This window comes from Methylomonas sp. LWB (genome assembly GCF_001856095.1).
In the GTDB taxonomy this organism is placed as follows: domain Bacteria; phylum Pseudomonadota; class Gammaproteobacteria; order Methylococcales; family Methylomonadaceae; genus Methylomonas; species Methylomonas koyamae_A.
Window position 1 is genome coordinate 64,837 of the sequence record NZ_MKMC01000003.1, and the last position, 106,424, is coordinate 171,260.

Here is a 106,424-nt window from a genome sequence, read left to right on the forward strand (position 1 = left end):
GGGCGGATCTCGGTCAGCAGTACCGAGAGCGCCGGTTCGACGTTTACGATCGCTCTTCCCTTGTCCAAGCAATCCCCAACTGGCTAGCCATGAACGAAAAAAACCAATATACCCCCTCCCCCGAAAACGGCTATATGCGAATCCTACTGGTCGAAGACGACAAGCGCATCGTCGACTTCGTGCAGCGCGGCTTGAAAGCGGAAGGCTATGCGGTGGAGCGGGCCGGCGGCGGCCAGGAAGCGATATTGCTGGCCGCCGAAGGCGGCTTTCAAGTCATTATTCTCGACCTGGGCCTACCCGACATGAACGGCCGCGAAGTTTGCGAACGGCTGCGCGAAAACGGCGTCGAAACGCCGATTTTGATGCTAACCGCCAAGGATACCGTACAGGATAAAGTCACCGGCCTGCGCGCTGGCGCCGACGATTACATGACCAAGCCCTTCGCTTTTGAAGAATTATTAGCCCGCATCGAGGCCTTGATGCGGCGACGCGGCGGCGAATTGAAAGTGGACGCCAAGGAATTGCGCATTGCAGACCTGTCGCTAAACGGCGAGACCCACGAAGTCCGCCGCGGCGATAGCCCCATCGAGCTGACGCCCAAGGAATTCGCATTGCTGGAATGCTTTATGCGCATGCCCGGCAAGGTACTAAGCCGTACCCGTATTCTCGAACAAGTGTGGGGATACAGCGCCGACCCGCTGACCAATGTCGTGGACGTCTATATCCGACAATTGCGCCGAAAAATCGACGACGACTACGAGCCCAAACTGTTGAAGACCGTGCGCGGCTTCGGTTACAAGATGGACGCATCCTAGCCACGAGACTCGCGCTAGCCGGCCCTGCGTAGTTGGATATGCGACACGGGTTGATCCATTGAAGAGTGTTTTCCGTAACTCACGGTCATGACCCCGAGCAACGACAATTCACCGAAACGATGTTAGCTCTACTAAAAACCGCTTTCCGTCATACCGTATGCTTAAAAGACCTTTAGAAAGCATTAGGTAACACCCCGGTAAAGCGAGCCATCCACACAAAAAAAGGGCCGCGCGGCAAAGCCGGCGACCCTTTTCTCCGCCTAACCGTGGCGTTTAACGGCCACCGGCCAAACGGCTTTCCAACTCCGACGCGACCAAAGCGTCATAGTGGCGTTGCAGCATCGAATCGGTTGGACGCGGAAACAGCGTCGCTTCAATTTCGGCTTGCAACTGTGCCAGAAAATGGCGTTTTAAAACCGAATCTTCCGGTACCAAAATACCGGAAAACTCCGTCACGGACTCGCTGACCTTGGCTTTCGCCGCTACCGCCGTTTTGGATTGCGCGAATATCGTGCAGCCCAGCGGCGCAAACGCGCAAACCGCCACCACCAGCATTACCAGGGATACCATCAACACTTCGATCATTTCATCACCTCTACAACTGAGCTTACACCGACGACGAACCGCGTCCCTCGTCCGCCGCAACGCTGAAAATCCGGGATTTTCAAGCCTCTGTTAAGCAATTTAGGTGCCATCAAAATCAAGACGATAAAACCCGCTTATATACAGGGTTTTAACCGATTTCGTCCAGAAATCCGGCGTCGAATTCGAGTGCGGTGTCCAACAACACAACAATTTGCCCATGGATTTGTCGCGCCCGCGACAATTTTCAACAGTCGGCACATGAACGCGAGGCGCTTGCAAAGCGCTTTTCACCGATCTTGAGCGGTACGCCTTCGCCAACTTGGCTTTGCACGATAGAACGCCTTATAAATCCGGCGACTATCGATCATTCCAACTTGAATTGATCTAAATCCAACGGGTTCAAGGAGTAGGATGACGCGCAGAATAATGTTCGAGCGCCCGGCCGTTGGCATGCCGTTTACCCGAAAAGGCAAAATGCCAAGATTTTCGGAGCGAGGATAGGAATTCGAGAGGAAAGCCAACGATCAGGCTTCGCCGGCCAATTTGCGGATAATTTGAGGTCGAAAACAGAGTTGCAGCAACAACAGATTTTGCGCGCGGTGTATCAGCCAGAAACCAAGCAAGAGCGTGGACAGGGCAATTTCCGGTAACCAAACATCGATCAGCGCGGCCGGTATTAGCCATTGCGCCAGTCCTAGCCCCCCGAACATCAGCAATAGCGGTAGCAAATACAGTAACAGCGAAGTCAACACCAAATGACTGTCATCGATCGCGACGACGACCCGATCTCCGGCTTGCAGGGCCAGTTCGGAATCGACGGCGAATTCACGCTTGGGTAATACTTTTGCCAGCGTTGCGGTCCCGCACGACTGCTTTTGCAGACAAGCGCCGCAGGCACTGGTTTGCAGGCTTTTGATCCAAGGCCGTCCGTCAAGGCCGACTCGGGTCACCACAGCCTGTTCTTCGATCATGGGCCGTTATGCCCAGGCAGAAGAAATCGAATCCAGCCAAGCGGTCAGACGACCTTCGCTCAACTCTTTTTGATTGTCTTCGTCCAGCGCCAAACCGACGAACTGGTCGCCCATCAAGGCTTTGGATTTTTTAAACTCGTAACCTTCGGTACTGGTAAAGCCTACGATGTTGGCGCCGGCGTCGGCGAACGCATCGTACAAAAAGCCCAGTGCATCGACGAAGTGGCCGGGATAGCCTTCCTGGTCGCCCAAGCCGTACAGCGCAACGGTTTTGCCGCTGAAATCCGCGCCGGTGACGGTCGGTAAAAATTCTTCCCAACTTTCGTTGTCGTGACCCGCGCTCATACCCGGCAATTCGCCTTCGCCATAGGTTGGCGAGCCCAGGATCAATACATCGTAAGCCAGCAGGTCGTCGACCGAGGCTTTGTTAATGTTGACCGGTTTGTCCGCGACATCGCCCAGCTTGCTGGAGATTTGCTTGGCAAACTTGCGGGTGTTGCCGGTATCGGTTCCAAAGAAAATGCCTACTTTTGCCATATGGTTTACTCCTTGTTGACGAAATTAGAGTTGAATTTGCAGCAAGCCCGGATTGGCGGCCGGTTGCTGCGCGGCTTGTTGTTCCGGCGTAAACGTCTTCAGCGTCACCGCGTGCAGACGGCCGGAAGCCAGCGGTTCGCTCAGGGTTTCCATGACGCCTTGGTGTTGCTTAATCATGGTCTGTCCGACAAACAGTTCGCTGACGACGACGATACCCAAGTCGCAGCCCTGGCCCTCGATTTCGATTTTGGCGCCAGGATAGGCGCTCAGAATCAGGGCTTCGACTTCGGAATGGGTAATGGTTTGGCTGGCGGCAACCGGATCGGCCGGTGACACCGCCGCTTGCAGCAACGGTAGCAAGCTGCCGTCGTTGTACATCGATTCCACGATGTCGGCCCCACCAATCAGTTCGCCGTTGATGAATAACTGCGGAAAGGTCGGCCATTTCGAGACCGAAGGCAAACGCTCGCGAATGAACGGCGCTTTCATCACGTTAACGTAGGTAAACGGCACCTTGGTTTCATTCAAGATACCGACCGCTTTCGCCGAAAAACCGCATTCGGGCGCGCTGGGCACGCCTTTCATATAAATAATCACCGGATTTTCGGCCAATTGTTGCAAGATCTTTTCTTTGGTGGTTTGAGTGCTCATAAATTAAGCCTGATTGAATTGGGAATGAGGACGCCGGCCAAGTGGTCGGCGTCCTTGGCGGTTAGCCCGCCGACGAGCGTTGCAGATCGGGTTCGTCCGGATTGTCGCGCTCGACCACCTGAATTTCCGCTTCGCCGCGGATGACTTCGGCATTGACGATACAGCGAGTCACGTTATCCTTGGATGGCAACTCGAACATGGTTTTACGCAAGACGTGTTCCATGATGCCGCGTAAACCGCGCGCCCCAGTATTGCGGGCGATGGCTTTCTCGGCGATTTCCACCAAGGCGTCCTGGGTCAGCTCCAACTCGACGTCGTCGAAGGCGAACAATTGCTGATATTGCTTGACCAGCGCGTTTTTCGGTTCGGTCAACACCTGAATCAACGCGTCGACGTCCAGCGGTTCCAGCGGCGCCAAAACCGGGAAGCGACCGATGAATTCCGGAATCAAACCGAAACGTTTCAAATCGTCCGGCTGGGTGGCGTTCAACATCGCTTCCAGGGTCGGCTTGTCGTCGGGATTGCTGACTTCGGCGTGGAAGCCGATCGCGGTTTTCGGCGGTTGCAAGCGTTTTTCGACGTGCTTTTCCAAGCCGGGAAACGCACCGCCGGCGATGAACAGAATATTGCTGGTATCGACCATCACCGAATCGCTGCCGCTGTGGTCCTTACGGCGACCCTTGGTCGGCACCTTGACTTGCGAGCCTTCCACCAAACGTAGCAGCGCTTGCTGCACGCCTTCGCCGGACACGTCTCGGGTACCGAAGGCTTGCTCGGGACTGCGCGCGATCTTGTCTACTTCGTCGATGTAGACGATACCCCATTCGGCCTTGCTGATCTGGCCGTCGGCCACGTCCAGCAAACGTACCAGGATGTTTTCGACGTCGTCGCCAACATAACCGGCCTGAGTCAGCGTCGTCGCGTCGGCCACCGCGAAAGGCACGCCGACAATTTTCGCCAAGGTACTGGCCAACAGCGTTTTACCGGTGCCTGAGGGGCCTATCATCAAGATGTTGGATTTGCCGATTTCGACTTTCGGGTCGGCATCGCCCAAACCGCCGGTTTTGCTGGTCTCGTGCTTGAGGCGCTTGTAGTGGTTGTAAACGGCGACCGACAGAATTTCCTTGGCCAAGTCTTGCCCGATCACGTATTGATCGAGCATTTTTTTCATTTCCTTGGGCTTGGGCAACGGGCCTTGCATGTCGGCCAGTTCCTTCTTCTTGCCCCAGCTGGAAACCACCTGGCTAGCCAACGTAACACAGGCTTCGCAGATGTAACCTTCGGTGCCCGCGATCATAGGCACCGAGGCTGACGCTTCTATGCCGCAAAACGAACAATGCTTGGGTTCTTTTACCATGTTAAACACTCCTCTTGATTGCGGGCAGACTGGCCAACCAAGTGCGCTGGCAGTTTCTGCGATAACGATCCTGCATGATTTGCTGAATCTTTGGGGTTGCTTTCTTCAACGACAGCGTTTCCGCCGGGATGATTTTTAGGCATTGAATCACGTGAAAGCCCATTTCGGTCTCGACAACATCGCTAAAGCCGCCTTCCTTAAGCGCGAACAAGACCGCGTCGAGTTCCGGATATAACACACCGGCCGCCACGGTACCCAGCTCTCCGCCTTGCATCGCGGTCGGACACTCCGAATGCTTCAAGGCCAGATCGGCGAATTTATGCGGCTTGCGATGCAGCGTTTCGAGTACCTCGGTCATCCGCTCCAGGGCTTTCTCCCGAGTGTTTTCCGGAAAATCCGGATTGATGCTGATCACGATATGCCGAGCCTTGCGTTGCTCGGGTTTGTGAAATTTCTCGGGATGCGAGTGGTAGAAAATGCCGATCTCGACCTCGTTAACCTTCGGCGCCCGCGCCGCGACGCGCTCAAGTACCGTATTGACCCGACATTGCCGGTGTAAGGCGCTCCGCAACGCCTGTTCGTCCAGATGATTGGCCTCCAAGGCCGCGATAAAACCGTCTTCGTCCTCGAAACGACCACGCACGTCCTGATAAGCCCTTTCCAGTTCGATGTCGGAAATCACCACCCCGGTGGCCTCGTCGGAGCTCAACACCCGGTTCTCGATTTCGAATTCGTTGCGGGCCTGTATCTCGACTTGCTTCAACTGTGGCTGCTCAAGTTCGGCCGGCGCTTTCTTGAACAGGTTCAACGCCGCTCGCAGCAAAGTATAGGGCTCTATTTTGACGTCCGCCGTCTGGTTCATCGTTACTCCTCCGGTTCTCGGAACTTGCTCGGATCGGCCGGTTCCAACACGCTCTCCGGCACTTGCAGGGTTCGGCCGGGAAAGCGCACGTGGTATTGCAAGGGTTCGGTTTCGCGCAGCACCTTCAATATCTCGCCGTCGCTACCCTTGGCGGCGATGACGTTGCCTTGCACGCCCAGGTCTATCGTGCATTTGACCTTGTCGCGAAACTCAAAGCGACTGGGCTTCCAAACCGCGTCGGCCGAGATCAACTCTTCGGCCCGACAACCGACCATGCGGCCGTGGTTCAGGAAGTGCACGGTGTAAATCACCTGGTCCTGCAAAAAAGTGCCGACTTCGATGACGTTGCCGACACTACCCCGCCGTATCAGCAAGTCGCCGATTTCCATGCCGGGATAGGTGCCATCGTTGCGCACGTTACGGGTGACCCGAACGGCTTCGCCGAATTCGAAGCGTTCTTCGTCGAAGCGTTCTTCTATCATGTTTTTATATCGCCCAGTGATACGAATACGGTTTGCGGTTCCATCATCTTGAAGACTTTGAAAACCTTCTCGGTTTGCGCGTCGGAGCCGACGAAATCGCCGTAAGCGCGTTGCAATAGTTTTTTATACACTTCCCGCATCGCGTCTTCGTCTTCCGGCATGCTGCTCTTGGCTTGGCTCAGATAATCGTGGAAACGTTGCAAAATGTGCAGCCGATTAACGTGAACCACGGTCGCGTCGTATTCCAGCCCGAAATACACCAGGAAGTCCTCGGCGGCTTCCATCTCTTCCATTTCTTCTTCAAAACTCATCAGAATTACCTCATCGATAACGGGAAATCGACACCAGGCAGCGCCGCATTGGCGCCAGTCAGGTATACGACCAATAAAATCAATAACATCGTCGAGGTCTGCGCTAAAAACGGATCGGATTTTCGTTTAATCACGGCATTCACCTTCAGGTTGAGTGAGCGAAACAATATCGCCCAGGGTTATTTACTTCCGTCGCGGGGGCTATGCTTACCCGAACACGTCCGGCAACCGAAAAATACCTTCGGCCGCTTCCTGGCGCCGCACCACCAATTCCAATAAGCCTTGCGCGCCGATCCGGTCCTTATCGTCCAAGGCCACCAGTTTTTCGAATATGGCCCGGCTCAACTCGAGATTTTCCAAACGCATGTTCAAAAATCCGATCGACTTCAACGTAAACAGGTAGAAGCGAACGCGGGTCAATAATTCCTTAGGCGCTTCGGTAACATGGCTACGTTCCAGTGCTCGCCAATCTTCCGGGAAATCGATGCCGGGCCGAATCAAGGCCAGCGCCCGCTCCGAAATGATCAAGGCTTCCGCCAAGCGGTGCTGGTAGTAGTAGAAACGATTCAACGAAACCAAAACGTTCAATGACTCGGGCGCCCTCAGGAAGGCTTGCAATAGCGGCAACTCCGCATCGCCGTTGGCATAGCGCTCGGACGCATATTTGATCAAATCCTGCACTTCCTGAGAGTCATCCTGCTCGTAATACAAATCCTGAGCGTCGAACTGTAACAAATCCATTATTTGCCACCCGCCGCGGTTCGCAGTTTGACCGGCGATTCTTCGCCGTGGCAAACCCCTTCCGCCTCGCAGCTGCCGCAGGTTTCCTCGGCCACCACGAAACGTTTCTGATTGTTTTCCAGCTCGTCCAAACGCTCAACCAGACAGTTGATGGCTTTACCGACCGGATCGGGGACCAGGTGGTGATCCAAATCGATACCGCGCGGATCTTGAATCTTCACGCCTTTTTGCTGAATGATCCGGCCGGGAATCCCAATCACGGTACAGCAGGCCGGTACGTCCTTGATGACCACCGAGTTGGCGCCCACCCGGACATTGTTACCGAGCGTGATCGCGCCGAGTATTTTGGCGCCGGCACCGATCAACACGTTGTCGCCGAGCGTCGGGTGGCGTTTTTCCTTGTTCCAAGTGGTGCCGCCCAAGGTCACGCCGTGGTACATCGTCACGTCGTTACCGATTTCGGCGGTCTCGCCAATCACGACACAAGCGCCGTGGTCGATGAAAAAGCGCTTACCTATCGTGGCGCCCGGATGGATATCGACGTTGGTCAGCCAGCGGGCGAACGCAGCCAACAATCGGGCCGTCAACTTCCAGTCGGCCAACCATAAACGGTGAGTGACCCGGTATAGCAATACCGCGTGCACGCCGGGATAGGCCAACAAGACTTCCAACCAACCGCGGGCGGCGGGATCGCGAGCGAATACGCAGGCCACGTCTTCCCGCCAATCCCGCCATAAGCCGGGTGTGGCAGCGATGCGGGAGGGCGAGAAGAACATCATTTTGCTAAGCTCCAAGTCGTTTTACCCGGCATTGGCACGCCCGGCACCCGGAAAAAGGTCCCCGGATAACGATCGTCCGGCGCTTCGTCCCGAGGCAAATTGCTAACCGGCGCTTCCACTTTACCGTTGACCGGCACGGCTGATTTTTGACGCTTGCTACTCATCGGACACCTCGCTTATAGGCTATGTAAAAACAGATTCAGATCGGCCGATTGCGGCGCGCGTTTGTTGACGCTGACGAATTGCCGGATCATCGGTAGCAGACGGCCGGCCTGCCAGCGGTTAATCTGGATACCGAGTTGCCGGTAGGCGTGGACGACGCCTTGGCTGCCGGAATGCTTGCCCAGCACCAATTGATGACTGCGGCCGACCAGCGCCGGATCGACACCTTGATAGTTCGCGGGATCTTTCAACAAACCATCGACATGGATGCCGGCTTCGTGACTGAACACGTCGCGACCGATCAGGCTTTTGCGGCTGCCTATCGTGTCGCCCGACGCGGTCGCCACTCGATGAGACAAGGCCGGAAAATTGCGTAAATCGACGCCGGACTCGATACCATACAGTTGCTTCAAGCCGACCACGACTTCCTCCAGCGCGGCATTGCCGGCGCGTTCGCCCAAACCGTTGACGGTGGTGTTTACGTGAGTCGCTCCGGCTAGCGCGGCGGCCAAGGTGTTGGCGGTCGCCAAACCCAGATCGTCGTGGGCATGCATTTCGATGTCCATGTCGGTAACGGCCCGCAGCTTGCGAATCGCATCGTGAACGCCGAACGGCTCCATCACGCCGACGGTATCGGCGAAACGGATTCGGCAAGCGCCGGCGGCTTGCGCCGTTTCGGCCATTTGCGCCAGGAAATCGCTATCGGCGCGGGAAGCATCCTCGGCACCGACGCAAACTCGCATGCCGGCATCCAGCGCCGCCTTTACGCAACGATCTATCGTTGCCAACACCCAGGCGCGGCTTTGTTTCAGTTTGTGCTGAATGTGCTGGTCCGAAGCCGAAACCGACAAATCGACGGTATCGACACCCAAGCCCAAACAGTGTTGTAAATCTTCCTGACGCATCCGCGACCACACCAGCAAATGACTGGACAAGCCCAACGCGGCAATGGCTTTGATCTCTTCCCGCTCTTGCTCGCCCATCGCCGGGATGCCGATTTCCAACTCGGGCACGCCTAGTTCGGCCAGTTGTTTGGCGATATTCAGCTTTTCGTCCAGCGAGAACACGACACCGGCCGACTGTTCGCCGTCGCGGAGCGTGGTATCGTCGATTACGATGGAACGAGCGGGAAATGTCATGCTGGAACCTCGATACAAATCAGCAACAATTCGGTGATTTGGGCTTAACCTCACCCTTGCTAGGCTTAAAGCAAAACACTTGCCAAGTGCGTAAATCCAGGGATTTTGCGGACTTCCCCGGCCGCTTGGCGCAACACCGACATGACAAGCCGGCCGGCGGCGAGAAATTTGTCGCAAACCTTACAAATGCCCCGCGACGGCCTTCCGCCCACTCTCTACATTGCCCGCGGACCAAGCAAATGCCCTACAATCTCCGGCTTTGCGGCCGCGAGGCCGACACACTCCGCCACCCTCGACTCCGCATCGCCCATGACTCACCAGCCCCGTAAACGCTTCGGCCAAAACTTCTTGCACGATTCCGCGATCATCAACAATATCTTGGCGCACGCCCACCCGGCAGCCGGCGAGCACTGGGTCGAGATCGGTCCCGGCTTGGGCGCGCTGACCAAACCCTTGCTGGACAGCGGCATCCGGCTCGACGTCGTCGAACTGGACCGCGATCTGGTCGCCCGCCTGCAAAAACAATACGCCGGCCGCGCCGAACTGACGATACACAGCGCCGACGCCCTGAGTTTCGACTTCGCCGCGCTCGCCCAACCCGGCGAGAAGTTGCGCGTCATCGGCAATCTGCCCTACAACATCTCGACGCCGCTGATGTTCCATTTAGTGGAAAACACCCGTTGTATCGAAGACATGCATTTCATGCTGCAGAAGGAAGTCGTCGAGCGGATCTGCGCCGAGCCGGGCGGAAAACAATACGGCCGCCTCAGCGTGATGATGCAGTATTTCTGCGAAACCGAAGCGTTATTCGACGTCACGCCGGAAAGTTTCGATCCGGCACCCAAAGTGATGTCGGCCATCGTCCGACTGGCGCCGCACGCACAAGCTCCGGTCGACGTCGCGAACTTCCGCAATTTCTCGCAACTGGTCGGCCAGGCCTTTACCCAACGTCGCAAAACCATTCGCAACTCGTTGAAGGGCTTAGTCGGCCCCGAACTGTTCGAGCGACTGGGCATCGACGCCAATTTACGCGCCGAGTCGATCTCGCTGGCCGAGTTCGCGCGACTGGCCAACCATGCCGATTTCCAAGCAGAAAATCCTTGACAAGTTTTTAACGGCAAGCTCAGTCAATTGCGATAAAATGCCGGGTTTTTTAACGGCGGACTCGCGCCACGCCGAAACCGTCAATCCTTTCCATCTTTTCCCAGGCAAGACCCGCCTGATTCATGCTCCGGAGTCATAGCTATGCGTATCATCCTGTTAGGTAGTCCAGGTTCAGGTAAAGGCACCCAGGCCCAGTTCATCACCGAGAAATATGCGATTCCGCAAATCTCGACCGGTGACATGTTGCGCGCCGCGGTCCGCGAAGGTACGCCGCTAGGCCTGGAAGCCAAGAAAGTGATGGACGCCGGCGGCCTGGTCTCCGACGACATCATTTTGGGACTAATCAAGGAGCGCATCGCCCAAGCTGACTGCGCCAACGGCTTTCTGCTGGACGGCTTCCCACGCACTATCGCTCAAGCCGAAGGGCTGGCGAACATGGGTGTTGAGCTGGATTACGTGGTCGAAATCGCCGTCGACGACGAGGAAATCATCAAACGCATGAGCGGCCGCCGGGTGCATCCGGCCTCGGGCCGCAGTTACCACGTCGTGTTCAATCCGCCGAAAGCCGAAGGCATCGACGACGTCACCGGCGAAGCGCTGATACAACGCGACGACGACCGGGAAGACACGGTGCGCAAGCGCCTAAGCGTCTACCACGAACAAACCAAGCCGCTGGTCGGCTTTTATTCTGCGCCGGGACAATCCGCCAAATTCGCGTCGATTGCCGGCGTCGGTTCGGTGCAAGACATCACCGACAAATTGTTCGCTGCATTGGCGTAGGGTACGCACCGCGTACCTTCCAGCTTGAATTCGGTACGCATTGCGTACCCTACAGATAAAAGAGAACCCGCGATGGCAGGTAAAACCTTATACGACAAACTCTGGGACGATCACGTCGTTCACACCGAAGACGATGGCTCGTGCCTGATTTATATAGACCGGCAATTGCTGCACGAAGTGACTTCGCCGCAAGCCTTCGACGGTTTGCGCCTGTCCGGCCGCAAGCCTTGGCGCATTGCCCGCAACCTGGCGGTCGCCGACCATAACGTGCCGACCAGCGACCGCCACCAAGGCATCGCCGATCCGGTATCGCGCTTGCAAGTCGAAACCCTGGACCGAAACTGCGCCGAATTCGGCATCACTGAATTCGACATGAACGACTTGCGTCAAGGCATCGTCCATGTCATCGGCCCCGAGCAAGGCGCGACCCTTCCCGGCATGACCGTGGTTTGCGGCGACTCGCACACCTCGACCCACGGCGCCTCGGCGGCGCTGGCTTTCGGCATCGGCACATCCGAGGTCGAACACGCGCTGGCGACCCAATGCCTGGTGCAAAAGAAAGCCAAGAACATGCTGATTAAAGTGGACGGCCAAGCCGGTCAGGGCGTCACCGCCAAGGACATCGTGCTGGCCATTATCGGTCGGATCGGCACCGCCGGCGGCACCGGTTACACGATAGAATTCGGCGGCGATGCGATCCGCGCGCTGAGCATGGAAGGCCGCATGACGGTCTGCAACATGGCGATCGAGGCCGGCGCCCGCGCCGGACTGGTGGCGGTCGACGATGTGACTATCGACTATTACCACGGTCGCCCTTACTCGCCCCAAGGCGATGACTGGCACATGGCGGTGCGCTACTGGCAAAACCTGCATTCCGACGCCGACGCCAAATTCGACAAAATCGTCGAATTGAACGCCGCCGACATCAAACCCCAAGTCACCTGGGGCACCTCGCCGGAAATGGTGGTGGCGGTCGATGCCGCCGTACCCGACCCAGCCGCCGAGAGCGATCCGGTCAAACGCGAAGGCATGTTGCGCGCCTTGCAATACATGGGCTTGCGGGCCAATCAAAAAATTACCGACATCCCGGTCGATCGGGTCTTCATCGGTTCCTGCACCAACTCGCGCATCGAAGACCTGCGCGCCGCCGCCGCGGTCATTAACGGCCGCCGCAAGGCCGATTCGGTCAAGCAAGTACTGATCGTGCCCGGCTCCGGCCTGGTCAAACAGCAAGCCGAAGCCGAAGGCTTGGACAAGCTCTTTACCGCCGCCGGCTTCGAATGGCGAGAGCCCGGCTGCTCGATGTGTCTGGCGATGAACGCCGACCGCCTGGAAGCCGGCGAACATTGCGCCTCGACTTCGAACCGCAACTTCGAAGGCCGCCAAGGCTACGGCGGCCGCACCCACTTGGTCAGCCCGGCGATGGCTGCCGCTGCCGCGATCGCCGGCCATTTCGTCAATATCGCGGAGGAACGCTAATCATGCAGGCCTTTACCACCTTAACAGCATTGGTCGCGCCGCTGGACAGGGCCAACGTCGATACCGACGCAATCATTCCCAAGCAATTTTTGAAATCGATCCGCCGCGCCGGCTTCGGCCCCTACTTGTTCGACGAATGGCGCTATCTGGATCGCGGCGAACCGGAGATGGATTGCAGCCAGCGGCCGCTGAATCCGGATTTCGTACTGAACCAGCCGCAATATCAAGGCGCGCAAATCCTGCTGACCCGCGAGAACTTCGGCTGCGGCTCATCGCGCGAACACGCGCCATGGGCCTTGGAAGATTACGGTTTCCGGGCCATCATCGCACCCAGCTTTGCCGATATTTTCTTCAATAATTGCTTCAAGAACGGCGTCCTGCCCATCGTATTGCCGGCGGAAACGGTTGACCGTTTGTTCAAGGAAGTCGCGGACGGCTACCGATTGACCATCGATTTGCACGAGCAAACCATCACCACACCCGGCGGCGCGACGGTCGCGTTCAGCGTGGATGAAAACCGCCGTTTCCGCTTGTTGAACGGCTTGGACGATATTGGTTTGACCTTGCAGCATGCCGACAAAATCAAAGCCTACGAGGTCGAACGCGCCAAACGCGCTCCGTGGCTGTTTCAGAACGCTTCAGTTTAGATAGGTAGATAGATGACTAAAAAAATCGCAGTATTGCCCGGCGACGGCATAGGCCCGGAAATTGTTGCCGAAGCGGTGAAAGTGCTGAGCTTTCTGAACGCCGACATGGGTTTGGGCTTGAGTTTTGAAAATGCGCTAGTCGGTGGCGCCGCCTACGACGCCTTCGGCACGCCGCTGCCCCAGCAAACCCTGAACCTGTGCAAAAATGCCGATGCGGTGCTGCTCGGCGCGGTCGGCGGCCCGAAATGGGAGCCGTTGGCTCACGCGGTGCGCCCGGAGCGCGGCCTGCTCGGCATTCGTTCGGAACTGAATCTGTTCTCGAATTTGCGGCCGGCGATTCTCTATCCGCAACTGGTCGATGCCTCGACGCTGAAGCCGGAAGTGGTGTCCGGCCTGGACATCATGATCGTCCGCGAATTGACCGGCGGCATCTATTTCGGCCAGCCGCGCGGGGTGCATGTCGCCGAAAACGGCGAGAAAGTCGGCATCAATACCAAAATCTACAGCGAATCGGAAATCCGCCGTATTGCCCATTCGGCCTTCAAGATCGCCCAAAAACGTAACAAGAAGTTGTGTTCGGTGGATAAGGCCAACGTGTTGGAAGTCACCGAACTGTGGCGCGGCGTGATGACGGAAGTCGGTAAGGACTATCCGGACGTGGCGCTGAGCCACATGTACGTCGATAACGCGGCCATGCAATTGGTGCGCGCGCCCAAGCAGTTCGACGTGTTGGTCACCACCAATATGTTCGGCGACATTCTGTCCGATATCGCCGCGATGCTGACCGGCTCGATCGGCATGCTGCCGTCGGCCTCGTTGGACGCCAATGCCAAGGGCATGTACGAACCGATCCATGGCTCGGCGCCCGACATCGCGGGCCAGGGCATCGCCAATCCGCTGGCGACGATATTGTCGGTGGCGATGATGCTGCGCTACACCTTCAATCGCAACGATGCCGCGGAGCGCATCGAGCAAGCGGTCAATAGTGCGTTGGACAGCGGCGTCCGCACCGCCGACATCTACTCGGAAGGCATGACCAAGGTCAGTACCTCCGGCATGGGCGACGCCGTCCTCGGCGCGTTGAAAGGAGCTTAAGACCATGGCAAAAACCTATGATGTTGCCGTCGTCGGCGCCACCGGCGCGGTCGGCGAGACGATGATAGAAATCCTGGAACAGCGCAATTTTCCGGTCGGAAAAGTCTATGCGCTGGCCAGCGAACGCTCCGCCGGCAAGCGCATTCCGTTCAAGGGCGGCTCGCTAGTCGTCGAAGATCTGGCGACTTTCGATTTTTCCAAAGTCCAAATCGGCCTGTTCTCGCCGGGTGCCTCGGTGTCCGCCGAGTACGCGCCGAAGGCGGCCGCCGCGGGCTGCGTGGTCATCGACAACACTTCGCAATTTCGCTACGACGACGATATTCCGTTGGTCGTGCCCGAGGTCAATCCGGAGAAAGTCGCCGATTACAAAAATCGCGGCATCATTGCCAATCCGAACTGTTCGACGATACAAATGCTGGTGGCCTTGAAACCAATCCACGACGCGGTCGGCATCAGCCGCATCAACGTAGCTACCTACCAGGCCGTGTCCGGTACCGGCAAGGAAGCGATCGAGGAGCTGGCAACTCAAACCGCTAACCTGCTCAACGCCAAGCCGATCGAACCCAAGGTTTACCCCAAGCAAATTGCCTTCAACGTGTTGCCGCAAATCGACGTGTTCATGGACAACGGCTACACCAAGGAAGAAATGAAAATGGTCTGGGAAACCCGCAAAATCATGGGGGACGACAGTATTCTGGTCAACCCGACGGCGGTTCGGGTACCGGTGTTCTTCGGCCATTCCGAAGCCGTGCACATCGAGACCAAGCAAAAGATCAGCGCCGAGCAAGTACGCGAACTGCTGAGCAAGGCTCCTGGCGTGACCCTGTTGGACGAACGGGCGAACGGCGGCTACCCGACCGCGGTGACCGAGTCGGCCGGCAACGACGATGTGTTCGTCGGGCGCATCCGCGAGGACATTTCCCACCCGACGGGAATCGACCTGTGGGTGGTCGGCGACAATGTCCGGAAAGGTGCCGCGCTTAACAGTGTGCAGATCGCCGAGGTTCTGGTAAAAAGTTACATCTAGGCTAACCTTAGCCCATGTCCAACCTGCGATTCCGCCAGTACCGAGGTATATACCAGTGAAGGAAAGCAATGTGCGCCATTTTACTAAGACTTTAGCGGTTGTTTCCCTGCTGGCCCCCGTCAGCGGTCAATCGCTGGGCATTGGCGACATACAATTGCACTCTTCGCTGAACCAAAACCTGAATGCGCAAATCCGCCTAAGCGTCGCCGACGGCGAGAACCCTAGCGACGTCTCGGTCAGATTGGCGCCGCCGGAAAAGTTCGATCAGGCCGGCGTACCTTGGAATTACTTCCTGTCCAAGCTTCGTTTAGAACCGGTGGTACAGGCCGACGGCGGCATCCTGGTCAAAGTCACAACCCGAGAAGTCGTCACCGAACCTTTTCTGGATTTCCTGCTTGAAGTCACTTGGCCGCAAGGCAGTATGACGCGAGAGTTCACACTGCTGATCGATCCGCCCACCAGCTATAATCAAGCGGTCCTTCCGGCAGTCGATGCGACGCCCTTCAGCGCCGAACCGCTGGAACCCGTGCAACGACCAATACGTAGCGCGCCGCGAAAGGCGATCCGCAATGCCGCCCCCCCCGAACCTACTCAACCCATCTCGACCGACGGCGAGTTCGGCCCGGTGCAACGTTCCGACACCTTGTGGAGCATCGCGACGCAACTCAGTGAAGAACGCGGCGTATCGGCGCAACAGATGCTCAATGCTTTGTACAAAGCGAACCCCGGCGCTTTCAACGGCAATATCAATTCGCTGAAGGAAGGCGCGGTTCTGAAAATTCCGGCGGCCGACGGCATGGCGCAAGCCCAAGCGAAACCGCCGCGCGCCGAAACCGCGAAATCCAGCGCCCGCAAACCGGCCGAAGCCTCGATTGCCAAACCGCTGGAACTGGTGGCACCTGCCGAATCGAAAATTCCGGAACACGCGGTAGTCGCCAGCCAAGCCAAGACCGCTGAAAAAACCGCGCAAGCCGGTATTGGCGGCGCTTCTGATCAAACCGGCGACGGCAAGGCGCTGGAACTGCAGGCCCGAATCGAAAAGCTGGAACAACAACTGGGCATGATGCAACAGTTGTTGGCATTAAAGGACCAACAACTCGCCACCTTGCAAAACAACAAACCGGCCCAGACGCCAGCGGATTCCGTCGCGCCACCGCCCCAACCGCAACCCGCGCCTAGCCAACAAGCGTCCGCGAATCCGACTCAGCCGCCGGTCGCCGCTCCCGAGCCTCCTCCCGCGCCCGCCGTGACCACGCCGGCGCCGGTAGCCGAGGTCGCACAACCGGCGCCGGCCCAAGCAGAGCCCGCCAAACCGCGAAAACGACCGCCACCGCCCGTTGTGGTACCGCCGCCTGTCGAGGAGCCGAGTTTCTTCGATTCCGATTTATATTACTGGGGCGTCGGCGGCCTGGGCACCGGCATGCTGGGTCTGCTCGGCTGGCTGCTATGGCGTAAGCGGAAAATCGACGAACGTACCAACACCGAAAGCATGTTCGCGTCGGCCAGCCAAATCCGGATGCCGGACACCGAAAGCAGCCTGTCGGTGCCGGTCATGGACATCAGCAGCACCGACGATTACGACGTCGGTACCGTTGGCGAAAGCTCGTTTATCAGCGACTTCACGCCTAGCGATTTCGACGCATTCGATACCGATCAAAACGAAATCGACCCGATTTCGGAAGCCGATGTCTATCTCGCTTACGGCCGCTACCAACAAGCCGAAGAATTGATGCGCACCGCGATCAGCGAACAACCGCACCGCGATGAATGTAAACTGAAGCTGCTGGAAATTTTTTACGCCAGCGAGAACAGAAGCGGATTCGTGCAATTTGTCGAAGAGCTCGCCGCGGCCGGCAAAACCGCCGACAAGACCTTTTGGAACAAGGTCAGCGACATGGCGATGGAAATCGCTCCCGATCTGCCGCTATTCGGTGGAAGCGGCGTCGCGGCGCCCGCTCCGGTCGAAACCGTCAAACCGGCACCGGTCGCCGCGCAAAGCGCCGAGACCGAGTTTTCGCTGGACGACGACTTCGCCGAATTGGATTTGGATCTCAACGCCAGTTTAAGCGACGGCCTGGATTTCGACTTAAACGATCTGACCTCCGCATCATCCTCGACTAACGATGACCTGGAAAGTCTGGATTTCGAAATCGGCACGGTCCAATCGGCAACCCGCAAGTCCGACGCCATCGTTTCGACGCCCGATTCTTTAGACTTCGATCTGGCCGCCTTTGCCGCGGACAGCAAAGCCGTTACCGAAGCGGTCACGCCGACAACGGCTCGCGCGGAACCTGAAATCGAGAGCTTTGAGTTCTCTTTGACCGCTCCGGAAACGCCGACCGAGCTACCCCAGGACGAACCGGCTAGCGCTAAGCAGCTCGCGACCGATACCGACGAGTTGGAAAGTTTCGACTTCAACTTCGATGTCGAGCAAGCGCCCCTCCCTAAACAGTCCCACAGAACACCGGAACCCACGCCGGCCGGCACGGAGCTGGAACTAGAGTCGTTCGACCTTTCGGGCCTGGAAATTCCCGCGGACAAAGCCGCCGATCCGAAACAGACGGCAAGTTCCACGGTGCCGGACAGCTTCGATTTCGACTTCGAACTGGATTTTTCCGAACCCGCCAAACCGAAACCCAAGGACACGTCGCCAACCATTGAAACCCTAGAACTGGATAGTTTCGATTTTTCCGGTTTTGAGGATAACTCTAAATCTGCCAGCACCAGCGAATCGCCCGGTTTGACGACCAGCGACGACGAGTTCGATTTCAATTTCGACTTCGACGCGCCGATCGTACCGACCAGCGCGGACGGCACGCCCGACTTAGGCGTTGCCGACCTGACCGATATGGACGAATTCGAGACCAAAATCGATCTGGCCAAAGCCTACATCGACATGGGCGATACCGAAACCGCGAAATCCATCGCCAACGATGTCCTCGAAAAGGGCTCCAAACAACAGCAAGCCGCCGCTCAAGCCCTGCTGGACGAGCTGAAATAAGGGTCTTGTCTTGGTTTAGTCGGCAATCAAGCCTTGCATAACGGCAGCTTTGTTCGCCGTTAGCCATGTCATTCTGACTTGAAATGCTCGAAAACTCGCCGGAACCAACCGTGAATCATGTTTGATAGCCGTTTCCAACGCCGCCACTAGCGCCCGGCAATCGGCGAACTCGAAAAAGCAAAACGTGCCGTGCAAATTATGCACGATCTTCCAGGCCTCTTCGTCGCGCCCCTGCTGCAGCGCGTCATCTATGTCGGCAACTTGGCCGGGCAATTCCGCGAAAAACTGTTCCAACAAATTAAACGTTAGGCGGCGGTTGTCGCCGGTTTTACGCAACAGACAAGCACCGTATTCACCGGGCCTCTCGGGCTCCAACCATCGGTCCAGGACTTGCCGCAAGTGCTCCAGCCGGATAGGTTTTACCAAATAATCGTCAAATCCGGCCGCCATCGCGGCCTGACGTTGGTCCTCGCCGGCATGAGCGGTCACCGCTACGGCCGGAACACCGCTCCAGCTCACTTCGCTAGTACGCAATTTGTCGATCAACGCCAGACCGTCGAGTCCCGGCATATTCACATCCAGGAATACGATGCGGAATTCGGTCTGTCGCAACGTGTGCCAAGCTTGCAAACCGTCGCTGGCTTCGTGGATATTGCCCGTCCAATTTTCCAGTTGTTCGCGCAACAACCAGCGATTGAGGTCGTTGTCGTCGGCAATCAACACCGAGAAGTTTTGCACCACCACTGCCACCTTTTTTCTTCGCGCCGATCTTTCCGCCGGCAATAAAAAACCCCGGCTTCCTGCGAAGACCGGGGTTGATTTAGCGTGAGCTAAACGGCACGATTACATCATGCCGCCCATGCCGCCCATGCCGCCCATGTCAGGCATTGCCGGAGCTTTGTTGTCGGCCGGCGCGTCGGCGATCATTACTTCGGTGGTAATCATCAGACCAGCCACGGATGCGGCGTTTTGCAACGCGGAGCGGGTGACTTTCGCGGGGTCCAAAATACCCATCGCGATCATGTCGCCGTATTCGCCGGTTGCCGCGTTGTAACCGAAGTTACCGCTGCCTTTTTTGACTTCGTTCAGTACCACGGACGCTTCATCGCCGGCGTTGGTGACGATTTGGCGCAAAGGTTCTTCCATCGCGCGGCGCAGGATGCTAATACCTACGTCTTGATCGTGGTTGATACCTTTCAGGCCGTCCAACGCGGACAAGGCGCGGATCAACGCGGTACCGCCACCGGCCACGACGCCCTCTTCAACCGCGGCGCGGGTTGAATGCAACGCATCCTCCACGCGGGCTTTCTTCTCTTTCATTTCCACTTCGGTCGCGGCGCCGACTTTAATGACCGCTACGCCGCCAGCCAGTTTGGCCAGACGTTCTTGCAGTTTTTCACGATCGTAATCGGAAGTCGCTTCGTCGGCTTGCGCGCGAATTTGCGCGACGCGGCCTTTGATTTGGCTTTCGTCACCGGCACCGTCGATGATAGTGGTGTTTTCTTTATTGATTTGGACGCGTTTCGCGGTACCCAATTGGCTGATGTCGGCTTTTTCCAGAGACAAACCGACTTCTTCCGAAATCACGACGCCACCGGTCAGAACCGCGATGTCTTCCAGCATGGCTTTACGACGGTCGCCAAAGCCAGGGGCTTTCACTGCCGCGACTTTCACGATACCGCGCATGTTGTTGACCACCAACGTCGCCAAGGCTTCGCCTTCGACGTCTTCGGCGATGATCAGCAAGGAACGGCCTGATTTGGCCACGCCTTCCAGAATCGGCAACATTTCGCGGATGTTGGAGATTTTTTTGTCGTACAACAACACGAAAGGATCGTCCAGCTCGACACTCATGCTTTCTTGCTTGTTGATGAAGTACGGTGACAAATAACCGCGATCGAATTGCATACCTTCGACGACGTCCAGTTCGTTGTTCAAACCGGTGCCTTCCTCGACGGTGATAACGCCTTCCTTACCGACTTTTTCCATCGCTTCGGCGATGATCGCGCCGACGGACTCGTCGGAGTTGGCCGAGATGGTGCCGACTTGTGCAATCGCTTTGCTATCGCTGCAAGGGATGGCCGCTTTCTCGATTGAAGCAACGGCGGCGGTTACCGCACTGTCGATACCGCGTTTCAGATCCATCGGATTCATGCCGGCGGCAACCGATTTCAGGCCTTCGTTCACGATGGCTTGCGCCAGTACGGTGGCGGTGGTAGTACCGTCGCCGGCGACGTCGGAGGTTTTGGACGCCACTTCTTTGACCATTTGCGCGCCCATGTTTTCGAATTTGTCTTTCAATTCGATTTCTTTCGCGACTGATACGCCGTCCTTGGTGATGGTCGGGGCACCGAAGCTTTTGTCAAGAACCGCGTTACGGCCTTTAGGGCCCAGGGTGACTTTTACCGCGTTGGCCAAAATATTAACGCCCGCGACCATCAATGCACGGGCATCGCCACCAAATTTTACGTCTTTTGCTGCCATTTCTTAATTCCTAAAAATGAGTTTGAAATCAATGTGGTGTGTTAGGCAATCCGGGATTAACCCAGGATACCCATGATGTCTTCTTCGCGCATGACGATGTATTGCTCGCCGTCGACTTTCACTTCGGTACCGGAATATTTACCGAACAGCACCTTATCGCCAACTTTAACCGCCATTGGGCGCACTTGACCGTTATCGAGCGGTTTGCCGGCACCTACCGCCAACACCTCACCCTCGCTCGGTTTTTCGGCCGCGGAACCGGGCAACACGATGCCGCCGGCGGTTTTGGTTTCTTCTTCCACGCGTTTAACGACTACACGGTCATGTAACGGACGAATGTTCATCAAGGTCTCCTCAATATGGATAAAGTTAAAGTTACAAGTTAAGAAACGTTTTAAAACTCAGCCCCAGCGATCCGAAGGACCGGCTTTTAAACCGCATCCGAGTTATTAGCACTCTCTATCGACGAGTGCTAATAATATCCCGCTTTTGCACTCTGTCAAGCTCTTTGGCATCATCTGGTCCTTGCAGACAGCCTTACAAGATATGAACGACGAACAATTACTCCGCTACAGCCGTCAGATCATGCTGCCGCAGGTCGACATCGCCGGCCAACAAAAACTACTGTCCGCCTCGGTGCTGATCGTCGGTGCGGGCGGGCTTGGCTCGCCGGCCGCGATGTATCTGGCCGCCGCCGGCGTCGGCAAACTGGTGGTTTACGACGACGACCAAGTGGACTTGAGCAATTTACAGCGCCAGATCGCTCACGACACCGCCGATATAGGGTTGGATAAAGTGATTTCAACCCGAGCGACCTTGAAAAAGATCAATCCGGGGGTCTCGGTAGAGGCCCACAAGGCAAAACTGGCAGGAGACACTCTGACGCGCGAAGTTGCCGAAGCCGACTTGGTACTGGATTGCAGCGATAACTTTCCGACCCGTTTCGCGATCAACCGCGCCTGCGTAACGGCCGGCAAACCGCTGGTGTCGGGCGCGGCCATCCGTTTCGAAGGTCAAATCAGCGTATTTACACCGGGCCGGGACGACAGTCCGTGTTATAACTGTTTGTACCAAAACGACGGCGAGGAATTGCAAAACTGCGCCAGAAACGGCGTGATAGCGCCAATCACCGGCATCGTCGGCAGCATGCAGGCGCTGGAAGCGATAAAGCTGCTAGTCGGTTGCGGCAAGCCGTTGACGGGCCGATTACTACTATTGGACGGTTTAACGATGGAATGGCATGGCATGCGCCTAAAACGCAACCCGGCTTGCCCAACCTGCGGCGGCGTTTCACACCGATAGTCGCAAAAAAGCCGGGTTGCCCCGGCTTTTTCGATGCGCCTAACACTTATTTGCCGATTTTATGCCTGACCATTTCAATGATTCTGGCAACGTTGTTCAACAACGCCGACTCGCTATCGCCATGCGGCTCGATGTCGCCGAAAGGCTCGCCGTTTTTCATCGTATACATGTAAATAAAGTACCCTAGCGGCGCGAATGCGAACACGGCAATGATCAACATCAGCACCATCAGCTCGATGACTCCACCCATAACTACCTCCGATTGTTTTGTTTTTATTTTTCTAAAATAAGGCCTTAGGCCTCGATTCGGACTATAACCCTATAATTACCGGGGAACAAGCGCAAATTTTCGCCAGCCTCAAGGAAGCCGATGCCCATTAGAAAACGACCCGCCAAAGCCGGTTCACCCTCCGCCGAAAAAACCGTTTGGCACGCCGTCGCCGAAGATCGACTGCTCCGCGAATTGCGCGTCAACATCGGCCAGGGCCTGGCGACCGAAGAAGTCGAAAAACGCCTAGCCGATTACGGGGCTAACCGATTAACGCCGCGTCGCGGCAAGGGACCGGTCCGGCTATTTTTGTCGCAATTTCACCAACCGTTAGTCTACATCCTATTGCTGTCCGGAGCGGTTACCGCATTCCTGGAAGAATGGGTGGACAGCAGCGTCATCTTCGGTGTGGTAGTGGTCAACGCACTGATCGGCTTTGTTCAGGAATACAACGCGATCCGAGCCATCGACGCCCTGGCGCGCGCGTTAAGCGTTGGCGCCACGGTGTTGCGCGACGGCCAGCGCCGCGCCGTCGCCGCGCCGGAATTAGTACCCGGCGACATCGTCGTGTTGCAGTCCGGCGACAAGGTGCCGGCCGACCTGCGCCTACTACGCATCCGCGATCTGCAAATCGACGAATCGGCCCTGACCGGCGAATCGGTGCCGATCGAAAAACGCCAGATGACGCTGGCCGACGAAACCGCGCTAGCCGACCGCGCTAACATGGGGTATTCGTCAACGCTGGTCACGTTCGGCAGCGGCGTCGGCGTCGTCGTCGAAACCGGCGACCGTACCGAAATCGGCCGAATCAACCGGATGATCGCCAGCGCCACCGAGCTGGATACGCCGCTGACCCAAAAAATGAGTGAATTCAGCCAATGGCTGTTGTGGGTCATCGTCGGCTGTGCGGTGCTGACCTTTGCGGTCGGCGTCTGGCGCGGCGAATCGATGCTGCAGATGTTCATGGCCTCGGTCGCGCTGGCGGTCGGCGCGATACCTGAAGGCTTGCCGGCCGCGATTACGATCACGTTGGCGATCGGCGTATCGCGAATGGCCAAGCGCAACGCCATCGTCCGCAAATTGCCGGCTGTCGAAACCTTGGGCAGCACCACCGTCATCTGTTCCGACAAAACCGGCACGCTGACCCAAAACCAGATGACGGTACAAGCAATATACGCCGGCGGCGACTATTTCCAGGTCGGCGGTTCCGGCTACACGCCGGACGGCGAGTTTCGCCACAACGGCCAAGCGATAGACTACCTAAGCTATCCAACACTAATGGAATGCCTGAAGGCTGGCTTACTGTGCAACGACGCCCGTCTGATCGCCGAATCCAACCACTGGCGCATCGAAGGCGACCCCACCGAAGGCGCGCTGCTGGTAGCCGCACGCAAGGCCGGTCTGCGCCATGCCGCCGTCAGCACCGCCCATCCCCGCCTGGACGCGATCCCGTTCGAATCGCAACACCAATTCATGGCAACGCTGAACCATGACCCGACGACCGACAGCCGGCGGATCTATGTAAAAGGCGCGCTGGAAAGCGTATTGGCCCGCTGCGACAGCGCATTGGACCCCCATATGCAGCCGGTCGCGCTCAACAAGGAGCGCCTGATTCGCCAACTGGAAGAGATGGCCGAACAGGGCCTGAGGGTATTGGCCTTCGCCCGCCGCGACCATCAAGACGACGCGCTTGCCCACGCCGAAGTCGCCGGCGGCCTCACGCTGATCGGCCTGCAAGCAATGATGGACCCGCCCCGGCCGGAAGCGGTAGCCTCGATTGCCGCCTGCTACCGGGCCGGCATCGCCGTCAAAATGATTACCGGCGACCATCCGGTCACCGCGCTGGCCATCGCCAAGCAACTCGGCATGCGCCAGGCCGAGCGAGTGATCAGTGGCGTTGAGTTGCAACGGCTCGCGCCGGCCGATTACCCTGCAACGCTAGCGGCCTGCTCGGTTTATGCCCGCATCGCCCCGGAACAAAAGCTGGCACTGGTAGAAGCGCTACAATCGGCCGGCCATGTCGTGGCGATGACCGGCGACGGCGTCAACGACGCACCCGCGCTACGCCAAGCCAATATCGGCGTCGCGATGGGCATGGGCGGCACCGAAGTCGCCAAGGAAGCCGCGGCGATGATTTTGACGGACGACCACTTCGCGACCATCGAAGCCGCGATCGAGGAAGGCCGCGGCGTGTTCGACAATCTGATCAAATTCATCGCCTGGACCCTACCGACCAATCTCGGCGAAGGCTTGGTGATAACGGCCGCAGTGTTTGCCAACGTTGCCCTGCCGATCACGCCGGTGCAAATTTTGTGGATCAACATGACCACCGCCGTGTTGCTGGGCTTGATGCTGGCCTTCGAACCCAAGGAACCCGGCCTGATGCGGCGCAAGCCGCGCAGCCCCGACCAACCGATACTCACCAAGCACTTGGCATTCCGAATTTGCCTGGTCGGGGTGCTGTTGCTGGCCGGCGCGTTCGGTTTGTTCGAGTGGGAATTGAGTCACGGCGAACCGCTCGCCAAGGCCCGCACGGTCGCGGTCAACGTCTTTGTATTCGGCGAATTGTTTTATTTGTTCAATTGCCGCTCGTTGCGCTACTCAATGTTCAAGGTCGGGGTGTTTTCCAACCCCTGGGTGATATTTGGCGTATTAAGCATGATAGGACTGCAACTGCTATTCACTTATTGGCCGACCATGCAAGCCTTGTTCGGCAGCGCGCCGATCGGCAGCGAGGAATGGTTGTTAATCGTCGCGGTCGGCTGGGTTATTTATGCAATGGTGGGGCTCGAAAAATTAATCTGGCGCCGCTTCAACCCAGGCTAAGCCGGCGGCCGACAAGGCCGCCAGCAAGGTTTCCAAGCCGCGTAGCGCGGCTCGCCGCGCGGCCTCGTCGTCTGGGCGATTAGGCTCGGCCTGCGCCCGGATGATGGCGCCATCCACCGCAATCGCCGCCGCCTCGGCCAGACGGCCGCGCATCGGGCCATCCGGCAGCAAGCGGGCTATTACCCGCTCCATATCCTGTTTATGGTCTCGACAGATCGCCACCACGTCCGGCATCGCCCCGCCTAACTCGGCGACGCTATTGATAAACGCACAACCGCGAAACAACGGGTTGTCGAACCACTCCGCCAGCGCCAAGCTTACCGGCGCCAGGCCGCCACCGTCCCGGCCGCCGTGGCGGGCCAGCGCGTCCTCGAACCACGCCATCCAACGCTGGTGGCGGTAATTCAAGAACGCCAGAATCAAATCGTTCTTGCTAGGGAATTGCCGGTAAAACGTCACCTTGGTCACGCCGGATTCGGCGATGACTTTGTCGATGCCGGTGGCGCGGATTCCGTCACGGTAAAACAGATCGTGCGCGGTCAGCAAAATACGCTCGCGCGGCGGTTTATCGGCTATCGATGGACTCTTGTCATTCATGTTTGCGATTGTAGCGCGGATTGTCGAGCCGGCGCTCCCACCGAACCCAATCACGGCGCCAGTCCGGCCGGATCAAAAGAACGCGTTGAGCCGGAACCCGACGGCAACTGCGATGGGTTCCGTAACGAATCGTTTCTCCGCCACGCGATACCGGCGTTCAAGCAGCCGGCGCAGGCAAGCAAACTCTTATGTTCGCCCACTTGCGCGTAGGGTTCGCGATGCACTATTCGAAGATTCAGGTTAACTTCGACGGACCTTCCGCCGAGACAGCCGATGGATTGTTAACGACGACCTACCAGCCTTATTGGTCGGTTTCTTTCCAGACGGTTTCTTCCCAAAATCTATAGCGCGGCCAAGCCGGCTTGGGCTAACACATAACCTACCCACAAGAAACCAATGGTCGAAACGACAAACGACACGGCGGTATAAACGCGCCAATGCGCCTTCCGCCAAAAATCGGTATCGAAGGCGGCGATGGTAAATACGGTCGGATTGGCGAAGCCGCCGATAGCGACGCACCAGCAAGCCACTATCGGCAGATCGATGCCGATGCCGTAAAAACCCAAATTGAACAAGGCCATCAAGGCGTAATCCACATGCGCCCGAATCATGGTTTTGTAATCCACCAGAAACTTGCCGTCGACGCCTTCGATCGGAAACCAGCGAGCAAACGTCATCAACCACGCCGACAATATCAACGCCAAGATGCAGGCAGCCGCACCCAACAGTAATACACTCATCACAACCTCTTTGTCTGATTTGAAAAAACACCCTGTTCTGATTCAAGACCTATCCCGGACGCGAATCTCGAAAACTTACTTACCGGTAAGTTAATTTATTGTATATTGAACGGTAAGCAAGCTGTCAAACGAGAAATTGGCCTTATCGTATCCGCCGCCCTTGACCGCTTGGCAAATTGGACCGACATAACATCCGTATGGCAAAAAACCTACAACAACGCTTGCTCGACGCGGCCACCGAGCTGTTTTACAGCCAAGGTATCAAGGCCACCGGCATCGACGCCATCGTCAAATTGGCCGGCACCAACAAAATGACGCTGTACAACTATTTCTCGTCGAAAGACGAGCTGGTACTGGCATTTCTACGCAAGCGCGATGAAGACTTTACGCACTGGTTCGTCGAGCAACTCAACAACAAAGCCGAGCATCCCGAGGACAAGATATTGGCGATTTTCGACGTAATCGAGGATTGGATGTCGGTTCCGAGTTTTCGCGGCTGCGCCTTTATCAATGCCGCGGCCGAATTTCCGGTAGAGGGCAATCCGGTCCACCAGCTTTCCGCCGAGTTTTACGACAAATTCTCGGCCTTCATCAGCGGCCTCGCCGCGGCATGCGGCATCGTTGGCCACGATAGTCTGGCAACGCAAATCACGTTACTGGTCGAAGGCGCCATCGTCTCGGAACAAATGAAACGCCATGCCGGCGCATCGCGGCAGGCCAAGCGAGTGGCTGAAATTTTGATCGCCACCTACCAACAGGCGTCCGCCATACCAGCGGCAGCCAACCACAATCAAACCAGGACTAACGAATGACCGACTTTTATCACGAGGGGAGCCGGCGCTTCCAAGATCGTTTCGAAACCCGCGCGTTGGCCGACCGCTTGCGGGAAGCGATTGTGGACACGCAAATCGGCCCGGAAGACCGGGAGTTTATCGAAGCGCAAAACATGTTCTTCCTGGCAACCGTCGACGAAGCCGGCCGACCCAACTGTTCTTACAAGGGCGGCGCCACCGGCTTCGTCAGGGTCTTGGACGAAACGACCATTGCCTTCCCGCTATACGACGGCAGCGGTATGTATCTGTCCGCCGGCAATGTGTCTATCATTCCGCATGTCAGCTTGCTGTTCGTTGATTTTCAACGTCAGGCACGTTTGCGGTTCAACGGCGACGCTTATATCGAAGTCGACGATGTTCTGCGCGGCGAATGGCCGGAAGCGGAACTGGTGGTACGGGTGACCCTTAGAGAAATGTTTCCAAATTGCCCGCGCTACATTCATAAAATGACGCTGGTCGAAGAATCGGCTTTCGTGCCCAAAGCCGAACGAAAAACTCCGGCGCCGGCCTGGAAACGCTTGGCTGCGGTGGCCGACGTATTGCCGCCGCGCGATGCGCATTTGGCGGGAGACGAGACGGATTTGGCGGCGGTATTAAATCGAACCGAATAAAGAGCTCGCGGGAAAGCCGTTCAAGATCACTTAACTCTGGAATACCGGGCCCATGTAGACAAATCAGTCTACATCCTGATACGATCAACCTGTAGACAAAACTGTCTACCCTGGCAATTTTCCTTATCCGGAGCACATCATGGAAACCAAACCGCCTTTACCCCCCTTTACCGCCGAGTCCGCCGCGCAAAAAGTGCGGATGGCCGAAGACGCCTGGAACAGCCGCGATCCGGACCGGGTCGTGCAGGTTTATACCGAGGACAGCCGCTGGCGCAACCGCGCCGAGTTTCCTGTGGGCCGCCAACAGATCAAGGAATTTTTACAGCGCAAATGGGCCAAGGAACTGGATTACCGGCTGATCAAGGAGTTGTGGGCGTTTACCGACCACCGCATCGCGGTAAGGTTCGCCTACGAGTGGCACGACGACACCGGCCACTGGTTCCGCAGTTACGGCAATGAGAATTGGGAGTTCAACGAATACGGATTGATGCAACGCCGCTTCGCCAGCATCAACGATTTGCCGATCGAGGACGGCGAGCGCTTGTTTCATTGGCCTTTGGGCCGGCGCCCGGACGATCACGCCGGTTTGACCGAATTGGGATTGTAAAACCAATCGGTCGCGGCGAATGGCGGCGGCGCCAATAAAAAGGGGCGGATCAATCCGCCCCTGAAGACCATCGAGCCGAACGCGGCTTAATGGCTGACGTCGACCTTGCCGCCTTTAGGTTGACCGATTTCGCCCAGCATGGTGTTGAACCAGTCGGTGTCGATATTGAAAGGTTTACCGCCTTTGATACGCGGGAACTCGATCGCCCGCAACACATTGCCCTGGTCTTCGTCGTGGCCGATCACGCCGGATTCGCGGCGGAACGCGCATTCGACCGCCAAATCGGCGCAGGATTTGATCAGGCGCATGTCGTCGATGTTGGACGCGGCGGCGCGAGCGAAGTAACCGGATTTTTGCACCAAGGTTTTTTCGGCGCCGACCATTTGCGAGAATTGCTCGCCGAACCATTTGCCGGGGTTGACCGCATCCAGCTTGATGTGGCCGAACGCGTCGCGCGGCACTTCCTGACCTTTAGCTTGCATTTCGGCGACGATGGACTCGACTCCAGCGCCTTCGGATACGAAGATGTTGACGCAATCGACCTTGTCCATGACTTCGCGCAGGCGCTTGGCTTCGGCTTCCAGATCGATCGCCATTTCCGGAACGAATACCGCGTGGACTTCGTAGGACGCGCGGCTCAAGCCCAACTCCGGCAACCACTCGGCTTTATCAAGCAATTTGCGGTATTCCTGGGCGGTCGCGGCGGTCAGCCAGCCGCAGTTGCGGCCCATCACTTCGTGGACGATCAGCATGCGCGGGTTGGCATTGTTCTCGGCCACCACGTTCATGAAGTAACGCGCGCCCTGCTCGGCGGCGGTCCAGGCACCCAGCGATTGCTTTATCGGGAATACGTCGTTGTCGACGGTTTTCGGCAAACCGATCACGGTCAGACCGTAGTTGTTCTTCGCCAAAAATGCCGCCAGATCGGCCGCCGCGGTATTGGTATCGTCGCCGCCGATGGTATGCAGAATATCGACGCCGTCCTTGATCAATTGGTCGGCCGCGACTTTTTGCGGATCTTCGCCTTCCTTAACCAAACCGCGTTTGATGCAATCCTTGACGTTGGTCAATTTGACCCGGCTGTTGCCGATCACCGAGCCGCCGAAACGTTGCAGCAAACCGGCTTTTTGGCGCACTTCGGCGGTCACCGGATACGAATCGCCCAACAACAGGCCTTTGTAGCCGCCCCGGTAGCAAATGATTTCGATGCTGAGATCGATCTCGGTGTAACGTTCGATCAGGCTGCCGATGGCGGAGTTCAGGCATGGCGCCAAACCGCCGGCCGTAAGGATTGCGACTTTTTTGGGTTTGTTCATGAGCGTGTTGATGGTTATCGGTTGAGAAAGTGATGGTACTCGATGCGGAATCCGCATTCGCGGCGTTTGGATGTGCTTAGGCCCGCGCGCCGCTAGGCCGGCGATTTTAGCACAGGCCCGGACCGAAGCTGAATCAGGAAGTGATACAGGGGTCGGTGGCTTGCCGGCCGTTTTGGGCGACGAAGACCAGGGATTGCAGATCGGCTTGAGAAGCGTCGGTCAACAGGGCTGAATAAGTGACCGGTTCGGCATCGGTCGTGGTCAGACTGATCTTGGTGTACTGCCCGCAATCGCTGAGCGATAACGATAGATAATCGCTCAGCGGCGCGTTCCGGCCGGTCGCCAACAACTCGGCCAACGTCAATGCCGACTTGCCGATCCGCCGAAACCGGCGCCTGCGGAAGAAAAGATCTGTCATTTTGGGCTGCCCCGCGCGTTTCAAACTGAGAATTCCGCCGCTTGTCGATTCGACCCGGCGGTCGGAACAAGTGGGAAAGCCAGCTTAAAGCGTTAGCGAATTCCGGCAAGTGTACCAAGGTTCAAAACCGGCCCGAGCAGCTAATCCGGCCCGGCAAGCCAGTCGTCCACCAAACCGCAGAAGGCTTGCGGCGCCTCGACATACAGCCAATGCCCGGTGTCGGGAATTTCGGAGACGCTGGCGAGCGGAAACAATCGACCAATCGCCGCGCGATCGAGGTAGCGGGACTTGCCACCGCCGATAAACAGCACCGGCCGCGAATACGCCCGGCCCGCCGCGTCCGGGAAGCCGACGATGTGATGGGCGTTATCCCGAATAATGTCCAAATCGATGCGCCACTGGTAACGGCCATCTTTCAGCAACAGGTTTTGCAGCAGAAATTGCCGATAGGCCTGATCGGGAATGCCGTCCGCCAAAGCCTCCTCGGCCTGCTTGCGGTTAACGATGCTGTCCACCGGCACGGCCCGCAACGCGTCGATCAGCGCATCGAAACTGTGCCGGTAGCCAACTGGCGCGATATCGGCGACGATCAAGCGATCGATCCGCTGCGGTTGGTTCAACGCCAGCCACATCGCCACCTTACCGCCCATGCTGTGCCCCAGCAAATGCACGCGATCCAATCCCAAATTGTCGATAAACGCCGCCAAATCGGCCGCCATGCTCGGATAATCCAGTAGAGTCGCATGCGGCGAGGCGCCGTGGTTGCGCATGTCCAGCACGTAAACATGGTAACGCCGCGCCAGTTGTTTGGCGACGGTCCGCCAATTGCGCGAGGACGCCATGAAACCATGAATCAACAAAAGCGGCGTATCGCCCGGTTCGCCGTAACTCTCGTAGGCCAGTTCAAGCGTCGTCATGCGCGTCTCAGGCAAAACCGAACACGGCGCCGAGCACCCCGCCGAATACACCGCCCCAAACCACCAACCAACCCAAATGCCGCTTGATGATGCCTTGCACCATGTCCTTGACCATTTTCGGCGTCAATTCCGCCAAGCGATTGTCGATGACGGCTTCGATCTTGCCGGTCAAATCCTCGCCGATGCGGTGCGCGTTCAAGCCTTGCCGTAGCGCTTGCTTGAAGCGGTCAGACTCGGCCATTTCCTCCAAGGTCAGCCGCATCTTATCGGTAAACGGTTGCTTCAACGGTTGCAGGGCGTCCTCGCCGCCCATCATCAACAGCATGCCGCCGAATGACGAATTCATGATGGACGCCACCAAACCTTCGTAGACCTTGTCGTAATCGACCGCATTCAGCAACGGCTCCAGGTTCAACACCCGGCCGCCTTGGGCTTCCTCGCGCTCGATGAATTGTTCGATATTCGCGACGGTAAAAAACTGTTCCATCATCAAGGCCTTGATCGACGCCTTGAACTCCTGAAAGCGCGCCGGAATGATGCCGGAGCCATACAAAAACGGCACTTTCTCGAACAACATATGAATCGCCAGCCAGTTGGTAATCGCCCCGGAAAACGCGAAAAAACCGATAGCCTTCAAGGTTTCGGGATAGTAGGGACTGACGTAGCCTGCGACGATCACCACCAACGAAATAAGGTTGGTTAGAAAGCTCTGGTTCAATAGTCTTTTCATGCCGATAAGCCACAACGAAGTCAGTGATAGCCGGCTATTTTAACCGTAATTGCAGCCAGGAGCGACGAGGGGCGGACCGAAGCCCCACGTCGTGTAGGATTGGAACGCCAAATGGCGTGAAGAGATTAACCGCGAGCGTGGCGTACGTCGATACCGTCCAGCATGAAAATCAAGTACTGAGCAATATTACGGCTATGCTCGCCGCAGCGTTCTAGCGCTTTCATCATTTGCATCACATCCAGCGCGCGGCGCGTCATCCTGACGTCCTTCAGCACCAGAGCCAACTGGTGGCGTATACCTTCCTGCAACTCGATTTCGTAATCCCTGTCGTGACGCAACAAGGCGTAGGCCGGTTCGGTGTCGCTCTGCTCCAACGCCTGAATCAACTTGCTCAACATCAGCCTGATCAAATCGCCGATCTTGATAATGTCGGCCAGTAGCTTGGGATTCGGGTCGCTGGTATCCGGATCGTATAGCACCGTGATCAATCGGGTGAAGTCCGCAAGCTCCTCGCCGATTTTCGCCAGCTCGACAACGATTTTCGAACTGGAAATTGCCGTGCGCAGATCGTTAGCCACCGGGCAGCGTCTGGCGATCAGCGCCAAGACCTCGTTGTCGATTCGGGTTTCGCAATGTTTGACCTTGCTGGCACGCGCCAGTACCTTCTCCGCCAAATCCATATCGCCGGCGTCCAGTGCCCGCATCGCCTGTTCCAACTGCCGCATCAGCAGTTCGGTCATTGTCAGCAACAAGCTGTGTAACTGCTGCAATTCATCGTCGAATGCCCGCACAGTGTGCGCGCCAGTCGCGCTCTCGCTCAAAGTCGTCATCGTTCGCCACTCGTAAAACGGCCCAAAGCCGGAAATGCCTGACTGTAAGCCCAACAAGTTACAGGAATGTGACAGGACCGCTATCCGGAACAACAATCCCCGTAAGCCGAGGCGGACAGCCAAACCAATAACATCGTAAAAGGTTAATGAGGCAGCCGGTTTGTGCCGGCGCGGATGGAGTGACGCGCATTGCCCGTGTTTAGCGCGAGCGGTCCTTCCGTCCGCCAGACCGAACCAATAACACATCGCGCCGCCGATTCGACCAGAGCCCGATCAACAAGACAAACTACATTACGCTTGCGGTGTTAGAAACTTGGATTTTGGCCAAACGACGGGAGTTATCGGTGGGTTTACCGCTGGCGAACCACTATCGCCACGGTTCGTTCGGCCAGAAAGCGCAAACCCAATCCGCGCCTGACGACCGAACCGGGTTTGCTTACGGCCAAGGATTACGCCGCGGCGACCGCGCTGCCTTGCACGGCCTGCAAGAACTCTTGCACATCGGCGTCGATCAATTCAAAGCCCAGACGTTCGCTAAAGCGTATTTCCTTGGGGGTCGGATTCTTGCGCATGAACCAACCTTTCGGCTCGGCGGCGGAATAGACGATGTCGCTCATCACCATACGCTCGGAGTCACGGTTCAGCGGCAAGCCGATCAGCAGATATTTCTTGCCTTTGCGGTAATCCTTCAAGAAATCCGGAATCGCGAAGCCGCCCATCAGTTCGGTAATGTAATCGACGTAGTCGGCATCGGAAGCGACATAGTTAGCTTCGGGGCGTGGCGTGCCCATCGGCTTAAACAGCACCGGCAACTTCTTGTCGACTTGTTCTTGCGGGATTTCGAAATAGCTGGAGCCGTCGTAATGGTAAATTCTAAACCGGAACGCGGTAGCGGTAATGCGAGCGACACCGACGACCAAGGTATGCTCTTCGTCGGAATAGCTGTCCTGCAATTGGGTGTCCCGGTTGATATCGATGACGTATTTGGGCCGCCATTCGGCCAGCCAATCATGCAGCGCCGCCCGAGTATATTGGGCATCACCGTAAGTTTTGTCCAGAAACTGGGTCAGAAACGAGCGGCCGCGCTTCAGTTCCTGATTCATCGCGGCGCGCGGAAATTCGTACATCAATTTCGGCGCCATCGGTTTGCCACCGTTCATCGCCAGAATCAAGCTATCGCTATCGGCCGGCATGGGCTCGCGAGTCAGTTTGTTCTGGGCGTCGAACACCACTCCGGGTCCCAGATAAGGTATGACTTGATTGTCGTACAAGCCGCTCAAGATTTCGGAAAAAACACTGTTCGACATATTGCGCCCCATGTAAAAGAAGGTGAAGGATACCGGGGTAAAGCAAATTTCAATCCAATTTTACCGGCGCCTCGCCAGCCCATGTACGGCAAGGCATCTGGAATTCGGCTGCCTGCCGCCGGCTGGCAACAACCGTATAAAATTCAGTGGTTTTGTCGGCTCTACTACAAACGAGGCAAAGTAAAGTTGTTAGGCAGAATTCCTGATAGTTGATAAGCAAGCAGCTTTGGCTTGAATCCCTTAAGAACTACCGAAGTTGTTAGTCAGAATTCCTGATAGCTGATAAGCAAGCAGCTTTGGCTTGAATCCCTTAAGAACTACCAAAGTTGTTAGTCAGAATTCCTGATAGTTGATAAGCAAGCAGCTTTGGCTTGAATCCCTTAAGAACTACCAAAGTTGTTAGTCAGGATTCCTGATAGCTGATAAGCAAGCAGCTTTGATCTGATATATCTTTGCCCACACCCGCATTTGTTTGTCATTTTTTATAAAAAATTGCCAACAAGTGGCTTTACCGTTAAAATTTTAAAATTTTTTAACGCCTAATGTCATAAGGGGCTAGTTCATGGAGCTAAATTTAGATAAAGCGGTTCATTATCATTACAACCAGTTTCCACCTGTGGACTTGAATTATAGCCGGCTTGTATTGCCATTAATAAAAGCCACTGATGCGATAGCCAGGTATGACCAAATGTTAAAAAACATGCATAACAGCGAAATATTATTGGCGCCTTTGCGAAATCAAGAGGCCGTCATATCATCTCGAATGGAAGGCATCGTTAGCACAATGGATGAAATACTTAAATATGAAGCTGACCATGAGAATGGTTCGAATAACGCTACAAATGTAAGGTCAGAAGTAATAGAAACCATTCTCTATCAGCGGGCGTTACGAAATGCGCAAAAAGCTATGATAGATGGTTACCCGCTATCGCAATCATTGATAAAAACAATTCATCAACAACTTCTTTCTTATGGTCGTGGCGCTTTAAAGTCACCAGGACAATATAAAAACGAACAAAATTATTTAGCAGACAAGTTAAAAAGAAATATCTTGTTTGTACCGATCAGCCCTGAAAAACTTCAAAGTGGGATAGACAATCTGTTTCATTATATTGAACACAGCGATAACCCTATTTTGATTAAAACGGCATTAACGCATATAGAATTTGAAGCTTTACACCCATTTAAAGATGGCAATGGGCGAATTGGAAGAATGCTGATTACACTGATGCTTTGGTCTTCAAAGACGATCTCTGCACCTCATTTTTATGTCAGTGGATACCTGGAAGAAAATAAAGATGCCTATTTAGATATAATGAGAAATGTGTCTGAGAATGGAGACTGGGATACCTGGATCACCTTTTTCCTTGAGGCTGTAGAACAGCAAGCTGTCAAAAATCTCGGAATTGCAGAAAACATCCGTGCGTTGTATGAAAGAATGAAAGAAGTTTTTTCGGAAGTTCTTTCTTCAAAATGGAGCGTTAATGCATTAGATTTTGTTTTTACAAATCCTGTATTTAGAAATAATAAATTTTCAGGACAAAGTGGAATGTCCCCAGCCACAGCAGCAAGGTTTACCAGAGAACTACTAGATCACAATTTAATTGTTACTTTGGAAGAAGCATCAGGAAGAAGGCCGGCGCTATATGCGTTCGAGCCGTTAATGGAGCTTGTTAGAGTTTAAAAAATAGCTTTATTACATATTAGTTTTTGTATCGAAAAGTGCTCAGCAATAAAAAAGCCGGTTTCCTGATTGGGATGCCGGCTTTTTTATTACGCTTCAATAATGAGGGGGCGGATTCAAAACCGAAGTGCAACACCCAAAATGCCGGTAAGGTATGCACATGGAAATCCCCTCAAAACGCTATCAACAGCTTCAGCCTGAAGATCGAGTCACTATCAGCAGTCTGAAACAACAAAACCAGAGCATTCGCGCCATTGCGCGGATTCTGCAACGCCCCGCCAGTACCATTAGTCGAGAACTACGACGTAATAGTACGGACAATCAATACGGCAGTGTCCAAGCGCAACAAGCCAGCCAACATCGACGGCATCAATCACGACCACGCCAGAAATTGCATGCCGATAGCGTGTTGTTTGGCGTTGTTCAGCATTTCCTTCGGCAAGGCTGGTCGCCCGAGCAAATTGCTCTGGCGCAGGCCGCGCTCTATCCCAAAGGCCATGAGTACCGAGTGTCACACGAAACCATTTACAACTGCATCTACGCCCAACCGGTCGGCGAATTAAAGCGCGAGCTGATTGCCTGCCTGCGCCAGGCTAAAAACAAACGGGTGCCGCGCAGTAAGGGGCAAGACCGTCGAGGTCAGATACCGGACATGGTCAGCATTCATGTGCGACCGCCCGAAATTGAAGATCGCCAGTTTCCTGGTCACTGGGAAGGCAATCTCATCAAAGGCGCGAGTAATGCCAGCGCCATCGGCACCTTGGTGGAGCGGACCAGCCGCTTGCTGATGCTGGTCAAGTTGCCTCATCCGCAGCCTGCCAGTGCCGCCAATGTGCTGCAGGCCTTTACCGACAAGCTCAACAGCATTGCCCAACCAATGCGGCTGAGCATGACCTATGACCAAGGCCGTGAGATGGCTTTGCATCAGCAGCTTTCGGTCAATACCGGTATTGCCGTGTACTTCTGCGATCCTCACAGTCCTTGGCAGCGCGGCTCTAACGAAAACATGAATGGCCTGGTTCGTCAGTATTTGCCCAAGGGCACGGATCTGTCAGGCTATACCCAGCAACAACTCGATGCGATTGCCGATCAAATCAACACTCGCCCTCGAAAAGGTCTTGGGGTACGCTGTCCCCTCGCTGTTTACAGGGAATTGCTGCTCAATAGCTCCCAACAGTCAAATCTCATTCATTAATATCGAGGTGTTGCACTTCGGTTTTGAATCCGCCGGGCTATTTGTCAGTGGAGCATTGAAAAAATACTGCCGCATTAATTTGGCGTAAGCACTTGATCCAAGTGATACCGGTCGGAATCGAACCTACGACCTTCGTGTTACGAGTGCAGTTTTTTGCCGGATGTTTTCTTTCTTTTCTTTCAGAGGCCCCATGAGCGCCCCACAGAGAATTACTGCCCCATGAAAAATCTATGTAAACAATTGATTTATATGGCGTCCCGGAGACGATTCGAACGTCCGACCTGTCCCTTAGGAGGGGACCGCTCTATCCTGCTGAGCTACCGGGACTTAGACCGCGAATTTTAACACAGCCCTTTTGATTAGGACTTTTGTTTTCGGATTTCCACCCGCTCCAGGGAGGTGATGAAATACGACAGCTTGGATTGACTTTTGGATGACAGACTCTCGAAGAATCCACCGATTTGAACCTTGCTGGAACTCTGCCCTATAGGCTTGACGAAACGGACGATCAAGTCGAAATCCATCGCGTAATCCTCGAACTGAATCTGGCACCCCTTGATTTTGTCGCCGCGTTGGACCCGCGCCCGATTGGCGGGAATGTTAATGCCGGCACCGCCGCGCGACAAATCGAACAAATATCCGCCGATCGACATGCCGGTGCGCTGGACGATGCCGTTGAACGGAATTTCCAGAGTAGCAATCTCCAAGCGCGGCGAGCGGCGGCGTTGCGGATAAAAAATTCGGTCCGGAAACGGTGCCTTGTAATAGCTGATCCCGCGCATATGGCCGATTTCGATCGCGCTCAGATTGAACGATAAATGGATACCCTTATGAAAGGTCGATAACTTTAGCGACCGGCTACGCAATAACAAATCGTTGCCATGTTTGGGCACCAACTCGTCGAGAATAATGGCGTTTTTATCGAGCTTGACGCCGAGTATCGAAGAACTGAAGTCTTCCTGACAACCTTCGATTTGTATCGTACACAATGGCGATCCGGTCTCGATTTCGGCCAGCAATTTGGCGATGCGATCCGGGTCCGTCAAAAAATTCGGATTTTCGAACGCGAAAAAATCGCTGTCGTCCGATTCCGGCACCGGCTCATCGGATTTGGCAAACCATTGCTTAAGTTTTTTGAGCATGTAAAACGACCCTACCTTGTAAGCGGATTTCAGTCTACACCGAAATCAAGGTATGAGAAAACAGCTCGCTCCGCGTCGAACCGTCCGGGCCGTAAGTGGCGGCCAACGGCGATTTGCCGCGCAAAATTTGCAGGGATCGTTGAGTGTGGCGACTGAGTAATGCGATGCTTGCGCCGTTCTGCTCGTTGATGGCTTTGCATTGCCGCGAAACCGCCACGATTTGCCGCCAAAGATTCCACGCCTCCAGCACGCTCAGACCGGCGGCCTTGGCTTTGACGAGGTAGTTTTTGACACCATCGCCGCCGACGCCGAGTTGTTCGGTGGCCAGCACTTGGCCGAATTGGCGGGTGAATTGATCGAGTTCGGCCACCATCTCTTTTTTCTCGGCGGCAATGCGGGAGATGACATCGGGATCGGCGGCCCGTCCGAGCTGTTCGGCTTCCGCTTTTAACAGCTCGAACAATTTTCCGGTAGCCTTATGGCCGTGAATCAGAAGTTTTTCGGCGATGGGGAAGGTTTTCTCTATCATGGCGTCAGGAACTGTCTGGTAATTTATCCTCGAATTGCATCATTTTGCGAGCAATTCGCTCCGGGTCGAACGAGTAAGTGCCGGATTGCAGCGCCGCGCGAATTTCGGCGACACGGTCTTCGTTCACGGCGGGCGAGGACGCACTGGTCGCGGCGGCCTCGGCCAAGCCTTGCGCCGTCGCGGTAATGTTGACGGTATCCGTGTCCAGCGCGCTCGCCGACTGGTCTTTGTTGGCTTCGACCAGATCTTTCGCGGCCGTTTTTGCGGGCACCACCGTGCTGAAAGCTTTACCATTGATGGATTCGATAGCCATGGCGACATTCCTAAAAGAGTTTTATCTGGAGCTGTTAGCGGCATCATCATAAATTCCTTTAGGCATCGGTCAAAAATTGACCGTCACTTGTCCGGAACCGACCACGACGGCCTGGATCACCCGTTGCGACGACAGGTTTTTGACACTGATTCTCTGGCCTTCGGTGCCATCGTTCAACGCAGTCCCCATCGCGGTAATCAACATCCCGAACTTACCCGACTGTATGTTGACCCGCTCGCCGCGTCGGACCAAGGTCGGTTCGGCATAATGTTGACGATTCAGCACGCTGCCGGCGGGGATATTGCGAACCGCTTGTTTGTCGACCACTTGGCTGGCATCGGTCACATAACCGGCCTGCATCATGCCGGCATCGCGGATTTCGAAATTTAGATACTCGGCACGAATCACATCGTTGCGGCGCAACGACTTGTTGAGGATCGCGACCTGTTTGAAGGCCTTGACCATAGCAACGCTGTACACCGTCCAGCCTTTATCAGCCTGGCAACGCACACCAACGGTATTGCGCCCCGGCTTGATCTCACCTGACTGGGCGAAGGCCTGCAGCGGCTGGGCACACATCGGTAGTTGCAAGCGCGGGTCGATCTGGGCGACGACCACTTCGTAGCGGCCGCCAGGCTCCAACGCGGCGCCGACAAACTGGGTCACGCTATCCCGTATCTCTTGCACCGGCTGGGTTGGCACGGCGGCCGCTTGCCCGGCCGCCAACAGGCTTGCTATTGCTAAGGCTTTCATATTCGCTTGTCGGTTTTTTGACTATGCCGTCAATCCAGCACTAAACATGCCAGCATTTTTTAAAGTAAACCAAGGCAAAGTCGCTATAATTTTGGAACACTGTCATTCCAGGGGAATTTTATGGCCGGAGTCTTAGACGGCGTCGATCAGCGCACTAAATTGGCGGGACACAACCGTTTCGAACTGCTGCTGTTTAAGCTGACCAGCCAGCAACGCTTCGGGATCAACGTCTTCAAGGTTCAAGAGGTTATTCAATGCCCGCCGTTGACCCAAATTCCCAATTCCCACTCCGTGATTTGCGGCGTCGCCCATTTACGCGGCAAAACTATTCCGGTCCTCGATCTTTCGATGGCCATCGGCATGCGCCCTTTGACCAGAGATGCGGGCTGCTACGTGATCGTGACCGAGTACAATCGCTCGATTCAAGGCTTTCTGGTCGGATCGGTCGATAGAATCATCAATATCGGCTGGGAGCAGGTCAAAGCGCCACCCACCGGCACCGGCAAGGAAAGCTACCTGACCGCCGTCACCGAAGTGGACGGCGAGCTGATCGAAGTGATAGACGTCGAAAAAGTGATGAAGGAAGTCATTGGCGGCCGTGAAGAAGCCGCCGCCGAAAACATTGAAGTCGACATCGCCAGCAAAAACGACCATATTCTGGTCGTCGACGATTCCTCGGTCGCCCGCAATCAGGTCAAGCGCGTGTGTCAGCAAATCGGCCTGGAGTGTACCCTGCTGAAAGACGGGCAGGAGGCTTGGGACCATTTGAGCGATCTGATCGCCGACGGCGTCAAAATCGAGGATCGTTACGCGATGATTATTTCGGATGTGGAAATGCCGCGCATGGACGGCTACACGCTAGCCACCAAAATCAAGGCCGATGCCAACATGAAGCACATCTATCTGATCCTGCACACCTCGTTGAGCGGCGTCTTCAATACCTCGATGGTGCAGAAAGTCGGCGCCAACGAATTCCTCGCGAAATTCGACCCGGATGCCTTGCTGGACTCCATTCAAAAGCAACTTAAACATCAGCATGCCACGCACCATTAACGCCGACCGTTTCCCGGCGTACCACGCTTGACTTCCAGCATGTCCAATCTTATCGGTTCGGCCGGCGGCGAGCCGAATTTAAGCTCGGCCGCTTACCAAAGCATCTGCGAGTTCCTGGACCAGAACTGCGGCATCGTGCTCGGCAACAGCAAGCAATATCTCGCAAAAAGCCGTTTGCTGCCGTTGCTGGTCAAGTTCGAATTAGCGGATTTCAACGAACTTGCTCAAGCCCTGCAATCCGCCGCGTTTTCCTCCGCCAAACTAAAAAGCGCGGTCATCGACGCGATGACCACCAACGAAACCTACTGGTTTCGCGACGACAAACAGTTTTCCGACTTTAAGGACCGGGTATTACCGGAGTTACTGAACCAAAAAAACGGTAGCCTGCGGATTTGGTCGGCGGCGTGTTCTACCGGTCAGGAACCTTACTCGCTGAGCATCTGTGCGCTCGAAGTCCTGCGCGGCACGGGTAAAAACCGCAATATCCAGATTATCGGTACCGATATCTCCGAAACCGTGCTGGCGGACGCCAAACGCGCGGTGTATTCCGAGTTGGCTTTATCGCGCGGCGTGGACAGCGCCACTCAAGCCCGCTACTTCCAAAAGAGTTACGAAGGCTACACGCTCAACGACGACGTCCGCCAACTCGTGCGCTTTCAGCAATTCAATCTGCTTAAATCCTTCGCCGCGCTCGGCCGTTTCGACGTGATATTTTGCCGCAACGTGTTGATTTACTTTTCGGACGCGGTGAAGCGTGACATTATTGGCCGCATGGCCGAGAACTTGGAAACCGGCGGCTATCTGTTTCTGAGCAGCACCGAGTCGATGCCGACCGGTCTCGGCGCGTTTGAACCGGTTCGCAACGGTCAATCAACCTATTTCAAAAAGCGCGGCTGAACCGGGCTTTGACAACCGACCCCGATATCGAGCAGTACTCGATGCACGGGCAGGTTGCCAAACGGCGGCCAGCGTCCAGGCTCGACGGATTCAAGCCAACCGGTATTACTCCCAAAACCCTATTCTCCGCCACACCACCGGACCCGAACCATGACCGACGACGAAATCCCGACCGAAAGCCAGCCCACCAAGCGCCATTTCGGCATCGAACAAACCGTATTCATCCTGCTGATCTTGCTGTCGCTGGTGGGCATTTTTATCACCGACTTCAACCCCGACGACGGCTACGGTTATTGGCTGGCGATGGTCTTCGTGTTCGGACTGCTGTCGATTTTCGTGGCCCGCCTGCGCGCCAAAAGCAACGAAGCGGATCTGGGCAAAATCGTAAAAGCCCAGGCAATGCATTGGCTACATACGATAGTCGTCGTGGCCGCCGCATCCATGTTGAACAAATCCGGCCAAATGGTCGGCGTCTCAAGCGATATGCTGATCCTGCTGATATTGGGCCAATCGACGATGCTGGACGGATATCATATCGGCTGGCAGTTCAGCCTACTCGGCTTCTTCCTGGTCGGCTGCGCATTAATCATCGCTTTCTTCCAGCCCTTCATGTGGATTTGCGCCGGACTGGCGGCTCTCGTCGTCGCCGCGTCCTTCATGCGCTCTCGCGTCGATTGATAGGCTTCCCCGAACCGGACGCCCCCACCGCCCACCGCCAGCCCACTGAATCCCGCGAAGCAACCCGCCCCCCCTCCGCCGGAATCTTGACGCACCTCGCCTAAGCGCCGGTCTCAACCCCGCAAAATTGCGCACCGGTCATGCGGAAAAATTTTGCCGCCGCGCGGCAAACGGCAAATTTTGACGCTCGTCCAGACGCCACTCCAGCCAATCCAACTGATTTATTCAGACTTTTTATTTCTGGCATATTTTCTGCTGAATACGGGTATCAACTCGAAGAGGCGGCAAACCATGTCAATCAATTTCGACCGAGCATTGGGCGTTCATCCGCAAGCGCTAACCCTACGCGAAAAACGTAGCGAAATTTTGGCGGCGAACCTCGCCAATGCGGACACCCCCGATTACAAAGCCAGGGATCTGGACTTCAAATCGGTATTCCAGCAATCCCTGGCGGACGCTAGCGGCGACCTGCGTCGCACCCATCAGGGCCACATGACCGGCCCCAATGCCTTGCTCGGCGCCGAACTGCTGTACCGGACGCCGTATCAAGCCTCTCTGGACGGCAATACCGTCGAGACCAATATCGAACAGGCGAAATACGCCGAAAACGCCGTGCAATACCAAGCCAGTCTGCGCTTCGTCAGCGACGACTTTGCCGGGCTGGTCAGAGCCATCAAGGGAGAATAACCATGTCCTCATTGCGAATCTTCGACGTTGCCGGCAGCGGCATGAATGCGCAAAACCTGCGCCTGAATCTGGTGGCCAGCAACATTTCCAACGCCAGTAGCGTCAGCAGCAGCATCGACCAAGTCTACAAATCGCGGCAGCCGGTGTTCGCGGCCGAATTTCAAAACCAGCTCGACCGCCGAGCCGGCACCACCGGTGTCGAAGTCCGCGGCGTCGTCGAAAGCCAGGCGCAACCGATCATGGAATACGCGCCGAATCATCCGATGGCCGACGAACTAGGCTACATCTATAAACCCAACGTCAACACCATTGAGGAAATGGCCAACATGATGTCGGCCTCGCGCGGCTATGAAAACAACGTTGAGGTGCTTAACACCGCTAAAAACCTAATTCTACAGACCCTGAAGATGGGGCAATGAGGACTAAGCCATGACGACCCTAACGGATACCTTCAACAGTTTGGGACTGGCCACGACCGGCTCGGCCTCAAGCGCCAGCAGCGCGACCAGCAAAAGCCAGTCGTTAAGCCAAAGCGAATTCTTGAAACTGTTAACGACCCAGCTCACCCATCAAGATCCGACCAAACCGATGGACAACGCCGAATTCGTCAGCCAAATGGCGCAGATCAGCGCGGTTTCCGGCATTCAGGAGTTACAAACCTCATTCCAGACCCTGTCGGATTCGTTAAATGCCGACCAAGCCCTGCAGGCGGCCAGCATCGTTGGCCATACCGTCGTGGCACCTGGCTCGCAAGCCTTGCTTAGCGCCGGCGGCAGCGTATCCGGCGAACTCGATATACCCAGCACAGCAACCAGCGTCGGCGTGCAGATCGTCGACCCGGAGACCGGCACGGTGGTTCGGGAACTCGATCTGGGCGCGCAATCGGCCGGAACGCTGAAATTCGAATGGGACGGCAACGACAGCGCCGGCACTCCGGCCGATCCGGGCGTCTACAAAATCAAGGCCTTCGGCTGGCTGGACGGCACCAATACCGCGCTGGATACCAGCATCAACTCCAAGGTAAAAAGCGTCGCCATCGGCAGTAACGGTAGCGGTCTGTCCGTGAATCTGGAAGGTCTAGGCGACATCAAATTCAGCAAAATCAAACAAATTCTTTAAGGAGCAGGCGTCATGGCTTTTACAACAGCACTCAGCGGTTTGAATGCCGCATCCAACAATCTGTCGGTAACCGGCAATAACATCGCCAACTCCAATACGGTGGGTTTCAAGAAATCCCGCTCGGAATTCGCCGACGTCTATGCCGCCAGCCTCGGCGGCGTCAGCAGCACTACGGCCGGCTCTGGCGTCAAGGTCACCAACGTGGCCCAGCAATTCAACCAGGGCAGCTTGTCATTCACCGACAACAATTTGGACCTGGCCATCAGCGGCGAGGGTTTTTTTACGTTAGCGAAAAGCCCTACCGAAACCACCGATTTATCGTACACCCGCGCCGGCGAATTCAAATTGGACAAGGACGGCTATCTGGTCAACAACCAGGGCAAGGCCTTGATGGTGTACGCGCCCAACGGTACCTCGGTGACCGACGGCTTCAGTACCGGCGTCACCCAATCCGTGCAAATCAACACCCTGACCGGCCTGCCCAGCGCCACCGATACCGCTTCGCTAACCGTCAACCTGAACGCCAACGCGGCCACCCCGAGCGTCACCACCTTCGACCCGACCGACAGCAATTCCTATAATTCGCAAACCTCTGTGACGATTTACGACTCGCTCGGTTCGCCGCACATTCTGACCACCTATTTCGTCAAGGGCACGTCAACCGCCAGTTCCACCGACTGGGACGTCTATCACTACATGAGCGAACCGGCCACGCCGACCGCCAAGACGCCGGTCAATGCCGGCACCTACGGTTCGACGGTGTCCGCGCCATCCGACCTAACGGTGCCGCCGACGCCGGCGACAATGACCTTCGACTCCTCGGGCAAATTGACCACCCCATCCAACGGCCGCTTCGCGCTCAGCGCCTACACCATCACGCCTGCCACCGGCGCGTCCGACATCACCGTATCGACGATGGACTATTTCGGGTCCACCCAGGTCCAAGAGAAATTCAGCGTCAACGCGATGACCCAAAACGGTCTGCCTGCCGGACGCCTGACCGGCATCGACATCGACGATGAAGGCGTGATTTTCGCCCGCTTCAGCAACGGCGGCTCGCAAACCATGGGCAAGGTCGCTCTGACCCGTTTTGCCAACACCAATGGCCTGTCCAAACTCGGCGATACCGCCTGGGGTCAAAGCGCCACTTCCGGCGACCCGATCGCCGGCGAAGCCGGTTCCAACAATTTCGGCTTGATTCAATCCGGCGCGCTGGAAAGCTCGAACGTCGATCTATCGGCGCAATTGGTCAATCTGATCGTCGCCCAACAAGCGTATCAAGCCAACGCCCAAACCATCACGACCGAAAACACCATTATGCAGGCCGTCCTCAACATCAGGTAAACACGGCTAGCGCGGGACCGGGCCGGCAAGCGGCGCCGGTCCCGCCTGCTTTTACGGAGATTTCCCATGGACCGCAGCCTTTACATCGCGATGAGCGGCGCCAAGCAGACCTTGCTCGCGCAAACCGCCAACGCCAACAATCTCGCCAACACTCAGACCCCAGGCTTCAAGTCCGACTTCGAGCAATTTCGAGCCATGCCGGCGTTCGGACCCGGTTATCCGACCCGCGTTTACGCGATGACCGAACGGCCCGGCAGCGATCTCTCGTCCGGCGCGCTGCAAACCACCGGCAACGAACTCGACGTCGCCATCAACGGCGCCGGCTGGATCTCGGTTACCACGCCGGACGGCAAGGAAGCCTACACCCGCGCCGGCGATCTGCGCATAACGCCCGAAGGCCAACTGCAAACCAGTTCCGGGCTCGCTGTCGTCGGCGAAGCCGCGCTCGGCATCACGATACCGCCGGCTCGCAAAATCGACATCGGCGACGACGGCACGATCAACATCGTGCCGCAAGGCGAAAATTCGACCAACACCGTGATCGTCGACAGAATCAAGCTGGTCAATCCCGATCCGGCTTCGCTGGAGAAACGCGAGGACGGCTTGATGCACACCAAGGACGGCGCGGTTCAGACGGCAGACGCGAACGTCGTATTGGTCCAGGGAGCCCTGGAAAACAGCAACGTCAATCCGATGGCGGCGATGGTGGAGATGATCGAACTGTCCAGAAACTTCGATCTGCAAAGCAAGGTCATGAAAACCGCCGACGAAACCGCCAACAGCACGGCCAAGATCATGCAAGTGGCATAGAAGCTGCTTTATCCCTGATAAGACAAAAATTTGTCAGATCAGGAGACGAACATGACAGAACGAGCATTATGGGTCGCAAAATCCGGACTGGATGCCCAACAAACCCGAATGGCCGTGATTTCCAACAATCTGGCCAACGTCAACACCACCGGCTTTAAGAAAGCCCGACCGATTTTCGCCGACTTGATGTACCAAAACGTCCGTCAAGCCGGCGGCCAATCCACCCAAAACACTCAGTTGCCGACCGGCTTGCAGTTGGGCACCGGCGTCAGAACCGTCGCCACCGAGAAGCTGCATACCCAGGGCAACGTTCAGCAAACCGGCAACTCGCTGGACATGGCCATCAGCGGCCGCGGCTTCCTGCAAATCCTGATGCCGAGCGGCGAGATCAATTACACCCGCGACGGATCGTTCAAGCTGGATTCGACCGGCCAGATCGTCACCTCCAACGGCATGCCGCTAGAGCCGGCCATCACGGTACCGCAGGATGTCACCAGCATTACGATCGGCCTAGACGGTACCGTCACCGTCACCCAACCCGGCTCGGCGGCGGCCAACCAAATCGGCCAGATTCAAACCGCCGACTTTATCAACACCGCCGGCCTGGAGCCGATCGGCGACAACTTGTACCGAGAAACCGTCGCCAGCGGCGCGCCTATCGTCGGTACGCCGGGCGAGAACGAATTCGGCAATCTGGTGCAAGGCTCGCTGGAGACGTCCAACGTCAACGTGGTCGAGGAATTGGTCAATATGATCGAAACCCAACGCGCATACGAGATGAACTCCAAGGCCATCTCCACCACCGACCAAATGCTGTCGTTCGTTACCCAACAACTCTAATTCAGGGGCATGACGATGAACACCTATTTTCCGCATCGGCGCCGGTACTCCGGCAAACTCTTGCCGCTGGCGGCCGCATTGCTGCTGGCACTGACCGGTTGCGACACTCTGCCCAAGCGCGATCCGGATTTCGCACCGGTCCAACCGGCAGACCTGAGGCCCCCGCAACAGAACAACGGCTCGATTTACCAGGCCGGTTACGACATGCGCCTGTTCGAAGACATCAAGACCCGCCGGGTCGGCGACATTTTGACGGTCACACTGGACGAAGCCACCCAAGCCAGAAAACAAGCCAATACCAACACCTCGAAAAACACCTCGGTGTCGGCGACCGCGCCAACGCTGTTCGGCGTCGCCAGCCAGGCCTTGCTGGGTCACGACTTGAAAACCAGCTTGGCCGCGACCACGCAATTCGACGGCAAGGGCAAGGCCGACCAAAGCAATACGCTGACCGGCGACATCAGCGTCACCGTCGTCGAAGTACTGCCGAACGGCAACGTCCGGGTGCGCGGCGAGAAACGGGTGGCCTTGAACGACGGTAACGAATACGTGCGCTTGTCCGGCATTGTTCGCCCCATCGACATTGATGCCGCCAACACCGTGTCGTCCTCCAAAGTCGCCGATGCAACGATTATGTACACCGGCGACGGCGGCATCGCGGATTCCAACAAAATCGGTTGGCTGGCCCGATTTTTCCTGAGCCCGATTTTCCCGTTCTAAACCGTTTCGGCGCTCTTTTGAGGATACCATCATGAACAGAACCACATTGATCGTCATCGCCTTCTGGCTGCTGAGCGGCGGCTGGGCGCATGCCGAACGTATCAAAGACTTGGCGTCGGTGGCCGGGGTACGCTCCAACCAGTTGGTCGGCTACGGCTTGGTCACGGGCCTGGACAAATCCGGCGACAAATCGTCCAAGTTCGCCCCGCAAACCTTGCGCAATATGATGGGCCAGCTCGGCCTGACCCTGCCGCCGGGTACCGATCCGAAAGCCAAAAATACCGCGTTCGTCAGTATTCACGCGGAACTGCCGGCCTTCGCCAAACCGGGTCAGAAAATCGACGTCACTGTCTCGTCCATCGGCGATGCCAAAAGCCTGCGCGGCGGCTCTTTGCTGATGAGCCCGCTGAAGGGCGCCGACGGCAAGGTTTACGCGATTGCCCAAGGCAATCTGGTCGTCGGCGGCCTGAGCGCGGGCGGCCAGGACGGCTCCAAAATCACCGTCAACAATCCGTTGGTCGGCCGAATTCCCAACGGCGCGTCGGTCGAACAAGTGGTGCCGACCTCGTTCGACCAAAGCGGCGATCTGGTCTTTAACCTGAACAATACCGACTTCACCACCGCCAACAACGTGGTGCAAGCGATTAACAAAGCCTTCGGAGCCGATACCGCCCGCGCGGTCGACGCCGGCTCGGTCAGCGTGCGGGCACCGGTGGAGGCTTCGCAACGGGTCAGCTTTGTTTCGATGTTGGAAAACCTCGACGTCACGCCGGACGACGCGCCGGCCAAGGTCATCGTCAACTCCCGAACCGGCACCGTAATCATCAATAGCAAGGTCAGGGTGCAGCCGGCGGCGGTATCGCACGGCAGCTTGACCGTGACGATCAACGAAAACCCGCAAGTCAGCCAGCCCAATCCGCTATCGGGCGGCAGTACCGTGGTCACGCCGCAATCGCAGGTGTCGATCAAAGAGGACAAAAACCATATGTTCGTCTTCAACCCCGGCGTTTCGTTGGACGAAATCGTCCAGGCGGTCAACGGCGTCGGCGCCGGACCCAGCGACTTGGTGGCGATTTTGGAAGCCCTGAAATCGGCGGGTGCGCTACGGGCGGAATTGATCGTCATTTAAGTCTGACAGTGCTTGGGAGGTTGCCATGTTAAACACGGATACCGCATCGGTTTATACCGACTTCGCCGGATTGGCCAAATTAAAACAAGGCGCACGCGAATCCTCGCCGGCCGCCATCAAGGAAGCCGCCAAACAATTCGAGTCGCTGTTTCTGGGCATGGTGATGAAAAGCATGCGCGAAGCCAAACTGGCCGACGGCTTTGCCGACAGTCAACAGAGCAAGATGTACCAAGACATGTACGACCAGCAAATGGCCATGCATTTATCCGGCACCGGCGTCGGGCTGGCGGAAGTCATCGCCAAACAGCTGAGCCCCAGGCAAGACAAGCAGGAAGACGAGCCAGGCCGTGTGTTACAAGCCAGCGACTACTTGGATCGCGTCGCCGGCAGCGGCTCGGCCAACGGCAACCGGCAACCGCCGCGCGGCGGGCAAGCCGCGTCCAACGCGTTGGACGCCTCGGGACTGAGCAGCCTGGAACGCAGCCTGGCTCGACTGGAGCGTGATCAGTCCAACACCGCCGGACGTTGGCGCGACTTGGACTCGGCACCGGCCTCGTCGGACGTAATCGATGACGGCGCCACGCCGGCCCAGCAAACCTTTTTCAACGAATTGATGCCGCATGCCCGGCAAGCCGCGCAAAGCTTGGGGGTCGACGCCAAACTGTTGCTGGCTCAAGCCGCGCTGGAAACCGGCTGGGGACAGGCGATGGTCAAAAACGGCGGCGATAACAGCTACAACCTGTTCAACATCAAGGCGGATAGAGCCTGGCAAGGCAAGCAAGCCAAGGCAATGACATTGGAGTTCGACGGCGGCGTCGCCCAAAAACAGGTGGCCGGTTTCCGCGCTTACGACTCGTACAAAGATAGCTTTAACGATTACGTGGACTTCATCAAATCCAACCCGCGTTATGAACAAGCGTTGAAAAACGCCGAGAACCCGGCGCAATACATCCGCTCTTTGCAAAAAGCCGGCTATGCCACCGACCCCAAATACGCGGAAAAAGTCATGTCTATCTATCGCAGCCATGCCGGCGACAGCGCGGCGAGCGACACCAACGGTTAGGAGACCATCATGGGCTTGGGCATATTGGACACCGCATTATCCGGACTGACGGCGTTTCAGCGCTCGCTGGAAACCACCAGCAACAACATTTCCAACGTCAGCACCGAAGGCTACAGCCGGCAGCGCGTCGAAACCGCGACCCGTCGCGAGCAATATACCGGCTCCGGCTACGTCGGCAGCGGCGTCAGCGTCGTCAATATCACCCGCAGTTACGATCAGTTCATTACCGGCCAGGTCCGCTCCAGTACTTCGGCCTACCACGACGTCGATAGTTTTTATACCTTGTCCAGCCAAATCGACAACATCACCGCCGACGACACCACCGGTCTGGCGCCGGCGATGAAATCGTTCTTCGACGCAGTCGACACCGTCGCCAACGACCCCACCTCGATCCCGGCCCGCCAAACCTTATTGACGCAGGCCAGCTCGTTGACCCAACAGTTCAACACCTTGAATACCCGCTTCGGCGAATTGCGCGATCAGGTCAATACCAACCTGGAGACCGATCTCACCGAGATCAACGGGTATGCCAAGGCCCTGGCCGATCTGAACGTAAAAATCGTCGCCGACATCGGCAGGGCTTCCGGTCGAGAAATGCCCAACGATTTGCTGGACCAACGCGACTTGCTACTGAACAAAATCGCCGAAAAAGTCGACGTCAATTTCACCAGCCAAACCGACGGATCGATCAATGTCTTCATCGGCAACGGTCAACCTCTAGTATTGGGTAATTCCGCTTCGCAACTCTCCCTGCAGTCCTCCGCCACCGACTCAACTCATAAGGAAATTCTGCTGAACGGCCAGGACATTTCCGGTTTGATTTCCGGCGGCGAGCTTTACGGCAATTTGCGTTTCCGCGACCAAGTACTGGACCCGGCTCAAAAACAACTGGGCACGCTGGCGATGGGTCTGGCAACCGAGTTTAACAGCACCCATCAGGGTGGTTTTGATTTGAACGGCGACCCCGGCCTGGCATTCTTCGACCTCGGCTCGCCGGTGGTTCAGGTCACGCCGCACGCCGCCGACGACAACCTGCTGGCCACCGCCAGCTTCGTCGCCCCCAGTTCGTCGGCCAACCTGGATACCGGCTACCGGATCAGTGTCACCGGCACCAGCCCCAACGCCTATACGTTGACCAATCTGAGCAGCAACACCAGCCAAACCGGCCTGGACGACACGACGCTTGCCACCGCCGCTGCGGCCTTAGGCTTCAGCATCACGTTCAGCGGCGGTTCGCTGACCAGCGGCGATACCTTCGACCTCAGCCCGAGCTTTAACGCGGCCGGCACCTTGAAGGTGAACAGCGCGATCACCAATCCCAAACAAATCGCCGCCGCCAGCAGCGCCGCCGGGGTGCCCGGCGACAACAGTAATGCGCTGGCGCTGGCCGATCTGGAAACGAAAACCCTGATGCAAAACGGCAAGGCCAGTTTCACCCAAGTCTACAGCCAGTTGGTGGCCGACGTCGGCTCGCAAACACACGCGGCCTCGGTCAACCGGACCGCGCAGGACACCTTGTTGAAACAAGCCACCAGCGCCAAGGAAACCGTTTCCGGCGTGAATCTTGACGAGGAAGCCGCCAACCTAATCAAATTCCAAAACGCTTACGCCGCCGCCGCCAAGGCCGTATCGGTGGCTAGCACGCTATTCGACACCCTCATTGGAGCGGTCCGTTAGGAGAATTCACATGCGCATTTCCACGACCTGGAACCACCAGCTCGGCGTCGACGCGATGCTGGAACAACAGTCCAAACTCAGCGACACCCAACTCAAATTGTCGTCCGGCAAGAAATATCTGTCGCCGTCCGAAAATGCTCCGGCGGCGGTGTCGTTGATCAATTTGGAACAAAACATCAAAGAGAACCAACAGTTTCAGACCAACATCGGAGCGGCCCGGCAACGCTTGGAGTTGCAAGAGTCCAGCCTGGAAAACGCGACCAACGTGTTGCAACGCATCCGCGAATTGGCCGTGCAAGGTATGAACGACAGTAATACTGTTACCAATCGTCAGGAAATTGCCGCGGAAATCGATGAACTAAACAAACAGTTGCTGGGTATGGCGAACACCAAAAACGCTAACGGCGAGTATTTGTTTGCCGGCTACAAGAGCGACACGGTTCCGTTCGATACCACCACTTACGCCTATCAGGGCGACGCCAACCAGCGCAGCATCGCGATCGGCCCCAGCCGGACCATTACCGATGGCGACGCCGGTGAAGCAGTCTTCGGCGTGTACTCGGCCGGAACATTGACGCCCGGCGGCATCGACAATGCGTTTCAAGCCATCAACCGGTTATCTCAGGATCTGAAAGCCAATACGCCAAACAGCGGATCATTGGACGATATCGATAGAGCGATGGTCCGCTTCGAAACCACCCGCGCCTCGACCGGCGCGCGCTTGCACGCACTGGACGATCAGCAAAATTTGAATACCGACTACATCCTAGCCAACAAAACCACCGCGTCGGCGATAGGCGACTTGGATTATGCCGACGCATTGAGTAAATTCAGTCTGCAACAAACGTCGTTGCAAGCCGCGCAAGCCGCGTTTACCAAGGTGCAAAATCTGTCATTGTTCAATTACATTTCGTAGCGAAACACATCGGTTTGCCGCCCATCGAAGGAAACTCAGTTTTCTGTTCGCGAATCGAAGCGTAACGACCGGGACTTGGATATTGTCGGCCGCTTTCCGTTTAGAGCTTGCGTGCCGCGATCGCTTGGCTAAGCTGGTAAACCGCCATCGCATACAGCGGGCTATGGTTATAACGGGTGATGACGTAGAAATTGTGCAAGCCTATCCATAAATCTTCGCCGATTTGCTGTTGGTACGCCAGCAGCTTGACCGCCTCGCCGGCGGGCAAACCGGCCGGCAATTCGACCCCCAACTTGCGCAGTTCGGCCGCACTGGTATAGGGCTTGACACCCTTGCTCAAGGCCTTTTTATACGCCTCTCCCGCAGCGTTGACCGGGTACGCGATCAGACCGCCGGGTTTCCATTGGTTGCTGGCAAAGTAGTTGGCGACGCTGGCGATCGCATCGGCCGGATTCGTCCAGATATTGCGTTTACCGTCGCCATCCAAATCCTTGGCATAGCTTCGAAAACTGCTCGGCATGAATTGCGGCAAGCCCATCGCGCCGGCATACGAGCCCATCGGCTGCAACGGGTCCATGCCCTCCTCGCGCGCCAACACCAAATACTGCTCCAACTCCTTTAAAAAGAATTCGCTACGCGGCGGATAGGCGAATCCCAATGTCGCCAACGCATCGATCACCCGGTATTTGCCGGTGTGCGCGCCGTATTTGGTTTCGACGCCGATGATGGCGACGATAATGTCCGCCGGAACCCCATATTGGTGTTCGGCTTGGCGCAACGCGGCTTCGTTATCCTTCCAAAACTGCACGCCACCGGCGATGCGGGCCTCGGTCATGAAAATTTCGCGGTATTGAAACCAGGGCTTGCCCTCCGCAGGCTTGGACATGGCATCGAGTATCGGCTGCTGGATGTTGACCGCCTTGAACAAGCTCCGTAACTCCGTTTCGTTGAAACGATGTTGCTTGACCATCTGCTTGATGAAGCCGTTGAAGGAATCGGTGGTGGCAACTTCAGCCAGTGCCTGGCCGACGGCCGACAATAACAACAACATAAACGCGACTTTAAAATTCATAAACTCAGACAGAAAAAAGGAATAATTGGGGAATATTACGCGGTTTTTCCCGAGCGGACCGCTGGTTTATGGCGATCGCCTCAAACCGGCAACAACTTGCGATGAGTGTGTATCGACATCAGAATGCCGAAACCGGCCATCAGCGTCACCATCGAGGTGCCGCCATAACTGACCAAGGGTAGCGGCACTCCAACCACCGGCAACACGCCGATCACCATGCCAATGTTGACGAACACGTAAACGAAGAAGGTGAAGGACAAACTGCCGGCCAACAACCGGGAATAGGTATCCTGGGCTTGCACGGCAATGTAAAAGCAGCGGCTGATGACCAGTAGATACATCAACAGCAAACCGACGCAGCCAAACAGACCGAATTCTTCGGCGAAAACCGCGAAAATAAAGTCGGTGGAACTTTCCGGCAAAAAATCCAGCTCGGCCTGACTGCTGCCCAGCCAACCCTTGCCGTCCACGCCGCCGGAACCGATCGCGATTTTAGACTGAATAATATGGTAGCCGGCCCCCATCGGGTCGGCCTCGGGATTGATGAAAGTCAAGACCCGGCTGCGCTGGTACTCGCGCATGAAGTGCCACATGACCGGGGTCAGCGCGCCCAACACCGCCACCGCCCCCAACATGACCCACCACGACAGGCCCGCGAAGAATAACACCGCCGCCCCGGAACTGGCGACCAGCAGGGCCGTGCCCAAGTCAGGCTGCTTAGCGATCAATAGCACCGGCACCAACAACAATATCCCGGCCGCCAACAGATGCTTGGGTTTAGGCGGCAAGGCGTGCTCGGACAAATACCAGGCCACCATCATCGGCGCGCTGATCTTGGTAAACTCCGACGGCTGGAAGCGAAAAAAGCCCAAGTCCAGCCAGCGCTGAGCGCCCATGCTAATTTGGCCGATCACCGCCACCGCCAGCAACAACAGCACGCACACCGAAAACAAAGCGACCGAGAAAGTCTGAAATTGCCGGGGGTTGATGTGAGCCAGCACGATCATCAATACAATGGCCAAGCCCATCCGGCTGGCATGACGCACCAACATCGCCATTTCCTGCCCGCCGGCGCTGTACAAAATCACGAAGCTGAGCGCCAGAATCAGCAACAAACCGATGAACAGCGGGATGTCGATATGCAGCTTGCGCAGCAGGTTGCCAAGCAAGGACGGCGCTTGAAATTGTTCGTTGCGCATTTCGTTTCTCATGGCGAACTGTCCTTTTTCTGGTTCAGATAAGCATCGATAATTTCACCGGCGATCGGCGCCGCCACCGAACCGCCGTGACCGCCGTGTTCGGCGATCACCGCGACGGCGATCTGCGGATCGTGCACCGGGGCGAATGCGATGAACAAGGCATGGTCGCGCATTTTGAAGTCGATCGCGTCCTCGTTATATTTCTCTTCCTGTTTGACGGTAAACACCTGGGCGGTACCGGTCTTGCCGGCGATCTGATAATTGATGGCCTTGGCCAGCCGGCCGGCGGTACCGCGCGCGCCATGTACCACGTTGGTCATCGCCCGAATGACGTTCTCGACATTTTGCGGTTTCAGCGGAATGATCCGGTCGGCCTTGCCTTCGATCCGATCGGCATAATCGGCGCTGATGATGCTATGTACCAAATGCGGCGTAATGACCTTGCCGCCGTTGGCCAGCGTCGCGGTGGCGTGAGCCAATTGCAAGGGCGTAACTTGGGTGTAGCCCTGACCGATCCCGGTAATCAGGGTCTCGCCCGGAAACCAGGCCTGATTGCGGTAGTGGCGTTTCCAAGCCTTGGACGGCATCAAGCCGTCGATTTCGCCCACCAGATCGATACCGGTCTTGCGACCAAAACCGAATTTGTCCATGAACTCATGCATCTTATCGATACCCAGCGCCAGCGCCAAATCGTAAAAATACACGTCGCAGGATTGGGTGATCGCTTCGTTCATGTCGACCATCCCGTGCCCCCACTTCTTCCAGTCGCGGTATTTATGGTCGACGTTGGGCAACTTGTAGTAGCCGGGACAAAACAGCCGGTGGCCGAAATCGATGACGCCGTACTCCAGCCCGGCCAAGCCCAAAAACGGCTTGACCGTCGAACCGGGCGGATATAGTCCGCGTAGCGCCCGGTTGTACAAGGGCTGGTCCGGCGATTCCTGCAAAGCCTTGTAGTCCTTGCCGGAGATGCCGGAAACGAAGGGATTGGGATCGAAACCCGGCCGGCTAACAAAAGCCAACACCGCACCGGTTTTGACTTCTATCGCCACCGCCGCGCCGTTGAACTCGACCAATGCGTCGTAGGCAATCTTTTGTATGTCGATATCCAGTGTCAGATAGATATTCGATCCTGCGACCGGCTCGACCGTCGCCACGGTATTGACCGCCCTGGCTTGAGCGTTGGTTTCGATTTCCTCGTAACCGGCGGTACCGAGCAGATGTTCCTCGTAGGTCTTCTCGATGCCGGTCTTGCCGATATGGTCCGTCCCGCGGTACATGACGGAAGGCAGGGTCTTCAACTCCTGCTCGTTGATCCGCCCGACGTAACCGACCACGTGGGACGTCAAGTCGCCGTAAGGATAGTGGCGCACCAAGCGAGCGTAGACGTCGACGCCGGGAAAATACGGTCGGACGACCGCGAATTTGGCGACATCTTCGTCGGTCAGATTTTGCAGCAAGGCCGTACTGGTAAACGATTTGTTGCGCTTACGCAGTTTTTGAAACGCCTCGATTTTTTCGTCGGGAATGTTCAGCAGTTGCTGTAGACGCTTCAAAGTGTCGTCGAGGTTGCCAATCTGCTCCGGTATCAGCTCCAGGCTGTAAGTCGGCACGTTTTCGGCCAACATCCGACCCTTGCGATCATAAATGACGCCGCGCGTCGGCGGCAACGGCGCGATCTTGATGCGATTGTCCTTGGACAGCATCGCGTAATGTTCGTGACCGACCACTTGTAGGTAAACCAGCCGCACCACCAGCCCGATCATCAACACGATAATCAGGATAAAAGCCGTGACGATACGACTTAGAAACAGACGGCTTTCCGCCAGCGGGTCCTTGATCGCGAATTTTCTGTCCATCGCCGGTCAGTCGAGGCGCGCCATGACCCGGATAAAGCGCAGCAGATAAAACACCAACGGCCAGACCAGCGCCCCGCTCAGCGCCGGATACCAAAACGACAACGGCAAGCGGTTACCGGCCTTGATGCTTTCGATCGCGAAAATCACGCTTTGCGAACCGAGCAGGCAAAACAGTACGAACAGGCATTGCTGAACCATCGGAAACTGTCGCAGCCGCCGGTGTTCGTTGATGCTGAAGTAGCAAATCAACGGATAAATCAACGCGTACTGCCCCAGCAAGCGCCCGGTCAGTACGTCGGTCAACAGCCCTATCCACCAAGCGCTGAATACGCCGAAGCGTTCCGGCAGCGCGATCGACCAATAGATCAAAACCAACACCACCCAGTCCGGATTGAACACTTCCATCCCCGGAAACAGCCCCATCACCCGCAGCACCATCGCACCGGCTACCGTGACGACAAAATAAATCAAAGCCAGCGCGTTATGGCCCGACATGTTTGGCATCCTTGGGTTTCGCGGCGACCGGCGCCGGCTGCTCGGCGGTTTCCGATTTGACCGGCTCGCCCAACACGACCGGCGTCGAATCGCTCCAGACGATCAAAAACTCCCGGCTCTTATCCAGCTCCGCTTTCGGCGTGGCGTAAATATTGGCGAACGATTTGTCCGGTCTAGCCTCGAATTTATCGACTACCGCGACCGGATAACCGGCCGGAAACACGCCGCCCAAACCGGACGTGACCAACAGGTCGCCGGGTACGATGTCGGCGTTATTCGCTAAAAACGGCAGATGCAGCCGGTTGGGTTGCCCGGTGCCGAAGGCTATCGTCCGCAGGCCGTTGCGATTGACCTGAACCGGGATCGCGTGATCGGGATCGGTGATCAACATCACTTCCGAGCTGGACGGCATCGTGCGGACCACCTGGCCGACGATACCGCTGGCATCCAACACCGGTTGTTCGGGATGCACGCCGAAGCGGGAGCCTTTGTTGACGACGACGGTATGCTCGTAGGGCGCCAGTTTAACCGACACCAATTCGGCCACCAGCACTTGCTCGCCAAGTTGAAACGAATTCTCAAGCAACATGCGTAGCCGGGTGTTTTCCTTCTCCAGGGCCGCGAGTTTCAACAACTTGGCGTCGTTGACGAACTGCTGCTCCTTCAGCCGGCGATTCTCTTTTTGTAGTTCGACATAGGAAATCACCGAATCGGACAAATCATGGTAAGCGTCGATGGGCAGGCTGGCCAGCATTTGCAAGGGGTAGGTCGCCATCGCCAACAGCGAGCGCAGCATGTTCAAGCGTTGGCTGCGGTAATCGACCACCAACAGCGCAACCGAAAGCAATACCGCGACCAACAGACGGGTATTCAGCGAAGGGCCTTTGGCGAATAGCAGTTTTATGGCAAAACCTCTAGCGATTTTGAAACGGCAATCCCGACGGAAAATAAAGGATTGCCGACAGGCCCAGTCCAACGATCCGCAACCGCCGAACGGTACCCGCTGAAACAAAAAAGACGGCGGGAACCGACATCACCGGTTAACGCCGTCCCTCGAACAACAAGACGCCGAGCGGACTATTCCAGCGAAAATGCCGAGGCGCCTCGGGCGTCCAGCATCTCCAACACCATGCCGCCGCCGCGAGCGACGCAGGTAAGCGGATCGTCGGCAATGTATACCGGCAAGCCGGTTTCCTCGGAAATCAAGCGATCGATGTCTTTCAACAGCGCACCGCCGCCGGTCAGGACGATACCTCGGCTAGCGACATCGGCGCCCAATTCCGGCGGGGTTTGTTCCAGCGCGACCTTGACGGCACTGACGATACCGGACAAAGGCTCCTGCAAGGCTTCCAGAATTTCGTTGCTGTTCAATGAAAAACTGCGCGGCACGCCTTCGGCCAGATTGCGGCCGGTGACTTGCATTTCGCGAACTTCGCTACCGGGATAAGCCGCGCCGATTTCATGCTTGATTTTCTCGGCGGTGGCTTCGCCGATCAGCGTGCCGTAGTTGCGGCGCACGTAGCTGATGATCGCGTCGTCGAAACGGTCACCGCCGATCCGCACCGACGCCGAATAGACGATACCGTTCAATGAAATGACCGCGACTTCCGAAGTGCCGCCGCCGATATCCAGCACCATCGAACCGTGTGCCGCATCGACCGGCAAACCGGCCCCGACCGCGGCGGACATCGGTTCCTCGATCAAATACACTTCGCGAGCGCCGGCCATCGCCGCCGACTCGCGAATCGCCCGCCGCTCGACTTGAGTCGAGCCGCAGGGCACGCAAATCAGAATGCGCGGACTGGGCCGCAGCAGTTTGTTTTCATGCACCTTTTTAATAAAAAACCGCAACATGCGTTCTGTCACCGCAAAATCGGCGATCACACCATCTTTCAAGGGCCGAATCGCGGTGATGTTACCGGGCGTGCGGCCCAACATATTTTTAGCGTCGGCGCCGATCGCGGCGATGGTTTTCTGGCCGCGGATCTTGTCCTCCTTAATCGCGACGACGGACGGCTCATTCAATACGATTCCCTGGCCCGGAACATAAATCAGCGTATTTGCCGTTCCCAAGTCGATAGACAGATCATTGGAAAAAAGGCCACGAATTCTTTTGAACATTAAACGGTATCCTAAATGCACACAGAAAATCCCGCTACTTTAACAATCAAGCGGGCGATAGGGCAAGATATAAAGTATCATAGATTTACCGATAAAACTTGGAGTTAGAAGATGTCGTTAACGGCTAATGACGTTAAAAAAATCGCCTATCTGGCGCGCTTGGGAATCGAGGAATCGCAGGTCGAACATTACGCCAAAGACCTATCCAACATGCTGGATTTAATGACCCGGATGGGGCAAACCGACACCGCCGGCATCGCTCCGATGGCGCACCCGCTCGACCAAACCCAACGCCTGCGTGCCGATACCGCCGTCGAGACCAACCAACGAGCGCATTTTCAAGCCATCGCCCCGCAAACCGAAGCCGGACTTTATCTGGTCCCGAAAGTCATCGAATAATTCCGAACCATGCACACGCTATCGCTAACCGAATTAGCCGCCGGACTGCGCGGCAAGCAATTTTCCAGCACCGAATTGACCCAGGTCTTTTTGGCTCGCATCGGACGACATCAAGCCCTGAACGCCTTCGTCACGGTCAGCGAAGAACTGGCCTTGCAGCAGGCGGAAGCCGCCGACCGGCGCTTGGCCGCCGGCACGCCGGCGCCGCTGACCGGCATCCCGATCGCCCAAAAAGACATCTTTTGCACGCAAGGCGTTAAAACCAGTTGCGGCTCGAAAATGCTGGACAACTTCATCGCCCCGTACGACGCCACGGCGGTCGAACGCTTCAATCAGGCTGGCGCGGTGATGCTGGGTAAGTTGAACATGGACGAATTCGCTATGGGTTCGTCCAACGAAACCAGTTTCTACGGCCCGGCTCGCAATCCATGGGATACCGAACGGGTGCCGGGCGGCTCGTCCGGCGGTTCGGCGGTCGCCGTTGCGGCGAGGCTGACGCCGGCGGCGACCGGTACCGACACCGGCGGCTCGATCCGCCAACCTGCGGCCTTGTGCGGCATCACCGGCCTGAAACCGACTTACGGTCGGGTTTCGCGCTACGGCATGATCGCTTACGCGTCCAGCCTGGATCAGGGCGGACCGATGGCGCGTAGCGCCGAAGATGCGGCTTTGTTGATGCAAGTCATGGCCGGTTTCGACGGTAAGGACTCCACCAGCGTCGACCAGCCGGTACCGGATTACAGCGCCGGTCTGAACGACAGCCTGCAAGGTTTGAAAATCGGCCTGCCGAAACAATTTTTCAGTGCCGAACTGGACAGCCAAATCGCGGCGACGATTCAGTCCGCGATCGCCGAATACCAGAAACTCGGCGCGACGGTACAAGAAGTGGACATGCCTAATCTGGAGCTGGCGATACCGGCTTATTACGTGATCGCCTCGGCCGAATGCTCGTCCAACCTGTCGCGTTACGACGGCGTGCGCTTCGGCTACCGCTGCCAAAACCCAGCCGATTTGACCGACCTCTACATCCGCTCTCGCGGCGAAGCCTTCGGCGCGGAAGTCAAACGCCGGATTCTGATGGGCACTTATGCACTGTCGGCCGGCTATTACGACGCCTATTATCTGAAAGCCCAACAGGTGCGCCGATTGATCAGCGACGATTTCAAACGCGCTCTTAGCGAAGTCGACGTATTGATGGGACCGGTCACGCCGAGCACGGCATTCAAAATCGGTTCAAAAACCGACGACCCGATTCAGATGTATCTGGAAGACATTTACACGATAGCGATCAATCTGGCCGGCCTGCCGGCGATGTCGATTCCGGCCGGGTTCATAGCCGGCCTGCCCGTTGGCTTGCATATCATCGGTAACTATTTCGGCGAAGCCAAGTTGTTGAACGTCGGCCACCGCTACCAGCAGGTCACCGACTGGCACAATCAAGTGCCGAAGGGTTTCGAATAACAGGGGGCAATATGGCGCCGATCACGCAATTATCACAATTGGATCCTAACGGCACCTATAGTTACGCCGATTACCTGACTTGGCAGCTCGAGGAGTCGGTCGAACTGATCAAGGGCAAGATCATGGCCATGTCGCCGGCGCCGAGCAGAAAGCACCAAAGCGTATCGCTAAATTTTGCCGTCAGCCTTGGCAACTACTTTAAGCACAAGGATTGCAAACTCTACCCTGCGCCGTTCGACGTCAAGCTCTACGACCGCCGTAAATCCTTGCTTCAAGACCGCGAAGTTTTCAGCGTCATCCAGCCCGACCTGTGCGTGATCTGCGACAAAGACAAACTGACCGAACAAGGCTGCGATGGGGCGCCGGATTGGATCATCGAGATTTTATCGCCCGGCAACAGCCAAAAGGAATTGCGTCTGAAATACCAGCTGTATCAGGAAAACGGCGTGACGGAATATTGGACGGTTTATCCTTACGAGCAAGCAGTCCATCAATTCGTGCTCGATCAGAACGAAAAATACCAACTGCACGCCATGCACGCCGGCGACGAGATTGCCATCCCCTATTTATTCCCCGACCTGCAAATCGACCTGAACGACGTTTTTGCCGAATAGTTTTAAAGGAAAGCAACATGAGCTCACAATGGGAAGCCGTCATCGGCTTGGAAATCCACACCCAACTCTCTACGAAATCGAAAATCTTTTCCGGCGCGGCGACTGCCTACGGCGCCGAACCCAACACCCAGGCTTGCGCGGTGGATTTGGGACTACCCGGCGTATTGCCGGTATTGAACGAAGACGCGGTACGCAAGGCGGTAACCTTCGGCCTGGCTATTGATGCCGAAATCGCACCGCACTCGATCTTCGCTCGCAAAAACTATTTCTACCCCGACCTGCCGAAAGGCTATCAAATCAGCCAATTCGAACGACCTATTGTCGGCAACGGCCATCTGGATATCGAAGTCGACGGCGAAACCAAACGCATCGGCATCACCCGGGCCCACTTGGAAGAAGACGCCGGCAAATCGCTGCACGAAGATTTTCACGGCCTGACCGGCATCGACCTGAACCGCGCCGGCACGCCGCTACTGGAAATCGTCTCCGAGCCGGACATGCGTTCCGCCAAGGAAGCCGTGGCCTATATGCGCAAACTACACGAGCTAGTACGTTATCTGGAAATCTGCGACGGTAATATGCAGGAAGGCTCGTTTCGCTGCGACGCCAACGTTTCGGTTCGCCCCAAAGGCCAAGCCGAATTCGGGACCCGTGCCGAAATCAAGAACATCAATTCGTTCAAGTTTGTCGAAAAAGCCATCAATCACGAAATCGAACGACAAATCGACATCATCGAAGCCGGCGGCAAAGTGGTCCAAGAAACCCGCTTGTACGACGCCAACAAAGACGAAACCCGCTCGATGCGTAGCAAGGAAGAAGCCAACGATTACCGTTACTTCCCAGACCCGGACTTGTTGCCGGTGATCGTCGAGGAAGCCCTGAAGGCTGAAATTCGCGCCACGTTGCCGGAATTGCCAGGCGCCAAAAAGCACCGTTTCATCGAGCAATACGCGTTGGATGCGGAAAGCGCCGCCACGCTGACCTCATCGCGCGAATTGGCCGACTTCTTCGAACAAGTCGCGGCCGAATCCGGGGAAGCCAAGTTGGCTGCGAATTGGTTAACCGGCGACGTGCTCGGCGCATTGAACAAAGCCGGCTTGGAAATCGACGCCTGCCCGGTCAGCGCCGAACGCTTGGCTGGCCTATTGAAACGCATTGCCGACAACACCATCTCCGGCAAGACCGCCAAGCAGGTGTTCGACAAACTCTGGAACGGCAGCGCAACGGCGGATCAAATCATCGAACAGGAAGGCTTGAAGCAAATCACCGATACCGGCGCCATCGAAGCCATCGTCGACAAGGTCATCGCCGCCAATCCGGTACCGGTCGAACAATACCGGGCCGGCAAAGACAAGGCGCTGATGGCGCTGGTCGGCCAAATCATGAAAGAAACCCAAGGCAAGGCCAACCCCGCAGAAGTGAATAAAATGTTGGTTGCCAAATTAAAGGATTAAAACCGTCGATAGCGGGCATTTACCGAAGCGGTTTTGTCCGGCTCAGCGCTTCCGACCTTTCGGCGGCAATGACCCGAAATGACGCCGGCTCTCCAAGCCCGGCTCGCAGCGGAATGACTAGCGGCTTGCCGAAGCCGCCAACTCCGCTTCGACGACCGGCGGCAAACGCTTCGGCATCCGGATTCGCAGTTGCTTGTTGATGTGATACTGACCGAACACGACTTGGATATCCTTGATCGTCACGCCAAACTCCCTGGCCAAAAACCGAACCATATGGTCGGTAGCCTTGCCGTCCTCCGGTGTCGCGGTAACGCTGATTTTCAGTTGAGCCCCCTTGGGTTTGCCGATGACATCGCGCTTGGCGCTCGGCGTGCCAAGTACGTTCAACACCAAGACATCCCCGTCCCAAGCGCAAAACGACACCGGTCCCGGCCGCCCCTGATCTCCAACCCCGCCTTGGCCTCGCGGATTCTTAATTTTCGGATTTGCCATGTAGCCCTTCGTTATCGCCACGATATAGCGTAAATGTACGTCATGTCGTCGCGAATTCTAACAAAACACTCCGACAACAAAATGACGCAACCCGCAAAATAAAAACAACTCTTTGTTTTATAAAAACTATTTATTTATGGCACGCGAACCGCTTATATAAAAACAAAACATCTATCGGGAGAACCGCCATGAACACCGTCAACCACCCCAACAGCATTGCACTGACTACCTTTATGGACAACTTGAGCGGCGAGTTTATCGCTCAAACCGGTTACGGAGCTTACGTATACCTCAATCCGGTCGACATCGAACGCTTATTCCAGGATTACCGCCAACAAAACATGCCGATTCGCAACCTGGTGCGGCGACTGTTGAAAAACTTATAGAAATCACATCCCTTGCCGCAAGGCTCCATGCCGAGCGGCAAGGGAACGTGGGTTGGCGGCGGCGACACTCCTAACGCCAACTCTCCGATCACGGACGCATCCTGGAAAACCTGAAAAACTGTTGGCCGATCGACAATATCGACGACTGCCAAACTAACCCTAACGTTCAGTCGAACACTTGCCTAAGCCTTGTGCAGCCTGCCGCGACTAGCCTAATCGAGGCTAGTTTACACCGGTCCGGGTCATCGCCGCGCAATTCCGCCGAGAATCGCCGTGTGGTATAGTTTCGACCGTAAACCTGCCCATCTGGGCAATGTCAAGCGAGATAGCCGCTCGATATAGTACGAAAAACTTGAACTGGTTCTCACGCTGAGATTAATACTAGACGGATCAATAGCCATTTCAAGCGCGACCTTACGATTTTGTAAGATCGGCCATTGCAGGCGATGCAGCCTTCCGGGCGATTACGCACTTGCCATGTATACGGTAGCTGGAAGCTTGGAGAACGGGTACCGTTCTTTTCCGGCCGGGTTTGTGAAAGCCCAGTCTCAGCAATACAGAACGAGAACATGATGAACCTGAAATATTTTCCGCTGATCGGCCTGCTGCTTGCCACCGCTACGCCATCCGCCGCCGACGTTGCCTCCCCGCTAAACTTGGCGCAGTTGCGCCAAACCGCCGCCGATTTCGAGCACGGCCGCGGCATCAAACAAGATTACGGATTAGCTTTCGAAATGTATTGCAAGGCCGCGTTGGCCGGCGACAGCGAATCGGCTTACGGTCTGGGCTTTATGTATTTCAACGGTCGCGGCGTCAAACGGGATCTGCCGCTGGCCAGTCACTGGTTCAAACAAGCCGCCGACCGCGGCGACCATCACGCTCAAACCATGTTGAGCCGCTTCGGCGACGCTCCGGCCACCGAAGACCCAGCCTGCCACCCGGAACCGGTCGTGACGGTGACGGTAACCGACAACAACCCCAACCGGCAAATCGTCGAGGCCTGGGTCAATCAAATCGCGCCAGTCTACGGCATCGACCCGCAATTGGTGATGGCGGTCATCAAAGCCGAATCGGCGTTCAATCCGACCGCGCTGTCCGGCAAAAACGCCCAGGGTCTGATGCAATTGATACCCGAAACTGCGGAGCGCTTCGGCATCAAGGATGCCTGGAATCCGGTGCAAAACATCAAGGGCGGCACGGCTTATCTGCATTGGCTGTTGCGCCATTTCGAAGGCAAGGTCGATCTGGTTCTGGCCGCATACAATGCCGGCGAGAAAGCCGTCGAGCGCTATAAGGGCATTCCGCCTTATGCCGAAACTCAGAACTATGTGAAGCAAATCCTGGCGTGGTATCCCAATGCCACCCACCCCATCCCGCCGCAGTCGCCGCAAAAAAATCTGGTCATCGAAGTTAAAACCTAATCGAATCCGCGCGGCTGCTTTACGCCAAGATTACGAATCGATTTCCGACCTCAACCGATTCCCAACGACATACCCAGTTCCTCCGACGACAATCGCGCCTTGGTCAACTCGGCAATATCGCCACATCCAAACCGCGCTCGACCAACCAAATCAGCGCTAGCCCTACAATACCGGTCGAACCGTATTTCAAGACCCAGACCGGATAATAGCGCTGCCGGCTACCCCAATAAATCAATGGCAAAGCGACCGCGATAATCGCCAATTGCCCCAACTCGACGCCGAGATTAAAACCCAGCAAGGCCAACGCTTGCCCGGATTTCGGCAAAGCCAGATCCAGCAGTACGCCGGCGATGCCCATGCCGTGAACCAAACCGAAACCGAAGGCCAACCACACCCGGCGTTCGGTAAACCAGGCATAGATGTTGTTCAGCGCGGCGACCGCCACCGAAGCGGCAATCGCCGCTTCGACCCAACGACTAGGCAGCGCCAAATATTGCCAAACCGTCAACGCCAGCGTCAGCGAGTGGGCCAGCGTAAACGCCGTCACCACCGCCAACACATCGGTGCCAATTTCGGCGAGATTCGCCTTGCGCCGCCAGGTCAAACCGTCGCGCGCCAACGCCGCCGGCAATAGCAAACTCAACAAAAACAGCAGATGATCGTAGCCGGCCCAGATGTGCGTCATCCCCTCTTGGACAAACGCCGCCAGCTCAGACCAGACGCCACCTTTGCCGGCAAGCTCGAAGGTCTGCGTCGGTTGCTCGGGACTAAACACCGCACTACGCGCGCCGCTAGGCCCAACCAAACTAAACAATCCGCGATGGCGCGCGTCGAACTCGAAAAACCAGCGGTAATCGACGACCAATCGCCGCACGGTCGCCGGACAATCCGCCCGAAAATCCAGTACCGCGTAACCGCCGTCGCTGTGCTCGTCGACCCGCAAACCCTCGCCATCCAAGCGACAGGCCCGGCCGTCGCCGCTGATGTCCAAACGGCTTAGCGCATGTGCCGCGACGACATCGCCGCGCTCGCGCAACTCCCGCCAGGTAATGCGGCCGTCATCGTCCTGATCCAGACCGACCGCTTCCTGCAAGTCGCGTAACGCCATATCCCAGCGGCCAACCCAACGTTCCCCATTCCAGGTCAAGCTCAAATAAACATCGCTGGCCTTGTGCGCCGAGGCGGCGCAACTGCCAAGGATCAATATCAGAAATACGAGCCAGCGTCTCATGCCAGCCTCCCGGCGACGCGTGCCGCCAAGTCCCGCAAGCGCGCGTCTTCCAAGCCGGTTTCAGCCAAAAACGTCAATACGTCGCGAGCGGCCTCGAACTTGCCGGCCGCAATCGCCGCTTCCAGCAAGATACGGGCATCGCGCGGCTCGCGCTGCACTTGCCAATTGGCGGCGGCCAGCGCCAAAGCCTGTTCGGGTTCGCTATTCAATTGCAATTCAAACCGGGCTTCATCGCCCTGGTGACTGGTATCGCCCCTGCGACGACTATCGGCAAAACGCGCCGCCAGCGTCCGCCGGTGCCCTTCGGCTTCAGAATGCCCCAACTGCCGCTCCGCCAAGGCCAACCTCAACAACAAGCCGTCGGCGCGCTGCTCGCCGGTCAGCAACTCAAGCACTTCGGCATAGCGCTGTCTATCCAGCAAAAAATCGGCAAAACCGGCCAATGGGTACGCACTCAACCGGCCGATAGCCAAGGCCCGCCGGTAGTGGCGTTCGGCCGCACCGGTATCGCCCAGCCGCTCCGCCATTTCAGCGAGCACGGTCCAGGCCCATTGCCTTTCGTCGGCCGACTCCGGGCCGGCAACCGACAACAACGCCGCCAAGCGCCGGTAAGCCGGTTCGAGCTGGCCGCTGTCGGCCAACACGGACTCGACGCACACCCGCCCGGACCAACCGGCCGCCAGGCGGCTGACGGTCAAACAGCTTTGCAGCGCCTCGGGATAACGTCCCTGCACCTGATGAATTGCCGCCTGCGTCAGCCAGGCCCCAATCAGCCTGGGTCTTAAAGCCTGCGCTCGCCGCAAATCGGCCAGAGCCGCCGAAAAATCGTGGCGATTCTGGGCCAGCACGGCGCGCAAGGTCAGGATCTCGGGAGACGGGTTAGCGCGGGCCAACGGCGCCAACACCGCCTCGGCACGGCCGAAATAACGCGGATCGGCCTCCGCCCGTCCCAACGCGATGTAACGCTCCACTAACTGCAAAGCCAGCGCCCGGTCGTCCGGCGTCGCCCGCAGTTGTTCGCGCAACGCGCGAAGTTGCGCATCGCCGCCGCGCTCAGGCAGTACTTCCAAAACCTGATCGTCGTCCGCCGGTACGAAGGCTCGACCCAAGGCAATCGGTCCGAACGCCAGTAGCGCCGTCAATAGTAAATGTCTCATCGATAGCTCCTGTTTGCATTCAAATTGGGTAACTATTCAACGCGGAGTAAACACGCCCTCTCCCGACGGAGTGGGGGGATGAACACCTCAATGTCAGCTATGCCGTTCGCTGAGCGGCGTCGAAGCGAAATCGCTGGCTTCGGCTCCGCTCAGCCGACGCCTTATTTCGACTCCGCTCAGCCGACGCCTTATTTCGACTCCGCTCAGCCAACGCCTTATTTCGCTTCCAAAAACGATTCATGATCGTTGGTTAGCATCATGGGGCGCCAAGCTTCGGCGCCCCACCGACCAACGACTATTGCTCCGGGCAATTGGCCGCCGCCGAGGTCAAACTGTCGGCGCAACCGGCTTCGCCGGGATCGACGTGCCGGCTTTGCCGGCCGCTATTGGCGAAGGCCACGTAGGGAAAACTCTCCTGATAATTTCGGTCGTTGGCGTTGACCCCATCGCCGACCCGGTTGTTCGGAAACGCGCCGAAACCGGCGCGCAGCACGCCGACCGCGGCTTGCGCGGTGATGTCCAGGACATCGTCGGATACCCGGCGACCGTTCGGAAAGCCCGCGCTATCGCCCGCCAAAAACCCCATTCGTTTACGCGCGGCGGTTGTCGTCGGTCCGATTCCGGTGTTCAAGCGCAGCAAATCGGCGATCGGCCCGCGCTGTTCGCTGGTGCAGGCCGGACAAATCGGCGCCGCGTAAAACACCAACGGGCCCAAATCGAACGCCGGTTGGTCCGGATTCACGCGCGGCGGCACCGGCACCGGCAGCACGCCGGCCGTCGCGGCGTTAAGGACCCGCGCGATCAACGGATCAACGACGTAGGCGGCGTAATCGCCGTCTTGCTTGGGTTCGCTCATGCTGAACTTGTCCTTGTCGCCGGTACCGATCAACAATTCGTTGACCAACGGATTGCCCATACGCTGAATCTGCGTATAAGCGTTGGCCAATTTGGGCCGGCCGCCGGGTTTTTCGGCATAGGACTTAGTGCGCGGCCTTGACGTGGTCGCATATGTGCCGATGACCGCCAGAGCTTCATTGGCCCCGTGCAACTTGCCGTCGTGAGTCAACATCGCGATCGGCAACTCGATGGCGATGGCATTGACGTTGAAGCCTGCCACGTCGTCTGGCGCGAAATTACGAACCTCGTCGGCGTTTTGCGCGTCGCTCAACACGCCGGCCACGCCGACTCCGGACGCGCCGCTCCGAAAATTCAAGGTATCGAAGGCCGAGCCCAAATCGATGTAAAACGGATCGTCGACCGTGCCGGCAAACACTTTAATACCGCCAACCAAGTCGTAAATGCCTTGTTTGGCCAGCGCCGGGTAATCCGGCATCGTGCGCGGCCCGACGTTGGAAGGCACCGCATAGAGTTTTTGCCCGCCGTTCAACTCGAGCACTTGACGGTTTTTACCCTTGCCCTTGATCAGCGTCACCGTGTAGCTCTGCCGCAAACCCAAGCCTTCCGAACCGGGGCCGTCCAGCGCGGTAATCGCCGCCGGTACCAGCGGCGTGCCGGCCGGCAGCGGCACCGGCGAATTGAACGGTGTGTTCAGACCGTCGCCGATGCCGACGAAGCCGGTAAACACGCCCGGCAAGCGGGATTCGGTTTTAAAACGGAATTGCAAGGTTAGGTCTTCGTCGGCGTCGAAATCGTTGTCCACTTTCATTTCGTAGAGGATTTCCGGATCGAACGGAAAATAATTCGGGCCGTTGCTCGGGTCCAGTAAGGGATCGACATTCAAAATCATCGTGACCTTACTGGGATCGTCGTAACTGACGAACGCAAACCAATCGGTGATGTCGGCCTTGGCATCCAGCGCGGTCAACGGCGCTTCGCGGTGGTTGGCGGCTTGCGCGGACGATGCGCCGCAGGCGAGCAACGCGGCGATCAGACTTAGGCTATAGCGATTTATCGATTTCATGGTCATGCTCCCAAACGTTTAAACAATGGCCGAGGTCATGCCGCCCCGGTTACGCGGTTGCGCCCAGCGGCCCAAGCCAAAAAACATCGCCGACGCCAGCAAAAGCATCGCGGTCGGCGGCTCCGGAACCGTCGCGGCTTGCGCGGCATCGACGCCGACGATATGAAAGTCCCAGGCCGACGTGCGATTGGCATCGACCAAATCGCCGTTGCCATCGACTAGCGAACCCTCGCAGAACTGAGCGTTACCGCATCCGAACACCTGGGTGAACCAGGGATCGGCATCGCGTAAAAATCCGTCGGCCAGCGCGCTGGAAACCGCGAAGTTGTCGTATTGCGTCAACGTGGCGATGTAATCGCCGGCCACCAAATTGGTCGTCAGATAGCTGTCGAATTCGCCGTAGCTCAGCGGCACGCCGTTCGAGAACGCGACTCCGCCGCCGTTGCCGTCGTCCTGTTCGGCCAGCAGTTGACCGCCGGCGTCCCAAAGCGTCAAAATCGGATCGAAACCGCCCGTCAGCCACGATGACGTAAACAGCGTCACGTTGCCGGGATTGGCGATGCTGAAATCGAAGCGCACCACCGAGTTGTCCCGGCTGAAATTGCCGGCAAAATCGAAATCGGCGGCCCCGGCCGGCCCGCCGATCAGGCAGCCGCTCAGGATCGCCGCGTAGAGTTGTGTTTTCATGTTGATGTCCTCGTCATGGGTCAAAATGCAAGCCTCATCGGCGACCAACCGCGCTAACGCGCATCGGTGCCTGGCCTGCAATGACTACTACGGGGACTCCGCTGATTTGGATGCAACAGCGGTGATAAATTTTTGGATAGCGCCCGGCTTACGGCCGTACGGGAGACATAAGCGCCGAAATCCGGAGGCATTTGCTACCGCCGCGATAAAAATTGTTGCAATGAAGTCGGCTGAACCAACCAAGCCAACTTGGCCCCGCTGCATCCAAACTCGGACGAATGGCGTATAGCACTTATAACCACCACGACGGCGACATGACCGAAACCCACCCGATTCCCGACCTCGATGCCAACATGGCCGCCGATACCGCGTTGCGGCAAGCGTTGGCCGGCATCGTCGATCAAGATCAGGCGGCGCTGGGAATCTTGTACGACGCGATGGTCGAGCAGGTTTACGGTGTGGCCTTGCGTATTCTGAAGCAGCCGGCCAGTGCGGAGGAAGTGGTGCAAGACACCTTCTGGCAAGTCTGGCGGCAAGCGCCGCGCTTCGATCCGGAACGCGGCACGGTCAAGGCCTGGGTCCTGACCATCGCGCGCAGTCGAGCCTTGGACTTGCTGCGCCAATGCGACTCGGACCTGACCGACTTGGAACCGGAAGCATGGGCGGCGATCGAAGGACCAGGCGGGCAAGCACCGATCGACGTGTTGGCCGCCACCCAACAAGGCCATCGCGTGCATGCCGCGCTCGCCGCCCTGGACCCGATACCCCGGCAATTGGTGTCGCTGGCATTTCTGCGCGGGCTGAGCCACGAGGAAATCGCGCAGTGCAGCGGTTTGCCGTTGGGCACGGTCAAGTCGCACATCCGTCGAGCCTTGCTCGGCATGCAACAGTCTTTATCGATCAACCTAGGCGAGGATTATCGCGAATGACCGACAACCCACCCCGCAAGCCCACCGACGCCGCCGAGCCGATTGCCGCGCAACTGCTGGACGCGCTGACGCCGCTGCCGGTCGCCGCGCCGCAACGCGAAGCGATGCGTCAAGGTTTGCTGACCAAAGTCGCCGACAGTCTGGCGAGTCACACCGGTTTGTTGACGGTACGCACCCGCCACGGAGTCTGGCGGGATTTGAAATCCGGCGTGCGTTACAAAACCCTGTGGGACGGGCCTCGAGGTGGATCGGTGTTGATCGACTTCGCGGCGGGAGCCTCGCTGATGCCGCACCGCCACAACTGGCTGGAGGAAGGCATCGTACTGCGCGGCGAATTGACGATGGACGACCTGCGATTGGGCCCATTCGACTACCACGTGTCGCCGGCCGGTAGCCGGCACGGCGCCATCCATTCCGAAACCGGGGCGCTGGCCTTTCTGCGCGGCACCTCGCTCGGCGATACACCCGGCGTGATTCGAGAAATCCTGGGCGGCCTGCTGCCCGGCGCGGACCGCTCGCAAAGCTGTTACCTGAATTCAGCGGCAGACTGGCGCGAACTGGCGCCCGGCATAGAACAATGGGTGCTTTATCGCGACGGCGAACTGGAAGCCAGTTACTACCGCTTCGCCCCCGGCAGCCGCATTAGCGGTCATGCTCATCCGATCGATGAAGAGTGCATCCTGCTATCCGGCGACCTGTATTTGGGCGACATTTTGCTGCTGCCGGGCGACTATCAGATGGCGCCGGCCGGCAGCCGGCACGGCAACGCCGAATCCGAGTCCGGCGCGCTGCTCTACGTGCGCGGCGCGCCGTGCGAACGGCAAAACATCGGCTAAGCGTCGTCCGGCATGGCTTTGTCCGAGCGTGATTCGACGAACTCGCCCGGTTAAGCGCTTACACCGGCTCCAGTGCGAACGCCGCCAGCGCCGAGGCATCCAGCGTGTACAACCGATAACTGCCGTCGGTGGTCAACACCGAAACGCCGAGTTGCTCGGCAAAGGCGGCCTTGCCTTCCGCGCTACAGATTCCCAACAATTGCGCCGGGGTAAAACCGTGCCGGTAAATGCTGCTGGCGTCTCGGCCGTAAACGCCGACATCGCCGATCACCAGGCCGGCGGCGTGGGTTAACGCCGATTGCACCGGATCGTCGCAAGTCCCTTTCTGCACGACGAAATCGAAGGTCGCAAAGTTGTGCGGATGGTAGGCCCGGAATGCCACTTCGATGTTGGCATTCGGCGGATACGGCACGAATCCGCAACAATTGCTGGCCACTTCGCTGCCGTTAACCTTGATTTGGTAAATTTGCGCCTCGCAACGTTGATTGTCGATCCGCGCGTTCATCCGATAAGCGGATGCGCTACCCGGCGCGCTGAGTTGGACATAAGCGTCGGGCGCATCCAGCGACGGCGCGAAACTCGCATAGTCCGGCACTTGGAATAAATGGCGCGGGATCGCGGTCAGTTTGTTGCCGTTAACGTCGAACAATTCCAACGTGAATTCGTACAAACCGTCGGCAAATTTGGCCGAATCGAAGCTGACCGTGACGGTGTTCTGATCCCACAGCGGATTCAATTCCGGCGCGCTGACCGGCGCCGCGCTGGGATAGGCCGGTGGGATGATGAACAAATCGTCGTGGCCGTTTTGGGTCACCGGCCCCAATTTGAAGCTATTGACACCGATGTGTTTATGCAGCGCGGCATCGAAGAATTCGTAGGTATAGGATTTGTAAAGCGCCTGACCGCCGTGCAGCGATGCCGGCAACATCGGCGCGGCCGGCGACAGATCGGCGTTGCGCAATTTGCGATAGTTCCAGCGGTAGTAATACATGCCGTTGCTCGGCAAGCCGCTACCGAACTGCACGACAAAACTCAAACCGCCGCCGAACGGCCGCCGGAACTCGCCGACCGGATTCGCACTGGCCCACACCGACACGTCGCTCAAACCGATCCGGTTGAAGTTTTTGCCCTGCACCGGCACGTTCAGATCGGTTTGCTGAATATGCACGACGCTGGCGCTGCTACCTATGGTTTTGATCCAGACGATATCGCCGCCGACCACGTCGTTGCATTCCCAACGCACGCGCGGGTCGGTGATCCGCACCGTCAGCGAGCTGCCGCAGGCGTAATTCCAGTAGGTATGGCACGGAATCGCCGGTTTATAGACCGTAGTCCAAACGCCGTCGATCAGATATTCCACCCACAAATAGATATCTGGTTGATCGCCGTCGTCCCAATACCAGTATTGGGTTTCGAAACCGCCGTTAAGGTCGGTGTAGGTCAGCGCAATTTCGTCGCAACGGTAAAAATACGGCCACAACCAGGGGATGCCGCAGAAATAAGGATGAAATACCTGAAATTGCTCGACCAATACCGAGCGGATCGCTCGGACGTTACCGGACAGAAGACGCTGGCTGACATTACTGTCCAAGACGGCCGCCAAACGCTCCGATTGCGCCAAGGTGATGCGGCTGGACCAGTCGCGGCGCAGTTCCGATACCGCACCGAATGCGGGCTTTTCCGCCGGCGGCAAGGGCTGCGGATTCAAGGCGACCGCGCTCCAGTCCGGACCGGGTTCCGGCACCGGGATAGGCCACTGCGGTTCGACGATGATTTCCGGAATTTTCAAAATCACCCAGTCCGGAATCCGGTCTATCCACCAGCGAACTCTGTCCACTTCGCAAACGTGTACCCGCGCGTTGCAGATACCGCGATCCTGAGTCAGGTCGCCGATGCTGAACTGTTTGATGACCCGGCCGCGTATCCGGCACATGCGCAAGCGCCAGAACGACGCGACGAAGTCGGGAATCGTCAGCGCCAGCCAACCGCCGCGCGGATTGGCAACCAGACTCGCCTCGTAGGGCTTGAATTTTTCCAAGGCCGCCAGCGTGGTCACCGCGTCGATGCGACCGTCCGCCGCCGGGGCGATCAACAGCCGCAATTCCCGAGGATTCTTGTCGGGCGTTTTGAGTTCGAGCAGACCTTTTTGGACCGGTACCTTTTCCAGCAAGCGTCCGCCCCGCGAGAACAGGAAGCCGACCAGCGGGATTTCCTGGCACGGCGCCTTTTCGAAATTGACCTGCAATTGCATTCTTTCATGGGACTTAGCCATTGTCGTACCCTCGTCGTAAACATGGTCGGCGGCCGGGTTCGTTGGGCGAACCGGCCGGAACGCGGCGTGAACGAGGCGGAGAAAATGACCGATGGCCCCCAACAACGACGGCGGCCGGCGCGCCAACGAATTGGCGTTTAGTGGCGAACTGAAAGTCCCTTATCGCAAAGAACCCCTGCCTCGATTCTACCCGGTACGACTATAGAGAGCGGAGAGTGGCGCGGCTGTTAACTAATACCCGGCCGGCGAGGTGGATTTTCACAAGCGCGGATTGAGGGCGAACGGCCGAACCCGGCGAGTTCGGCCGGCTGGGGATTTATCCGGCGCCTTCGGCGTCGGCGTGCTGGAACTGCATCCGGTGCAGTTTGGCGTAGGCACCGTCGCGGGCCAGCAATTCAGCGTGACTGCCGCGTTCAACGATCCGGCCCTTGTCCATCACCAAAATCACGTCGGCGGCCTCGATCGTCGACAGGCGATGCGCGACCACCAGCGTGGTTCGACCCTGCATCACCCGGCTCAACGCGGCTTGAATGTAGCGTTCGGACTCGGTATCCAGCGCCGAAGTGGCCTCGTCCAGTATCAAAATCGGCGCATCCTTCAGCAACGCCCGCGCCAAGGCCAAACGTTGGCGTTGGCCGCCGGACAATTTGACGCCGTTTTCGCCGATCTCGGTATCCAGACCTTCCGGCATCCGCTCGATGAAATCGGTGGCGTAGGCATCGCGGGCGGCCCGCTCGATCGCCGCGCGGTCGGTGCCCTGCAACGCGCCGTAGGCGATATTGTTGGCGACGCTGGCGTTGAACAGCGTGACATGTTGAGTCACCAGCGCAATTTGCCGGCGCAGACAGCCCAGTTGATAGCGTTTCAACTCCACGCCGTCGATCAAGATCTCGCCCTCGCTGTAGTCGTAAAAGCGCGGCAGCAGATTAATCAAGGTGCTCTTGCCGCCGCCGGACGCGCCGACCAAGGCTACGGTCTGACCAGGCTCTATGGTCAGGTCGATGCCGCCCAGCGCGGGCACCTCGGCGCCGGGGTAACTGAAGCGCAAGTTTTTGAACTCGATGCGGCCCTGAACCCGCTCGGTTTGGTAATCCCCGCCATCCCGTTCCAGCGGTTCGTCCAACACTTCGAACAGCGATTCGGCGGCGGCGATGCCGCGCAGAATCTCGGAATTGGCATCGCTCAATTGGCGGATCGGTTTGGGCAATAAAATCGCCGCCATGAAAAAGCCGGCGAATTCGCCCGGCGTCGAATCGCGCATGACGATCAAGGCCAGATAAACCATGCCGGCCAACGCGCTCGAAATCAGCAATTGCATCAACGGATTGTTCAACGACACGGTCATGATCAACTTCCGGTACTGGCGGCGATTTTCCAGGCTGGCGTCGCGAAAGCGGCGGCGTTCGTAGTCCTCGCCGCCGAAACTCTTGACGATGCGGTTGCCGGACACCACTTCCGAGGTAATGTGAGTAATATCGCCGACGGTATCCTGCATGTTGCGGCTCAGGCGCTTCAAGCGTTTGCCGACGTAGCGCACCATCGTCGCGACCACCGGCGCTATCGCCAGGAACACCAACGACAACTGCAGATTGGTGTGCGCCAGATAGGCCAACAAGCCTATCGCGGTAAAGCCTTCCCGCACGAAGGAACGGATCGAATCCGAGGTAGCACGAGTGACTTCGCCGATGTTGTTGGTGATCCGCGAAATCATGTAACCGCTGTTATGGCTGTCGAAATACTGCACCGACAAGCCGGTGTAATGGTTGAAAATATCGCAGCGCAAGCGATGAATCAAGTTGCCGGAAATCCGCGCCAGATAATAGTTGCCGAGGAAGGAACCGACCCCGCGCACTAGAAACAAGCCGACGAACAGCAGTGGCAGATATTCGATACCGGTGCGATCCTCGCGGTTAAAGCTGTCGATGATGCGCTGCACGATCATCGCCAGAGCCGGTTCGGTCGCGGCGTAAATCGCAAAGCCGAACGCGCTGACCAGGAACATCCGCCAATACGGCAACACAAAGCGCATCAAGCGCTGGTAGACTTGGCTGTCGGTCATGGTCTGGCGTGATTTCTGTGACTTGCTCAATGCGGTTTACCTTTAAAATAACGGCTTTATTATCGACACAACGACGCATGCCGGCGCCCGAACCGCTCAATATACAACCTAAACGCATTTTGGTGATAACGCTGCGCTATCTGGGCGACACGCTGTTGACCACGCCCTTACTCAGCGCGCTGAAGCAGGCCTACCCGGACGCTGCGATCGATGTGCTGCTGCCGCGCGGCAACGCCGGCATGCTGGAAGGCAACCCGGACCTGAGTGAACTGATTCCGGTACCGGCAAAACCCAAGCTCGGCGAACTTCTGAGGATTCTGGCGCGATTGTGTCGCCGCTACGACTTGGCGATCTCGACTCAAACCGGCGACCGGCCGACGCTGTATGCCTGGGCGGCCGGCAAGCTCCGTTTGGGCTTCGTACCGGAGCAAACCAGCAAAGCCTGGTGGAAGCAATGTTTGCTGAACCGCTGGCTGGTGTTCGGTGACGATTACGGCCATGCGGTGTTGGAAAACCTACGCTTTTGCGAACCCCTCGGCATTCCGCCGGTATTCCGGCTGACCCCACCCTGTTCCAATTTACCGTTGAACTTGCCCACGGATTTTTCGGAGCAACCCTACGCGGTACTGCACATTCAACCGCAATGGCGCTACAAGGCCTGGCCGCTGGCGCAGTGGCGGCAACTGGCTGAATTTTTAGCCGGTCGCGGCTATCGCATCGTATTGACCGGCAGCGGCCAGCCCGCCGAGCGCCAGGTCCTGGCGGAATTCAAATCCACCCTCGCCTGCGAGGTCTTGGACCTGAGCGGCCGTGCGAGTCTGGCCGAATTAAGCCGGTTGATCGGTAACGCGGCGCTATTCGTCGGCCCGGATACCGGCATCACCCATTTGGCCGCCGCGACCGGCGTGCCGGTGTTCGCGTTGTTTGGGCCGACCGACCCCAGCAAATGGGCGCCCTGGCCGACCGGTTACGCCGAAAACAGGCCGCCGTTTGCCAAGTGCGGTTCCGGCCGAGTCGGCAACGTGCATCTGATCCAAGACGTCGCGCCACGCGCCTGCCTGCCCTGCCAACTGGAAGGTTGCGAACGCAACCAGGATAGCCCCAGCGATTGTCTGGAGCAATTGTCGGCCGAGCGCGTCATTGCCGCAATCGATGCCGAACTGGAAAAACGAAGCCGCGACCATCACCCGGCACCACGACAACAATCGGATGTGTTTTGATGCAAAACCGTCGATAATCGTCCCTTAGCCATCACTTTCCACTGCTGCATGACCGAATCGCCGACGCTCGACCGCATCCTGGTACTGAATGTCAAAGCCTTTACCGGGCGCCGCCAATTCATGGAACGCCAATTAGCCGAATTCGGCTTGAGCGCCGAATTCGTCACCGACTGGGATGCCGAGGAATTGACCGCCGAGATTCTGAGTCTAACGTTCGGCAACGATGACCTGACGCCGGGCCAACAATCCTGCGCGCTAAAGCACGTCGAAGCCCTGCGCCGCATCGCCGCCGCCGGCAACCGTCAGGCGCTGGTTTTGGAAGACGACGCGGTATTCAGCCCCGACTTCCTGCTCGGCATAACCCGGGCCCTGCAACAAAGCGAACGGTTTCCAGGCCACAAAGTGATTTACATCGGTTCCGGCGGCAATTTCTTCACGCCGAAAAGTCAGCGCCGCCCCGGCCAGTACTTGTATCCGGGTCATCGCGGCCGCTTTGCCGATTCGTACATTATAGACTCCGCCACCGCGCAAAAACGCCTGAATTGGATTGCCGAAAATCGTATCGCGCAACCGATCGACAACCAGTTCGAGACCATCGACAAAGCGCTGGACATCCAAATGCTCTGGCTGGAAGAGCCGGTCGTCGAGCAAGGCAGCAAGAACGGCTTGTTTCGAAGCGCATTGGAAAGTGATCCGCCGCCGTGGCTGAAAGGTTGGCTATTCCGCTGGGAAAAACTCAAACGCAAATATATTTATCAACTGTGGCGTTAACTCCATGACTCACGCTTATTCCGACACCGCTCTGAACGTCAGCCGCGGACTGGCGATTTTCGCGGTCGTCGCGGTACCGATGTCCACCGCCGCGACCAGCATCGCCTGCGTGGCCATGCTGGCAGCTTGGCTGGCTTCCGGAAAGGCCTTCGCCACGTTGCGGCAATCGTGGCGGCATCCGCTGGGCAAAATGATTGTCGCGTTTTATGCCTGGCTGGTCGTCGGCACCTTTTACGCCGACACGGACTGGCCGGCCAAACTGCAAACCCTGTCGAGTTGGAAGAAACTGGCTTACGCCTTTATGCTGCTGGGCCTATTTCAATCGCGGCGCTGGCAACAACGCTTCGTCTATTATTTCGTCGGTGTTATGGCCGTCGCCGCTATCGTCGCTATTCCACTATGGGCGACCGATTGGGTGGTGCGTAGCGGCCGCGGCGCCGGCATCTTCATGACCAATCATTCGACACAAAGCATGGCGTTCACGGCCGCGCTGCTCGGTACGTTATTTGTATTGCACGAACCGCTGTCGCCGCCTTGGAAAATCGCGGTCTGGAGCGCCGCCGCGCTGTTCGTGTTCAATATTTTCTTCGTCAGCACCGCCCGTAGCGGTTATCTGGCACTGCCTGTCGCGGCGGTGTTTGCTTTTGGCTCGCTGTACGGTTTTCGGAAATTGCCGTATTTCATCGGCGCGGCGGCGGTCGCGGTTGCGCTGTTCGTCGCGACCTCCGACACCGTGAAACAGCGGATACAGGTCACGCTGGACGAACGAGCCCATTATCAAACCAGCGCCAGCGAAACGTCGATCGGTCTGCGAGTGGTGTTTTACCGCAATACCTGGCAATTGATCCGCGAACATCCCTGGCTGGGCTACGGTACCTCGGGATTCAAACCGGCTTACGAGCAAGTGGCGAAACTCAACGGCCAGGGTTGGCACGCGATGAGTACCGGCGACCCGCACAACCAATATCTGTTTATCTGGGTCGAAAACGGGATTTTCGGCGTACTGCTGTTTTTAGCCTACATCGGCGTCGGCTTGCGGGAAGGCTTGGCGAATCGGCCTTACGGCGCGATCGCCGCGAGTTTTTTGGTGGCGATCAGTGCTTCCAGCCTGTTCAATTCCCATTTCAAAACGTTCGCCGAGGGCTATCTGTTGGCGTTCTTTCTGGGCGCGTTGCTGAGCCGACCGGCCGAGCTTGACGATGCTTAGCGTCATCGTCATCACCAAAAACGAAGCCGGCCATATCGGCCGCTGCCTGGCCTCGGTGGCCTGGGCCGACGAAATCGTCGTTCTCGACTCGGGCAGTAGCGACGACACTGTCGCGATAGCCCGGCAGTTTACCGACCAAGTGTTCGTGACCGACTGGCCCGGCTTCGGCCCGCAAAAGCAACGGGCCTTGGATAAAGCCTCTCACGACTGGGTGTTATCGCTAGACGCCGACGAAGAAGTCGGCCCGGCCTTGGCCGAGGAAATTCAACAGGCCATCCGGCAAAATGCTATCCGAGGCTTCGAAATTCCCCGGCTGTCCAGCTACTGCGGCCGGCCGATTAAACATAGCGGCTGGTGGCCGGATTATGTCTTGCGATTGTTCCGGCGCGACGCGGGCCGATTCAGCAACGAGGTAGTTCACGAACGGGTCGAAGTGCAAGGCCCGATCGGCCGTTTGAACCAACCGTTGTTACACGAGGCTTTCGTCGATCCGGAAGAGGTACTGCACAAAATCAACAGTTATTCGACGCTGGGTGCCGAGAAACTGTTCAAAGCCGGCGCGCGCGCCAGCCTTGGCAAGGCCATCGCCAAGGGGCTGTGGACTTTTTTCCGCGGCTACGTGCTCAAGGCCGGCTTTCTCGACGGCCCGCAAGGCTTGATGCTGGCGATTTCCAATGCCGAGGGCGCGTATTACAAATATCTGAAATTGCGGGAACTGCACCGCTTACATCGATGAACGGTCTGATTTCGGTCATCGTCGCCACCTACAACTGGCCCGAGGCACTGGATGCCTGTTTGGCCGGTTTACTGGCGCAATCGGACAGTCAATTCGAAATCTTGGTCGCCGACGATGGCTCGCAACCGGAAACCGCCGCTCGGATTGCCGCATGGCAAGCCGTTGCGAGCCGGCCGATCCGCCATGTGTGGCACGAAGATCGCGGCTTCCGGGCCGGAACGATACGTAACCGGGCGGTTGCGGTCAGCCGGGGCGATTATCTGCTGTTCGTCGACGGCGACTGTGTGACTTTGCCGGACTTTGTCGCCCGCCACCGCCAACTCGCCGAAACCGGCTATTTCGTGCCGGGGAACCGCTGCCTGCTGAGTCAGGCTTATACCGAGCAGGTGTTAAGGCAAGGCTTGCCGTTACACAGTCGAAGCAAGGCGTATTTCTTGGTGCAACGCCTGTGCGGCCGGATCAACCGCTGGCTGCCCTTGCTGTATTTGCCATTGACCGCTTGGCGCTACGCGCGCGCCGAACATTGGCAAAACGCGATGACTTGCAATCTGGCGGTCTGGAAAGATGACTTTTTCAGGGTGAACGGCTTCGATGAAATCTACGAAGGCTGGGGGTACGAGGATTCGGACTTGGTGATCCGTTTGCTGCACTGCGGCATTCGCCGCAAGGAAGGCCGCTTCGCGGCACCGGTGCTGCATTTATGGCATCGCCAAAACGACCGGAGCCGCCACGACCAAAACTACCAACGACTGTTGGCGCGAGTCGCCGACCCCGCTGTGATTCGAGCCGAACGCGGCGTAGGCGACACCTTTGAATTACAAACGACTCCGGCCGCCGTGCAAGCGGGTCAATAGCACCGCTTCGTCGCGCGTCAAGCCGCAATCGCGCACTAAATCCTCGACGCCGACACCCCGGCGAATTTTCGCTATCACATCTTCGTAACCTTGGGCGGGACGCTCAACGGCTTCGGCCACCGCCGGCGTGTCCAGGGCGGCTCGCGGCCGCTCGGCAACCCGTTCGGCGATACTATTCAGTCTGGCGTCGGCATTCGCCAAGCGCCGGTCTACCGCAACCGCCGCCGAACACAATCCGGCCAAATCGTCGTGGTTACGCTGAATCTGCGCCTCCAGCAAACCATAGGCTTGCCTGAGCTTGCGGTGGTCGTGCAACAACCGGAGCATCAGCAACAACATCGCGACGACCGCTACGGTCAAAGCCCAAAGCAGATATTCGCTCATCACACTCTTTCGTCTATGTGTTCGGCCGGTTGTCGGTTTGGCGGCAATTTGGGCTTGGTCGGCGGTTGTTGCCGTTGCTCGCGACGCTGGCGCTCGTCGCGCTCGACCCGAGGAACGACAATGACCGGCGGGTTGGGACTAATCGGAGTGATTTCAGTCATGGCCAGCCTCCCGAGGCTGCAACGCTATTCGGTAACGATCGCCGCCGGTCCTTACCGACTAGGCGAACTAGAACATGTCCAATTCGGCTTTTTCGTCGTCGCTGAGGAATTTGTTCAAATCGACCAAGATCAACAACTGGTTGTCGCGGCTGGTAACGCCCTGGATGTATTTGGAACTCTCTTCGTTACCGACGTTGGGCGCTGTCTCGATTTCGGAGGCCCGCATCTCGACGACTTCGGCAACGCTATCCACCAAGATACCGATGATGTGTCGGTCGGTTTCGATGATGACGACCCGCGAGGCGTCGTCGGTTTCCTTGGACGGCAGACCGAACCGGTTTCGGGTGTCGATAACCGTGACGACATTGCCGCGCAAATTGATGATACCCAACACGTAGGACGGCGCGCCGGGCACCGGAGCAATTTCGGTTACCCGCAGCACTTCCTGAACCTGCATCACGTTGATGCCGTATTTTTCGTCGCCCAGGCAAAAAGTCACCCATTGCATGATCGGATCGCTTTGTTTTCTATCTTCGCTCATGTTGTTCCATCCGGATTGATTACTGAGGTTTGCGGTGCGGCACCAATTGTTTGACGTCGACGATCGCGGTCAATTCTTCGATCACGGTGCCTATCAGCCAAGGGCGCTTGCGCCTGACCGTTCGCCACCGAACTTTTTCCGGTTTCAGTTTGCCTATCGACAAAATTTCGTCGCAAGCCAGACCCCATTTTTTATCTTGAGTCACCAACACGCACTTGAACGGCCGTTCCTCCAAATTGCGTTGCTGACCACGCGTCTTGCCGAACACCAATTGCCCGGTGTCGAGCACGCCGATCCGGCTATCCTGATCGTCGAGCAATCCCAGAAACCAGGAGGGCTGGCCCGGAATTTTACCGGGTTTGCGTTCAAGGCGGATGGTTCTGGCCAAATCGACCAGCGGCGCCGCCAAAATCAATTGATCGACCTTGAAAAACAAAGCCTGGAACTCGGTCAGCGCCCAATCGGGCATTACCGTTAATGCCTGAAGTTTAGCCGGATTTTCTAGCGCGACAAGCGCGGACTCCGGCAAGCGGATCAGGGCTTTCTCGGCTTGGACCGCCACATCGGGCGCCAGTGTCTGCACCGACCGCTGTTCTGCTGGCGCGACGGTAGCCAGATCGGCCTCGTCCGCCTCCGGAACGACTTCCAATAAGGTTTGCAGATAGGCGTCCAGAGCAAGTTGCTGCTGGACGATGCGCGGAGGCGGTTTTGCTTGTTTCATGAATGCGGTGTCGAAGAGTTGTCGCCGCTATTTTCAAGCAATAACAATTCCAATAATTCGGTGTAGGCTTCGGCCGCCCGCGCGGTTTTGTCGAACAAAGGCAGCGGAGCGCCGACTCGGCTGGCTTCACGGACTTTAGTATCGACAGGAATCACCGATGGCCAGACGTTGTCGGGATATTGCCGATACAGCGCCGCCAACGCGTCGCGGGCGGCCTTGGTGCGTTTGTCGAACATCGTCGGCACGATGGTAAAACGCGGCGGCGTCTTGCGCGAATGAAACACCATTTGAATGGTATGCACCATACGGTCCAGCCCCTTCAGGGCCAGAAACTCGGCCAACACCGGCACGATCAGTTGCTCGCAGGCCGCCATTGCGTTGATCATCAACACGCCCAGCATTGGCGGACTGTCGATAATCACGTAATCATAGCGGTCGGAAAGCTTATGCAATGCGGTGGAAATCACCAAGCCCATGCCGCCGATCGCCGCGACCTGCCGGTCCAGCGTGGCGATCGCGGTGGAGGCCGGCATCACCGAGATTCCGTCGAAATCGGTGCGGGCGACATACAGCTCCGGATCGATATTCTTCTTTTTCTCGCTGGCATCCCGAAACAAGTTGTAAACGCCGTGTTCGACTTCCTCCGGATTCATGCCGAAATAACTGGTCAACGAGCCGTGCGGATCGAGATCGACCAACAGCGTGCGAAAGCCCCAAGTGCTGAGCAATCCACCCAAGGTGACGACCGTGGTGGTTTTACCGACCCCGCCTTTTTGATTGGATACTGACCAGATTTTCATACATTCGCCGCTTATGGAGCCGGTTGAGCGACCGGCGCTTCGGGAGGCGCCGGTGGCTGCGGCGCCAAATTCAAGGCCTTGGCGCGTTCGTCGTCACTCATACCGTAGCGGGCAAATGCCTGGGACATCAACACCAATACGACGCGGCGATTCTTGAAGCGGCCTTCCTCGTGATTGTTATCGGCAATCGGATGAAATTCTCCATAGCCGACCGCCGATAAACGGGTCGACGGTATGTTGTTCTTGACCAATTCCTTGACGACGCTGGTGGCCCTGGCCGACGACAGGTCCCAGTTGGACGGAAAGTAACCGGTCGAAATCGGCACGTTATCGGTATAACCCTCGACATTGATGACATTGGGCACATCGCGTATGGCCTCGGCGACCTTTTGCAGCACCGGGATCGCCTTCGCCGACAATTCGGCCTTGCCGCTGGCAAACAGCAACTCGCTGTTCATTTCCAGCTCCACCCAAAAATCGTGCTTTTTAATACCGACTAATTGGCTTTCGACAAAGGGTTGCAGCGCGCGTTGAAATTCTTGGGAGACTTCGTCCAGACGGCGCTTTTCCTGCATAATCTCCTCGCTCAGCTCACGCTCCTCGGCCGTGACGAGGTTGGGCAACTCGATCGGTTGAACCGTGGTCGGAATGGCGCCGATTTGAATCGGCTCGGCGTCGCGCTGGACTTTCTCGTTGTGGAACAGCGCCTGATCCAGAGATTCGGAAAAGGTTTCGTATTTGCCTTTGTTGACCGACGAAATCGAGTACATCACGACGAAAAACGCGAACAGCAACGTGACGAAATCGGCGTAAGACACCATCCAGCGATCGTGGTTATCGGACTGATGCGGCGGTTTGCGGCGGCGGCGTACCATCGTTACTTATCCAGCAAAAAACCGGAGAGTTTCAATTCGATGTTGCGCGGGTTTTCGCCCTCGGCGATCGACGAAATCCCTTCGATGACCATTTCCCTGGCCTGAGTGACTTCGAACACCAACGCTTTCAGCTTATTGGCAATCGGAATGAACAACAAGTTCGCCAAGCCGACGCCGTAAATCGTGGCCACGAAGGCGGTGGCGATACCACTGCCCAACAGCTCGGGCTTGGCCAGATTCTGCATGACATGGATCAAGCCGATCACCGCGCCGATAATGCCTATCGTCGGCGCGTAACCGCCCATCGCTTCGAACACCCTGGCGGCTTGCATGTCCAGATGTTCCTTAGTGGTTAATTCCACGTCCAGACAATCGCGGATCACTTCCGGCTCGTTGCCGTCCACCAACAGTTGCAAACCCTTCTTGGCGAACCCGTCCTTCTCGGACTCTATCACCGATTCCAAACCCAGCAAGCCCTCTTTTCGGGCCAAGGTGCTCCAGCGCACGATTTTGTCGATCTGCTTTTTCAGCTGTAAGTTCTGCGGCACGAATATCCAACCGAAGATGCGCACGCTACGTAGAAAAACCTTGGGGGGGAACTGCAACAGAGTCGCTCCCAGCGTACCACCGACCACAATCACGAAGGCATGGACGTTGACCAGCGATCCGATTTCGCCGCCACCCATCAGGTTGCCGCCGATGATCGCGGCAAATCCTATCAGAACTCCGAAAATGCTGAGAATATCCATTAATGCAGTCTTTTGAATTGATTGGCGATTTCGCTCAACGAATAAATTTTGTCGGCCAAACCGGCTTCGGCGATCGCTCTGGGCATGCCGTAAACCACGCAACTGCGTTCATCCTGAGCCCAAATCGCGGCGCCCGCTCGTTTGAGTTGCTTGGCACCTTCGCGCCCGTCCGACCCCATGCCGGTCAATACGACCGCCAACATACGCCCTTTGAATTCAGCCGCCAACGAGGCGAAGGCGATATCCACCCCCGGCGCGTAGAGTTCACCGGGCGTTTTATTTCGCAACGCCACCGTCAATTTGCCGGCGGTGCGAACGAACTCGGTCTGTACGCCGCCCGGCGCCAATAAAGCCACGCCGTTTTGCAGTTCGTCGTGGTCCTGGGCTTCCCTGACCCCAACACCGCATAGTTGATTCAAGCGATCGGCGTAACTCTTGGTGAAATGCGCCGGCATATGCTGAATCAACACAATCGGAAAACGGCAAGCTTGCGGCAAGTGCGTCAAAATGTCCTGGATAGCCATCGGGCCGCCGGTGGAAGCCGCGATCACCAGCAAATCGATACGCTCGATCGATTCGCCGCCATGTTCAGCGCGGAGCACCGCCGCCGGGTGGCGCTCGACATCGGCCGGACGGGGTGCGGCCAGAGGACTGTAACTGGGGCCGGCGACGGGTTTGGCGGGCATTCGCCGCGCTTGCGCGGCCAATAGCCGCAGACGCAAGCGCAAGGTTTGACAGGCAAGCTTGCGATTGGCGTCGATATCTTCGAGCTGCTTCGGCAGAAAATCCAGGGCCCCGGCTTCCAGCGCATCCAGCGTCGCCTTCGCGCCGACCTGCGTCATTGCCGAGAACATCAGAATCGGGCAAGGCCGGGTCGCCATGATTTGCCTGACGGCGGTGATGCCGTCCATGACCGGCATGTCGACATCCATCGTGATCACATCAGGCATTAACAGGGCCGCCATCCGAACCGCTTCCTTGCCGTTCGCGGCAATCCCAACCACTTTAAAGTCAGGCTCTTCCTCTAAAATGTCCCGGATACGTTTGCAGATAAAGTCGGAGTCGTCCACCACCAAAACCCGTATGGTCATGGCAGTCGTCAGATCGCGTATTTTTTCACCAGACCCGGCACGTCAAGTATCAACGCGATTTTTCCGTCCCCGGTGATCGTAGCTCCCGATAAGCCATCCAAGCCGTGCAACTTTGCGCCTAATGCCTTGATAACCACCTCTTCCTGGCCGACCAGCTGGTCGACGACGAAGCCGACCTGACGACCGCCGGCGTTCACCACGACGACGTGACTGGTACCCTGCGCCTCCGACGTCCGATAATAAGGCGTCTGCACCAACCATTCGCTAAGATAAAACAAGGGCAAGGCCTTATTACGAACCATGACGACCAACTGCCCGTCCACTTTGTTGGTTTTGCTCAAATCCAGATCGAGGATTTCCAACACGCTGGCCAACGGTAATGCAAAGGCCTGCCCGCCCAGTTTGACCATGAGAGTCGGCATGATCGCCAGCGTCAGCGGAACTTTGATAATAATGGTACTGCCGCGCCCCTCGACCGAATCGATCTCGACGATACCGTTCATTTGGGCGATCCGGGTTTTGACAACGTCCATGCCGACACCGCGACCGGACACATCGGAAATTTCGCTTTTCGTCGAAAAACCGGGCACGAAGATCAGGTTGTAGCACTCCTTGTCGTCCAGCCTGGCCGCGCTTTCTTCATCCATCAGACCTTTTTCGACCGCTTTCGCTCGCAGCACGTTGGCATTCATGCCCTTACCGTCATCGGTGATCGACAGTTGGATGTGGTCGCCCTCCTGCGACGCTTTCAATACGACCACGCCCTCTCTGGGCTTGCCTTGCGCTTCGCGCTCGCTGGGTGACTCTATGCCATGGTCGACGGCGTTTCTAACTAAATGCACCAACGGATCGGCCAAAGCCTCCACCAAGTTTTTATCCAGATCGGTGTCTTCGCCGACCAAGTCCAAGCGAATTTCCTTTTTCAAATTTCTGGCCAAATCGCGTACCACCCGAGGAAAGCGACCGAACACTTTTTTAATCGGTTGCATTCGGGTCTTCATCACCGCAAGTTGCAGATCTGCGGTCACGACATCCAGATTGGAAATTGCCTTGGAAAGCTGTTCGTTGGCTTCAGCCGTGGCCTTCAAGGTCTGAAACCGGTTACGGACCAAGACCAACTCGCCCACCATATTCATAATATCGTCGAGGATCTGGGTGTCTACCCTAACCGTGGTATCGGCTTGAGGAGTCGCCTTGGCATTGCCGTTTTCAACACCGACTACCTTGGCGGCCGGGGTCCGCTCGTTGTCCGAAAGGGGTTTGCTGACCTCGGCTCGGGGCACGACCGGTTTTGCCGTTTCCGGTTTGGGGGCTTCCACGACCGGTTCCGGATCGATAACCATAGGCTCGATGTCGCCTAACGGTAAATTCGCGGCATCGAACCTACCTTTTCCGTGCAATGAGTCCAGGACCTGCTCGAATTCTTCGTCGGTGATGTCTCCGGAATCGGTGGCCGGGCTTGGGTTCTCAACGGGAGCGGCGGAAAACTTGCCTTTGCCGTGCAACTCATCAAGTAAATTTTCGAACTCGTCTTCGGTGATTTCGTCGTCGGCAACCGGCTTGGCGGATGCGGGCACCGTCGGTGAACCGCCCTTCCCGTGCAATGCGTCGAGCAGTTCTTCGAACTCTTGTTCGGTAATTAAGTCGCTGGTTCCGGTCTCGGATTCGTCCATTTCCTCTGGATCCAGCATCGCCTCGAATTCTTGCGCAACCAATTCCTGCGGCGTCAAACCCTGTGGGTCGACGACTTCCAAATGGTCGGACTCCTGCTCAGCATCAGACTCCGGCTCCGGCTCCGGCTCCGGCTCCGGCTCCGGGAGCGTATCTTCGGAGGAAGAAGCTGTCGCGAAACCGTGCAAACGCTGTAACAAGCCCTGATCGGCGGCTTTCGGCATGTTGCCGGTACGCACAATATTGAACATCTCATTGACGATGTCGATGACTTGCAGAATTGCATCCATCAAATCCGGAGTAACTTGGCGATCGCCCTGCCTCAAGACATTGAATACATCCTCGGCACTGTGACAAATATCGACCAGTGCGGAAATCGACAGAAAACCGGCGCCACCCTTGATGGTATGAAAGCCGCGAAAAATCGCGTTTAGCAGTTCGAAATCACTGGGCGATTGCTCTAGTTCAACCAATTGTTCGCCAAGTGACTCCAGAATTTCTCCGGCTTCGACCAAGAAATCCTGCAAAATTTCGTCGTCCAAATCGATCGCCATAGTCTTTCCTCAGAAACCCAAGCTGGAGAGCAAATCATCGACATCCACTTGACTGGTGGCGACATCGCCAGCCTTGTCGTCCACGCCCGGCACTACAGGCCCCGGCAATTCGTGCGATGCCGACTCGGCGCGAGCGGCATGCGGCACGACCCGCGAGCTGGAAATACTGATCAAATTGACCATGCTGGTTTCCAATTCCTGAACCAAGTCGATGACGCGACGAATGATTTGGCCCGTGATGTCCTGAAAGCCTTGAGCCATCAGAATATCGTTCAAACCTTGTTGAATCCGCTCAAACGAACCTTGGGTTTGATTGAAATACTGGCTGAGTTCCACGCTCATGGCCTTGAACTCTTCGAAAGGCATTTCCCTATCTAAAAACCGGTTCCACTGTTGCGCCAATTGTTTGGCCCTATCGCTCAACTCATCGGAAACCGGCAGCAATTCTTCGACGGCGGTCAAGGTCTGGTCGGCGGCCTGCTCGGTCATCGCGATCACATAATGCAAGCGCTCCTTGGCATCCGGAATGTCGTGGGCAGTCAATTCGGTAATTTTCGAGTCGACGGAAAAACTGACCATGGTGTCGTGAAGCTGCCGAGTCAAACGACCGACTTCCTTGAACAATTGCGTCTCCCGCAGCCCGGCGACTTGATCCAACAGGCGATCCGCCTCGTTTTCATCCTGCTTTTCCAGCGCCGCGACCAAATTCCGGGTCAAATTCAGCAAATCACTATTCATGGGCCTCGTTCCGGACAATTAGCCTTCGATACGCTCGAAAATCTTTTCGATTTTTTCTTTCAACGTTGCCGCCGTAAACGGTTTGATCACATAACCGTTCACACCGGCTTGGGCCGCGGTGATAATCTGCTCCCGCTTGGCTTCCGCCGTCACCATCAGCACCGGTAGATTGGCCAGGCTCGGGTGGGCTCGCACCGCTCTTAGCAGATCGATACCGGTCATCCCCGGCATATTCCAGTCGGTAATCAGAAAATCGATACCGCCCTTTTCGAGTATCGGCAACGCCGTTCGGCCATCGTCGGCTTCCACAGTGTTCGTAAACCCCAGATCTTTCAAAAGGTTTTTTACAATTCTCCGCATTGTCGAAAAGTCGTCGACAACCAGAATGCGCATATTCTTATCCAAGGAAAATCTCCACCCTGACTACTTAATTCATTTGAGAAAGAGGCGATTCGCTGAAAAAACCGAACCAACGTTCGGCAATAACCACAAATTAACCCGACTTTTCATTATCTGTTCCTTCCAGCCAATCTGCAAGCCTAGCCCGGAGCCGCAGCAGGGCTTGACTGCATATTTGACTGACCCGGGATTCGCTGACATCCAATACCTTGCCAATCTCGCGCAAATTCAGTTCGTCGTCGTAATACAACGATATAACCAACCGCTCACGCTCCGGCAACTCGGCAATCGCCTTGGCCAGCGCTTGTTGAAAACTTTGCCGGATTAACGCTTCTTCCGGCTGAAATCCATCGTGTACCGCGTCGATGACGCCGTCTTCGCCCTGCACCAATTCTTCGACGCTAAAGGTTTTGCAAGACATCGCGTCCTGCAAAATCCGGCCGTATTCCTCCAGGCTGATGCCCATCTGCCGGGCGACTTCGCTATCCTTGGCATCTCGACCCAGGCGGCTCTCCACATCGCGAATCGCTTCGGCCGCCGCCCTGGCTTTTTTATGGACCGAGCGCGGCGTCCAATCGGAGCGGCGTAATTCGTCAAGCATCGCTCCGCGGATTCGGATGCCGGCGTAGGTTTCGAAACTGGCACCCTGAGCAGCGTCGTAATGCTTTAGCGCTTCCAACAGTCCGAGCATGCCGGACTGAATCATGTCATCGATTTGTACAGTGTCTGGCAAACGACCCATTAAATGGTAGGCAATGCGTTTGACGAGCGGCGCGTGCTGGATAACCAAGTTATCCAGATTTCCGGCCTGCACGGCAGCGTACATTGCCGCTCCACTCATGCAACATCCTCTTTGGCGCTATATTGAATCATCCGCTCGACAAAGAACTCCAAATAGCCGCCGGCCTTGGGCTTGATCGGCCAACTGTCGATTTTTCTCGCTAGATTTTTAATCGCCAAGGCCGCCTTGCTCTGCGGAAAGGCTTCGACGACTGGCTGCTGTTTCTGTACCGATTTCCGCAGATATTCATCTTGCGGAACCGCGCCGACAAATTGTAGCGCCACGTCCAGATAGCGATCGGTAACCTTGCTCAGTTTGGTAAATAGGGCCTGCCCGTGTTCGGCGGACTGCACCATATTCGTGACAATATGAAAACTGTTCAAGCCGTAGTCACGGTTCAACAACTTGATATAGGCATACGCATCGGCCAACGAAGTCGGTTCGTCGCAGACCACTACGATCACTTCCTGGCAGGCACGAGCGAAATTGACCACGCTCGACGAAATACCGGCCGCCGTATCGACGATCAGCACATCGAGATCCTTGTCGATGTCGCTAAAAGCCCTAATCACGCCAGCCTGTTCGACATTCGACAGATCGGACATGCGCTGGATGCCCGACGACGCCGGGATAATCTTCAGGCCGGCGGGTCCGGTCATCATGATTTCCCGCAACGTCTTTTCGCCGTTTAGAACATGCGACAGGTTGTATTCGGGAAACATCCCCAACAAAATATCGACGTTCGCCAAGCCCATGTCGGCGTCGAGTATGGCCACCCGCCGTCCCATTTTGGCCAGGGCCACACCAATGTTGACGGACAAGTTGGTTTTGCCGACGCCACCCTTGCCGCTAGTCACGGCGATTACTCGTACTGGTTTCATCTGTCTCATTTGTCTAATTCCGGCTGCCTGATCGAGTGGCTTATGCATGGCTTTCCGCCATCCAATCGTCTTGGTTCTCGCCCTCGTACGCCGGCGCCTCTTCGGCGTCGGCCAGACATTGCCGGATCAAAGCGCCGGCATCGGGCAGAAATATATCTTCCGGCACTTGCTGACCGTCGGTGACGAACGATAACGGCATGCGTCGCTCGATTATCGCCGACAACGCCGTCGCCTTACTGACCGCCTCATCCAATTTGGTAAGTATAGTCGCTTGCGGTTCCAGTATCCGGAACGCCTCGATAATTTCCAACATCGATTTGTATTGGGTTGTCGCCGACATCACCAAATACGTGCGTATCGGCAAATCGCCGTGCTGGAGGGTTTTCAGTTGCTCGGCTAGGCGCATGTCGCGCTGGCTCATGCCGGCGGTATCGATCAAAATCAGACGCTTGTCTGAAAAACTGTCGATATGCCGCCGCAATTCGTTGGCGTCGTTGGCGACGCGCACCGGCACGTCCAGAATACGGCCATAGGTGTTGATCTGCTCGTGGGCGCCGATTCGGAAGTTGTCGGTGGTAATCAGCGCGATCTGCCGGGTACCGTGTTTCAAAATAAACTGGGCGGCCAGTTTAGCGATCGTCGTGGTCTTGCCGACGCCGGTGGAACCGACCAGGGCGGCGATACCGCCGCGCTCCAGCAAATCGTCGTCGGCGATCGGCAGCAAGCCGGCCAACATGTCCCGCGACTTAGCGAAGGCGGTATCCAATTGTTGGTGACTGCCCAATCGATTGGCGATCTTGCCGGCCAGCGTCCGGGAAAAACCGCTATCCATCAGCCGATCCTGCAAGGCTTGCCGAACCGGCGCCGCCGATTGCGGCAACTGCGTGACTAAACCGGACAATTTGGCATCCAGCATGGCCCTCAGCTCTTTCATCTCGCCACGCATCTCGGCCATGAACTGGTCGGCAACCGCTGGTTTGGCGGGGGCGGCCGGCTTGGCTTCCGCGACGGTTCGGATTTTCGGGTCGCCGCCCGCCCAAGCCGGTTTCTCGGCTGGTTTGTCGGCGGCTTTCAGTTTTTCGCCGATTTTTTGGGCATTAACGTTGGCAACCTGCAGCTTTTCAGCGTAGCCGATATATTGATCGAGATGGCGGCGGATCGGATTGACTGGTGTCGAATTTTCGGCGCCGCGCTTTCTGGCGCTGCTGACTAAGTGGACGGGCTTTTGTTCAGCGTCGAAATCCGGCAACTCCAACTTCTTGGGTTCGGCGACCGCCTGTTTCTCTTGTTCCCGCTGCTTCAGATTTTTATGAATGACTTGTTCATCAAAATCGCGGGCCGCCACAATTTCGACACCACCATCCACTGAGCGGTTCGACATAATCACCGCGTCGGCTCCCAGCTCTTCTTTGACCATACGCATGGCCTGACGTATATCTGCCGCAAAAAAGCGTTTAATTTTCATCGCGCAACCTCAATTCATTTTGCACGCTGCCCAACTGTGGAAACCACTCTGATCTGCCGATCTTGAGGAATTTCATTATAGGCCAGCACATGTAAGCCGGATATCGAATGACGGACGAAGCGCGCCAGCCAAGGCCTGATGAAGGAGGACACCAGCAATATCGGCACTTGGCCTTCCAATTCCATGTGCTGGGCACTTTCCTCCAACGACCTGTGCATCTGCTCGGCCAAGCCCGGTTCCAAACCCGCGCCGCCATCGCCCGCCGTCTGCAATGACTTATGCAATATCTGTTCCAAGCCAGGATCGAGAGTAATCACCGGGATCTCGGCCTGCGCACCATTGATTTCATGGACAATAGATCGGCCCAAGGCCACCCGAACCGCGGAGGTCAAGATGTCCGGATCTTGACTCTTGACCCCGTACTCCGCCAAAGTTTCGGCGATCGTCCGCATATCCCGGATCGACACCCGCTCTTGCAGCAGGTTTTGCAGCACTTTAACCAGGATTCCCAGTGGCAGGGTCTTAGGCACCAAATCCTCGACCAGTTTCGGCGCCAACTTGCTTAGATTGTCGAGCAGTTGCTGCGCTTCTTCGTACCCGAACAGTTCGTGCGCGTTGCTTTGCAGAATATGGCTTAGATGGGTCGCGACCACGGTGCTGGGATCGACGACAGTGTATCCCAGCGTTTGCGCCTGATCCTTTTGGCCGGCGTCGATCCAGACAGCATCCAAACCGAACGCCGGGTCCTTGCAGGCCGTGCCTTGCACCGTGCCAAACACCCGCCCTGGATTGATCGCCATTTCTTTCTCCGGCATGATGCTGGCTTCGCCGACCGTCACCCCCATCAACGAAATCCGGTATTCGGTCGGCGACAAATCCAAGTTGTCGCGAATATGCACCGACGGAATCAAAAAGCCCAGCTCCTGAGACAGCTTCTTGCGCACGCCCTTGATGCGCATCATCAATTGACCGCCTTGGTTGCGATCCACCAACGGAATCAACCGATAACCGACTTCCAGGCCGATCGCATCGACCGGCATCACATCATCCCAACCCAACTCCTTGATTTCGGTTTTGGCCAATTGCTGCGGCGAGACCATCCGCTCCATTTCCAGCGCTTTTTCTTCCTCGAGCTTGCGGCGCCGATCGATCAAATAAGCGGCTCCCACCAGGGACAAGGCCAGCAGTATGAACACCAGATTGGGCATGCCGGGGATAATGCCCAACAAACCCATCACCGCCGCCGTCACCAGCAAGGTACGCGGGTCCTCGAACAACTGCGAGGTGACCTGCTTGCCTATGTCCTGTTTGGAGCCGCGCACCCGCGTCACTACCATCGCCGAGGCCACCGACAACAGCAACGACGGAATCTGCGCCACCAAACCGTCGCCTATCGTCAGCAACACGTAAACATTGGCCGCGTTGGCGAAGCTCATGTCGTGCTGGCCGACGCCGATCGCCAAACCGCCGATCATGTTGACGAACAAGATGATGATGCCCGCGACCGCGTCGCCGCGTACGAACTTGCTGGCACCGTCCATCGACCCGTAAAAATCCGCCTCGGCGGCGACTTCCTCACGGCGGGCGCGAGCCTCGTCCTGATTGATCAAACCCGAATTCAAATCGGCGTCGATCGCCATTTGTTTGCCGGGCATCGCATCCAACGTAAAGCGGGCGCTCACCTCGGCGACCCGGCCGGCGCCCTTGGTCACGACGACAAAATTGATGACGACCAAAATCACGAACACGACGATACCGACCGCGAAATTGCCGCCGATCACGAACGAACCGAAGGCTTCGATGACCTTGCCCGCCGCATCGCCACCCTCGTGACCGCGGATCAACACCACACGAGTCGATGCGACGTTCAAGGCCAGCCGTAACAAAGTGGCGATCAGAATCACGGTCGGAAACGACGCGAATTCCAGCGGTTTCAGCGTATAAATGACAACCAGCAGGATAATCAGCGAAAACGCGATGTTAAAGGTGAAGAACAGATCCAGCAAAAACGGCGGCAGCGGCAATATCAGCAGCGCCAACAACATGACAATCAATAGCGGCGCGCCCAGCCCCAGGCCGGTCAGCGACTTTAGCGTAGCAAGAATTTTGCTGAAATCCATCGGAATCGGTTATTGCTTGAAATCGTCTGGGACATATACGTCGGTCGGCGGCGTCGGCCGTCCCCAGCCTTGTTGAGTGGAGGCCCGCAATTGAAACACGTAGGCCAGCACTTGCGCGACCGCCAAAAACAGGCCGCGCGGCACCTCTTGGTTCAGTTCGGTAGAGTAGTACAAGGCGCGCGCGAGCGCGGGGGCTGCCACCAGCGGCACTTTGGCCGCCAGCGCCAATTCGCGGATTTGGCTGGCAATCAAGTCCGTCCCTTTTGCGACCAAAATCGGCGCGCCGGACCCGCTGGGATCGTATTTCAGCGCCACCGCGAAATGCGTCGGATTGGTGACGATGACGTCGGCGCTAGGCACCGCATCCATCATGCGCCGCCGCGCCGCTTCCATTTGCATGCGCCGGATCTTGCCCTTAACCTCTGGACTGCCCTCCTGATCCTTGGCTTCCTCGCGCACTTCCTGCTTAGTCATTTTCAAATGGCGCTGGTTGTTCCAGAGCTGGTAAGGCACGTCCAGCATCACCACCAAGGCTAGCGTCGAGCTCATGATCAACAGGCCGACCACGATAATATCGCCGACCCGGTAGATGGCTTGATCGACCGGTATCCGGCTAATACCCATGAAGTCGTCGAAATGCAGTTTGAATAAATTCCACGCCACGATCGCCACCAGCAGCGTTTTAATGACGGCTTTGATCAATTCGACAACGCCCTGAATGCCGACCAAACGTTTCATGCCGGCGAGCGGATTCAACTTGGAAAACTTGGGGTGATAGGCTTCGCTGGCGAAATTCCAGCCGCCGAGGAGTAGCGATGCCAAAAAATCGGCGACCAGAAGAATCAGCATAAACGGAGCCACGACCGTGAAGCCGTCGACCAAGGCCAGCTTAAGGTGGGCGACCGGTGTCGCCGGATCGAACACCTGATCGCGGCTAAGTCGGAATTGTTGCTTCATCATCGCCAACAGGCCCTCCGCCATATGTCGGCCGATGTAAACGAACAGCGCCGATGCCACGATTAACGTGACAAAGGTGTTAAGCTCCTTGGACCGCGGTAGCTGGCCTTTTTTACGCGACTCGGAGAGCCGCTTGCCGGTAGGGTCTTCGGTTTTGTCTTGGCCGGAATCTTCAGCCATCAGCCCAGCCTCAAGATTTGCCCGACCAGAGCAAAGCCGTCCCGCAAACTTTCGCCAAAGCCTTCCAGCAACACCGGCAAACCGATCCAGACCAGGATCATGCCCAACAATATCGTGATTGGAAAACCCACGCCGAACACTTGCAATTGCGGAGCCGCCTTGGAGGCAACGCCGAAGCTAATATTGACGAACAGCAACGCGGCCATCACCGGCAGCGCCAACAACAAGCCCTCGGCAAAGATTTGACCGCTCCACATCACGATCAACCACAGATCTTCCTTGCGTAAGCCCTCGGTCGAAACCGGCAGGGCATGGAAGCTACGCGCCAGCATCTCGATCAACAATAAATGCCCGTCCACCGCCAAAAAACTGAAGCTGCCGGCAATGACAAACAGCTGCGCGATAACCGGTACTTGCACACCGGTGGCAGGGTCAACCATCGACGCAAAGCCCAAGCCCATGCTGTAGGCGATGGTTTGCCCGGCAAACAACATCACCGAGAAGACCATTTGCAGAATGAAACCGGTCGTCATACCTAATGCCACCTGTTGCACCGCGACGACCAAGCCATCGTACCCGAACAGTTCGACATCGGGCATCGCCGGCAACGCCGGTAATAAAGTGAAGGTAATCAATAAGCTGGCCAGCACACGAATTCTGGCCGGCAAGGCGCGAACGCTGAATACCGGTATCGTCACGAACATCGAACTGATCCGAAAAAACGGCCAAATAAAGGTCGTCAAATAAGCCAGCAATTCGTCTTCGCGAACATTCATCCTATCAGCGTTGGAATGTCTCGCATCAAATCCTGAAAGTAATCGATCAGGGTCTGCAACATGCCGGGGCCGGCGATCATCAACACAACAATGATGGAGGCCAATTTAGGGATAAAAGTCAGGGTTTGCTCCTGTATCGACGTCGCGGCCTGAAACATCGAAATCAACAAGCCGACGCACAACGACGTCAGCAACACCGGCCCCATCAATTTTAAAGAAACCCAGACGGTTTCCTGGGCAATGATTGAAATAGTCTCGTTAGTCATTGCCGCCCCCGCATTAAACGTAAAAACTGGCAGCCAGCATTTCCAACACCATCGTCCAACCGTCCGCCAACACGAACAACATGATCTTGAACGGCAAAGCCACGATCATCGGCGACAGCATCATCATCCCCATCGACATTAGCACGCTGGCAACCACCAAATCGATCACCAGAAACGGTAGAAAGATCAGGAAACCGATTTGAAATGCGGTCTTCAACTCGCTGGTCAGGTAAGCCGGCACCAGCAACGAAAACGGCACATCCTCGGGCTTATCGATCTGTTGCCGGCCGGAAATCCGCACGAAGGTGTCCAAATCAGCCTCGCGAGTCTGCTTGAGCATGAACTGCCTGAACGGCTCGGAGGCTTTTTGCAACGCGGTCAGCGTATCGATTTTCTCTTCCAGGTAGGGCTGTACCGCGGTTTCGTTAACCTTTTCGAACACCGGCATCATGATGAATATCGTCAGAAACAATGACAGACCCAGCAACACTTGATTGCTCGGCGCCTGGGCGGCGCCGATGGCCTGCCTTAACAGACCGAGCACGATCATGATCCGGGTAAATGCCGTCATCGACAGCAACAATGCCGGCAGCACGGTCAGCATCGTCATCAGCGCCAGGATTTGGATCGTCACCGAATAGGTTTCGCCGCCCTTGGGATTGGTCGTCACCGTCACCGCGTCGATACCCGCCGCGTCCGCGGCGACCGGCCCCAGCATCAGCAAGGCAGCGCCAACCAGCCCGACCCACAGCCGCCACAGCATCAGCCCACCCTACCTTGTAGCACTTCCAGCAATTTCTTCGCGAAGGGCGCGGTATCTGCCGTATCGGCGCCCCCCAGAAACAAGCGCTGATCGCCTTCCAGTTCTAATAATTTGTCGATGCGGCCGTTACTGACGCCCAACAATAGTTGTTTTTCGCCGACCCTGACCAACACCAACTTTTCGCGCACACCTAGCGGCAAGCCGGCGACTACAGCCAACGGCCCCTTCGCGGATATTCCGAAACCGCCGGTCTTGCGCAACAGCCAAGCCGCCAAAAAAAATACCGCCAATACAATCAATAATGCCAACAACCACTGCCCGACATCGGCCGGGGAAACCACGCGCCCGCCGGCTCGGGCCAGCGATGCGGCGTCGTCGGCGCCGGCCGCTCCCGCCGATAGCGTCAACCCGATCATGCAAGCAATCCGCACGGCACTCAGCCTAGCTTTCTAACTCGTTCGGACGGACTGATAATATCGGTCAGACGTATACCGAACTTATCGTTAACCACTACTACTTCGCCGTGAGCGACCAAGGTTCCGTTGACCAAAACGTCCATCGGCTCGCCGGCGAAACGGTCCAGTTCGACCACGGACCCCTGGTTAAGCTGTAACAAATTGCGGATGTTGATCTTGGTCCGGCCAATCTCCAACGAAACCGTAACCGGCACATCCAGAATCACATCCAGTTTAACTTCATCCCCGCGCGCGCCGTCCTTCGGGCCGGCTTTTCCGTCTAATTCCGGGAACTCCGCAGCCGTATACCCTCCGGCCCCCGAGGCAGCTTGCTCCTTGAGCGCATCGCCCCAGTCGGCTTCGGCCTCTGCTTCCGATTGCTCGTTCAGCGCGGCCGCCCAGTCGTCGCCCAATTCGTCGTTTTCGCTCATGACCACAACCTACAATCGTTTAAATGTTGTCTAAATTCATTTTTTCGGTAATTTCGATCGCGTAATTGCCATCGGACAAACCCAACTTTCCGCGAAAAACCGGCACCCTCTCCACTTCCAGGACCACGGTTTCGGGCATATCGATCGGTATCACGTCGCCCTTCTTTAATTCGATCACATCGCTGATCAACATTTCCTTTTCGATCAGATTGCTGTTCAAGGTCACTTCGCTACGCATCACCTCGATACGCAAAGACTCTTGCCAACGACCGTCCACTTCGCCGCGATCACTGGTCACCGCATCCAACAATTCGCGGATAGGCTCTATCATCGAATACGGCATCGCGATATTAATATCCCCTCCGCCGCCTTCCAGTTCAACGTGTATCGTCGAAATCACAACGATTTCCGAAGGACTGACAATGTTGGCGAACTGCGGGTTGACCTCTGAATTGATGTATTCGAAATCGATGTCCATCACCGGTCTCCAGGCCTCAGCCAGATCCTTGAAGATCATATCGATGATCAGACGAATAATCCGCATTTCGGTCGGGGTAAACTCGCGGCCTTCAACCTTGTTGTAAAACTGCCCGCCCCCCCCAAAGAAGTTGTCCACCGCGGTAAATACCAACCTCGGCTCCATGACAATCAAGGCTCGGCCCCGCAATGGCGACATGCGGATAACATTCAGATTGGTCGGTACGAACAAGCCCTGGATAAACTCCGAAAACTTTTGTACTTGAATGCCCGATACCGAAATTTCCGCAGCCCGCCGTAAGAAATTAAACAATGCAATCCTAAAATGCCGCGCGAAACGCTCATTAACCATTTCCAGGGTCGGCATCCGCCCCCGAACGATGCGTTCCTGACTGTTAAAGTCGTAAGGTCTGGCCGCACCTCGGCTTAAGTCGTCGTCATCGGGCCCGGTTTCAACGTCGCCATCGTCGACGCCGTGCAACAGCGCATCGATTTCGTCTTGCGATAACAGATCGGCGGTAGACATTTATTGCATTACAAATTCAGTGAAATAGACATCTTTGACCGTATTCTTGCCGGCCATTTTTTCCAATACCTTGCCGATTTCCGCCAGCATCATCGCCCGCAACTCCTGCTTACCCTCGGTGGTTTTGGCCTTATCGGCGCCAATCGTGCTGATCGCCATCAACAAATTGTTGCGTATCATCGGCTCGTGCTTTTTCATCGCTTCGATACTAGCCTCGCCCTTGGTCAAAATCGTCAAGGAAATCTTGATGACCTTAGCGCTAGCCCCCGCCGGGAAATTGACCAACAGGGGGCTGGGTAATTCATAATAAACCTCCGGAACCGCTTCGGCGTGTTCCTCGTCGTGTTTTTCCTCTTCGTGCTTTACTTCGTTATCCGGTTTACCGTGCTCGGATTCTGCTTTTTTCGCCATGTAAAAATAGCCACCGGCAGCGCCAGCCACCATCGCCAACAACACTACCACGATGATTAAAATCAACTTTAAAGGCGACTTTTTTCCTTCCGATTTACCTTGCTCTTCTGCCATATTCCACCTGTTGAATTGAATAAGCACCGGTCGTGCCAAGAACTGCTTCAAGTCCTAACGTAGCTCGCCGGACCGCTGTCGAGGCACCGGATAATATAAGAAACACCGGGTTCGCGAAAAGATAGTATAGCCTGCGGATGTCGTCAGCCGAGCCTAAAGAATGGCCGTAAATAGATTTTGCGGGGATTTGCCGTCAATTAGTTGACGGAGGTGAAGCGACGAGACTGCAAAGGTCGCGAGTACCTTTGCAGCCGGACGAACGGATTACAACGAGTCGACCGCGTTCAATTCGCGGAATGCTTGCAACAAACGGGTCACCATGCCTTCTTGGCCTGCACGTTGCCACACACGCGGATCGTAGTATTTTTTGTTCGGTTTGTCAGCGCCTTCCGGATTACCGATTTGGCCTTGCAAATAGCCTTCGTTTTTCTTGTAATAATTCATCACCCCTTCCCAAGACGCCCATTGGGTATCGGTGTCGATGTTCATTTTGACGACGCCGTAGCTGATGGATTCTTTAATTTCTTCCGGAGAAGAACCCGATCCGCCGTGGAAAACGAAGGTCAGTGCGTTGTTCGGCAAACCGAATTTTTCGGACACATATTTTTGCGAGTTGTCCAAAATTTTCGGGGTCAGTTTAACGTTACCTGGCGAGTAGACGCCGTGCACGTTCCCGAATGATGCGGCAATCGTGAAACGGTGGCTGATTTTGCTCAAATGCTCGTAAGCATAAGCAACGTCTTCCGGTTGGGTATACAGCGCGGAGTGGTCCATGCCGGAATTGTCAACCCCGTCTTCCTCGCCGCCGGTGCAGCCCAGTTCGATCTCCAGCGTCATGCCCATTTTAGACATCCGCTCCAAGTATTTGCCGCAGATCTCGATGTTTTCCGCCAAACTCTCTTCAGAGAGATCCAGCATATGCGAGCTAAACAACGGTTTACCGGTTGCCGCAAAATGTTTCTCGCCCTCGTCCAGCATGCCGTCAACCCAAGGCAGCAGTTTTTTCGCCGCGTGGTCGGTGTGCAGGATGACCGGTACGCCGTACAACTCGGCCATCGCGTGAACGTGGCGCGCACCGGAAATAGCGCCGGCGATGGAACAACCTTGGCCTTCCAACTTCAGGCCTTTACCGGCAACAAACGCGGCGCCGCCATTAGAAAATTGCACAATAACCGGAGACTTGGCTTTCGCGGCGGCTTCCAGCACTGAGTTGATCGTATCCGTACTAATAACATTGACCGCTGGCAGCGCAAATTTGTTTTCCTTACAAATCGCGAAGACTTTTTGCACATCTTCTCCGGTTACGACACCGGGTTTTACTACATCAAAAATTTTTGCCATTTAACTTACCTATATTAATGAACAAAGGCCGCTTACTCGATTCGGCGGCCTTTCGTATCGGAAAAAGATCGCGCGCAAATTACAACGCGCAAATCCGATGCCTGGAATTAAGCTTCCAGCACGGCCAAACGATCGGCCAGCAGTTTCTCCAAAGCTTCCAGAGCCTTGGCAAAACCGTCAATACCTTCCTTCAGTTTATCGTTCGCCATGCGGTTTTCTTCATGCATACGTTCGAAAGTCGCTTTGTCCACGCTAATCTTTTCGATATTTGCGCTCGCCGCTTTAGCTGCGTCCAGTTTACGTGGTAATTCGCCTTCAACTGATTGCAATTCGGCCAACAGAGAAGGGGCAATCGTCAACAAATCGCAGCCCGCCAATTCGGTGATTTCGCCAATGTTACGGAAGCTGGCGCCCATAACTTCGGTCTTATAACCAAATTTTTTGTAGTAGTTATAGATTTCGGTGACCGACAATACACCAGGGTCTTCGGAAGGTGCGTACGAGTCACGGCCAGTATCTTTTTTGTACCAATCCAGAATACGGCCAACGAATGGCGAGATCAGTTGGATACCATTTTCGGCACACGCAATTGCTTGGTGGATGCCGAACAACAGTGTCAGATTAGTATGAATGTTTTCTTTTTCCAGTACGGCGGCAGCTTGAATACCTTCCCAAGTCGCGGCGATCTTGATCAGAATGCGTTTTTCGGTGTCGATGCCGGCGGCTTTGTACTGAGCGATGATGTCACGGCCTTTGGCAATCGTTCCTTCGACATCGTAGGACAAGCGAGCGTCCACTTCGGTTGAAACGCGGCCCTCGATGATTTCCAGAATTTTCAAACCGAACGAAACCGCCAAGCGATCGAAGGCCAGTGAAGCTACTTCAGCAGCAGACGCACCGGCACCCAAGGTTACGCGAGCACCCTTCAGCGTATCGTCAACGATACCTTGGTATTGCGGCATCTGCGCGGCGGCGGTAATCAACGACGGGTTGGTAGTCGCGTCGCGCGGTTTGAAAGTTTCGATCGCTTGAATGTCGCCGGTATCCGCGACCACGACGGTCATTTCGCGCAATTGTTCCAATAAATTTTTTGCCATGAAAATATCCTCAGATTGAAATGAAACTCGTCTTTCGCTATCGGAAAGCCCCAAGCTCGGAAAAGCGGACGCATCGAACTCGCGAAAGGATGGTTGATTAATAAGACCGGTAAAGACCAAATCGCCACTCCACAAGGTTCAACGCAAATAGCTTGCGTCCATCCTTGAGAAGTGGCGACTCGGAGAAAGCCGATGATCGATTTCGCGGGCGCGAAAACTAACTCGCCAACATCTATCGGCTATCGCAGATTATATTAACCGCGGTCGCGCAGATATTTTTCCACGCCGGTAGCTTTGGCTGCCGCCGCTTCCCGGTCTTTCACGATTTGCTTAGCCATGTATCTGGCCACACCGGTAGTTTGGTTGGAACCTTGTTTTTCCAAGTATTTAGCAACCCCGGTTTTATTCATACCCAGGCGATCGATGTATTTTTCAACACCGGTGGCCTCACCGGAGGTAGCCGAACTATCGGATGAAGAACCGGCTCCGGACGAAGAGGACCCTGACTTCCTGCTGTACAAGAAAAAACCAACCGCAGCCAACCCAACCAAGCCCAACAAGGCGTTGTTAGACGATTCCTTGGCTGGTTCGGCACTGGCCGATTCGACCACAGCATCCGAACTCGCACTGCTAACACTTGTCGCGGCTCCGCCTATCGAAGGAGCCGTTTTGTCATGCTTGTAAGCCGAATCAGAATACAACACTTTCGGCTGGAAATTGGTAGCGGGATAATTAGGATCCGCCTCCACAGTTTCCACCACTTTAGCAGCCGGCGCGACAACATTGCTAGCCGAGCTACTGTTGGCGTAGTCCGGGTTGCTGTATAGCACCTTAGGCTGATAGTCGGCGGCGGGATAATCCTGAGCCACGACCATGGAGCTGCTCAGCAGCAGGGCTGCCATCACACCTTTCGTCAATTCACTTGTTTTCACGTCTTTCACCTATGCTGTTAGAAACACAGGGTTTAAATCATTGACGAACCAACAATTTAAACCCCTGCTACTGTTTATAAAAATTAAAGTACGGCTTCCACATTAGCGACGACATTATCCACGGTAAAGCCGAACTCCTTGAAGAGTTGGCCGGCCGGGGCCGATTCGCCGAAGCGGTCCAGGCCCACGACTCGGCCTTGGCTGCCCGCGTATTTCCACCAGCTGTCGGTCACGCCGGCTTCGACTACCACGCGCGCGGTCACGCTCGGCGGCAGTACGCTGTCTTTGTACGCCTGATCTTGCGCTTCGAACACGTTGGTCGACGGCATGGACACCACGCGGATGTTTTTGCCTTTGGCGCTCAACGCTTCGGCCGCTTTCGCCGCCAGTTCGACTTCGGAGCCGGTGGCGATGATGATGGCGTCCGGATTGCCTTCGCCGCTCAGGATGTAGCCGCCTTTGGCGATCGCGTCGATCTGGGCTTGGCTGCGCGGCATGTGCGGCAGGTTTTGCCGGGAGAAGATCAGGGTGCTCGGGCCGTCGGTGCGTTCGATCGCGGCTTTCCAGCTGACCGCCGATTCCACCGCGTCGCACGGACGCCAGACTTGCATGTTGGGGATCATGCGCAGCGTGGCGGTTTGTTCGATCGGTTGGTGGGTCGGGCCGTCTTCGCCCAGACCGATGGAGTCGTGGGTGTAGACGAAGATGGTCGGCGCTTTCATCAGTGCGGCCATCCGCAACGCGTTGCGGGCGTATTCGCTGAACATCAGGAAGGTGGCGCCGTAGGGCTTGAAGCCGCCGTGCAGGGCGATGCCGTTCATGATGGCGCTCATGCCGAATTCGCGGACGCCGTAGTAGGCGTAGTTGCCGTCGTATCCGCTGGCGTTGATGTCTTTGCAGCCTTTCCACAGGGTCAGGTTGGAACCGGCCAGGTCGGCGGAGCCGCCCAAGAGTTCGGGCAACAGCGGGCCGAAGCCGTTCAGGGTATTTTGCGAGGCTTTGCGGCTGGCGATGGTTTCGGCTTTGGCATTGACGTCGGCGATGAAGGCATTGGCTTTTTCGCTCCAGTCGCCGGGCAGTTGGCCTTTGACCACGCGGCGTTCGAATTCGGCGGCCAGGGCCGGATGCGCGGCTTGGTAGGCGGCGAATTGGGCGTTCCAGGCGGCTTCGCGTTCGGCGCCCTTGGCTTTGGCGTCCCATCCGGCGTAGATGTCGGCGGGGATTTCGAACGGGGCGTGCGGCCAACCGAGTTTTTCGCGGGTGGCGGCGACTTCGGCTTCACCGAGGGCGGCTCCGTGGCATTCTTCCTTGCCTTGTTTGTTCGGCGAGCCGAAACCGATGATGGTTTGGCAGCAGAGGATGGAGGGCTTATCGGTGACGCTTTTGGCGGCCTCGATGGCTTTCTTCACGGCTTCCGGGTCGTGGCCGTCGACTTTGGGGATGACGTGCCAGCCGTAGGCTTCGAAGCGTTTCGGGGTGTCGTCCAGGAACCAGCCGTGGACGTCGCCGTGGCCGCGCACTTCGCCGTCGATGGAGATGTTGTTGTCGTCGTAGATGGCGATCAGTTTACCCAGGCCCATGGAGCCGGCCAGCGAGCAGGCTTCGTGGGAAATGCCTTCCATCAAGCAGCCGTCGCCCAGGAACACGTAGGTGTGGTGGTCGACGATGTCGTGGCCGGGACGGTTGAATTGACCGGCCAGCGCGCGTTCGGCGATGGCGAAACCGACGGCATTGGTGATGCCTTGGCCCAAGGGGCCGGTGGTGGTTTCGACGCCGTCGGTGTAGCCGTATTCCGGGTGACCCGGCGTTTTGGAGTGCAGTTGCCGGAACTGTTTCAACTGGTCGATCGGCAGGTTATAGCCGCTCAGGTGCAACAGCGAGTAAATCAGCATGGAGCCGTGACCGTTGGACAGGACAAAGCGGTCGCGATTCGGCCATTTGGGGTTGGTGGGGTTGTGGCTCAGAAAATCGTTCCACAATACTTCAGCGATGTCGGCCATGCCCATCGGCGCACCAGGGTGGCCGGAGTTGGCTTTTTGGACGGCGTCCATGCT

The 106,424-nt window shown here is 56.8% G+C and carries 111 protein-coding genes and 1 tRNA gene; 42 read left to right on the plus strand and 70 right to left on the minus strand.

Going from position 1 to position 106,424, the window contains the following annotated elements; all coding sequences use genetic code 11:
- Positions 1–815: response regulator transcription factor (locus tag BJL95_RS01025; RefSeq protein WP_368086593.1), on the plus strand; the 815-nt coding region annotated here is incomplete at its 5' end.
- Positions 816–1,088: 273 nt separating this feature from the next.
- Here the strand turns inward: BJL95_RS01025 and BJL95_RS01030 are convergent.
- From BJL95_RS01030 to nifV, 13 genes are all read right to left on the minus strand, one after another.
- Entirely contained in the window at positions 1,089–1,400 is a 312-nt protein-coding gene (locus BJL95_RS01030) for a hypothetical protein (protein WP_064031286.1), read from the minus strand.
- Between the two features lie 524 nt (positions 1,401–1,924).
- Complete coding sequence (locus tag BJL95_RS01035; protein ID WP_064031287.1) at positions 1,925–2,371, minus strand: SoxR reducing system RseC family protein; 447 nt, start codon at positions 2,369–2,371, stop codon at positions 1,925–1,927.
- A gap of 6 nt (positions 2,372–2,377) precedes the next feature.
- Complete coding sequence (locus tag BJL95_RS01040) at positions 2,378–2,908, minus strand: flavodoxin (protein WP_064031288.1); 531 nt, start codon at positions 2,906–2,908, stop codon at positions 2,378–2,380.
- Positions 2,909–2,932: 24 nt separating this feature from the next.
- A complete protein-coding gene (grxD, locus tag BJL95_RS01045) occupies positions 2,933–3,559 on the minus strand; it encodes a Grx4 family monothiol glutaredoxin (protein WP_071154937.1) in 627 nt (208 codons plus the stop codon).
- A 61-nt stretch (positions 3,560–3,620) separates the two neighbouring features.
- Positions 3,621–4,916: an ATP-dependent Clp protease ATP-binding subunit ClpX gene (clpX, locus tag BJL95_RS01050; RefSeq protein WP_064031290.1), complete on the minus strand. Its 1,296-nt coding sequence runs from the start codon at positions 4,914–4,916 to the stop codon at positions 3,621–3,623.
- Between the two features lies 1 nt (position 4,917).
- Positions 4,918–5,778: a nitrogen fixation protein NifM gene (nifM, locus tag BJL95_RS01055; protein ID WP_064031291.1), complete on the minus strand. Its 861-nt coding sequence runs from the start codon at positions 5,776–5,778 to the stop codon at positions 4,918–4,920.
- Positions 5,779–5,780: 2 nt separating this feature from the next.
- Positions 5,781–6,260 carry a nitrogen fixation protein NifZ gene (locus BJL95_RS01060; protein ID WP_064031292.1) on the minus strand — a complete coding sequence of 160 codons (480 nt, stop codon included), beginning with the start codon at positions 6,258–6,260 and terminating at the stop codon, positions 5,781–5,783.
- Positions 6,257–6,571 (minus strand): nitrogenase-stabilizing/protective protein NifW, encoded by a 315-nt coding sequence (gene nifW, locus BJL95_RS01065; RefSeq protein WP_064031293.1) that lies wholly within the window; start codon positions 6,569–6,571, stop codon positions 6,257–6,259. Before nifW ends, BJL95_RS01060 begins: the two co-directional genes overlap by 4 nt.
- A gap of 5 nt (positions 6,572–6,576) precedes the next feature.
- On the minus strand, positions 6,577–6,705 hold the full coding sequence (locus BJL95_RS25865) for a hypothetical protein (RefSeq protein ID WP_269454770.1): 129 nt from the start codon (positions 6,703–6,705) through the stop codon (positions 6,577–6,579).
- A gap of 73 nt (positions 6,706–6,778) precedes the next feature.
- Complete coding sequence (locus tag BJL95_RS01070) at positions 6,779–7,312, minus strand: hypothetical protein (RefSeq protein WP_064031294.1); 534 nt, start codon at positions 7,310–7,312, stop codon at positions 6,779–6,781.
- Positions 7,312–8,091, minus strand: a complete 780-nt coding sequence (gene cysE / locus BJL95_RS01075) for a serine O-acetyltransferase (protein ID WP_064031295.1) — start codon at positions 8,089–8,091, stop codon at positions 7,312–7,314. The genes BJL95_RS01070 and cysE overlap by 1 nt, the downstream gene beginning before the upstream one ends.
- The gene (locus BJL95_RS25000) at positions 8,088–8,255 is read right to left on the minus strand and encodes a hypothetical protein (protein ID WP_175463626.1); all 168 of its coding nucleotides are present in this window, start codon (positions 8,253–8,255) and stop codon (positions 8,088–8,090) included. Before BJL95_RS25000 ends, cysE begins: the two co-directional genes overlap by 4 nt.
- 12 nt (positions 8,256–8,267) lie before the next feature.
- Positions 8,268–9,392, minus strand: coding sequence for a homocitrate synthase (gene nifV / locus BJL95_RS01080; RefSeq protein WP_071154938.1), 1,125 nt, complete (start codon positions 9,390–9,392; stop codon positions 8,268–8,270).
- A gap of 309 nt (positions 9,393–9,701) precedes the next feature.
- Here nifV and rsmA point away from each other — a divergent pair, with 309 nt between their 5' ends.
- The 7 genes from rsmA to BJL95_RS25870 all read left to right on the plus strand — a co-directional run bounded on the left by rsmA (position 9,702) and on the right by BJL95_RS25870 (position 18,525).
- Positions 9,702–10,496: a 16S rRNA (adenine(1518)-N(6)/adenine(1519)-N(6))-dimethyltransferase RsmA gene (rsmA, locus tag BJL95_RS01085; protein WP_071154939.1), complete on the plus strand. Its 795-nt coding sequence runs from the start codon at positions 9,702–9,704 to the stop codon at positions 10,494–10,496.
- A gap of 141 nt (positions 10,497–10,637) precedes the next feature.
- Positions 10,638–11,276 (plus strand): adenylate kinase, encoded by a 639-nt coding sequence (adk, locus tag BJL95_RS01090; RefSeq protein ID WP_071154940.1) that lies wholly within the window; start codon positions 10,638–10,640, stop codon positions 11,274–11,276.
- Between the two features lie 72 nt (positions 11,277–11,348).
- Positions 11,349–12,755 (plus strand): 3-isopropylmalate dehydratase large subunit, encoded by a 1,407-nt coding sequence (leuC, locus tag BJL95_RS01095; RefSeq protein WP_071154941.1) that lies wholly within the window; start codon positions 11,349–11,351, stop codon positions 12,753–12,755.
- A gap of 2 nt (positions 12,756–12,757) precedes the next feature.
- On the plus strand, positions 12,758–13,402 hold the full coding sequence (gene leuD / locus BJL95_RS01100) for a 3-isopropylmalate dehydratase small subunit (RefSeq protein ID WP_071154942.1): 645 nt from the start codon (positions 12,758–12,760) through the stop codon (positions 13,400–13,402).
- A 12-nt stretch (positions 13,403–13,414) separates the two neighbouring features.
- Positions 13,415–14,497, plus strand: a complete 1,083-nt coding sequence (gene leuB / locus BJL95_RS01105; protein WP_071154943.1) for a 3-isopropylmalate dehydrogenase — start codon at positions 13,415–13,417, stop codon at positions 14,495–14,497.
- A 4-nt stretch (positions 14,498–14,501) separates the two neighbouring features.
- Positions 14,502–15,524 (plus strand): aspartate-semialdehyde dehydrogenase, encoded by a 1,023-nt coding sequence (locus tag BJL95_RS01110; protein ID WP_064031302.1) that lies wholly within the window; start codon positions 14,502–14,504, stop codon positions 15,522–15,524.
- Between the two features lie 70 nt (positions 15,525–15,594).
- Positions 15,595–18,525, plus strand: a complete 2,931-nt coding sequence (locus tag BJL95_RS25870) for a FimV/HubP family polar landmark protein (protein ID WP_139306075.1) — start codon at positions 15,595–15,597, stop codon at positions 18,523–18,525.
- A 15-nt stretch (positions 18,526–18,540) separates the two neighbouring features.
- Here the strand turns inward: BJL95_RS25870 and BJL95_RS01120 are convergent, their stop codons facing one another.
- The 3 genes from BJL95_RS01120 to groES form a co-directional block, all read right to left on the minus strand.
- Positions 18,541–19,275 (minus strand): response regulator, encoded by a 735-nt coding sequence (locus tag BJL95_RS01120; protein ID WP_071154945.1) that lies wholly within the window; start codon positions 19,273–19,275, stop codon positions 18,541–18,543.
- 93 nt (positions 19,276–19,368) lie between these two features.
- Positions 19,369–21,009 carry a chaperonin GroEL gene (gene groL, locus BJL95_RS01125; RefSeq protein ID WP_064023968.1) on the minus strand — a complete coding sequence of 547 codons (1,641 nt, stop codon included), beginning with the start codon at positions 21,007–21,009 and terminating at the stop codon, positions 19,369–19,371.
- Between the two features lie 56 nt (positions 21,010–21,065).
- Positions 21,066–21,353, minus strand: a complete 288-nt coding sequence (gene groES, locus BJL95_RS01130; RefSeq protein ID WP_064023967.1) for a co-chaperone GroES — start codon at positions 21,351–21,353, stop codon at positions 21,066–21,068.
- A 202-nt stretch (positions 21,354–21,555) separates the two neighbouring features.
- On the opposite strand from groES, the gene BJL95_RS01135 reads away from it, so the two are divergent.
- The gene (locus BJL95_RS01135) at positions 21,556–22,311 is read left to right on the plus strand and encodes a molybdopterin-synthase adenylyltransferase MoeB (RefSeq protein WP_071154946.1); all 756 of its coding nucleotides are present in this window, start codon (positions 21,556–21,558) and stop codon (positions 22,309–22,311) included.
- Between the two features lie 46 nt (positions 22,312–22,357).
- On the opposite strand, the gene BJL95_RS01140 is transcribed toward BJL95_RS01135, so the two are convergent.
- Positions 22,358–22,561, minus strand: a complete 204-nt coding sequence (locus BJL95_RS01140; protein ID WP_064023965.1) for a hypothetical protein — start codon at positions 22,559–22,561, stop codon at positions 22,358–22,360.
- Positions 22,562–22,681: 120 nt separating this feature from the next.
- Here BJL95_RS01140 and BJL95_RS01145 point away from each other — a divergent pair, with 120 nt between their 5' ends.
- Entirely contained in the window at positions 22,682–25,405 is a 2,724-nt protein-coding gene (locus BJL95_RS01145; RefSeq protein ID WP_071154947.1) for a cation-transporting P-type ATPase, read from the plus strand.
- On the opposite strand, the gene BJL95_RS01150 is transcribed toward BJL95_RS01145, so the two are convergent.
- Complete coding sequence (locus tag BJL95_RS01150) at positions 25,376–26,002, minus strand: TetR/AcrR family transcriptional regulator (protein WP_071154948.1); 627 nt, start codon at positions 26,000–26,002, stop codon at positions 25,376–25,378. The genes BJL95_RS01145 and BJL95_RS01150 overlap by 30 nt on opposite strands.
- A gap of 341 nt (positions 26,003–26,343) precedes the next feature.
- Positions 26,344–26,742, minus strand: coding sequence for a hypothetical protein (locus tag BJL95_RS01155; RefSeq protein ID WP_071154949.1), 399 nt, complete (start codon positions 26,740–26,742; stop codon positions 26,344–26,346).
- A gap of 197 nt (positions 26,743–26,939) precedes the next feature.
- On the opposite strand from BJL95_RS01155, the gene BJL95_RS01160 reads away from it, so the two are divergent.
- The 3 genes from BJL95_RS01160 (at position 26,940) to BJL95_RS01170 (ending at position 28,793) form a co-directional block, all read left to right on the plus strand.
- Positions 26,940–27,554, plus strand: coding sequence for a TetR/AcrR family transcriptional regulator (locus BJL95_RS01160; protein ID WP_071154950.1), 615 nt, complete (start codon positions 26,940–26,942; stop codon positions 27,552–27,554).
- A complete protein-coding gene (locus BJL95_RS01165) occupies positions 27,551–28,186 on the plus strand; it encodes a pyridoxamine 5'-phosphate oxidase family protein (protein ID WP_071154951.1) in 636 nt (211 codons plus the stop codon). The genes BJL95_RS01160 and BJL95_RS01165 overlap by 4 nt, the downstream gene beginning before the upstream one ends.
- A gap of 139 nt (positions 28,187–28,325) precedes the next feature.
- Positions 28,326–28,793: a nuclear transport factor 2 family protein gene (locus BJL95_RS01170; RefSeq protein ID WP_071154952.1), complete on the plus strand. Its 468-nt coding sequence runs from the start codon at positions 28,326–28,328 to the stop codon at positions 28,791–28,793.
- An 86-nt stretch (positions 28,794–28,879) separates the two neighbouring features.
- Here BJL95_RS01170 and BJL95_RS01175 read toward each other — a convergent pair whose 3' ends face one another.
- The 6 genes from BJL95_RS01175 to BJL95_RS01200 form a co-directional block, all read right to left on the minus strand.
- Positions 28,880–30,109 carry a pyrophosphate--fructose-6-phosphate 1-phosphotransferase gene (locus BJL95_RS01175; protein ID WP_071154953.1) on the minus strand — a complete coding sequence of 410 codons (1,230 nt, stop codon included), beginning with the start codon at positions 30,107–30,109 and terminating at the stop codon, positions 28,880–28,882.
- Positions 30,110–30,242: 133 nt separating this feature from the next.
- The gene (locus tag BJL95_RS01180; protein WP_071154954.1) at positions 30,243–30,527 is read right to left on the minus strand and encodes a hypothetical protein; all 285 of its coding nucleotides are present in this window, start codon (positions 30,525–30,527) and stop codon (positions 30,243–30,245) included.
- A 140-nt stretch (positions 30,528–30,667) separates the two neighbouring features.
- Positions 30,668–31,444 (minus strand): alpha/beta fold hydrolase, encoded by a 777-nt coding sequence (locus BJL95_RS01185; RefSeq protein WP_071154955.1) that lies wholly within the window; start codon positions 31,442–31,444, stop codon positions 30,668–30,670.
- A gap of 7 nt (positions 31,445–31,451) precedes the next feature.
- Positions 31,452–32,174 (minus strand): DUF445 domain-containing protein, encoded by a 723-nt coding sequence (locus BJL95_RS01190; protein WP_083385551.1) that lies wholly within the window; start codon positions 32,172–32,174, stop codon positions 31,452–31,454.
- 125 nt (positions 32,175–32,299) lie between these two features.
- Positions 32,300–33,004 carry a phosphate signaling complex protein PhoU gene (gene phoU, locus BJL95_RS01195; RefSeq protein ID WP_064023955.1) on the minus strand — a complete coding sequence of 235 codons (705 nt, stop codon included), beginning with the start codon at positions 33,002–33,004 and terminating at the stop codon, positions 32,300–32,302.
- A gap of 449 nt (positions 33,005–33,453) precedes the next feature.
- Positions 33,454–34,311 (minus strand): SIR2 family protein, encoded by an 858-nt coding sequence (locus BJL95_RS01200; protein WP_064023970.1) that lies wholly within the window; start codon positions 34,309–34,311, stop codon positions 33,454–33,456.
- A gap of 562 nt (positions 34,312–34,873) precedes the next feature.
- Between BJL95_RS01200 and BJL95_RS01205 the strand changes: the two genes are divergently transcribed.
- Entirely contained in the window at positions 34,874–35,995 is a 1,122-nt protein-coding gene (locus BJL95_RS01205) for a Fic family protein (RefSeq protein ID WP_071154956.1), read from the plus strand.
- A gap of 160 nt (positions 35,996–36,155) precedes the next feature.
- Positions 36,156–37,190 carry an IS30 family transposase gene (locus tag BJL95_RS01210; RefSeq protein WP_071154957.1) on the plus strand — a complete coding sequence of 345 codons (1,035 nt, stop codon included), beginning with the start codon at positions 36,156–36,158 and terminating at the stop codon, positions 37,188–37,190.
- A 250-nt stretch (positions 37,191–37,440) separates the two neighbouring features.
- Here the strand turns inward: BJL95_RS01210 and BJL95_RS01215 are convergent.
- The 5 genes from BJL95_RS01215 to flgA form a co-directional block, all read right to left on the minus strand.
- Positions 37,441–37,517: transfer RNA gene (locus tag BJL95_RS01215), tRNA-Arg, on the minus strand.
- 32 nt (positions 37,518–37,549) lie between these two features.
- The gene (locus BJL95_RS01220) at positions 37,550–38,332 is read right to left on the minus strand and encodes a flagellar brake protein (protein ID WP_071154958.1); all 783 of its coding nucleotides are present in this window, start codon (positions 38,330–38,332) and stop codon (positions 37,550–37,552) included.
- A gap of 34 nt (positions 38,333–38,366) precedes the next feature.
- Positions 38,367–38,861: a flagella synthesis protein FlgN gene (locus BJL95_RS01225; protein ID WP_071154959.1), complete on the minus strand. Its 495-nt coding sequence runs from the start codon at positions 38,859–38,861 to the stop codon at positions 38,367–38,369.
- Positions 38,862–38,865: 4 nt separating this feature from the next.
- On the minus strand, positions 38,866–39,174 hold the full coding sequence (flgM, locus tag BJL95_RS01230) for a flagellar biosynthesis anti-sigma factor FlgM (RefSeq protein ID WP_064023952.1): 309 nt from the start codon (positions 39,172–39,174) through the stop codon (positions 38,866–38,868).
- Positions 39,175–39,243: 69 nt separating this feature from the next.
- A complete protein-coding gene (gene flgA / locus BJL95_RS01235; protein WP_071154960.1) occupies positions 39,244–39,927 on the minus strand; it encodes a flagellar basal body P-ring formation chaperone FlgA in 684 nt (227 codons plus the stop codon).
- 120 nt (positions 39,928–40,047) lie between these two features.
- Between flgA and BJL95_RS01240 the strand changes: the two genes are divergently transcribed.
- The 14 genes from BJL95_RS01240 (at position 40,048) to flgL (ending at position 52,860) form a co-directional block, all read left to right on the plus strand.
- Positions 40,048–40,980, plus strand: coding sequence for a chemotaxis protein (locus BJL95_RS01240; protein WP_064023950.1), 933 nt, complete (start codon positions 40,048–40,050; stop codon positions 40,978–40,980).
- A 39-nt stretch (positions 40,981–41,019) separates the two neighbouring features.
- A complete protein-coding gene (locus tag BJL95_RS01245) occupies positions 41,020–41,877 on the plus strand; it encodes a protein-glutamate O-methyltransferase CheR (protein WP_064023949.1) in 858 nt (285 codons plus the stop codon).
- Positions 41,878–42,027: 150 nt separating this feature from the next.
- Positions 42,028–42,555 (plus strand): hypothetical protein, encoded by a 528-nt coding sequence (locus BJL95_RS01250; protein ID WP_064023948.1) that lies wholly within the window; start codon positions 42,028–42,030, stop codon positions 42,553–42,555.
- A 291-nt stretch (positions 42,556–42,846) separates the two neighbouring features.
- Entirely contained in the window at positions 42,847–43,242 is a 396-nt protein-coding gene (gene flgB / locus BJL95_RS01255) for a flagellar basal body rod protein FlgB (RefSeq protein ID WP_064023947.1), read from the plus strand.
- Positions 43,243–43,244: 2 nt separating this feature from the next.
- Positions 43,245–43,661, plus strand: coding sequence for a flagellar basal body rod protein FlgC (flgC, locus tag BJL95_RS01260; protein WP_064023940.1), 417 nt, complete (start codon positions 43,245–43,247; stop codon positions 43,659–43,661).
- A gap of 10 nt (positions 43,662–43,671) precedes the next feature.
- Positions 43,672–44,361, plus strand: coding sequence for a flagellar hook assembly protein FlgD (locus BJL95_RS01265; RefSeq protein ID WP_064023939.1), 690 nt, complete (start codon positions 43,672–43,674; stop codon positions 44,359–44,361).
- Between the two features lie 12 nt (positions 44,362–44,373).
- The gene (flgE, locus tag BJL95_RS01270; RefSeq protein WP_064023938.1) at positions 44,374–45,705 is read left to right on the plus strand and encodes a flagellar hook protein FlgE; all 1,332 of its coding nucleotides are present in this window, start codon (positions 44,374–44,376) and stop codon (positions 45,703–45,705) included.
- A gap of 66 nt (positions 45,706–45,771) precedes the next feature.
- Complete coding sequence (gene flgF / locus BJL95_RS01275; RefSeq protein ID WP_071154961.1) at positions 45,772–46,515, plus strand: flagellar basal-body rod protein FlgF; 744 nt, start codon at positions 45,772–45,774, stop codon at positions 46,513–46,515.
- 51 nt (positions 46,516–46,566) lie between these two features.
- Positions 46,567–47,355, plus strand: coding sequence for a flagellar basal-body rod protein FlgG (flgG, locus tag BJL95_RS01280; protein WP_064023936.1), 789 nt, complete (start codon positions 46,567–46,569; stop codon positions 47,353–47,355).
- Between the two features lie 15 nt (positions 47,356–47,370).
- Entirely contained in the window at positions 47,371–48,075 is a 705-nt protein-coding gene (gene flgH / locus BJL95_RS01285; protein ID WP_064023935.1) for a flagellar basal body L-ring protein FlgH, read from the plus strand.
- Between the two features lie 31 nt (positions 48,076–48,106).
- Positions 48,107–49,204, plus strand: coding sequence for a flagellar basal body P-ring protein FlgI (locus BJL95_RS01290; RefSeq protein WP_064023934.1), 1,098 nt, complete (start codon positions 48,107–48,109; stop codon positions 49,202–49,204).
- A 25-nt stretch (positions 49,205–49,229) separates the two neighbouring features.
- Positions 49,230–50,267: a flagellar assembly peptidoglycan hydrolase FlgJ gene (gene flgJ / locus BJL95_RS01295; RefSeq protein WP_071154962.1), complete on the plus strand. Its 1,038-nt coding sequence runs from the start codon at positions 49,230–49,232 to the stop codon at positions 50,265–50,267.
- A gap of 9 nt (positions 50,268–50,276) precedes the next feature.
- Positions 50,277–51,944: a flagellar hook-associated protein FlgK gene (gene flgK / locus BJL95_RS01300; RefSeq protein WP_071154963.1), complete on the plus strand. Its 1,668-nt coding sequence runs from the start codon at positions 50,277–50,279 to the stop codon at positions 51,942–51,944.
- 10 nt (positions 51,945–51,954) lie between these two features.
- Positions 51,955–52,860: a flagellar hook-associated protein FlgL gene (flgL, locus tag BJL95_RS01305; protein ID WP_071154964.1), complete on the plus strand. Its 906-nt coding sequence runs from the start codon at positions 51,955–51,957 to the stop codon at positions 52,858–52,860.
- Positions 52,861–52,960: 100 nt separating this feature from the next.
- Here the strand turns inward: flgL and mltB are convergent, their stop codons facing one another.
- The 6 genes from mltB to BJL95_RS01335 form a co-directional block, all read right to left on the minus strand.
- Entirely contained in the window at positions 52,961–53,932 is a 972-nt protein-coding gene (gene mltB / locus BJL95_RS01310; RefSeq protein ID WP_071154965.1) for a lytic murein transglycosylase B, read from the minus strand.
- A gap of 80 nt (positions 53,933–54,012) precedes the next feature.
- Positions 54,013–55,143 (minus strand): rod shape-determining protein RodA, encoded by a 1,131-nt coding sequence (rodA, locus tag BJL95_RS01315; protein ID WP_064023929.1) that lies wholly within the window; start codon positions 55,141–55,143, stop codon positions 54,013–54,015.
- The gene (gene mrdA, locus BJL95_RS01320) at positions 55,140–56,990 is read right to left on the minus strand and encodes a penicillin-binding protein 2 (protein ID WP_071154966.1); all 1,851 of its coding nucleotides are present in this window, start codon (positions 56,988–56,990) and stop codon (positions 55,140–55,142) included. Before mrdA ends, rodA begins: the two co-directional genes overlap by 4 nt.
- Before the next feature lie 6 nt (positions 56,991–56,996).
- Positions 56,997–57,485 carry a rod shape-determining protein MreD gene (gene mreD, locus BJL95_RS01325; RefSeq protein WP_064023927.1) on the minus strand — a complete coding sequence of 163 codons (489 nt, stop codon included), beginning with the start codon at positions 57,483–57,485 and terminating at the stop codon, positions 56,997–56,999.
- Positions 57,472–58,383 (minus strand): rod shape-determining protein MreC, encoded by a 912-nt coding sequence (mreC, locus tag BJL95_RS01330; RefSeq protein WP_281023358.1) that lies wholly within the window; start codon positions 58,381–58,383, stop codon positions 57,472–57,474. The genes mreD and mreC overlap by 14 nt, the downstream gene beginning before the upstream one ends.
- 179 nt (positions 58,384–58,562) lie before the next feature.
- Positions 58,563–59,606, minus strand: coding sequence for a rod shape-determining protein (locus BJL95_RS01335; RefSeq protein ID WP_064023926.1), 1,044 nt, complete (start codon positions 59,604–59,606; stop codon positions 58,563–58,565).
- Positions 59,607–59,717: 111 nt separating this feature from the next.
- On the opposite strand from BJL95_RS01335, the gene gatC reads away from it, so the two are divergent.
- From gatC to gatB, 4 genes are read left to right on the plus strand one after another with little or no spacing between them, the layout of a single operon-like run.
- On the plus strand, positions 59,718–60,005 hold the full coding sequence (gene gatC / locus BJL95_RS01340) for an Asp-tRNA(Asn)/Glu-tRNA(Gln) amidotransferase subunit GatC (protein WP_064023925.1): 288 nt from the start codon (positions 59,718–59,720) through the stop codon (positions 60,003–60,005).
- Between the two features lie 9 nt (positions 60,006–60,014).
- The gene (gatA, locus tag BJL95_RS01345) at positions 60,015–61,466 is read left to right on the plus strand and encodes an Asp-tRNA(Asn)/Glu-tRNA(Gln) amidotransferase subunit GatA (protein WP_071154967.1); all 1,452 of its coding nucleotides are present in this window, start codon (positions 60,015–60,017) and stop codon (positions 61,464–61,466) included.
- A gap of 11 nt (positions 61,467–61,477) precedes the next feature.
- On the plus strand, positions 61,478–62,080 hold the full coding sequence (locus tag BJL95_RS01350; protein ID WP_064023923.1) for a Uma2 family endonuclease: 603 nt from the start codon (positions 61,478–61,480) through the stop codon (positions 62,078–62,080).
- 17 nt (positions 62,081–62,097) lie between these two features.
- On the plus strand, positions 62,098–63,534 hold the full coding sequence (gene gatB, locus BJL95_RS01355) for an Asp-tRNA(Asn)/Glu-tRNA(Gln) amidotransferase subunit GatB (RefSeq protein WP_071154968.1): 1,437 nt from the start codon (positions 62,098–62,100) through the stop codon (positions 63,532–63,534).
- Positions 63,535–63,651: 117 nt separating this feature from the next.
- Here gatB and BJL95_RS01360 read toward each other — a convergent pair whose 3' ends face one another.
- Positions 63,652–64,026, minus strand: coding sequence for a DUF167 family protein (locus BJL95_RS01360; RefSeq protein ID WP_082885269.1), 375 nt, complete (start codon positions 64,024–64,026; stop codon positions 63,652–63,654).
- Positions 64,027–64,214: 188 nt separating this feature from the next.
- Between BJL95_RS01360 and BJL95_RS01365 the strand changes: the two genes are divergently transcribed.
- Complete coding sequence (locus tag BJL95_RS01365; RefSeq protein ID WP_064023921.1) at positions 64,215–64,412, plus strand: hypothetical protein; 198 nt, start codon at positions 64,215–64,217, stop codon at positions 64,410–64,412.
- Positions 64,413–64,981: 569 nt separating this feature from the next.
- The gene (locus BJL95_RS01370; RefSeq protein WP_254786656.1) at positions 64,982–65,833 is read left to right on the plus strand and encodes a transglycosylase SLT domain-containing protein; all 852 of its coding nucleotides are present in this window, start codon (positions 64,982–64,984) and stop codon (positions 65,831–65,833) included.
- 103 nt (positions 65,834–65,936) lie between these two features.
- Here the strand turns inward: BJL95_RS01370 and BJL95_RS01375 are convergent, their stop codons facing one another.
- The 4 genes from BJL95_RS01375 to BJL95_RS01390 all read right to left on the minus strand — a co-directional run bounded on the left by BJL95_RS01375 (position 65,937) and on the right by BJL95_RS01390 (position 70,829).
- Positions 65,937–67,064 carry a HupE/UreJ family protein gene (locus BJL95_RS01375; protein ID WP_071154969.1) on the minus strand — a complete coding sequence of 376 codons (1,128 nt, stop codon included), beginning with the start codon at positions 67,062–67,064 and terminating at the stop codon, positions 65,937–65,939.
- Positions 67,061–68,221: a hypothetical protein gene (locus tag BJL95_RS01380; protein WP_071154970.1), complete on the minus strand. Its 1,161-nt coding sequence runs from the start codon at positions 68,219–68,221 to the stop codon at positions 67,061–67,063. Before BJL95_RS01380 ends, BJL95_RS01375 begins: the two co-directional genes overlap by 4 nt.
- A gap of 295 nt (positions 68,222–68,516) precedes the next feature.
- Positions 68,517–70,142: a DUF4331 domain-containing protein gene (locus BJL95_RS01385; RefSeq protein ID WP_071155001.1), complete on the minus strand. Its 1,626-nt coding sequence runs from the start codon at positions 70,140–70,142 to the stop codon at positions 68,517–68,519.
- Positions 70,143–70,160: 18 nt separating this feature from the next.
- On the minus strand, positions 70,161–70,829 hold the full coding sequence (locus BJL95_RS01390; RefSeq protein WP_139306076.1) for a DVUA0089 family protein: 669 nt from the start codon (positions 70,827–70,829) through the stop codon (positions 70,161–70,163).
- Positions 70,830–71,107: 278 nt separating this feature from the next.
- Between BJL95_RS01390 and BJL95_RS01395 the strand changes: the two genes are divergently transcribed.
- Complete coding sequence (locus BJL95_RS01395) at positions 71,108–71,758, plus strand: sigma-70 family RNA polymerase sigma factor (protein ID WP_254786657.1); 651 nt, start codon at positions 71,108–71,110, stop codon at positions 71,756–71,758.
- Positions 71,755–72,594: a cupin domain-containing protein gene (locus tag BJL95_RS01400; RefSeq protein ID WP_071154972.1), complete on the plus strand. Its 840-nt coding sequence runs from the start codon at positions 71,755–71,757 to the stop codon at positions 72,592–72,594. The genes BJL95_RS01395 and BJL95_RS01400 overlap by 4 nt, the downstream gene beginning before the upstream one ends.
- Before the next feature lie 58 nt (positions 72,595–72,652).
- On the opposite strand, the gene BJL95_RS01405 is transcribed toward BJL95_RS01400, so the two are convergent.
- Together BJL95_RS01405 and msbA are read right to left on the minus strand one after the other, a co-directional pair.
- Positions 72,653–74,866 carry a hypothetical protein gene (locus tag BJL95_RS01405; protein WP_139306077.1) on the minus strand — a complete coding sequence of 738 codons (2,214 nt, stop codon included), beginning with the start codon at positions 74,864–74,866 and terminating at the stop codon, positions 72,653–72,655.
- Between the two features lie 316 nt (positions 74,867–75,182).
- Entirely contained in the window at positions 75,183–76,925 is a 1,743-nt protein-coding gene (gene msbA, locus BJL95_RS01410; RefSeq protein ID WP_083385552.1) for a lipid A export permease/ATP-binding protein MsbA, read from the minus strand.
- 77 nt (positions 76,926–77,002) lie between these two features.
- On the opposite strand from msbA, the gene BJL95_RS01415 reads away from it, so the two are divergent.
- Genes BJL95_RS01415 through BJL95_RS01435 form a run of 5 tightly spaced genes read left to right on the plus strand, consistent with a single transcriptional unit; the run spans position 77,003 to position 81,713 of the window.
- Positions 77,003–78,145, plus strand: a complete 1,143-nt coding sequence (locus BJL95_RS01415) for a glycosyltransferase family 9 protein (protein WP_071155003.1) — start codon at positions 77,003–77,005, stop codon at positions 78,143–78,145.
- Between the two features lie 48 nt (positions 78,146–78,193).
- Positions 78,194–78,916 carry a glycosyltransferase family 25 protein gene (locus BJL95_RS01420; protein WP_071154975.1) on the plus strand — a complete coding sequence of 241 codons (723 nt, stop codon included), beginning with the start codon at positions 78,194–78,196 and terminating at the stop codon, positions 78,914–78,916.
- Between the two features lie 4 nt (positions 78,917–78,920).
- Entirely contained in the window at positions 78,921–80,123 is a 1,203-nt protein-coding gene (locus BJL95_RS01425) for an O-antigen ligase (RefSeq protein ID WP_071154976.1), read from the plus strand.
- Positions 80,116–80,859: a glycosyltransferase family 2 protein gene (locus BJL95_RS01430; RefSeq protein ID WP_071154977.1), complete on the plus strand. Its 744-nt coding sequence runs from the start codon at positions 80,116–80,118 to the stop codon at positions 80,857–80,859. The genes BJL95_RS01425 and BJL95_RS01430 overlap by 8 nt, the downstream gene beginning before the upstream one ends.
- Positions 80,856–81,713, plus strand: a complete 858-nt coding sequence (locus BJL95_RS01435; RefSeq protein WP_071154978.1) for a glycosyltransferase family 2 protein — start codon at positions 80,856–80,858, stop codon at positions 81,711–81,713. The genes BJL95_RS01430 and BJL95_RS01435 overlap by 4 nt, the downstream gene beginning before the upstream one ends.
- Here the strand turns inward: BJL95_RS01435 and BJL95_RS01440 are convergent.
- The 27 genes from BJL95_RS01440 to tkt all read right to left on the minus strand — a co-directional run.
- Positions 81,675–82,097, minus strand: coding sequence for a DUF2802 domain-containing protein (locus BJL95_RS01440; protein WP_071154979.1), 423 nt, complete (start codon positions 82,095–82,097; stop codon positions 81,675–81,677). The two genes, BJL95_RS01435 and BJL95_RS01440, sit on opposite strands and share 39 nt — an antisense overlap.
- Positions 82,097–82,258, minus strand: coding sequence for a hypothetical protein (locus tag BJL95_RS25005; protein ID WP_168033604.1), 162 nt, complete (start codon positions 82,256–82,258; stop codon positions 82,097–82,099). Before BJL95_RS25005 ends, BJL95_RS01440 begins: the two co-directional genes overlap by 1 nt.
- A gap of 67 nt (positions 82,259–82,325) precedes the next feature.
- Complete coding sequence (locus BJL95_RS01445; protein WP_064025049.1) at positions 82,326–82,799, minus strand: chemotaxis protein CheW; 474 nt, start codon at positions 82,797–82,799, stop codon at positions 82,326–82,328.
- Positions 82,800–82,818: 19 nt separating this feature from the next.
- On the minus strand, positions 82,819–83,520 hold the full coding sequence (locus BJL95_RS01450) for a chemotaxis protein CheW (protein ID WP_071154980.1): 702 nt from the start codon (positions 83,518–83,520) through the stop codon (positions 82,819–82,821).
- On the minus strand, positions 83,517–84,320 hold the full coding sequence (locus tag BJL95_RS01455; RefSeq protein WP_071154981.1) for a ParA family protein: 804 nt from the start codon (positions 84,318–84,320) through the stop codon (positions 83,517–83,519). Before BJL95_RS01455 ends, BJL95_RS01450 begins: the two co-directional genes overlap by 4 nt.
- 11 nt (positions 84,321–84,331) lie before the next feature.
- Positions 84,332–85,195, minus strand: coding sequence for a flagellar motor protein MotD (motD, locus tag BJL95_RS01460; protein WP_064025055.1), 864 nt, complete (start codon positions 85,193–85,195; stop codon positions 84,332–84,334).
- Between the two features lie 2 nt (positions 85,196–85,197).
- Positions 85,198–85,944 carry a flagellar motor protein gene (locus tag BJL95_RS01465; protein WP_064025057.1) on the minus strand — a complete coding sequence of 249 codons (747 nt, stop codon included), beginning with the start codon at positions 85,942–85,944 and terminating at the stop codon, positions 85,198–85,200.
- Positions 85,944–87,035, minus strand: a complete 1,092-nt coding sequence (locus BJL95_RS01470) for a chemotaxis response regulator protein-glutamate methylesterase (protein WP_071154982.1) — start codon at positions 87,033–87,035, stop codon at positions 85,944–85,946. The genes BJL95_RS01465 and BJL95_RS01470 overlap by 1 nt, the downstream gene beginning before the upstream one ends.
- An 8-nt stretch (positions 87,036–87,043) precedes the next feature.
- A complete protein-coding gene (locus BJL95_RS01475; protein ID WP_071154983.1) occupies positions 87,044–89,260 on the minus strand; it encodes a chemotaxis protein CheA in 2,217 nt (738 codons plus the stop codon).
- A 9-nt stretch (positions 89,261–89,269) separates the two neighbouring features.
- Positions 89,270–89,998: a protein phosphatase CheZ gene (locus tag BJL95_RS01480; protein WP_064025064.1), complete on the minus strand. Its 729-nt coding sequence runs from the start codon at positions 89,996–89,998 to the stop codon at positions 89,270–89,272.
- An 18-nt stretch (positions 89,999–90,016) separates the two neighbouring features.
- Positions 90,017–90,403, minus strand: coding sequence for a chemotaxis response regulator CheY (gene cheY, locus BJL95_RS01485; protein ID WP_082885339.1), 387 nt, complete (start codon positions 90,401–90,403; stop codon positions 90,017–90,019).
- An 88-nt stretch (positions 90,404–90,491) separates the two neighbouring features.
- Positions 90,492–91,238 carry an RNA polymerase sigma factor FliA gene (locus BJL95_RS01490; RefSeq protein WP_071154984.1) on the minus strand — a complete coding sequence of 249 codons (747 nt, stop codon included), beginning with the start codon at positions 91,236–91,238 and terminating at the stop codon, positions 90,492–90,494.
- On the minus strand, positions 91,235–92,068 hold the full coding sequence (locus BJL95_RS01495; protein WP_064025070.1) for a MinD/ParA family protein: 834 nt from the start codon (positions 92,066–92,068) through the stop codon (positions 91,235–91,237). Before BJL95_RS01495 ends, BJL95_RS01490 begins: the two co-directional genes overlap by 4 nt.
- Positions 92,069–92,099: 31 nt before the next feature.
- Entirely contained in the window at positions 92,100–93,524 is a 1,425-nt protein-coding gene (flhF, locus tag BJL95_RS01500; RefSeq protein ID WP_064025072.1) for a flagellar biosynthesis protein FlhF, read from the minus strand.
- A gap of 14 nt (positions 93,525–93,538) precedes the next feature.
- The gene (gene flhA / locus BJL95_RS01505; protein ID WP_064025074.1) at positions 93,539–95,644 is read right to left on the minus strand and encodes a flagellar biosynthesis protein FlhA; all 2,106 of its coding nucleotides are present in this window, start codon (positions 95,642–95,644) and stop codon (positions 93,539–93,541) included.
- Positions 95,645–95,653: 9 nt separating this feature from the next.
- Complete coding sequence (gene flhB, locus BJL95_RS01510; RefSeq protein ID WP_071154985.1) at positions 95,654–96,781, minus strand: flagellar biosynthesis protein FlhB; 1,128 nt, start codon at positions 96,779–96,781, stop codon at positions 95,654–95,656.
- Positions 96,781–97,557: a flagellar biosynthetic protein FliR gene (fliR, locus tag BJL95_RS01515; RefSeq protein WP_064025078.1), complete on the minus strand. Its 777-nt coding sequence runs from the start codon at positions 97,555–97,557 to the stop codon at positions 96,781–96,783. Before fliR ends, flhB begins: the two co-directional genes overlap by 1 nt.
- Positions 97,554–97,823, minus strand: a complete 270-nt coding sequence (gene fliQ / locus BJL95_RS01520; RefSeq protein ID WP_064025080.1) for a flagellar biosynthesis protein FliQ — start codon at positions 97,821–97,823, stop codon at positions 97,554–97,556. Before fliQ ends, fliR begins: the two co-directional genes overlap by 4 nt.
- Positions 97,824–97,836: 13 nt before the next feature.
- The gene (gene fliP / locus BJL95_RS01525) at positions 97,837–98,541 is read right to left on the minus strand and encodes a flagellar type III secretion system pore protein FliP (protein ID WP_254786662.1); all 705 of its coding nucleotides are present in this window, start codon (positions 98,539–98,541) and stop codon (positions 97,837–97,839) included.
- 44 nt (positions 98,542–98,585) lie between these two features.
- Entirely contained in the window at positions 98,586–99,002 is a 417-nt protein-coding gene (gene fliO / locus BJL95_RS01530) for a flagellar biosynthetic protein FliO (protein WP_071154987.1), read from the minus strand.
- Between the two features lie 20 nt (positions 99,003–99,022).
- Positions 99,023–99,472 (minus strand): flagellar motor switch protein FliN, encoded by a 450-nt coding sequence (gene fliN / locus BJL95_RS01535; RefSeq protein WP_064025086.1) that lies wholly within the window; start codon positions 99,470–99,472, stop codon positions 99,023–99,025.
- A gap of 19 nt (positions 99,473–99,491) precedes the next feature.
- Entirely contained in the window at positions 99,492–100,475 is a 984-nt protein-coding gene (gene fliM, locus BJL95_RS01540) for a flagellar motor switch protein FliM (RefSeq protein ID WP_071154988.1), read from the minus strand.
- Complete coding sequence (locus BJL95_RS01545) at positions 100,476–101,000, minus strand: flagellar basal body-associated FliL family protein (protein WP_071154989.1); 525 nt, start codon at positions 100,998–101,000, stop codon at positions 100,476–100,478.
- Positions 101,001–101,264: 264 nt separating this feature from the next.
- On the minus strand, positions 101,265–102,341 hold the full coding sequence (gene fbaA / locus BJL95_RS01550) for a class II fructose-bisphosphate aldolase (RefSeq protein ID WP_064025093.1): 1,077 nt from the start codon (positions 102,339–102,341) through the stop codon (positions 101,265–101,267).
- Positions 102,342–102,448: 107 nt separating this feature from the next.
- Positions 102,449–103,438 carry a transaldolase gene (locus BJL95_RS01555; protein ID WP_064025095.1) on the minus strand — a complete coding sequence of 330 codons (990 nt, stop codon included), beginning with the start codon at positions 103,436–103,438 and terminating at the stop codon, positions 102,449–102,451.
- Positions 103,439–103,692: 254 nt separating this feature from the next.
- Positions 103,693–104,370, minus strand: a complete 678-nt coding sequence (locus BJL95_RS01560) for a hypothetical protein (RefSeq protein WP_254786658.1) — start codon at positions 104,368–104,370, stop codon at positions 103,693–103,695.
- 83 nt (positions 104,371–104,453) lie between these two features.
- Positions 104,454–106,424 (minus strand): transketolase (tkt, locus tag BJL95_RS01565; RefSeq protein ID WP_254786659.1); only part of this gene is annotated, 1,971 nt, incomplete at its 5' end.

Coding starts and splice junctions, on each gene's coding strand:
- BJL95_RS01030 (WP_064031286.1), bottom strand. CDS start 1,400: ATGATCGAAGTGTTGATGGTATCCCTGGTAATGCTGGTGGTGGCGGTT.
- BJL95_RS01035 (WP_064031287.1), bottom strand. CDS start 2,371: ATGATCGAAGAACAGGCTGTGGTGACCCGAGTCGGCCTTGACGGACGG.
- BJL95_RS01040 (WP_064031288.1), bottom strand. CDS start 2,908: ATGGCAAAAGTAGGCATTTTCTTTGGAACCGATACCGGCAACACCCGC.
- grxD (WP_071154937.1), bottom strand. CDS start 3,559: ATGAGCACTCAAACCACCAAAGAAAAGATCTTGCAACAATTGGCCGAA.
- clpX (WP_064031290.1), bottom strand. CDS start 4,916: ATGGTAAAAGAACCCAAGCATTGTTCGTTTTGCGGCATAGAAGCGTCA.
- nifM (WP_064031291.1), bottom strand. CDS start 5,778: ATGAACCAGACGGCGGACGTCAAAATAGAGCCCTATACTTTGCTGCGA.
- BJL95_RS01060 (WP_064031292.1), bottom strand. CDS start 6,260: ATGATAGAAGAACGCTTCGACGAAGAACGCTTCGAATTCGGCGAAGCC.
- nifW (WP_064031293.1), bottom strand. CDS start 6,571: ATGAGTTTTGAAGAAGAAATGGAAGAGATGGAAGCCGCCGAGGACTTC.
- BJL95_RS01070 (WP_064031294.1), bottom strand. CDS start 7,312: ATGGATTTGTTACAGTTCGACGCTCAGGATTTGTATTACGAGCAGGAT.
- cysE (WP_064031295.1), bottom strand. CDS start 8,091: ATGATGTTCTTCTCGCCCTCCCGCATCGCTGCCACACCCGGCTTATGG.
- BJL95_RS25000 (WP_175463626.1), bottom strand. CDS start 8,255: ATGAGTAGCAAGCGTCAAAAATCAGCCGTGCCGGTCAACGGTAAAGTG.
- nifV (WP_071154938.1), bottom strand. CDS start 9,392: ATGACATTTCCCGCTCGTTCCATCGTAATCGACGATACCACGCTCCGC.
- rsmA (WP_071154939.1), top strand. CDS start 9,702: ATGACTCACCAGCCCCGTAAACGCTTCGGCCAAAACTTCTTGCACGAT.
- adk (WP_071154940.1), top strand. CDS start 10,638: ATGCGTATCATCCTGTTAGGTAGTCCAGGTTCAGGTAAAGGCACCCAG.
- leuC (WP_071154941.1), top strand. CDS start 11,349: ATGGCAGGTAAAACCTTATACGACAAACTCTGGGACGATCACGTCGTT.
- leuD (WP_071154942.1), top strand. CDS start 12,758: ATGCAGGCCTTTACCACCTTAACAGCATTGGTCGCGCCGCTGGACAGG.
- leuB (WP_071154943.1), top strand. CDS start 13,415: ATGACTAAAAAAATCGCAGTATTGCCCGGCGACGGCATAGGCCCGGAA.
- BJL95_RS01110 (WP_064031302.1), top strand. CDS start 14,502: ATGGCAAAAACCTATGATGTTGCCGTCGTCGGCGCCACCGGCGCGGTC.
- groL (WP_064023968.1), bottom strand. CDS start 21,009: ATGGCAGCAAAAGACGTAAAATTTGGTGGCGATGCCCGTGCATTGATG.
- groES (WP_064023967.1), bottom strand. CDS start 21,353: ATGAACATTCGTCCGTTACATGACCGTGTAGTCGTTAAACGCGTGGAA.
- BJL95_RS01135 (WP_071154946.1), top strand. CDS start 21,556: ATGAACGACGAACAATTACTCCGCTACAGCCGTCAGATCATGCTGCCG.
- BJL95_RS01140 (WP_064023965.1), bottom strand. CDS start 22,561: ATGGGTGGAGTCATCGAGCTGATGGTGCTGATGTTGATCATTGCCGTG.
- BJL95_RS01145 (WP_071154947.1), top strand. CDS start 22,682: ATGCCCATTAGAAAACGACCCGCCAAAGCCGGTTCACCCTCCGCCGAA.
- BJL95_RS01150 (WP_071154948.1), bottom strand. CDS start 26,002: ATGAATGACAAGAGTCCATCGATAGCCGATAAACCGCCGCGCGAGCGT.
- BJL95_RS01155 (WP_071154949.1), bottom strand. CDS start 26,742: ATGAGTGTATTACTGTTGGGTGCGGCTGCCTGCATCTTGGCGTTGATA.
- BJL95_RS01160 (WP_071154950.1), top strand. CDS start 26,940: ATGGCAAAAAACCTACAACAACGCTTGCTCGACGCGGCCACCGAGCTG.
- BJL95_RS01165 (WP_071154951.1), top strand. CDS start 27,551: ATGACCGACTTTTATCACGAGGGGAGCCGGCGCTTCCAAGATCGTTTC.
- BJL95_RS01170 (WP_071154952.1), top strand. CDS start 28,326: ATGGAAACCAAACCGCCTTTACCCCCCTTTACCGCCGAGTCCGCCGCG.
- BJL95_RS01175 (WP_071154953.1), bottom strand. CDS start 30,109: ATGAACAAACCCAAAAAAGTCGCAATCCTTACGGCCGGCGGTTTGGCG.
- BJL95_RS01180 (WP_071154954.1), bottom strand. CDS start 30,527: ATGACAGATCTTTTCTTCCGCAGGCGCCGGTTTCGGCGGATCGGCAAG.
- BJL95_RS01185 (WP_071154955.1), bottom strand. CDS start 31,444: ATGACGACGCTTGAACTGGCCTACGAGAGTTACGGCGAACCGGGCGAT.
- BJL95_RS01190 (WP_083385551.1), bottom strand. CDS start 32,174: ATGAAAAGACTATTGAACCAGAGCTTTCTAACCAACCTTATTTCGTTG.
- phoU (WP_064023955.1), bottom strand. CDS start 33,004: ATGACGACTTTGAGCGAGAGCGCGACTGGCGCGCACACTGTGCGGGCA.
- BJL95_RS01200 (WP_064023970.1), bottom strand. CDS start 34,311: ATGTCGAACAGTGTTTTTTCCGAAATCTTGAGCGGCTTGTACGACAAT.
- BJL95_RS01205 (WP_071154956.1), top strand. CDS start 34,874: ATGGAGCTAAATTTAGATAAAGCGGTTCATTATCATTACAACCAGTTT.
- BJL95_RS01210 (WP_071154957.1), top strand. CDS start 36,156: ATGGAAATCCCCTCAAAACGCTATCAACAGCTTCAGCCTGAAGATCGA.
- BJL95_RS01220 (WP_071154958.1), bottom strand. CDS start 38,332: ATGCTCAAAAAACTTAAGCAATGGTTTGCCAAATCCGATGAGCCGGTG.
- BJL95_RS01225 (WP_071154959.1), bottom strand. CDS start 38,861: ATGATAGAGAAAACCTTCCCCATCGCCGAAAAACTTCTGATTCACGGC.
- flgM (WP_064023952.1), bottom strand. CDS start 39,174: ATGGCTATCGAATCCATCAATGGTAAAGCTTTCAGCACGGTGGTGCCC.
- flgA (WP_071154960.1), bottom strand. CDS start 39,927: ATGAAAGCCTTAGCAATAGCAAGCCTGTTGGCGGCCGGGCAAGCGGCC.
- BJL95_RS01240 (WP_064023950.1), top strand. CDS start 40,048: ATGGCCGGAGTCTTAGACGGCGTCGATCAGCGCACTAAATTGGCGGGA.
- BJL95_RS01245 (WP_064023949.1), top strand. CDS start 41,020: ATGTCCAATCTTATCGGTTCGGCCGGCGGCGAGCCGAATTTAAGCTCG.
- BJL95_RS01250 (WP_064023948.1), top strand. CDS start 42,028: ATGACCGACGACGAAATCCCGACCGAAAGCCAGCCCACCAAGCGCCAT.
- flgB (WP_064023947.1), top strand. CDS start 42,847: ATGTCAATCAATTTCGACCGAGCATTGGGCGTTCATCCGCAAGCGCTA.
- flgC (WP_064023940.1), top strand. CDS start 43,245: ATGTCCTCATTGCGAATCTTCGACGTTGCCGGCAGCGGCATGAATGCG.
- BJL95_RS01265 (WP_064023939.1), top strand. CDS start 43,672: ATGACGACCCTAACGGATACCTTCAACAGTTTGGGACTGGCCACGACC.
- flgE (WP_064023938.1), top strand. CDS start 44,374: ATGGCTTTTACAACAGCACTCAGCGGTTTGAATGCCGCATCCAACAAT.
- flgF (WP_071154961.1), top strand. CDS start 45,772: ATGGACCGCAGCCTTTACATCGCGATGAGCGGCGCCAAGCAGACCTTG.
- flgG (WP_064023936.1), top strand. CDS start 46,567: ATGACAGAACGAGCATTATGGGTCGCAAAATCCGGACTGGATGCCCAA.
- flgH (WP_064023935.1), top strand. CDS start 47,371: ATGAACACCTATTTTCCGCATCGGCGCCGGTACTCCGGCAAACTCTTG.
- BJL95_RS01290 (WP_064023934.1), top strand. CDS start 48,107: ATGAACAGAACCACATTGATCGTCATCGCCTTCTGGCTGCTGAGCGGC.
- flgJ (WP_071154962.1), top strand. CDS start 49,230: ATGTTAAACACGGATACCGCATCGGTTTATACCGACTTCGCCGGATTG.
- flgK (WP_071154963.1), top strand. CDS start 50,277: ATGGGCTTGGGCATATTGGACACCGCATTATCCGGACTGACGGCGTTT.
- flgL (WP_071154964.1), top strand. CDS start 51,955: ATGCGCATTTCCACGACCTGGAACCACCAGCTCGGCGTCGACGCGATG.
- mltB (WP_071154965.1), bottom strand. CDS start 53,932: ATGAATTTTAAAGTCGCGTTTATGTTGTTGTTATTGTCGGCCGTCGGC.
- rodA (WP_064023929.1), bottom strand. CDS start 55,143: ATGAGAAACGAAATGCGCAACGAACAATTTCAAGCGCCGTCCTTGCTT.
- mrdA (WP_071154966.1), bottom strand. CDS start 56,990: ATGGACAGAAAATTCGCGATCAAGGACCCGCTGGCGGAAAGCCGTCTG.
- mreD (WP_064023927.1), bottom strand. CDS start 57,485: ATGTCGGGCCATAACGCGCTGGCTTTGATTTATTTTGTCGTCACGGTA.
- BJL95_RS01335 (WP_064023926.1), bottom strand. CDS start 59,606: ATGTTCAAAAGAATTCGTGGCCTTTTTTCCAATGATCTGTCTATCGAC.
- gatC (WP_064023925.1), top strand. CDS start 59,718: ATGTCGTTAACGGCTAATGACGTTAAAAAAATCGCCTATCTGGCGCGC.
- gatA (WP_071154967.1), top strand. CDS start 60,015: ATGCACACGCTATCGCTAACCGAATTAGCCGCCGGACTGCGCGGCAAG.
- BJL95_RS01350 (WP_064023923.1), top strand. CDS start 61,478: ATGGCGCCGATCACGCAATTATCACAATTGGATCCTAACGGCACCTAT.
- gatB (WP_071154968.1), top strand. CDS start 62,098: ATGAGCTCACAATGGGAAGCCGTCATCGGCTTGGAAATCCACACCCAA.
- BJL95_RS01360 (WP_082885269.1), bottom strand. CDS start 64,026: ATGGCAAATCCGAAAATTAAGAATCCGCGAGGCCAAGGCGGGGTTGGA.
- BJL95_RS01365 (WP_064023921.1), top strand. CDS start 64,215: ATGAACACCGTCAACCACCCCAACAGCATTGCACTGACTACCTTTATG.
- BJL95_RS01370 (WP_254786656.1), top strand. CDS start 64,982: ATGATGAACCTGAAATATTTTCCGCTGATCGGCCTGCTGCTTGCCACC.
- BJL95_RS01375 (WP_071154969.1), bottom strand. CDS start 67,064: ATGAGACGCTGGCTCGTATTTCTGATATTGATCCTTGGCAGTTGCGCC.
- BJL95_RS01380 (WP_071154970.1), bottom strand. CDS start 68,221: ATGAGACATTTACTATTGACGGCGCTACTGGCGTTCGGACCGATTGCC.
- BJL95_RS01385 (WP_071155001.1), bottom strand. CDS start 70,142: ATGAAATCGATAAATCGCTATAGCCTAAGTCTGATCGCCGCGTTGCTC.
- BJL95_RS01390 (WP_139306076.1), bottom strand. CDS start 70,829: ATGAAAACACAACTCTACGCGGCGATCCTGAGCGGCTGCCTGATCGGC.
- BJL95_RS01395 (WP_254786657.1), top strand. CDS start 71,108: ATGGCGTATAGCACTTATAACCACCACGACGGCGACATGACCGAAACC.
- BJL95_RS01400 (WP_071154972.1), top strand. CDS start 71,755: ATGACCGACAACCCACCCCGCAAGCCCACCGACGCCGCCGAGCCGATT.
- BJL95_RS01405 (WP_139306077.1), bottom strand. CDS start 74,866: ATGGCTAAGTCCCATGAAAGAATGCAATTGCAGGTCAATTTCGAAAAG.
- msbA (WP_083385552.1), bottom strand. CDS start 76,925: ATGACCGACAGCCAAGTCTACCAGCGCTTGATGCGCTTTGTGTTGCCG.
- BJL95_RS01415 (WP_071155003.1), top strand. CDS start 77,003: ATGCCGGCGCCCGAACCGCTCAATATACAACCTAAACGCATTTTGGTG.
- BJL95_RS01420 (WP_071154975.1), top strand. CDS start 78,194: ATGACCGAATCGCCGACGCTCGACCGCATCCTGGTACTGAATGTCAAA.
- BJL95_RS01425 (WP_071154976.1), top strand. CDS start 78,921: ATGACTCACGCTTATTCCGACACCGCTCTGAACGTCAGCCGCGGACTG.
- BJL95_RS01430 (WP_071154977.1), top strand. CDS start 80,116: ATGCTTAGCGTCATCGTCATCACCAAAAACGAAGCCGGCCATATCGGC.
- BJL95_RS01435 (WP_071154978.1), top strand. CDS start 80,856: ATGAACGGTCTGATTTCGGTCATCGTCGCCACCTACAACTGGCCCGAG.
- BJL95_RS01440 (WP_071154979.1), bottom strand. CDS start 82,097: ATGAGCGAATATCTGCTTTGGGCTTTGACCGTAGCGGTCGTCGCGATG.
- BJL95_RS25005 (WP_168033604.1), bottom strand. CDS start 82,258: ATGACTGAAATCACTCCGATTAGTCCCAACCCGCCGGTCATTGTCGTT.
- BJL95_RS01445 (WP_064025049.1), bottom strand. CDS start 82,799: ATGAGCGAAGATAGAAAACAAAGCGATCCGATCATGCAATGGGTGACT.
- BJL95_RS01450 (WP_071154980.1), bottom strand. CDS start 83,520: ATGAAACAAGCAAAACCGCCTCCGCGCATCGTCCAGCAGCAACTTGCT.
- BJL95_RS01455 (WP_071154981.1), bottom strand. CDS start 84,320: ATGAAAATCTGGTCAGTATCCAATCAAAAAGGCGGGGTCGGTAAAACC.
- motD (WP_064025055.1), bottom strand. CDS start 85,195: ATGGTACGCCGCCGCCGCAAACCGCCGCATCAGTCCGATAACCACGAT.
- BJL95_RS01465 (WP_064025057.1), bottom strand. CDS start 85,944: ATGGATATTCTCAGCATTTTCGGAGTTCTGATAGGATTTGCCGCGATC.
- BJL95_RS01470 (WP_071154982.1), bottom strand. CDS start 87,035: ATGACCATACGGGTTTTGGTGGTGGACGACTCCGACTTTATCTGCAAA.
- BJL95_RS01475 (WP_071154983.1), bottom strand. CDS start 89,260: ATGGCGATCGATTTGGACGACGAAATTTTGCAGGATTTCTTGGTCGAA.
- BJL95_RS01480 (WP_064025064.1), bottom strand. CDS start 89,998: ATGAATAGTGATTTGCTGAATTTGACCCGGAATTTGGTCGCGGCGCTG.
- BJL95_RS01490 (WP_071154984.1), bottom strand. CDS start 91,238: ATGAGTGGAGCGGCAATGTACGCTGCCGTGCAGGCCGGAAATCTGGAT.
- BJL95_RS01495 (WP_064025070.1), bottom strand. CDS start 92,068: ATGAGACAGATGAAACCAGTACGAGTAATCGCCGTGACTAGCGGCAAG.
- flhF (WP_064025072.1), bottom strand. CDS start 93,524: ATGAAAATTAAACGCTTTTTTGCGGCAGATATACGTCAGGCCATGCGT.
- flhA (WP_064025074.1), bottom strand. CDS start 95,644: ATGGATTTCAGCAAAATTCTTGCTACGCTAAAGTCGCTGACCGGCCTG.
- flhB (WP_071154985.1), bottom strand. CDS start 96,781: ATGGCTGAAGATTCCGGCCAAGACAAAACCGAAGACCCTACCGGCAAG.
- fliR (WP_064025078.1), bottom strand. CDS start 97,557: ATGAATGTTCGCGAAGACGAATTGCTGGCTTATTTGACGACCTTTATT.
- fliQ (WP_064025080.1), bottom strand. CDS start 97,823: ATGACTAACGAGACTATTTCAATCATTGCCCAGGAAACCGTCTGGGTT.
- fliP (WP_254786662.1), bottom strand. CDS start 98,541: ATGCTGGGGCCGGTCGCCGCGGACGCGGCGGGTATCGACGCGGTGACG.
- fliO (WP_071154987.1), bottom strand. CDS start 99,002: ATGATCGGGTTGACGCTATCGGCGGGAGCGGCCGGCGCCGACGACGCC.
- fliN (WP_064025086.1), bottom strand. CDS start 99,472: ATGAGCGAAAACGACGAATTGGGCGACGACTGGGCGGCCGCGCTGAAC.
- fliM (WP_071154988.1), bottom strand. CDS start 100,475: ATGTCTACCGCCGATCTGTTATCGCAAGACGAAATCGATGCGCTGTTG.
- BJL95_RS01545 (WP_071154989.1), bottom strand. CDS start 101,000: ATGGCAGAAGAGCAAGGTAAATCGGAAGGAAAAAAGTCGCCTTTAAAG.
- fbaA (WP_064025093.1), bottom strand. CDS start 102,341: ATGGCAAAAATTTTTGATGTAGTAAAACCCGGTGTCGTAACCGGAGAA.
- BJL95_RS01555 (WP_064025095.1), bottom strand. CDS start 103,438: ATGGCAAAAAATTTATTGGAACAATTGCGCGAAATGACCGTCGTGGTC.